Source organism: Winogradskya consettensis (assembly GCF_018332715.1).
GTDB classification, from domain to species: Bacteria; Actinomycetota; Actinomycetes; order Mycobacteriales; family Micromonosporaceae; genus Actinoplanes; species Actinoplanes consettensis.
Map to the genome: position 1 here is coordinate 112,031 of NZ_BOQP01000021.1, position 110,711 is coordinate 222,741.

At 70.4% G+C, this 110,711-nt stretch carries 109 protein-coding genes, 1 pseudogene and 1 riboswitch (2 of these 111 running past the window's edge); of the genes and pseudogenes, 54 read left to right on the forward strand and 56 right to left on the reverse strand.

Annotated features, from left to right (window positions below):
- Window positions 1-555, forward strand: partial view of an NADP-dependent phosphogluconate dehydrogenase gene (gene gnd, locus Aco04nite_RS20700; RefSeq protein WP_212998888.1) — the 3' end only. Its footprint begins 879 nt before the window's first position; only the last 555 of its 1,434 coding nucleotides appear in the window; its start codon lies off the left edge, out of view; its stop codon occupies window positions 553-555.
- Window positions 556-617: 62 nt separating this feature from the next.
- Window positions 618-1,079, forward strand: a complete 462-nt coding sequence (locus tag Aco04nite_RS20705) for a hypothetical protein (protein WP_212998889.1) — start codon at window positions 618-620, stop codon at window positions 1,077-1,079.
- Window positions 1,080-1,098: 19 nt separating this feature from the next.
- On the opposite strand, the gene Aco04nite_RS20710 is transcribed toward Aco04nite_RS20705, so the two are convergent.
- Both Aco04nite_RS20710 and Aco04nite_RS20715 read right to left on the reverse strand, forming a co-directional pair.
- Window positions 1,099-1,536: a hypothetical protein gene (locus Aco04nite_RS20710; RefSeq protein ID WP_212998890.1), complete on the reverse strand. Its 438-nt coding sequence runs from the start codon at window positions 1,534-1,536 to the stop codon at window positions 1,099-1,101.
- A 212-nt stretch (window positions 1,537-1,748) separates the two neighbouring features.
- Complete coding sequence (locus Aco04nite_RS20715) at window positions 1,749-2,276, reverse strand: TetR/AcrR family transcriptional regulator (RefSeq protein WP_212998891.1); 528 nt, start codon at window positions 2,274-2,276, stop codon at window positions 1,749-1,751.
- A 60-nt stretch (window positions 2,277-2,336) separates the two neighbouring features.
- Between Aco04nite_RS20715 and Aco04nite_RS20720 the strand changes: the two genes are divergently transcribed.
- Window positions 2,337-3,110: an SDR family NAD(P)-dependent oxidoreductase gene (locus Aco04nite_RS20720; RefSeq protein WP_212998892.1), complete on the forward strand. Its 774-nt coding sequence runs from the start codon at window positions 2,337-2,339 to the stop codon at window positions 3,108-3,110.
- Between the two features lie 59 nt (window positions 3,111-3,169).
- On the opposite strand, the gene Aco04nite_RS20725 is transcribed toward Aco04nite_RS20720, so the two are convergent.
- Window positions 3,170-3,673, reverse strand: coding sequence for a hypothetical protein (locus tag Aco04nite_RS20725; protein ID WP_212998893.1), 504 nt, complete (start codon window positions 3,671-3,673; stop codon window positions 3,170-3,172).
- 100 nt (window positions 3,674-3,773) lie between these two features.
- On the opposite strand from Aco04nite_RS20725, the gene Aco04nite_RS20730 reads away from it, so the two are divergent.
- The 3 genes from Aco04nite_RS20730 to Aco04nite_RS20740 are packed head-to-tail and all read left to right on the forward strand — an operon-like array spanning window position 3,774 to window position 6,080.
- The gene (locus Aco04nite_RS20730; protein ID WP_212998894.1) at window positions 3,774-4,565 is read left to right on the forward strand and encodes a hypothetical protein; all 792 of its coding nucleotides are present in this window, start codon (window positions 3,774-3,776) and stop codon (window positions 4,563-4,565) included.
- A 10-nt stretch (window positions 4,566-4,575) separates the two neighbouring features.
- A complete protein-coding gene (locus Aco04nite_RS20735; RefSeq protein ID WP_212998895.1) occupies window positions 4,576-5,310 on the forward strand; it encodes a hypothetical protein in 735 nt (244 codons plus the stop codon).
- On the forward strand, window positions 5,307-6,080 hold the full coding sequence (locus Aco04nite_RS20740; protein WP_212998896.1) for an isocitrate lyase/PEP mutase family protein: 774 nt from the start codon (window positions 5,307-5,309) through the stop codon (window positions 6,078-6,080). The genes Aco04nite_RS20735 and Aco04nite_RS20740 overlap by 4 nt, the downstream gene beginning before the upstream one ends.
- On the opposite strand, the gene Aco04nite_RS20745 is transcribed toward Aco04nite_RS20740, so the two are convergent.
- Entirely contained in the window at window positions 6,047-8,380 is a 2,334-nt protein-coding gene (locus Aco04nite_RS20745) for a putative bifunctional diguanylate cyclase/phosphodiesterase (protein ID WP_212998897.1), read from the reverse strand. The two genes, Aco04nite_RS20740 and Aco04nite_RS20745, sit on opposite strands and share 34 nt — an antisense overlap.
- Before the next feature lie 74 nt (window positions 8,381-8,454).
- Entirely contained in the window at window positions 8,455-10,098 is a 1,644-nt protein-coding gene (gene pgm, locus Aco04nite_RS20750; RefSeq protein ID WP_212998898.1) for a phosphoglucomutase (alpha-D-glucose-1,6-bisphosphate-dependent), read from the reverse strand.
- A gap of 126 nt (window positions 10,099-10,224) precedes the next feature.
- On the opposite strand from pgm, the gene Aco04nite_RS20755 reads away from it, so the two are divergent.
- Genes Aco04nite_RS20755 through Aco04nite_RS20765 form a run of 3 tightly spaced genes read left to right on the forward strand, consistent with a single transcriptional unit; the run spans window position 10,225 to window position 13,060 of the window.
- On the forward strand, window positions 10,225-11,892 hold the full coding sequence (locus tag Aco04nite_RS20755; protein ID WP_212998899.1) for a copper resistance CopC/CopD family protein: 1,668 nt from the start codon (window positions 10,225-10,227) through the stop codon (window positions 11,890-11,892).
- Window positions 11,893-11,932: 40 nt separating this feature from the next.
- Entirely contained in the window at window positions 11,933-12,265 is a 333-nt protein-coding gene (locus Aco04nite_RS20760) for an STAS domain-containing protein (RefSeq protein WP_212998900.1), read from the forward strand.
- Between the two features lie 9 nt (window positions 12,266-12,274).
- Window positions 12,275-13,060, forward strand: a complete 786-nt coding sequence (locus Aco04nite_RS20765; RefSeq protein ID WP_212998901.1) for a YaaA family protein — start codon at window positions 12,275-12,277, stop codon at window positions 13,058-13,060.
- A gap of 3 nt (window positions 13,061-13,063) precedes the next feature.
- On the opposite strand, the gene Aco04nite_RS20770 is transcribed toward Aco04nite_RS20765, so the two are convergent.
- Window positions 13,064-13,684: an FKBP-type peptidyl-prolyl cis-trans isomerase gene (locus tag Aco04nite_RS20770; protein ID WP_212998902.1), complete on the reverse strand. Its 621-nt coding sequence runs from the start codon at window positions 13,682-13,684 to the stop codon at window positions 13,064-13,066.
- Window positions 13,685-13,881: 197 nt separating this feature from the next.
- On the opposite strand from Aco04nite_RS20770, the gene Aco04nite_RS20775 reads away from it, so the two are divergent.
- From Aco04nite_RS20775 to Aco04nite_RS20790, 4 genes are all read left to right on the forward strand, one after another.
- Entirely contained in the window at window positions 13,882-14,835 is a 954-nt protein-coding gene (locus tag Aco04nite_RS20775) for a hypothetical protein (RefSeq protein WP_212998903.1), read from the forward strand.
- A 34-nt stretch (window positions 14,836-14,869) separates the two neighbouring features.
- Entirely contained in the window at window positions 14,870-17,635 is a 2,766-nt protein-coding gene (locus Aco04nite_RS20780) for an MMPL family transporter (RefSeq protein WP_212998904.1), read from the forward strand.
- A gap of 218 nt (window positions 17,636-17,853) precedes the next feature.
- A complete protein-coding gene (locus Aco04nite_RS20785) occupies window positions 17,854-19,344 on the forward strand; it encodes an SDR family NAD(P)-dependent oxidoreductase (RefSeq protein WP_244876155.1) in 1,491 nt (496 codons plus the stop codon).
- Window positions 19,338-20,282: an aminoglycoside phosphotransferase family protein gene (locus tag Aco04nite_RS20790; RefSeq protein ID WP_244876156.1), complete on the forward strand. Its 945-nt coding sequence runs from the start codon at window positions 19,338-19,340 to the stop codon at window positions 20,280-20,282. Before Aco04nite_RS20785 ends, Aco04nite_RS20790 begins: the two co-directional genes overlap by 7 nt.
- Here Aco04nite_RS20790 and Aco04nite_RS20795 read toward each other — a convergent pair.
- Window positions 20,276-20,491: a hypothetical protein gene (locus Aco04nite_RS20795; RefSeq protein ID WP_212998906.1), complete on the reverse strand. Its 216-nt coding sequence runs from the start codon at window positions 20,489-20,491 to the stop codon at window positions 20,276-20,278. The two genes, Aco04nite_RS20790 and Aco04nite_RS20795, sit on opposite strands and share 7 nt — an antisense overlap.
- Here Aco04nite_RS20795 and Aco04nite_RS20800 point away from each other — a divergent pair.
- From Aco04nite_RS20800 to Aco04nite_RS20815, 4 genes are read left to right on the forward strand one after another with little or no spacing between them, the layout of a single operon-like run.
- The gene (locus Aco04nite_RS20800; RefSeq protein ID WP_244876157.1) at window positions 20,490-21,335 is read left to right on the forward strand and encodes a family 43 glycosylhydrolase; all 846 of its coding nucleotides are present in this window, start codon (window positions 20,490-20,492) and stop codon (window positions 21,333-21,335) included. The two genes, Aco04nite_RS20795 and Aco04nite_RS20800, sit on opposite strands and share 2 nt — an antisense overlap.
- Window positions 21,332-22,702 carry a glycoside hydrolase family 43 protein gene (locus tag Aco04nite_RS20805; RefSeq protein WP_212998907.1) on the forward strand — a complete coding sequence of 457 codons (1,371 nt, stop codon included), beginning with the start codon at window positions 21,332-21,334 and terminating at the stop codon, window positions 22,700-22,702. Before Aco04nite_RS20800 ends, Aco04nite_RS20805 begins: the two co-directional genes overlap by 4 nt.
- A 56-nt stretch (window positions 22,703-22,758) precedes the next feature.
- Window positions 22,759-23,325, forward strand: coding sequence for an ArsR/SmtB family transcription factor (locus Aco04nite_RS20810; protein ID WP_212998908.1), 567 nt, complete (start codon window positions 22,759-22,761; stop codon window positions 23,323-23,325).
- Complete coding sequence (locus Aco04nite_RS20815; RefSeq protein WP_212998909.1) at window positions 23,322-24,749, forward strand: MFS transporter; 1,428 nt, start codon at window positions 23,322-23,324, stop codon at window positions 24,747-24,749. Before Aco04nite_RS20810 ends, Aco04nite_RS20815 begins: the two co-directional genes overlap by 4 nt.
- A 139-nt stretch (window positions 24,750-24,888) precedes the next feature.
- On the opposite strand, the gene Aco04nite_RS20820 is transcribed toward Aco04nite_RS20815, so the two are convergent.
- From Aco04nite_RS20820 to Aco04nite_RS20835, 4 genes are all read right to left on the reverse strand, one after another.
- Window positions 24,889-29,373 carry a multicopper oxidase domain-containing protein gene (locus Aco04nite_RS20820; RefSeq protein WP_212998910.1) on the reverse strand — a complete coding sequence of 1,495 codons (4,485 nt, stop codon included), beginning with the start codon at window positions 29,371-29,373 and terminating at the stop codon, window positions 24,889-24,891.
- 316 nt (window positions 29,374-29,689) lie between these two features.
- Complete coding sequence (locus Aco04nite_RS20825) at window positions 29,690-30,388, reverse strand: DUF2182 domain-containing protein (RefSeq protein ID WP_212998911.1); 699 nt, start codon at window positions 30,386-30,388, stop codon at window positions 29,690-29,692.
- Window positions 30,385-31,050 carry a DUF1326 domain-containing protein gene (locus Aco04nite_RS20830; RefSeq protein WP_212998912.1) on the reverse strand — a complete coding sequence of 222 codons (666 nt, stop codon included), beginning with the start codon at window positions 31,048-31,050 and terminating at the stop codon, window positions 30,385-30,387. The genes Aco04nite_RS20825 and Aco04nite_RS20830 overlap by 4 nt, the downstream gene beginning before the upstream one ends.
- 15 nt (window positions 31,051-31,065) lie before the next feature.
- Entirely contained in the window at window positions 31,066-32,799 is a 1,734-nt protein-coding gene (locus Aco04nite_RS20835) for a PKD domain-containing protein (RefSeq protein ID WP_212998913.1), read from the reverse strand.
- A gap of 220 nt (window positions 32,800-33,019) precedes the next feature.
- Here Aco04nite_RS20835 and Aco04nite_RS20840 point away from each other — a divergent pair, with 220 nt between their 5' ends.
- The 4 genes from Aco04nite_RS20840 to Aco04nite_RS20855 are packed head-to-tail and all read left to right on the forward strand — an operon-like array spanning window position 33,020 to window position 36,115.
- Window positions 33,020-33,529, forward strand: a complete 510-nt coding sequence (locus Aco04nite_RS20840; RefSeq protein ID WP_212998914.1) for a toxin-antitoxin system HicB family antitoxin — start codon at window positions 33,020-33,022, stop codon at window positions 33,527-33,529.
- Window positions 33,530-33,549: 20 nt separating this feature from the next.
- The gene (locus Aco04nite_RS20845; protein WP_212998915.1) at window positions 33,550-34,431 is read left to right on the forward strand and encodes a DUF4097 family beta strand repeat-containing protein; all 882 of its coding nucleotides are present in this window, start codon (window positions 33,550-33,552) and stop codon (window positions 34,429-34,431) included.
- Complete coding sequence (locus Aco04nite_RS20850) at window positions 34,428-35,345, forward strand: ATP-binding cassette domain-containing protein (protein ID WP_212998916.1); 918 nt, start codon at window positions 34,428-34,430, stop codon at window positions 35,343-35,345. Before Aco04nite_RS20845 ends, Aco04nite_RS20850 begins: the two co-directional genes overlap by 4 nt.
- Window positions 35,342-36,115 (forward strand): ABC transporter permease, encoded by a 774-nt coding sequence (locus Aco04nite_RS20855; protein WP_212998917.1) that lies wholly within the window; start codon window positions 35,342-35,344, stop codon window positions 36,113-36,115. The genes Aco04nite_RS20850 and Aco04nite_RS20855 overlap by 4 nt, the downstream gene beginning before the upstream one ends.
- A gap of 117 nt (window positions 36,116-36,232) precedes the next feature.
- Here Aco04nite_RS20855 and Aco04nite_RS20860 read toward each other — a convergent pair whose 3' ends face one another.
- The 4 genes from Aco04nite_RS20860 to Aco04nite_RS20875 form a co-directional block, all read right to left on the reverse strand.
- Window positions 36,233-37,147, reverse strand: a complete 915-nt coding sequence (locus Aco04nite_RS20860) for a nucleotidyl transferase AbiEii/AbiGii toxin family protein (protein ID WP_212998918.1) — start codon at window positions 37,145-37,147, stop codon at window positions 36,233-36,235.
- Window positions 37,148-37,320: 173 nt separating this feature from the next.
- On the reverse strand, window positions 37,321-38,160 hold the full coding sequence (locus tag Aco04nite_RS20865; protein WP_244876158.1) for an LLM class flavin-dependent oxidoreductase: 840 nt from the start codon (window positions 38,158-38,160) through the stop codon (window positions 37,321-37,323).
- Window positions 38,161-38,179: 19 nt separating this feature from the next.
- Window positions 38,180-39,055: an alpha/beta hydrolase family protein gene (locus tag Aco04nite_RS20870; protein ID WP_212998920.1), complete on the reverse strand. Its 876-nt coding sequence runs from the start codon at window positions 39,053-39,055 to the stop codon at window positions 38,180-38,182.
- A 964-nt stretch (window positions 39,056-40,019) separates the two neighbouring features.
- Window positions 40,020-40,376: a PRC-barrel domain-containing protein gene (locus Aco04nite_RS20875; RefSeq protein WP_212998921.1), complete on the reverse strand. Its 357-nt coding sequence runs from the start codon at window positions 40,374-40,376 to the stop codon at window positions 40,020-40,022.
- A gap of 71 nt (window positions 40,377-40,447) precedes the next feature.
- Here Aco04nite_RS20875 and Aco04nite_RS20880 point away from each other — a divergent pair, with 71 nt between their 5' ends.
- On the forward strand, window positions 40,448-40,774 hold the full coding sequence (locus tag Aco04nite_RS20880; protein WP_212998922.1) for a YciI family protein: 327 nt from the start codon (window positions 40,448-40,450) through the stop codon (window positions 40,772-40,774).
- Between the two features lie 232 nt (window positions 40,775-41,006).
- On the opposite strand, the gene Aco04nite_RS20885 is transcribed toward Aco04nite_RS20880, so the two are convergent.
- Together Aco04nite_RS20885 and Aco04nite_RS20890 are read right to left on the reverse strand one after the other, a co-directional pair.
- Complete coding sequence (locus tag Aco04nite_RS20885; protein WP_212998923.1) at window positions 41,007-43,187, reverse strand: RICIN domain-containing protein; 2,181 nt, start codon at window positions 43,185-43,187, stop codon at window positions 41,007-41,009.
- A 62-nt stretch (window positions 43,188-43,249) separates the two neighbouring features.
- Window positions 43,250-44,452, reverse strand: coding sequence for an alginate lyase family protein (locus Aco04nite_RS20890; protein WP_244876159.1), 1,203 nt, complete (start codon window positions 44,450-44,452; stop codon window positions 43,250-43,252).
- 176 nt (window positions 44,453-44,628) lie between these two features.
- Between Aco04nite_RS20890 and Aco04nite_RS20895 the strand changes: the two genes are divergently transcribed.
- The 3 genes from Aco04nite_RS20895 (at window position 44,629) to Aco04nite_RS20905 (ending at window position 48,298) form a co-directional block, all read left to right on the forward strand.
- Window positions 44,629-46,998, forward strand: coding sequence for a phosphoketolase family protein (locus Aco04nite_RS20895; protein ID WP_212998924.1), 2,370 nt, complete (start codon window positions 44,629-44,631; stop codon window positions 46,996-46,998).
- Between the two features lie 87 nt (window positions 46,999-47,085).
- Window positions 47,086-47,790: an alpha/beta fold hydrolase gene (locus tag Aco04nite_RS20900; RefSeq protein WP_244876160.1), complete on the forward strand. Its 705-nt coding sequence runs from the start codon at window positions 47,086-47,088 to the stop codon at window positions 47,788-47,790.
- Between the two features lie 190 nt (window positions 47,791-47,980).
- Window positions 47,981-48,298, forward strand: a complete 318-nt coding sequence (locus Aco04nite_RS20905; RefSeq protein WP_212998926.1) for a hypothetical protein — start codon at window positions 47,981-47,983, stop codon at window positions 48,296-48,298.
- A gap of 316 nt (window positions 48,299-48,614) precedes the next feature.
- Here Aco04nite_RS20905 and Aco04nite_RS20910 read toward each other — a convergent pair whose 3' ends face one another.
- Entirely contained in the window at window positions 48,615-48,977 is a 363-nt protein-coding gene (locus Aco04nite_RS20910; protein WP_212998927.1) for a hypothetical protein, read from the reverse strand.
- Between the two features lie 334 nt (window positions 48,978-49,311).
- Here Aco04nite_RS20910 and Aco04nite_RS20915 point away from each other — a divergent pair, with 334 nt between their 5' ends.
- Complete coding sequence (locus Aco04nite_RS20915; protein WP_280519364.1) at window positions 49,312-50,283, forward strand: IS30 family transposase; 972 nt, start codon at window positions 49,312-49,314, stop codon at window positions 50,281-50,283.
- A 170-nt stretch (window positions 50,284-50,453) separates the two neighbouring features.
- Here Aco04nite_RS20915 and Aco04nite_RS20920 read toward each other — a convergent pair whose 3' ends face one another.
- The gene (locus tag Aco04nite_RS20920; RefSeq protein WP_212998929.1) at window positions 50,454-50,948 is read right to left on the reverse strand and encodes a VanZ family protein; all 495 of its coding nucleotides are present in this window, start codon (window positions 50,946-50,948) and stop codon (window positions 50,454-50,456) included.
- Between the two features lie 249 nt (window positions 50,949-51,197).
- Complete coding sequence (locus tag Aco04nite_RS20925; protein WP_212998930.1) at window positions 51,198-51,815, reverse strand: LysE family translocator; 618 nt, start codon at window positions 51,813-51,815, stop codon at window positions 51,198-51,200.
- Window positions 51,816-51,945: 130 nt separating this feature from the next.
- Here Aco04nite_RS20925 and Aco04nite_RS20930 point away from each other — a divergent pair, with 130 nt between their 5' ends.
- The gene (locus Aco04nite_RS20930; protein ID WP_212998931.1) at window positions 51,946-52,398 is read left to right on the forward strand and encodes an Lrp/AsnC family transcriptional regulator; all 453 of its coding nucleotides are present in this window, start codon (window positions 51,946-51,948) and stop codon (window positions 52,396-52,398) included.
- A 20-nt stretch (window positions 52,399-52,418) separates the two neighbouring features.
- On the opposite strand, the gene Aco04nite_RS20935 is transcribed toward Aco04nite_RS20930, so the two are convergent.
- Window positions 52,419-54,281 carry a hypothetical protein gene (locus tag Aco04nite_RS20935; protein WP_212998932.1) on the reverse strand — a complete coding sequence of 621 codons (1,863 nt, stop codon included), beginning with the start codon at window positions 54,279-54,281 and terminating at the stop codon, window positions 52,419-52,421.
- Window positions 54,259-55,440: a metal-dependent hydrolase family protein gene (locus tag Aco04nite_RS20940; RefSeq protein ID WP_212998933.1), complete on the reverse strand. Its 1,182-nt coding sequence runs from the start codon at window positions 55,438-55,440 to the stop codon at window positions 54,259-54,261. The genes Aco04nite_RS20935 and Aco04nite_RS20940 overlap by 23 nt, the downstream gene beginning before the upstream one ends.
- A 90-nt stretch (window positions 55,441-55,530) precedes the next feature.
- On the opposite strand from Aco04nite_RS20940, the gene Aco04nite_RS20945 reads away from it, so the two are divergent.
- From Aco04nite_RS20945 to Aco04nite_RS20960, 4 genes are all read left to right on the forward strand, one after another.
- A complete protein-coding gene (locus Aco04nite_RS20945; protein ID WP_212998934.1) occupies window positions 55,531-56,325 on the forward strand; it encodes an SAM-dependent methyltransferase in 795 nt (264 codons plus the stop codon).
- Window positions 56,326-56,337: 12 nt separating this feature from the next.
- A complete protein-coding gene (locus tag Aco04nite_RS20950) occupies window positions 56,338-56,775 on the forward strand; it encodes a T6SS immunity protein Tdi1 domain-containing protein (protein WP_212998935.1) in 438 nt (145 codons plus the stop codon).
- A 69-nt stretch (window positions 56,776-56,844) separates the two neighbouring features.
- Window positions 56,845-57,375 carry a hypothetical protein gene (locus Aco04nite_RS20955; protein ID WP_212998936.1) on the forward strand — a complete coding sequence of 177 codons (531 nt, stop codon included), beginning with the start codon at window positions 56,845-56,847 and terminating at the stop codon, window positions 57,373-57,375.
- Between the two features lie 313 nt (window positions 57,376-57,688).
- The gene (locus tag Aco04nite_RS20960; RefSeq protein WP_212998937.1) at window positions 57,689-58,375 is read left to right on the forward strand and encodes a hypothetical protein; all 687 of its coding nucleotides are present in this window, start codon (window positions 57,689-57,691) and stop codon (window positions 58,373-58,375) included.
- Window positions 58,376-58,382: 7 nt separating this feature from the next.
- On the opposite strand, the gene Aco04nite_RS20965 is transcribed toward Aco04nite_RS20960, so the two are convergent.
- The 4 genes and pseudogenes from Aco04nite_RS20965 to Aco04nite_RS50245 form a co-directional block, all read right to left on the reverse strand.
- On the reverse strand, window positions 58,383-58,718 hold the full coding sequence (locus tag Aco04nite_RS20965; RefSeq protein WP_212998938.1) for a hypothetical protein: 336 nt from the start codon (window positions 58,716-58,718) through the stop codon (window positions 58,383-58,385).
- On the reverse strand, window positions 58,711-60,474 hold the full coding sequence (locus tag Aco04nite_RS20970; RefSeq protein ID WP_212998939.1) for an AbeC-like domain-containing protein: 1,764 nt from the start codon (window positions 60,472-60,474) through the stop codon (window positions 58,711-58,713). The genes Aco04nite_RS20965 and Aco04nite_RS20970 overlap by 8 nt, the downstream gene beginning before the upstream one ends.
- A gap of 65 nt (window positions 60,475-60,539) precedes the next feature.
- Complete coding sequence (locus Aco04nite_RS20975) at window positions 60,540-61,301, reverse strand: DUF2071 domain-containing protein (protein ID WP_212998940.1); 762 nt, start codon at window positions 61,299-61,301, stop codon at window positions 60,540-60,542.
- Between the two features lie 186 nt (window positions 61,302-61,487).
- A pseudogene (locus Aco04nite_RS50245) lies at window positions 61,488-61,550 on the reverse strand (hypothetical protein); the annotation flags it as partial.
- A gap of 93 nt (window positions 61,551-61,643) precedes the next feature.
- On the opposite strand from Aco04nite_RS50245, the gene Aco04nite_RS20985 reads away from it, so the two are divergent.
- A complete protein-coding gene (locus Aco04nite_RS20985; RefSeq protein ID WP_244876161.1) occupies window positions 61,644-62,249 on the forward strand; it encodes an excalibur calcium-binding domain-containing protein in 606 nt (201 codons plus the stop codon).
- On the opposite strand, the gene Aco04nite_RS20990 is transcribed toward Aco04nite_RS20985, so the two are convergent.
- From Aco04nite_RS20990 to Aco04nite_RS21005, 4 genes are all read right to left on the reverse strand, one after another.
- On the reverse strand, window positions 62,213-63,403 hold the full coding sequence (locus Aco04nite_RS20990; RefSeq protein ID WP_212998942.1) for an MFS transporter: 1,191 nt from the start codon (window positions 63,401-63,403) through the stop codon (window positions 62,213-62,215). The genes Aco04nite_RS20985 and Aco04nite_RS20990 overlap by 37 nt on opposite strands.
- Window positions 63,404-63,476: 73 nt before the next feature.
- Window positions 63,477-65,588, reverse strand: a complete 2,112-nt coding sequence (locus Aco04nite_RS20995) for an iron ABC transporter permease (protein ID WP_212998943.1) — start codon at window positions 65,586-65,588, stop codon at window positions 63,477-63,479.
- A gap of 5 nt (window positions 65,589-65,593) precedes the next feature.
- A complete protein-coding gene (locus tag Aco04nite_RS21000; protein ID WP_212998944.1) occupies window positions 65,594-66,601 on the reverse strand; it encodes an ABC transporter substrate-binding protein in 1,008 nt (335 codons plus the stop codon).
- A gap of 10 nt (window positions 66,602-66,611) precedes the next feature.
- Window positions 66,612-67,442, reverse strand: a complete 831-nt coding sequence (locus Aco04nite_RS21005; RefSeq protein WP_212998945.1) for an ABC transporter ATP-binding protein — start codon at window positions 67,440-67,442, stop codon at window positions 66,612-66,614.
- A gap of 83 nt (window positions 67,443-67,525) precedes the next feature.
- Here Aco04nite_RS21005 and Aco04nite_RS21010 point away from each other — a divergent pair, with 83 nt between their 5' ends.
- Window positions 67,526-68,338, forward strand: a complete 813-nt coding sequence (locus tag Aco04nite_RS21010) for a hypothetical protein (RefSeq protein ID WP_212998946.1) — start codon at window positions 67,526-67,528, stop codon at window positions 68,336-68,338.
- On the opposite strand, the gene Aco04nite_RS21015 is transcribed toward Aco04nite_RS21010, so the two are convergent.
- Together Aco04nite_RS21015 and Aco04nite_RS21020 are read right to left on the reverse strand one after the other, a co-directional pair.
- Entirely contained in the window at window positions 68,335-69,063 is a 729-nt protein-coding gene (locus Aco04nite_RS21015) for a VOC family protein (RefSeq protein ID WP_212998947.1), read from the reverse strand. The genes Aco04nite_RS21010 and Aco04nite_RS21015 overlap by 4 nt on opposite strands.
- 28 nt (window positions 69,064-69,091) lie before the next feature.
- Window positions 69,092-69,670 (reverse strand): TetR family transcriptional regulator, encoded by a 579-nt coding sequence (locus tag Aco04nite_RS21020; RefSeq protein ID WP_212998948.1) that lies wholly within the window; start codon window positions 69,668-69,670, stop codon window positions 69,092-69,094.
- A 65-nt stretch (window positions 69,671-69,735) separates the two neighbouring features.
- On the opposite strand from Aco04nite_RS21020, the gene Aco04nite_RS21025 reads away from it, so the two are divergent.
- From Aco04nite_RS21025 to Aco04nite_RS21035, 3 genes are read left to right on the forward strand one after another with little or no spacing between them, the layout of a single operon-like run.
- On the forward strand, window positions 69,736-70,515 hold the full coding sequence (locus Aco04nite_RS21025; RefSeq protein ID WP_212998949.1) for an SDR family NAD(P)-dependent oxidoreductase: 780 nt from the start codon (window positions 69,736-69,738) through the stop codon (window positions 70,513-70,515).
- 33 nt (window positions 70,516-70,548) lie between these two features.
- Window positions 70,549-71,106 (forward strand): TetR/AcrR family transcriptional regulator, encoded by a 558-nt coding sequence (locus Aco04nite_RS21030; RefSeq protein WP_212998950.1) that lies wholly within the window; start codon window positions 70,549-70,551, stop codon window positions 71,104-71,106.
- Entirely contained in the window at window positions 71,100-71,765 is a 666-nt protein-coding gene (locus Aco04nite_RS21035; protein ID WP_308161648.1) for a lysophospholipid acyltransferase family protein, read from the forward strand. Before Aco04nite_RS21030 ends, Aco04nite_RS21035 begins: the two co-directional genes overlap by 7 nt.
- On the opposite strand, the gene Aco04nite_RS21040 is transcribed toward Aco04nite_RS21035, so the two are convergent.
- Both Aco04nite_RS21040 and Aco04nite_RS21045 read right to left on the reverse strand, forming a co-directional pair.
- The gene (locus tag Aco04nite_RS21040; RefSeq protein ID WP_212998951.1) at window positions 71,738-72,046 is read right to left on the reverse strand and encodes a DUF1905 domain-containing protein; all 309 of its coding nucleotides are present in this window, start codon (window positions 72,044-72,046) and stop codon (window positions 71,738-71,740) included. The two genes, Aco04nite_RS21035 and Aco04nite_RS21040, sit on opposite strands and share 28 nt — an antisense overlap.
- Window positions 72,047-72,069: 23 nt before the next feature.
- Window positions 72,070-72,693 carry a TetR/AcrR family transcriptional regulator gene (locus Aco04nite_RS21045; RefSeq protein WP_212998952.1) on the reverse strand — a complete coding sequence of 208 codons (624 nt, stop codon included), beginning with the start codon at window positions 72,691-72,693 and terminating at the stop codon, window positions 72,070-72,072.
- Between the two features lie 61 nt (window positions 72,694-72,754).
- Here Aco04nite_RS21045 and Aco04nite_RS21050 point away from each other — a divergent pair, with 61 nt between their 5' ends.
- Together Aco04nite_RS21050 and Aco04nite_RS21055 are read left to right on the forward strand one after the other, a co-directional pair.
- The gene (locus Aco04nite_RS21050; RefSeq protein WP_212998953.1) at window positions 72,755-73,726 is read left to right on the forward strand and encodes an alpha/beta hydrolase fold domain-containing protein; all 972 of its coding nucleotides are present in this window, start codon (window positions 72,755-72,757) and stop codon (window positions 73,724-73,726) included.
- Between the two features lie 24 nt (window positions 73,727-73,750).
- Complete coding sequence (locus Aco04nite_RS21055) at window positions 73,751-74,278, forward strand: hypothetical protein (RefSeq protein WP_212998954.1); 528 nt, start codon at window positions 73,751-73,753, stop codon at window positions 74,276-74,278.
- Here the strand turns inward: Aco04nite_RS21055 and Aco04nite_RS21060 are convergent.
- On the reverse strand, window positions 74,266-75,399 hold the full coding sequence (locus Aco04nite_RS21060; RefSeq protein ID WP_212998955.1) for a hypothetical protein: 1,134 nt from the start codon (window positions 75,397-75,399) through the stop codon (window positions 74,266-74,268). The genes Aco04nite_RS21055 and Aco04nite_RS21060 overlap by 13 nt on opposite strands.
- A gap of 35 nt (window positions 75,400-75,434) precedes the next feature.
- Between Aco04nite_RS21060 and Aco04nite_RS21065 the strand changes: the two genes are divergently transcribed.
- The gene (locus Aco04nite_RS21065; RefSeq protein ID WP_212998956.1) at window positions 75,435-75,785 is read left to right on the forward strand and encodes a hypothetical protein; all 351 of its coding nucleotides are present in this window, start codon (window positions 75,435-75,437) and stop codon (window positions 75,783-75,785) included.
- A 221-nt stretch (window positions 75,786-76,006) separates the two neighbouring features.
- Here Aco04nite_RS21065 and Aco04nite_RS21070 read toward each other — a convergent pair whose 3' ends face one another.
- Complete coding sequence (locus tag Aco04nite_RS21070) at window positions 76,007-76,423, reverse strand: hypothetical protein (protein WP_212998957.1); 417 nt, start codon at window positions 76,421-76,423, stop codon at window positions 76,007-76,009.
- Between the two features lie 99 nt (window positions 76,424-76,522).
- Entirely contained in the window at window positions 76,523-77,479 is a 957-nt protein-coding gene (locus Aco04nite_RS21075) for a TIGR03885 family FMN-dependent LLM class oxidoreductase (protein WP_212998958.1), read from the reverse strand.
- Between the two features lie 57 nt (window positions 77,480-77,536).
- Here Aco04nite_RS21075 and Aco04nite_RS21080 point away from each other — a divergent pair, with 57 nt between their 5' ends.
- On the forward strand, window positions 77,537-78,190 hold the full coding sequence (locus Aco04nite_RS21080; protein WP_212998959.1) for a VOC family protein: 654 nt from the start codon (window positions 77,537-77,539) through the stop codon (window positions 78,188-78,190).
- On the forward strand, window positions 78,183-79,106 hold the full coding sequence (locus Aco04nite_RS21085; protein WP_212998960.1) for a nucleoside hydrolase: 924 nt from the start codon (window positions 78,183-78,185) through the stop codon (window positions 79,104-79,106). The genes Aco04nite_RS21080 and Aco04nite_RS21085 overlap by 8 nt, the downstream gene beginning before the upstream one ends.
- Window positions 79,107-79,164: 58 nt before the next feature.
- On the opposite strand, the gene Aco04nite_RS21090 is transcribed toward Aco04nite_RS21085, so the two are convergent.
- The 5 genes from Aco04nite_RS21090 to Aco04nite_RS21110 are packed head-to-tail and all read right to left on the reverse strand — an operon-like array spanning window position 79,165 to window position 83,513.
- Window positions 79,165-79,908: an SDR family NAD(P)-dependent oxidoreductase gene (locus Aco04nite_RS21090; RefSeq protein ID WP_212998961.1), complete on the reverse strand. Its 744-nt coding sequence runs from the start codon at window positions 79,906-79,908 to the stop codon at window positions 79,165-79,167.
- A complete protein-coding gene (locus Aco04nite_RS21095; protein ID WP_212998962.1) occupies window positions 79,905-80,924 on the reverse strand; it encodes a zinc-dependent alcohol dehydrogenase in 1,020 nt (339 codons plus the stop codon). Before Aco04nite_RS21095 ends, Aco04nite_RS21090 begins: the two co-directional genes overlap by 4 nt.
- Entirely contained in the window at window positions 80,921-81,760 is an 840-nt protein-coding gene (locus Aco04nite_RS21100; protein WP_308161651.1) for a fumarylacetoacetate hydrolase family protein, read from the reverse strand. The genes Aco04nite_RS21095 and Aco04nite_RS21100 overlap by 4 nt, the downstream gene beginning before the upstream one ends.
- A complete protein-coding gene (locus Aco04nite_RS21105; RefSeq protein WP_212998964.1) occupies window positions 81,760-82,716 on the reverse strand; it encodes an SMP-30/gluconolactonase/LRE family protein in 957 nt (318 codons plus the stop codon). Before Aco04nite_RS21105 ends, Aco04nite_RS21100 begins: the two co-directional genes overlap by 1 nt.
- On the reverse strand, window positions 82,713-83,513 hold the full coding sequence (locus tag Aco04nite_RS21110) for an IclR family transcriptional regulator (RefSeq protein WP_212998965.1): 801 nt from the start codon (window positions 83,511-83,513) through the stop codon (window positions 82,713-82,715). Before Aco04nite_RS21110 ends, Aco04nite_RS21105 begins: the two co-directional genes overlap by 4 nt.
- Before the next feature lie 46 nt (window positions 83,514-83,559).
- On the opposite strand from Aco04nite_RS21110, the gene Aco04nite_RS21115 reads away from it, so the two are divergent.
- Window positions 83,560-85,305, forward strand: a complete 1,746-nt coding sequence (locus tag Aco04nite_RS21115; RefSeq protein ID WP_212998966.1) for an IlvD/Edd family dehydratase — start codon at window positions 83,560-83,562, stop codon at window positions 85,303-85,305.
- A gap of 13 nt (window positions 85,306-85,318) precedes the next feature.
- Here Aco04nite_RS21115 and Aco04nite_RS21120 read toward each other — a convergent pair whose 3' ends face one another.
- Window positions 85,319-85,963 carry a response regulator gene (locus Aco04nite_RS21120; RefSeq protein ID WP_212998967.1) on the reverse strand — a complete coding sequence of 215 codons (645 nt, stop codon included), beginning with the start codon at window positions 85,961-85,963 and terminating at the stop codon, window positions 85,319-85,321.
- 56 nt (window positions 85,964-86,019) lie between these two features.
- Window positions 86,020-87,015 (reverse strand): aldo/keto reductase, encoded by a 996-nt coding sequence (locus tag Aco04nite_RS21125; RefSeq protein WP_212998968.1) that lies wholly within the window; start codon window positions 87,013-87,015, stop codon window positions 86,020-86,022.
- Between the two features lie 184 nt (window positions 87,016-87,199).
- Between Aco04nite_RS21125 and Aco04nite_RS21130 the strand changes: the two genes are divergently transcribed.
- Window positions 87,200-88,045, forward strand: a complete 846-nt coding sequence (locus tag Aco04nite_RS21130) for a helix-turn-helix transcriptional regulator (protein WP_212998969.1) — start codon at window positions 87,200-87,202, stop codon at window positions 88,043-88,045.
- On the opposite strand, the gene Aco04nite_RS21135 is transcribed toward Aco04nite_RS21130, so the two are convergent.
- Genes Aco04nite_RS21135 through Aco04nite_RS21150 form a run of 4 tightly spaced genes read right to left on the reverse strand, consistent with a single transcriptional unit; the run spans window position 88,040 to window position 91,719 of the window.
- Window positions 88,040-88,762: a GntR family transcriptional regulator gene (locus Aco04nite_RS21135; protein ID WP_212998970.1), complete on the reverse strand. Its 723-nt coding sequence runs from the start codon at window positions 88,760-88,762 to the stop codon at window positions 88,040-88,042. The genes Aco04nite_RS21130 and Aco04nite_RS21135 overlap by 6 nt on opposite strands.
- On the reverse strand, window positions 88,749-89,603 hold the full coding sequence (gene trpA / locus Aco04nite_RS21140; RefSeq protein WP_212998971.1) for a tryptophan synthase subunit alpha: 855 nt from the start codon (window positions 89,601-89,603) through the stop codon (window positions 88,749-88,751). The genes Aco04nite_RS21135 and trpA overlap by 14 nt, the downstream gene beginning before the upstream one ends.
- Window positions 89,600-90,913 carry a tryptophan synthase subunit beta gene (gene trpB, locus Aco04nite_RS21145; RefSeq protein ID WP_212998972.1) on the reverse strand — a complete coding sequence of 438 codons (1,314 nt, stop codon included), beginning with the start codon at window positions 90,911-90,913 and terminating at the stop codon, window positions 89,600-89,602. Before trpB ends, trpA begins: the two co-directional genes overlap by 4 nt.
- A gap of 59 nt (window positions 90,914-90,972) precedes the next feature.
- Complete coding sequence (locus Aco04nite_RS21150; RefSeq protein WP_212998973.1) at window positions 90,973-91,719, reverse strand: GDSL-type esterase/lipase family protein; 747 nt, start codon at window positions 91,717-91,719, stop codon at window positions 90,973-90,975.
- Between the two features lie 141 nt (window positions 91,720-91,860).
- Between Aco04nite_RS21150 and Aco04nite_RS21155 the strand changes: the two genes are divergently transcribed.
- Window positions 91,861-92,922, forward strand: a complete 1,062-nt coding sequence (locus Aco04nite_RS21155; RefSeq protein ID WP_212998974.1) for a hypothetical protein — start codon at window positions 91,861-91,863, stop codon at window positions 92,920-92,922.
- Window positions 92,923-93,028: 106 nt separating this feature from the next.
- Complete coding sequence (locus tag Aco04nite_RS21160; RefSeq protein ID WP_212998975.1) at window positions 93,029-93,421, forward strand: SCO5389 family protein; 393 nt, start codon at window positions 93,029-93,031, stop codon at window positions 93,419-93,421.
- A gap of 43 nt (window positions 93,422-93,464) precedes the next feature.
- Here the strand turns inward: Aco04nite_RS21160 and Aco04nite_RS21165 are convergent, their stop codons facing one another.
- From Aco04nite_RS21165 to Aco04nite_RS21175, 3 genes are all read right to left on the reverse strand, one after another.
- On the reverse strand, window positions 93,465-94,604 hold the full coding sequence (locus Aco04nite_RS21165) for a tetratricopeptide repeat protein (RefSeq protein ID WP_212998976.1): 1,140 nt from the start codon (window positions 94,602-94,604) through the stop codon (window positions 93,465-93,467).
- A gap of 2 nt (window positions 94,605-94,606) precedes the next feature.
- Window positions 94,607-96,082, reverse strand: coding sequence for an ATP-binding protein (locus tag Aco04nite_RS21170; RefSeq protein WP_212998977.1), 1,476 nt, complete (start codon window positions 96,080-96,082; stop codon window positions 94,607-94,609).
- A gap of 69 nt (window positions 96,083-96,151) precedes the next feature.
- Window positions 96,152-96,928 carry an SDR family NAD(P)-dependent oxidoreductase gene (locus Aco04nite_RS21175; RefSeq protein ID WP_212998978.1) on the reverse strand — a complete coding sequence of 259 codons (777 nt, stop codon included), beginning with the start codon at window positions 96,926-96,928 and terminating at the stop codon, window positions 96,152-96,154.
- Window positions 96,929-96,977: 49 nt separating this feature from the next.
- Here Aco04nite_RS21175 and Aco04nite_RS21180 point away from each other — a divergent pair, with 49 nt between their 5' ends.
- Window positions 96,978-98,444, forward strand: a complete 1,467-nt coding sequence (locus Aco04nite_RS21180; RefSeq protein ID WP_212998979.1) for a sensor domain-containing diguanylate cyclase — start codon at window positions 96,978-96,980, stop codon at window positions 98,442-98,444.
- A 46-nt stretch (window positions 98,445-98,490) separates the two neighbouring features.
- Here Aco04nite_RS21180 and Aco04nite_RS21185 read toward each other — a convergent pair whose 3' ends face one another.
- Entirely contained in the window at window positions 98,491-100,092 is a 1,602-nt protein-coding gene (locus Aco04nite_RS21185; protein ID WP_212998980.1) for a discoidin domain-containing protein, read from the reverse strand.
- A 41-nt stretch (window positions 100,093-100,133) separates the two neighbouring features.
- Complete coding sequence (locus Aco04nite_RS21190; protein WP_212998981.1) at window positions 100,134-101,252, reverse strand: epoxide hydrolase family protein; 1,119 nt, start codon at window positions 101,250-101,252, stop codon at window positions 100,134-100,136.
- Between the two features lie 54 nt (window positions 101,253-101,306).
- On the opposite strand from Aco04nite_RS21190, the gene Aco04nite_RS21195 reads away from it, so the two are divergent.
- From Aco04nite_RS21195 to Aco04nite_RS21220, 6 genes are all read left to right on the forward strand, one after another.
- Window positions 101,307-101,738: a MarR family winged helix-turn-helix transcriptional regulator gene (locus tag Aco04nite_RS21195; RefSeq protein WP_212998982.1), complete on the forward strand. Its 432-nt coding sequence runs from the start codon at window positions 101,307-101,309 to the stop codon at window positions 101,736-101,738.
- Window positions 101,739-101,745: 7 nt separating this feature from the next.
- Window positions 101,746-102,342: a DUF6368 family protein gene (locus tag Aco04nite_RS21200; protein WP_212998983.1), complete on the forward strand. Its 597-nt coding sequence runs from the start codon at window positions 101,746-101,748 to the stop codon at window positions 102,340-102,342.
- An 83-nt stretch (window positions 102,343-102,425) separates the two neighbouring features.
- Window positions 102,426-102,929 carry a hypothetical protein gene (locus Aco04nite_RS21205; RefSeq protein ID WP_212998984.1) on the forward strand — a complete coding sequence of 168 codons (504 nt, stop codon included), beginning with the start codon at window positions 102,426-102,428 and terminating at the stop codon, window positions 102,927-102,929.
- 88 nt (window positions 102,930-103,017) lie between these two features.
- Window positions 103,018-103,803, forward strand: coding sequence for a TIGR02452 family protein (locus tag Aco04nite_RS21210; protein WP_212998985.1), 786 nt, complete (start codon window positions 103,018-103,020; stop codon window positions 103,801-103,803).
- Window positions 103,804-104,003: 200 nt separating this feature from the next.
- Window positions 104,004-104,894 carry an NmrA/HSCARG family protein gene (locus Aco04nite_RS21215; protein ID WP_244876162.1) on the forward strand — a complete coding sequence of 297 codons (891 nt, stop codon included), beginning with the start codon at window positions 104,004-104,006 and terminating at the stop codon, window positions 104,892-104,894.
- 861 nt (window positions 104,895-105,755) lie between these two features.
- Window positions 105,756-106,055, forward strand: a complete 300-nt coding sequence (locus Aco04nite_RS21220) for a hypothetical protein (RefSeq protein WP_212998986.1) — start codon at window positions 105,756-105,758, stop codon at window positions 106,053-106,055.
- Window positions 106,056-106,391: 336 nt separating this feature from the next.
- On the opposite strand, the gene Aco04nite_RS21225 is transcribed toward Aco04nite_RS21220, so the two are convergent.
- The 3 genes from Aco04nite_RS21225 to Aco04nite_RS21235 form a co-directional block, all read right to left on the reverse strand.
- Window positions 106,392-107,381 (reverse strand): C40 family peptidase, encoded by a 990-nt coding sequence (locus Aco04nite_RS21225; protein ID WP_212998987.1) that lies wholly within the window; start codon window positions 107,379-107,381, stop codon window positions 106,392-106,394.
- 14 nt (window positions 107,382-107,395) lie between these two features.
- Window positions 107,396-107,531, reverse strand: a riboswitch (cyclic di-AMP (ydaO/yuaA leader).
- Between the two features lie 135 nt (window positions 107,532-107,666).
- Window positions 107,667-108,587: a M56 family metallopeptidase gene (locus Aco04nite_RS21230; RefSeq protein ID WP_212998988.1), complete on the reverse strand. Its 921-nt coding sequence runs from the start codon at window positions 108,585-108,587 to the stop codon at window positions 107,667-107,669.
- Window positions 108,584-108,943 carry a BlaI/MecI/CopY family transcriptional regulator gene (locus Aco04nite_RS21235; RefSeq protein WP_275411715.1) on the reverse strand — a complete coding sequence of 120 codons (360 nt, stop codon included), beginning with the start codon at window positions 108,941-108,943 and terminating at the stop codon, window positions 108,584-108,586. Before Aco04nite_RS21235 ends, Aco04nite_RS21230 begins: the two co-directional genes overlap by 4 nt.
- 75 nt (window positions 108,944-109,018) lie before the next feature.
- Here Aco04nite_RS21235 and Aco04nite_RS21240 point away from each other — a divergent pair, with 75 nt between their 5' ends.
- Both Aco04nite_RS21240 and cydB read left to right on the forward strand, forming a co-directional pair.
- A complete protein-coding gene (locus Aco04nite_RS21240) occupies window positions 109,019-110,410 on the forward strand; it encodes a cytochrome ubiquinol oxidase subunit I (protein WP_212998989.1) in 1,392 nt (463 codons plus the stop codon).
- Between the two features lie 11 nt (window positions 110,411-110,421).
- Window positions 110,422-110,711, forward strand: the start of a protein-coding gene (gene cydB / locus Aco04nite_RS21245) for a cytochrome d ubiquinol oxidase subunit II (protein ID WP_212998990.1). The gene runs 691 nt beyond the window's last position; 290 of the gene's 981 nt are visible here — the first part of the coding sequence; it begins with the start codon at window positions 110,422-110,424; its stop codon lies beyond the right edge, outside the window.

Consider the following 110,711-nt stretch of genomic DNA (forward strand, 5'->3'; position numbering starts at 1 on the left):
GGCGCGGACGTCCGGTCGGCAGCCGCCAAGGCCGGTCTCCCCGGGCCGACCGCCTCCCCCGTGGGCGGCGACCTGCAGGCCGACGTCGAGCAGGCGCTGTTCGCCTCCAAGATCGTGGCCTACGCCCAGGGCTTCCAGCAGATCCAGGCCGCCAGCGCGGAGTACGACTGGGAGATCGACCCGGGCGCGATGGCCAAGATCTGGCGCGCGGGCTGCATCATCCGCGCCAAGTTCCTCGACTTCATCAAGCAGGCGTACGACAAGGACCAGAACCTCGCCACCCTGCTGGTCGACGACTACTTCCTCGACGCCGTCGCCGGCGCCCAGGACGCCTGGCGCCGCGTGGTCGTCACCGCCGCCGAGCAGGGCATCCCCGCGCCCGGCTTCGCGTCGGCCCTCGCCTACTACGACGGCCTGCGCGCCAAGCGCCTCCCCGCCGCCCTGATCCAGGGCCAGCGGGACTTCTTCGGCGCCCACACGTACCACCGCACCGACAAGGAAGGCGCGTTCCACACCCTGTGGGCCGCCGACGGCCGCAAGGAAATCTCCGCCTAGTCCGCCGAGCGGGCCGGCCCTCCGGGGCCGGCCCACCACCCCGCTACGCCGAAGTGAGTCCCATGACCGCCGACCGCTCCCGCCTGCGCCCCGCCACCTGGGTGGCGCTCGCCCTCGCCGCGGCCTACACCGTCCTCGCCGTCGTCATCGGCGTCGCCCAGCTGACCCAGCTCGAGGACGGCGACCAGATGGGCACCCCACAGGTCCCCGACTGGCTCCTGGCCCTCAGCGGCATCTGGCTCCTCACCCTGATCGGCACCCTCGTCGCCGTAGCCGTCCTCAACCGCCAGATCCGCACGCTGACCGGCGCCCCCATCCGCCACTGGTCCACCCGCGTCTTCGTCGCCACGATCTTCGTCACCCTGCTGCTCCAGGGCACCCTCGGCCTCAACCAGCACGACACCACGATCCTGGTGACAACCATCCGCACCATCGGCGGCCTGGCGGTCCTGACCGGAATCGCCCGCGCCCGCGTCAAAGGCCCGATCGCCGACCGCACCCCCGAGCCAGCCGTCAACGCCTGATCACACGCTTCGCTCGCGGCTACTCGGCGAAGTAGTCGTAGGGCGCGACCGAGACTCCCTCGCTGACGGCGCGGGGGTCGTCCTCCGCCGCGTCGGGGTCGAGGTCGCCGGCCCACATCGAGCCCGTGGAGAAGATCGCGAAGCCCGGTTCGAAGCGGTGACCGATGCCGGTCGGCTCGCCGGCGTGGCCGCGGGCTGTCAGGTCGGCGACCACGTCGGCCAGGAAGCGGTCGGTGAGCTGGACGCCGTCGAAGTAGACCTGGTCGCCGCCGTGGGAGAGCTCCACGAGCTCCACTGTGTCGTCGGCGTGGTAGGTCAGGACCAGGAGCGGGTCGGTCTCGTAGACCGCGCGCAGCGAACGGCCCGGGTGGATCGGGGGCCCGATCCGGGACTCCACGACGGTGCGGGTGTCGCCGATCTTCGCCAGGGCGACGCCGACGCCGGGCAGGATCTCCATCGCGCGATCCTAGTGTCCTGAGTCAGTGGTTGATGTCTGACAGAAGAACATGTGTTTTCCGGCCAGACGCGATTGGCCCACGCTTGACACCCGACGCCGCAGAAAGTTGCGGGATGGCCGGTTTCGTCGCAATTTCGTGCCCCATGGCCAAAGCCCGCCACCCTTGCCACCCACTGCAAACGGATCAAAAACTCAGAACGCCGGCGCAGAACCTATGACAGGAACAGGTTCATCAGGTCGTCGACGTCCTGGCTGACCGGGGTCGTCCAGGCGTAGTGGGCCTTGTGGATGCGCAGGGAGACGATGCCGTGCAGGGAGACCCAGACCCGTTCGTGGAGGCGGGCGGCCTCGGCCGGGGTGATGCCGAGTTGGGCCTCCACCGCGGCGACGCCGGTTCTGGTGAGGGTTTCGACTGCCGGTTCGACGCCGAGGCGGTCGGCGCTTTCGAAGAGCAGTTGGTACAGGCCCGGATTGGCCAGGCCCCATTGCACGTACGCGTGGGCAGCGCGCCGGACGTCCTCGGCCGTGTTCATGGTCTGTTCCAGGGCCGTGAAGCCGTTGTCGAGGACGGCGGCGATGAGGGCGTCGACCGAGTCGAAGTGGGAGTAGATGGCAGGGGCGGTCACGCCGCAGGCACGGGCGACCGCGCGCAGGGACGGGACGGCCAGGGCGTGGTGCTCGGTCAGCATGGCGGTGGCCGCTTCGATGAGCCGGGTACGCAGATCTCCGTCGCTCTTCACAGGATCAATTTAACAGCTGTATAGTCGACTCGGGATTAAACACCTGTTTAGGAGATCACGATGAATGTCGAAGGTACAACGGTGCTGGTCACAGGCGCGAGCGGTGGGATCGGGGCGGAGTTTGCCCGGCGGTTCGCGCGGCGTGGTGCCGCGCGGGTCGTGCTGGTCGCCCGCAGCGAGGACAAGCTCGACGCCCTGGCCGCCGAGTTGAAGGGGACGACCGAGGCGATCCCGATCGTCGCGGACCTCGGGGTGCCCGGCGGGGCACAGCGGCTCGTGGCGGACGTGCGGACGCGGGGGCTGCGGATCGACACGCTCGTCAACAACGCCGGGTCCGGGAGTTACGGCGACTTCGCAGGGCTGGCGCCCGAGCGGATCGGCGCGGAGATGCAGCTCAACGTCGTGTCGCTGGTCGAGCTGACCCGGTTGTTCCTGCCCGAGCTGGTCGAGTCGGGACGGGGTGCGGTGGTGAACATCGCGAGCATCACGGCGTACCTTCCGATGTCGGGTATGGCTGTCTACGGGGCGACGAAGGCGTTCGTGCTCAGCTTCACCGAGGCCATCTGGCACGAGCTGCGCAAGACCGGGGTGACCGTGCTCGCCGTCTCCCCCGGGCCGACCACCAGCGACTTCCACCGCGTCGCCGACGCTCCGGAGAACGGCAACTTCGAGACCCCGCAGCAGGTGGTGGACACCGCGTTCCGCGCACTCGAGGGTTCCCGCCGGCCGCCGAGCGTGGTCTCCGGCCGCACCACCCGCTTCCAGAGCCGGGTCATCGGCCTGGTCCCCCGCCGCACCCGCATCACCCTCGGCGCCCGCGCGATGGCCTCCTGACAAACCATGGCCTCCTGACAAACCATGGCCGCCCGAAAAGCCGTGGCCGCCTGGAGAGGTCAGCGCTGGTAGCGACGGACGGCCGAGCGTTGCACGACCTTGAGGCCGCGAATGCCGTCCCGGGTGCTCATCCGGCCGCTGAGCAGCAACGCCTTGAGCTCCCACGTGCCGCTCTCCCTCGCCGTCCGGCCGAACATCGCGCCGGGGCAGGTGCTGGTCCGGCCGGCCGGGTCGGGGTAGCAGGGAGTCACGTACCACTCCGCGCCGGGCGCTCGGATCAGCACGACCAGCGTCTGATCGTCGGAGGCCTGCCTCGACAGCCGGACCGCGGGCTGGAGCCCGACGCGGACCCCCGCCGGAGCGAGCACCCGCAGCGGGCCGTCCGGTACGGATGCGGACGGCGACGGCGTCGCGGCGGGCAGGGAGGTCACCGTCACGGGTGGCTCGGCGGCCCGCGACTGCCAGTAGTGCCCGGCCAGCAGGAGGGCGAAGACCGAGGCGCCCGCCACCGTAGCCGCCACGCTGCGGCGGCGGCGGGCCGGAACCGTTCTGCGATGTCTCAAGAAGGGAGAACTCCTGTCACCGTGCCGCGCGGCACGCCTCCCTGGGCAACGGATCGATCATGGACACGGTGACGCGTCCGGGGCGGGGCAGAATGGGCGGGTGACAACGCTGGATGCCCTCGACGAGGTGCTGCGCGCGGCCGTCGAGGTCCGGGTGACGGACAACTTCGACGGCCAGGAGGTGGTGCGGACCCGCGACCGCGAGGTTCTGCGTACGTTGCGCGGGGCTCTTGCTGTGCGGTCTCTCACCGGCTTCGTGTGCATGTGCCACGGCGAGTTCGGGCTGGGGTTCTCGGACGCCGCCGGACGCTCGATCGCCCAGGTCGCCCTGCACGACGGGACCTCGCTGGACTGGCAGGGGTGGGGCGGCCAGGCGACGCTCGCCGACAAGTCGCTGATCGAGCAGTGGCTGACCGCCCAGGGTGCCGACGGGCCGGCGCGGCGGCAACGGGCGGCCGACGAGGCCCGGCGTGCACTCGACGATTGGCGGGCCGCGGCACCTTCCGCTGCGCACGGCACCGGCGGCTCGCTGGCCGAGCGACTGACCGCGGCGTACCCGGACCCGGTCGAGCGCGCCGCGGTGGTCCTCGCCTGGCACGGCTCGGGCACCGGGAGATGCACCGATTTCCCCGCCCACGAGGCCACACCCGAGCCGATTCTCGCCGCCATGCCGGTCGCCCATCTGATCCGGGCGCTGCAGGCGCATCCCGGCGACGCGCGGATGCATTCGGGGGCGGTGCGGCACCTGTGCGGCTTCAAGACCCGGCCGAACCAGTCCCGCGACCTCGGCAGGCTGCCCAGGGACGTACGGCAACGACTGCTCGCCTCGGCACGGGACTCGGGTGACGAGGACAAGCGCGATCGCGCCGAAAGGATGCTCGGCGCGAGATAGGGTGCGGGCGGTGCGAGCCGTGCGGGTGGTTCTGGTGGTGTGGACGGCGCTGACCGTCGGGGCGTTGCTGGCGCCGGTCGGGGCGCGGATCGGGTGGCAGTGGCACGGTGGGTTGCCGAGTGAGGTGCAGAGCCAGGCGATCATCGGGACCGTGGAGTTCACCCGGCACGAGCCACTGTCCGGCCCGGAGTATCCCGAGGACGAGGACGCCCGTACGTACTGGTTCACCGGCACCGACGAATACTCGGCCGGGTACCTGGAGGGCGATCTCGACGTGACCGATCTTGCCGCGGTGGCTGGGCGGCTCCGGGCGGAGGGCTGGCGGACGGGCGACCCGGACGGCGACGATCTCACCGCGGCCCTCGGCGACTGGCGGCTGACGGTGTGGCGGGCCGATCCCCGCTACGGCTCCCCCGGCCAGATCCGGATCGAGCGGGCCGAGCCGGTGGCGTCCGCGGTGCTGTCGGTGGTGTTCTGGCTGGGCGGGCTCGCGCTGGGCTGGGTCGTCGCGCGCCGGTCGACCCGCGCGAGGCTGGGCCTGGGTATCGCCGCCCTGGGCCTGCTCACGCTCCACACCTTGGTGGTCACCCCGACGCTGGTCTCCAACGTGGCACTGCAGTTCGGCACGGGGACGCCGGTCCAGTTGTGGGAACCGCTCATGTCGTTCTTCATCCGCCCGCTGACCCTGCTGGGTGCGGCGGCGGGCATCACCTGGCTGGTGAGCGGAAGCAGAATGAGGGCATGACTGACATTGGTGAGACGTTCCGGGAGTTGCACGTGGCCGGGACGTTCGTGCTGCCCAACGCGTGGGATACCGGGTCCGCGCGGTTGCTGGAGAGCCTCGGGTTCGCGGCGGTCGCGACCACGTCGTCGGGGCTGGCGGCGAGTCTCGGCAAGCGGGATCAGCAGGTGACGCGGGACGAGCTGGTCGCGCACGTGGCCGCGCTCACCGCCGCGGTCACGGTGCCGGTCAGCGTCGACGCGGAGCGGTGCTTCGAGGACGTGGCCGAGACGGTGCGACTGCTCGCCGACGCGGGTGCCGCCGGGCTCTCCATCGAGGACTACGACCCCGTCTCCGCCACGATCGACCCGATCGAGGTCGCGGCGGAGCGGGTGGCGGCAGCGACCGGAAGCGGTCTCGTGCTGACTGCCCGCGCGGAGAACCACCTCTACGGTCACGACGATCTCGACGACACCATCGCCCGGCTGCGGGCTTACCGGGAGGCCGGCGCCGATGTGGTGTACGCCCCCGGCCTGCGCGCTCCCGCCGACATCGCCCGCGTGGTGGCAGCGACGGACGCACCGGTCAACGTTCTCGCGGTGCCGGGTGCGCCGCCCGTTCCCGAGCTCGCGGAACTCGGCGTGCGGCGGGTCTCCACCGGCGGGGCGCTGGCGTGGGCGGCGTACGGTGCGCTTCGTGATGCCGCCCTTGAACTGCTCGAAAGCGGCACCACGACGTTCCGGAACCGCGCACTGACCGCTCAGGAAGTGGAGAGGGCCTTCGGGGCGCGCTGAGCGTTCTCGACCATGAGGGCGGCCATGTCGCCCGGGGGCAGCGGTTTGGCCATGTAGTAGCCCTGGCCGAGCCGGTAGCCCATCGCGCGGAGCCGTTCCATCTGCGCCTGCGTCTCGATGCCCTCGGCGACCGCGTAGAGGTTGAGGTATTCCGCGAGCTGCGCCACGGCGGCCGCGACCGCGAGCCGGCCGCGGTCCTCACCGTCGCAGATGCCGTCGACGAAGGACTTGTCGAGCTTCAGGACGTCGACCGGGAAGGCGCGCAGCAGGCTGAGACTCGAGGCGCCGGTGCCGAAGTCGTCGAGGGCGAGGCGTACGCCCATGTCGTGCAACGCCTGCAGGGTGTCGCGGTGCCGCCCGTCGACGACCGAGGACTCCGTCACCTCGATGACCAGGTTGACGGGGAGCAGCCCGTTCTCGGCGAGGACGGCGGCGACCTCGTCGACGAAACTGGTCTCGCGCAGCTGCCGCGCGGCGACGTTGACGTTGATCGAGCGGATCGCGAGGTCGCCGTACTGCGCGTGCCAGGCGGCGAGTTGCATGCAGGCCTCGCGCAGCACCCAGGAGCCGAGCGGGACGATCAGCCCGGAGCGTTCGGCGACCGGGATGAAGTCGCCGGGTGAGACGAAGCCGCGGGTCGGGTGGTGCCAGCGGACCAGGGCCTCCGCGCCCGACATCCGGCCCGTGGTGATGTCGAAGACCGGCTGGTAGGCGAGGTACAGCTCGTGGCGGATGAGGGCGTTGTGCAGTTCGCTGCCGAGCCGGGCGTGGTTGACGACGTCCTGGCGCATCCGGGGCTCGAAGCGGGTCCAGGACGCCTTGCCGGAGGCCTTCGCGGCGTACATCGCGATGTCGGCGTTGCGCAGCACCTCGTCGGCGCTGTCGCCGGGGCCGGCCAGGGCGACGCCGATGCTGGCGTTGGCGAGCAGCTGGTGCTCGCCGACCATGAACGGCACGGCGAGCGCGGCGAGGATCGTGGCGGCGGCCGCTTCGGCGGGGGCCGGGTCGTCGCCGTCGAGCAGCACCGCGAACTCGTCGCCGCCGAGGCGGGCGGGCAGGTGGGTGACCGCGCTGTGGTGCCGCAGCCGCTGGGCGACCTCGTAGAGGAGCTGGTCGCCGACCGCGTGTCCCATGGTGTCGTTGACCATCTTGAAGTCGTCGATGTCGACGAGCAGGACGGCGGCCGGATGGTGGGCGTCGAGGCGTTCGGCCAGCGCGGTACCGAACCGGGAGCGGTTCGCCAGGCCGGTGAGCGGGTCGTGCAGCGCGGTGTGGGTGAGCTCGGCCTGCTGGCGGCGGATCCCGGCGAGGAGCTGGTCGTTGGCGCGCAGCCCGAGCAGCTGGCGGGCCACGACGAACGCGGCGATCAGCACCGCGCCGATGATGACGACCCGCTGGTCCCAGCCGAGCTGGCGGGCGGAGACGAAGATGACCAGGGCCGCGGTGGCGACGACCGCCAGCTGCGGGAGCGCGTTGTAGAGCCGGCTCCCGCGGGTTGCCGCGGCGGCGGGCCGGGGACGGACGATGACCAGGTGCTGACGGTACGCGCCCAGGCACATCGACAGGCCCACGATCGGCCCCGCCAGCACCGACATCCAGAGCCGGCCCGTCTCACCGCCCGCGATCAGCAGGACGGCCACGCCGATGGCGGCGAGCGGGGTGATCGACAGGATGCGCAGCGCCACCGGGTCGACCGCGCTGGCGGGGCTCATCGCGGCCCGCCCGATGACCACGAGGGCGATCAGGCCGCCGACCCCGACGAGCGCGGCGCCGTGCTGGGTGACGTCGTCGGTGGCCGGTCCGGCGAGGTCGAGGATGACGTACCAGAAGATCAGGCCGCCGGCGACCGCCACGGTCAGGTGGTCGAGGGTGACCTGCGCCCAGGCCAGCGCCGACCGGTGCTCGCGGGGCAACAGCATGAACGACAGGACGAAGAAGACCACGCCGAGGACCTGCGGCGCGGCCACCAACGGTGACAGGCCCGGGTCGTTGTTGGCGATCGCGAAGCTGACGGTGGCACCGATGCCGACACAGAGCGCCGAACGGGACACCATGCGCCAGAAGCCCCGGATCGGCCGCGCCACGACGATCATCGAGCCGATCTTCCAGCACGCGAAGAAACCCGCGGCCAGCGAGACCGGGCCGCCCGCGTACCCGATGCGCATCGGGCCCGGGGCGCCCAGCAGCAGCCACACGAGCACCCCCGCCACGGCGAGCACCGCCGTGAGCACCGGAAACACCCCGGGAAGGGGTTGTTTCGGCGCCCGGCGGCGGTGTGCCCGCGTGGCAGGTGCGGTCATGGGGCGTACAGCTCCGTCCGTCTCGGTCCTGGCTAGTACCAGTCGGCCGAAACGTCACAAAGCTGAGCGAACCGTCACCCCTTGAGCGCTGCGCTGACCACCGCCTTCGCTTCCTCCTGGATCCGGGCGAGCGCTTCCGGGCCCTTGAACGACTCAGCGTAGATCTTGTAGACGTCCTCGGTGCCGGACGGGCGGGCGGCGAACCAGCCCGATTCCGTGGTCACCTTCAGGCCGCCGATCGACGCGCCGTTGCCGGGGGCGGTGGTGAGCACGGCGGTGATCGGCTCGCCGTCGAGCTCCTTGGCGCTGACCGCGGACGAGGACAGCTTGCCGAGCACGGCCTTCTCGTCGGGGGTCGCGGGGGCGTCGATCCGGGCGTACGCCGGGGAGCCGAACTTGCTCGTCAGGTCCCCGTAGTGCTGGCTGGGGGTCCGTCCCGTGGTCGCGAGGATCTCGGAGGCGAGCAGGTCGAGCAGGATGCCGTCCTTGTCGGTGCTCCACGGGCTGCCGTCGCGGCGCAGGAACGAGCCGCCGGCGCTCTCCTCGCCGCCGAAGCCGACCGAGCCGTCGAGCAGGCCCGGCACGAACCACTTGAAGCCCACCGGCACCTCGTCGAGGCGGCGGCCCAGGTCGGCGGCCACGCGGTCGATCATCGAGGAGGACACCAGGGTCTTGCCGATGGCCGCGCTCGAGGGCCAGTCGGTACGCACCCGGAAGAGGTAGTCGATGGCGACGGCCAGGTAGTGGTTGGGGTTCATCAGCCCGGCGTCGGGGGTGACGATGCCGTGCCGGTCGGCGTCCGCGTCGTTGCCGGTGGCGAGCTGGAAGCGGTCCTTCTGCGCGATCAGGCTGGCCATCGCGTACGGCGACGAGCAGTCCATCCGGATCTTGCCGTCCCAGTCCAGCGTCATGAACCCGAACGTGGGGTCGACGTTCGGATTGACCACGGTCAGATCGAGGCCGTAGCGGGAACCGATCTCACCCCAGTACGCCACCGAGGCCCCGCCGAGCGGGTCGGCGCCGATCCGGACACCCGCCGCGCGGATGGCCTCCATGTCGATCACCGAGCCGAGATCGTCGACGTACCCGGCGAGGAAGTCGTACCCCGTGACCAGGTCCGACCTGCGCGCGCGGTCCGCGCTCACCCGGCGTACCTCCTTGAGGCCGCCCGCGATGATCTGGTTGGCGCGATCCTGGACCCACTTGGTGGCATCGGTGTCCGCCGGGCCGCCGTTCGGCGGGTTGTACTTGAAGCCGCCGTCGTCGGGCGGGTTGTGCGAGGGCGTGACGACCACGCCGTCGGCGAGCCCCGAGGTGCGACCCTTGTTGTAGGTCAGGATCGCGTGCGACACGGCGGGGGTCGGGGTGTAGCCGTCCCGGCTGTCGATCAGCACCTTCACGTCGTTGGCGGCGAAGACCTCCAGCGCGGAGATCGTCGCCGGCTCGCTGAGCGCGTGCGTGTCACGGCCGATGAACAGCGGGCCGTCGGTGCCCTGGGCCTTGCGGTACTCCACGATCGCCTGGCTGGTCGCGAGGATGTGATCCTCGTTGAACGCGGTGCGCAGGCTGGAGCCGCGGTGCCCGGAGGTGCCGAAGGCGACCCGCTGCGCGGTGACCGAGGGGTCGGGATGCCCGGTGTAGTAGCTGAGGACGACCCGGGGAACGTCGATAAGGTCGCGGGGCTCGGCGGGAGTGCCGGCGCGTGGGTTCACGGACATCGAGGTCCTCCTGGAGGGTGCGTGGAACTGCCCGGGATCGTATCCTCGCCCCTACCCGGGCACCGCGATCGGTAAGCCGCCACGCGGGGATTGAACCTTTACCGGGGAAGATCCGAACTACTTGCTGTGACACGCGTTCGTGCGGCCTGGAGCCGTTTGTCGGTGCTGGTGGTGCTGGCGCTCGCCGCGCTGGTGCTGCCCGCTGCCCCCGCCAGCGCGCATGCCGCCCTGCTGAACGCCGTTCCGGAGCCGGGGAGCGTCGTCGGCACGGCACCCGCCGAGATCGTCGTGCGGTTCAGCGAGTCGATCTCCGTGGTCGAGGGGCGCACCCAGGTGCTCGCCCCGGACGGCAAGCGGATCACCGGTGAGGTCAGCGCGGAGGGCCCGCTGCTGCGGATCAAGGTCCGGCACGCCGGTCAGCCGCTCGGGACGTACCTGGTCAGCTATCGGATCATCTCCGCCGACAGCCACCCCGTCGGCGGGGCCATGACGTTCTCGGTGGGCGCGCCGTCGGCCCGGCCGGCCGAGGCCGACCCCACCAAGATCCATCCATCGGTCGCGGTCGCGGTCCCCACCGGCAAATTCCTCGGGTACGCGGGCCTGACGCTGATCATCGGCCCCGCGCTGCTCCTCGCGCTGCTGTGGCCCCGGCGGCTGTCCCGGCGCGGCCCGATCCGGCTCGCGCGTGCCGGGCTCGTCCTGACCGGCGTCGCGACCCTGGCCGGGCTCTGGACCCAGGCGCCGGCCGCCAGCGGGGCGCCGCTGTGGGACGTGTCCGTGCCCGAGCTCGCCGACGTGCTGGGCAGCGGTTACGGCCTCACCCTGCTCGCCCGGCTGGCCGTGCTCGCCGTGGTCGCGGTCCTCATCCCGCCGGTGCTGCGTGGGGACTCGGCCCGGTGGCGTTCGGCCGCCCTGGTGGTGCTGGGGCTGGGCGGGCTCGCCACGTGGCCGTTGACCGGGCATGCCGGGGAGTCGCCGCTGCGTGGGGTGATCGTCGCCGCGGACGTCGTACACATGGCGGCCATGGGGGTCTGGATCGGCGGGCTGGTGACGCTGTCGGTGTTCCTGCTGCGTCAGGCGCACCCGCGGGTGCTGGGGCGGATCCTGCCGGCGTGGTCGCGGTGGGCCGCACTGTCCGTGGTCTGGCTGGTGGGCGCGGGCGTGGTGCAGGCCGTCGTGCAGGTCGGGTCGGTGGGCGCGCTGTGGTCCACGGCGTACGGAAAACTTCTGCTCGGCAAGGTTCTGATCCTGGTCATGGTTCTCGGGGTGGCCGCCCTGGCCCGGCGCTTCGTGCAGCGCTCCGAGGTCGTCACGGCCGGGCCGGGCAGGCTGCGGCGCTCGGTCGGCATCGAGGTCGCCGCGACCGTCGTGGTGCTCGGGCTCAGCTCGGTGCTGGTGCAGACCACGCCGGGGCGCAGCGTCACCGCCGACAGCGCGCGGACCACCGAGAAGGGCGTGTCGGCGACCCTCACCTCCGGCCTGTTCACCCTGCAGTACTACGTCTACCCGGTCGAGCTCGGCGAGAACAACACCGTGCACGGCTTCACCTACACCCCCGAGGGCAAGCCGCTGGTCGCCGAGGAGTGGACCGTCACCACCCGGCTGCGTGACCAGGACCTCGAACCCGTCTCCGAGCCGATGCTGCCGCTGCCCCCTCGCAACGACGCGGTCGGCGCCCTGACGTTCCCGTTGCCCGGAACGTACGACATCACGTTCACCGTGCGGACCACCGACATCGATCAGGCGACCGTCCGTACGACGATCACGGTCCCGCAGGTTCGATCGCGCCCCTGACTGGGCAGGAAGAGGGCTTCCTCGATACCGGGAGGCCCCAGTGCACGTCTCTGTCATCGGCAACCCGGACGACTCGGTGGTCGTCGCCCTGCGCGGCAACCTCGACCTCGGCAACGGCACCGTCCTCGACACCACCCTCGCCCAGATCCTCGACCGGCCGGTCCCCCGCGTCGTGGTGGATCTGTCCGGCGTCGACTTCTGCGACTCCACCGGGCTCAGCTCGCTCATCGTCGCCCACAAACGGGCCGAGGCCGCCGGCGGCTGGTTCCGGCTCGCCGCCCCCAGCAGCTGGCTGCGGGGCCTGCTCGACACGGTGGGCCTCGGTATCGCGTTCACGATCTACCCCACGGTGGCCGACGCACTCGCCGGGTAGGGTCTCGGCGTGCTCATCCTGCTACCACCCTCCGAGGGCAAGACCGCTCCCGCCGCCGGGGAACCCGCCGACCACAACGACCTCTGGCTGCCGAAACTCGCGACCGCCCGCAAACGGGTGCTCACCCGGCTCGTCGCGCTCAGCAAGCGGACCAGTGCCCGGGCCGTCGCCGAGTCGCTCGGCACGCTCGGGCTCAGCGACGGGCAGCGCGGCGAGCTGGAGCGCAACGCGGCGCTTCTCACGGCACCCGCCGCTCCGGCCGCTCAGGTCTATTCCGGGGTGCTCTACGAGGCCCTCGATCACGCCACGCTGCCCGATGACGCGCGGGGCTGGGTCGACGAGCGGGCCGTCGTGTTCTCGGGGCTGTGGGGTGTTGTGCGGCTCACCGACCGGATTCCCGCGTACCGGTGCTCCGCCGGCGTCGCGCTGCCGGTGATCGGGGGGCTCACGCCGTACTGGAAGAACAGCCTGACCCGCGCCCTGCCGCAGGATGATCTTGTTCTTGACCTGCGCAGCGGAGCATATGCCGCGATGTGGACACCGGGCTCGTCGTCACTGGCGCTGCGGGTGCTGCACGAGCGGGTCGTCGACGGCGTGCCGAAGCGCTCGGTGGTCAGCCACTTCAACAAGGCCACCAAGGGCCGGATGGTACGCGCCCTGGCGCAGGCCGGCGTCACTCCGCGTACGGTCGACGAGCTGATCGTTGCCCTGCGTGACCTCAAGTGGACGGTCGAGGAGCGGCCGGTCGCGGCCGGCCGCCCCCGTCAGGCTGACGTCATCGTGCGCGAGCTCTAGTTCTTACTGCGCTGCGAGGATGTCCACGACGAAGCGCAGGTCACCGGCCGGCTGACCACCGGTCGGGTTCTCGCCGTAGCCGAGCTCGGCGGGGATGTCGAGCTGCACGCGGCTGCCCACCGGCACCCCGACCAGGCCCTGGTCCCAGCCCTTGATCAGCTGACCGGCACCGACCGGGAAGACCGCCGCCTCGCCGCGGTCCCAGGACGAGTCGAACTGCTTGCCGTTGGCGTAGGTCACCCCGATGTAGTTGGCCTGGATGGTCTGCCCGGCTGCCACGGCCGGGCCCTTGCCCACGATGATCGGCGTGACGACGAGCTTGGTGAGCCGGCCACCGGTGCCCGCCTTGACCACGGGCTTCTGCTGGAGCGCGGGGTCCACTGCGGCCTGCGGCGGGGCACTGGCCTGCGGCGCGGGCTCAGTAGCCTGCGGTGCCGCTTCGCTGGGCGCCTCGGCCACGGGAGCCGAGGCAGCAGGCGCGGCGGCGCTTGTCGTCTTGTCGTCGTCGGACACCTGGATGCCGATGAAGACGGCGACCAGCACCACGATCACGGCCACTCCGGCGAGTGCGCCCGTGAGCGCCTGGCCACGACGCTTGCTGGCGGTCTTGTCCTGGACACTCATTGTGTTCTGGATTCTCCTGTCGGATCGGAACACCCCGGAAACTTCGGACACGGTACTCGCCTTACGGACAAGACCCCCGCCGGAACCGCCGCGGTTACTCATTTCGCTCTATTGCATCACTCACGGAAGGTGAGACGGTGTACCGGCCCAGCCAACAGCAACGCTCGGCGTAGCGCTTTTTCACCGGGAGGGTTCGGTTGCCGGACGACGGCCGTACGACAGGTCGCCAGCCACAGCCCGGGGGTGGATACAACTTTCGGGCCGGTGGGCGCCGTAATGCCGTACCCCCGGAACTGCTCGAGGCTCGGTCCAGGCGTCACTCCGAGTGGCTCCTGCCCGCCGCGGTGATCCTCGCCGGGGTGCTGGTCGTGGTCGCGATCGGCTTCATCGTGAGCCGCTCGATCCGTAACGACGAGCCCGCGGCCGTGGCACCCGTGCAGCCTCCCGCGCTCGGCGAATTCCCGGCGACCCCGGGCAACCAGTTCCCGATCCCGCTGGCCAGCGACTCCGCCTCCCCGTCCCCGTCGCCGCCGCCCTCCTCGCCCAGCCCGTCGGCGAGCCGCACCACGCAGCCGTCGCGCAAGGAGCGGCCCAGCGAGTCCCCCGGGTCGGTCAGCATCGCCCGCACCGGGATCTCGCGCAACGTCGACCTGACCGCCGAGGGCAGCCGCGACTGGGTGCACTGGGGTGAGCAGAGCACGTTCTCGCTGGAACGCAAGTCCGACGGCGCCTTCCAGATCCTCGAGGGTGCCCCCACCGCGCCCCGGTTCCGGCACGGGCTCAGCCCGCAGCGGTTCAGCTGGACCGGCGGCGCCCCGGTGGACCACTCCGACGGCACCCCGACCGGCATCCGCACCTGCGACAAGGGCAACGGCTTCACGATCTCCGCCCCGGCGACCACGTCGACGCGCACCCTGAAGATCTACGCCGGTGCCCGCGGCGCCCGCGGCAAGCTCACCGCGAAGCTCTCGGTCGGCGGCGCCTCCGCGACGTCCACGTTCACCGAGCAAAGCAACAATCTGGCGACCACCGCGTTCGTGATCACCTACAAGGCACCGAAGAACGGCAAGATCAACCTCAGCTGGATCACAGACGCGTCGTTCGACGACGACTGCGGCGGCGTGGCCCTGGAAGCGGCAACGCTGCGGTAAAGGGGGCACGGTGTTCGCCGGGTGGGGTTCATGGGTGGCGCGACTGCGCTGGTCGGTGCTGGCCACCGCGATCGTCGCGGTCACGGCCGCCGGGGTGTGGGGCCTCGGCGTGTTCGGCCAGCTCTCCGAGGGCGGCTACAACGACCCCGGCGCCGAGTCGAGCCGCGCGGCCGACGCCGTCCGGCAGGAGCTCGGCGCCCGCGGCGGCGACCTGATCGCCGTCTACCGGCCGCTCACCGGCACCATCGACGACGCCACGCTCGGCAAGCGCATCGAGGCGAGACTCGGCTCCCTGCCGCGTTCCGCGGTGTCACAGACGGACGGTTACTGGCCGGGCCACAACAAGCAGTACGCGTCCGCCGACGGCCGCAGCGCCGTCGCCGTGATCACCCTCGCCGGTGAGGACGACGGCGCAAAACTGTCGTCCTACCGCGACATCTCGGACACCCTGGGAGTGCCCGGCACCAGCCTGCAACTGGCCGGAGGTGCCCCCCTTCAGGACGCCTCCGCCTCCCGCTCGACCGACGATCTCGCCTTCGCCGAGGCCATCTCCCTGCCGATCGTGCTGGTCCTGCTGCTGTTCCTCTTCGGCTCCCTGGTCGCCGCGTCCCTGCCGGTCCTGGTCGGCGGCTGCGCGGTCCTCGGCTCGCTCGGCGTGCTGCACGCGATCGCCGCCCACCACGACGTCAACTCGTTCGCCGTGAACGTCGCCAGCCTGCTCGGCCTCGGCATGGCGATCGACTACGGCCTGTTCATGGTCGGCCGGTTCCGCGAGGAGCTCGAAGCCGGTCACACCCCCGCCGAGGCGGTCTCCCGGACGGTCGCCACCGCCGGGCGTACCGTCCTCTTCTCGGCCTCGCTGCTGATGATCGCCCTCGCCGGCCTGTTGCTCTTCCCCCAGGGCTTTCTCAAGTCCCTCGCCTACGGTGGCCTCGCCGCCGTCGCCCTCGCAGCTCTGCTGTCCCTCACCCTGCTGCCCGCCCTCCTGGCCGTCCTCGGCCCCAGAATCAACAAGCTGCCGGTACGCCTGCCGCGCCGTAACCGCTCCTCCATGTGGGCGAAACTCGCCGGCGTGGTCCTGCGCCGCCCGGTCCTGATCGCCCTGCCGATCCTCGCGGGCTTGCTCGTCCTCGCCGCCCCCGTCCGCGGTGTCCACTTCGGCGAGAACGACGAACGCGTCCTGCCCGCCGGCGACCCGGCCCGCCAGGCGGTCGAGACCCTGAAGACGGATTTCCCGGCCCTGAGCAGCTCCGGCGTCCTCGTCGTCCTGCACGGCGAGAACGGCGCGGCCCCCAGCTCCTCAGGAGCGGCGGCCTTCGAGGCCCGCATCGCCAAGGTCCCGGGCGTCACCGCGGTCACCCCCGCCGGCACCGGCGGCGCGGTGGTCACCTGGACCGCCACCCTCACCGCCACGGACCCGTTCAGCGACACCGCCCGCGACGCCGTCCACGCCATCCGCGACCTGCGCCCACCCCTGGACGCCGAACTCCTGGTCGGTGGCACCACCGCCCGCAACATCGACAGCCTCACCGCCATCGGCGACCGGCTCCCCCTGATGGTCGCCCTGCTCGCCGGCGCCACCCTGATCCTGATGTTCCTGGCCTTCGGCTCGGTCCTGCTCCCGATCAAGGCCGTTCTCATGAGCGCCCTCAGCCTCAGCGCCACCTTCGGCGTCCTCGTCTGGATCTTCCAGGACGGCCACGGTGCCGGCCTCCTGAAGGTCACCCCGGCCCCGCTGGAAGCCGGAATCGTCGTCCTGATGGCCGCCGTCGTCTTCGGCCTCTCCACCGACTACGAGGTCTTCCTGCTCTCCCGCATGGTCGAAGCCCGCACCCACGGCGCCACCACCGCCGAAGCCATCACCACCGGCCTCTCCCGCACCGGCCGGGTGATCAGCGCGGCAGCCCTCCTCCTCATCGTGGTCACCGGAGCCTTCGCCCTGAGCTCGGTCACCACCATGCGCTTCGTCGGCATCGGCATGATCACCGCCCTCTTCCTCGACGCCACCGTCGTCCGCATGCTCCTGGTCCCCGCCGTCCTCACCCTGATGGGCGACGCCGCCTGGTGGGCACCCGGCCCCCTCAAACGCCTCCAGCAACGCGCCGGCCTGGCGGAGACGGACGACCTCCCGACTCCCGCCGGCCCCGCCCTTTCCGCCCTTTCCGCCCTTTCCGCTGGGCCTGCCCTTTCCTCTGGGCCTGCCGTCCCCGCCTTTTCCGCTGGGCTCGCCGACGCCGGGCCGGTTCTTCCCGGCGGGCGGCACGCCGCCCCCTCCGGCCTGACCCCGTCGTTCCAGCACGCCACTGCCCTGCCCGCCCGGCCCAGCTGGGACTACCCGCCCCAGCCGTCCGGTGGCCTGCCCATCGCCGGCTCCGCCCCCGGCTTCTCATCCACCGCAGCCACCCTGCCCGCCGCCACCTCCGGCCTACCCCATGCCGCTTCTGACCTGCCGCGCGCGGGCTCCGGGCTGCCGCGCGCGGGGTCTGAGCTGCCGCGCGCGGGGTCCGCTCCCATGCCCGACATGCCGTTCGCGGGGTCCGCGCCACGCCCCCGCACCCCCCGCGTCGTACTCGATCAGCAGCCCTCCAACACCCCCCGGCAGCCCTCCGAGGCTCCCCGGCAGCTCGACGCACCACCGTCACGCTGGGAGCTCACCGCCGCCCCCGGCACGGGCGCCCCAGCCGGCACCGACACGACCCGCGAACTCGGCCGGGTCAGAGGTGACGAAACCGACAGCACCGTCGTTTTCCGCCTCCCCGGCATGCCCGACCCGCGCCCCCGCCCCGATCCGGCATCCTGAGACCCGGCGGACCCACCGCGCCGCGCGTCGCCGGAAGCGCGCCCCATTGGCACCCCGGCGCCCGAAACGGTTATCGTGGCCCGCCGGGCGGCGTGCGCCGCTTCTACCGAAACGGGACTGGGATGACCGCGACAGCTGACGAGACCGCCGCAGCACCACAGGTGTCAGCGCCACCGCAACCAGACCCCCATCACGCAGACCCACAGCCGGCCCCGGGCATGCGGCCCGCCTCGGACGAACAGCCGGCCCCGGGCATCGATCCGGAGCGGCTCGCGCTGTGCATCGCGGTGATCGCCGAGGCCGAGGCGCTGGAGCCGGAGCACCCCGACGCCGTCGCCGTCCGCCGGGCCACGGCCGCGCTGTTCAAGACGACGAAACTGCAACGCCGCCGGGAGCGCCGTGACGCGATCCTCGCGCATGACAACGCCGTCACCGCGGCGACCGCGACCGGGGCGCCGTCGCGGATCGACGACGAGACCGCCGGGTTGCCGCTGGCCACCGCCACCGAGGCGCAGACCGCGGGCGTGCTGCGCCAGCCCCGGGGTTGCTACATCTGCAAGCAGCGCTACGTCGAGGTCGACCGGTTCTACCACCAGCTCTGCCCGGCCTGCGCGGCGAAGAACAGGGCCCGCCGGGACGCCCGCACCGACCTGACCGGCCGCAGCGCGCTGCTCACGGGTGGCCGGGCCAAGATCGGCATGTACATCGCGCTGCGGCTGCTGCGCGACGGTGCGCACACCACCATCACCACGCGGTTCCCGCATGACGCGGTGCGCCGGTTCTCGGCCATGCCCGACAGCGCGGACTGGCTGCACCGGCTGCGGGTGATCGGCCTCGACCTGCGTGACCCCGCCCAGGTGGTCGCGCTCGCCGACTCGGTCGCCGCCCGGGGACCGCTCGACATCCTGATCAACAACGCTGCCCAGACCGTACGCCGCTCCTCCGGCTCCTACGCCGCGATCGCGGCAGCAGAGTCGGCGCCGTTGCCGGAGGGCCCGCTGCCCGACCTCGAATACCTCGGCGGCGGCCACTCGGCGGACGCGCACCCCCTGTCGCTGACCGGCACCGACGCGGAGCATCCCGGCATGCTCGGCGGGCCCGCTTCCACCGCCACGTTCGCGCCGCACGCGTTGACGGCGCTCGCTCTCACCGGTGGTTCCGCCACCGCCGAGCGGGTGGCGGCGCTGACCGCGATCGACGCCGGCGGCCTGGTGCCCGATCTCGCCCCGACCAACAGCTGGAGCGACAAGGTCCACGAGGTCGGCGCATTGGAGCTGCTCGAGGTGCAGCTCTGCAACGTGACCGCGCCGTTCATCCTCGTCAGCCGGCTGCGCGAGGCGATGACGAAGTCGAGTTTCCCGCGCCGCTACGTGGTCAACGTGTCCGCGATGGAGGGCATCTTCAACCGCGGCTACAAGGGTGCCGGGCATCCGCACACCAACATGGCCAAGGCGTCGCTGAACATGCTGACCCGCACCAGCGCCGACGACATGTTCACCGACGGCATCCTGATGACCAGCGTGGACACCGGCTGGATCACCGACGAGCGCCCGCACCCGACGAAGATGCGCCTGGCCGACGAGGGCTTCCACGCCCCGCTCGACCTGGTCGACGGCGCGGCCCGGGTGTACGACCCGATCGTGCGTGGCGAGGCGGGCGAGGATCTGTACGGCTGTTTCCTCAAGGACTACGCCCCCGTCGCATGGTGAGCGCCGTCCCCGGCGATCTTCCCGTCGTGCGGGAGTTGTCGCGTACCCGGGACGGCAGACGCTGGCTCGCCGCCCTGCCTCAGCTGATCGACGAGGTCTCGGACGCCTTCGGCCTGGTCCTGGGCCCACCCCTGCGCGGCGGCTCGTGCAGCTGGGTCGCGCCCGCCACCCTCGCCGACGGCACCGCGGTCATCCTGAAGATCGGCTGGCCCCACCGCGAGATGTACGCGGAGCCCGCCGCGCTGCGCCTCTGGGACGGCCACGGCGCCGTCCGGCTCTTCCGTCACGACCCGGCACGCCACGCCCTGGTCCTCGAGCAGTGCCTGCCAGGCGAGCAACTCGGCGCCCGGATCATGGCGCCGGCCGACGCCTTGCGCATCGGCGCGGGTGTCCTGCGCAAACTGTGGACGGCGGGCGTCCCCGAGAACCGCGCGGCGCTCCCCGCCGACCCGGCGACGATCGAGTCGCTCGTGGACGTGGCCGGCGACTGGGGCGACCTGGTCACCGAGCGGATGACCCGGCTCCGGCCGGCGTACGATCCGGGCCTGGTCGCGGAGGGCGCCCGTCTCCTGCACGACCTGCCCGCCTCAGCCCCTCGCGAGGTGGTCCTGCACGGCGACTTCAACCCCGGCAACATCCTGTCGTCGGGCGACGGCTGGGTGGCGATAGATCCCAAACCGTTGATCGGCGACCCCGCCTACGACGTGGCACCCCTGCTCAACCAGATCGCCGACCCGTACGCCACTGCGGACCCGGCACGAACCCTGCGCGACCGGATCGCCTTGCTCGCCGCCGAACTGGATCTGGACCGCTCCCGCATCGCGGCCTGGGCCGCCGCCCGCAAGGTCGAATCGGCCCTCTGGCGCACCCACCACGACCGCGAGGCGGACGGCGCCGCCGATCTCGCCACCGCGGCGCTGCTCGCCGGCCTCTACTGACCATCTGCTTCACCATCAGCCGGCACCGCTGACTCCCCGCGGATCAGCCATTGACAGGTGGCAATGTTAGCGCAATCATTCAGAAACTTCGCCGCAACACCGATCGGCGCTTCCCCATCGGTGGTGATGTTAACGATCACATAGTCACCAATCAATGCCGTGGAATGTGGAGGCACCATGCCCGGATCACGAAGGTTACGCTGGATCATGGCCCTGACCGGCCTGTTCGCCGTGCTCGTGGGCGGCCTCGCCGGGCCCCTGCCGGCGGCGGCCGCGACCACGCTCGTCTACGCGACGTTCAAGGGTGACGCGGCCGCCGACGAGGAACTGTGGATCTACCAGTCGACGAACGGCGGCACGAGTTACAGCACCCTCGTGGACACCAATTTCCGCGGCCCGACCGGCGTACTGCGCGACCCGAGCATCCTGAAGTACAACGGCAAGTACTACGCGGCCTACACCGTGCAGTCCTGGACGACGAACTCGACGTACTTCGCCATCGCCTCCAGCACGAATCTCAGCACCTGGACCAATATCGCGACCATCAACTCCGGCATCGCGAACACGCAGTACACCTGGGCCCCCGAGTTCTACGTCGGCGACGGCGGCGTGAAGATCATCGCCAGCGTCGGCGCGACGACCTGCACGGCCTGCTTCCGGCCCTACGTCTACACCGCACAGAACACCGCGCTGACCTCGTGGAGCGGCCCCGCGCAGATGTGGGGCCTCGGCACCAACCACATCGACACGTTCGTCGTGAAGTCCGGCAGCACGTGGCACGCGTTCACCAAGAACGAGACCACGAAATACATCGAGCACTGGACCACGACCGCCAACCTCACCGAGGGCTGGGTCAACAAGGGCACCCTCTGGGCCTCCGGATACGAGGGTCCCTCCCTGGTACGCCTGGACAACGGCAGCTGGCGCATCTACGTCGACAAGTACACCAACGGCGGCGTCTGGACGGCGACCAGCACCGACCTGAACACGTGGACCGGCCTGAGCGCGGTCACCTGCTCCGGCTGCCGCCACGGAACGGCGATCGCGAAATGAGGCGCCGCGGATTCCTGACCCTGGCCGGCGGGGCGGCCGCCGGAGCCCTCGCAGGCCCGGGAGCAGCGCAGGCCGCGACCTTCACGGCGTACGTGATGGCTTATTTCACCGAGTCACCCACCATGAGTGGCGCGAACTACGGCCTGCACCTGGCAGTGAGCTCCGACGGCCTGAAATGGACCCCGCTGAACCAGAACAAGCCGGTCGCCACCCCGACCCAGGGCAGCCTCGGCCTGCGTGATCCTTTCATCCTGCGCAAGCAGGACGGCACCTTCGTGGTGCTGGCCACCGACCTCAACGGCACGGACTGGTCCTACCAGAGCCAGTACCTGCACGTCTGGGACTCCACCGACCTGCGGTCCTTCCGCAACTACCGGCTGCTCAAGGTGCACTCGCTGGCCACGCACGCCTGGGCGCCCGAGGCCTACTGGGACGCGTCCCGTGGCCAGTACGCGGTCGTGTACTCCGCCGTCGTCGGCGGCCACAACGTCCTGCTGAGCAACTACACCAGCGATTTCGTCACCGCCGCGGCACCACAGACCTTCTACGATCCAGGTTACGACGCGATCGACGGCACCTTCGTCACCGTCGGCGGCGTCAACTACATGTACTACAAGAACAACACCAACAGCACTCTCCTGGGTACGCGCTCCAGCAGCCTGAACCCGGGCTCCTTCAGCGTCTACACCTCGGCGATCACCCCGGGCCGCGGCGTCGAGGCACCCCAGATCGTGAAGTCGAACACCGCGAACACCTGGTACATGTGGGGCGACACGTGGAGCCCCAACGGCCGGTTCTTCTGCTGGCAGACGAGCGACATCGCCTCCGGTTCGTGGACGCTGCTCAACGACCGGGCGTACACTCAGCCACTGAACTCCAAGCACCTGGGCATCACGCCGATCACTGCCGCCGAGCTCTCCGGCCTGACCGGCACCTGGGGCACCCCGGCCTGGAACAGGATCAAGTCCTACAACTTCCCGGACCGCTACCTGCGGCACGCGAGCAACGTCGGGCGCATCGACCCGTACCCGTTCGACCCGTACCAGGATCAGCAATGGACGATCGTCCCGGGCCTGGCGGACCCGGCGGGCATCTCCTTTCGCTCGGTCAACTTCCCGACGATGTACCTGCGCCACTCCGCGTACGCGATGGTCCTCAACGCCAACGACGGCAGCAGCACCTTCAACGCCGACGCCACGTTCTACCGGAGCGCCGGCTTCGCGGACTCGACCTGGACCTCTTTCCGCTCCTACAACTACCCGGACCGCTACCTGCGGCATTCCAACTACGTCCTGCGCATCGACCCGATCACGAGCAGCTCGGCCACCACCGACAAGCAGGACGCGACGTTCCAGATCGGCTACTGACGCCCCGCTCGCCTCCCACTCTAGCCAAGACTTCTTGGCCAAGATACCTTGGCTAGATGCGGAGAGAGATCACCGACCCTCAGGCGCTGCGCGCGCTCGCCCACCCGATCCGCCTCAAGCTGCTGGAACTGCTCACGGTCGACGGGCCCGCCTCCGGGCGGGCCCTGGCCGGCCGCACCGGCGAATCCACCGCCTCGGTCAGTTACCACGTCGCCCAACTGGCAAAATGGGGCCTCGTCGAACCCGCCCCCGACCTCGCCCACGGCCGCGAACGCCCCTGGCGTGCCACCAGCCGCGGCATCACCTGGTCGGCAACCGGCGACGGCTCTCCCGAATTCGCCGCCGCCTCCCGCGCCCTGCGAGAACAGTTCGTCGCCCACCGCCTCGCCGTCCTCGAGGCCTACCAGCGCCATGAGTCCACCTTCGCCCCCGACTGGCAGGAAGCCGCCTGGGTCGGCGAGGACATCGGCTACCTCACCCCCGCCGAACTGGTCGAGGCCACCGAGCGCATCAAGGCGGTCATCCAGTCCTACACAGACCCCGGCCGCCCACGCCAGGAGACCGCCCGCCAGGTCGCCTTCTTCGGGTACGCCGTCCCGGTCCCCGAGGACCAACCCGCATGATGCGTACGCCCGGACTCCTAGCACTCTTCACCGCCAAACTCATCTCCACCTTCGGCTCCTGGCTCACCCTGCTGGCCCTGCCCTGGTTCGTCCTCGTCACCACCGGCTCCCCGGTACGCATGAGCCTCGTCCTCACCGTCGAATTCCTCGGCGTCGCCCTGCTGGGCCTCCCCAGCGGCAAAGTCGTCGCCCGCCTCGGCGTACGGCGCACCATGCTGATCTGCGACGCGGCCCGCGCCCCACTGATGGCCCTGGTCCCACTCCTGCACCTGCTCGGCTGGCTGACCCTCCCGGCCCTGCTCGCGGTCTCCTTCGGCCTGGGCGCCTTCACCACCGCCTACGTCTCCTCGCAGCGCCTGATCCTGCCCGAACTACTCGCCACCCCCGACCCCCTACTCGCCACCCCCGACCCACTGCACGGCACCAGCGAACCCCTGCACGCCACCCCCGACCCGCTGCTCGCCACCCCCAACCCGCTGCACGGCACCAGCGAACCCCTGCTCAACGCCGCAGGCATCGATGAGGCCCTGCTCGCCCGCGCCAACAGCCTCGTTGACGCCGCGACCCGGATCGCCGCCCTCGCCGGCCCCGCTCTCGGCGGCCTGCTGATCGCCCTGCTCGGCGCGGCCCAGGTCCTCTGGATCGACGCTGCCACCTACCTCGTCTCCTTCGTCATCCTGCTGCTGTTCGTCCGCCCGCCGGCAAGCACCACCCCGCCCGCGCACGAGCCGAAGACGTCAGTGCTGGCGGGGCTGCGACACGTGACGGCACACCCGTCCCTGCGGCTCTTCGTCCTCTCCCTCACCCTCGTGTCGCTCTCGATCCCGGCCATCTTCATCTGCCTGCCGGTCCTCGTCCTGCACGACCTCGGCGGGGATCCCCGCACCCTCGGCCTACTCACCGCCGCCAACGGCGCAGGCCTCGCCACCGGCAGCCTGATAGCGGTCACCGCACTCAGCCGGATGCGCACCAAGGCCCTCACCGGCGCCGCGGTACTGCTGTGCGCCCCGCTGTGGCTCCTGCTCACCGGCAACACCCTCCTGCTGGCAACCGCCCTGTTCCTCACCGGCCTGGCCATCCCCGTCCTCGGCGCGACGTTCAACACCCGGGTCACCCTGCGCACCCCGGCCCCACTCCGACCGCACGCCATGACCGCAGTGGCCAACACGGAGAACCTCGCCGCCTTCGTCGGCTACACAGCGGCAGGCCCCGCCCTGCAACTCACCGGAACCCGCCCCGTCTTCGCCGCCATCGCCACCCTGGCAACCCTCGGCAGCGCCACCATCACCAACGCCCTCCGCACCGACGCCCGCAACGAAGCCACCCCCACCGCGACCACATCCGCCGCCACCACGTCCACCGCCACCACCCCCGTACATCCCGGTCCGGCATGCTCGATGCCCACCACACACAGCCGGTCCTAGCGGAGCCGGCGCCCACCACACAGCCAGTCCCGACGACGCCGGCGCCCACCACCCAGCCGGATTCAACGAAGCCGGCCTAGAGAACACAGCCGCCCCAGCAAGCCCGGCGCCCACCCGGACCGGCCTCGGGCGGCGCAGGTCACCGCACCCGGATGATGCCCCACACCCCGTTCTCCACGGCCCAGCGGAACGCCCCCGAGCGGTAGGCATGATCCCCGCGATGCCGCGCTCTCATCACCAGCGTCCGGGCAACCCCCGCGGTGAGCCCGGAGAACGACCCCTCGGCCAGGCCCGGCGCCACCTCCCAGGCCATGCCGTGCACCGTGAACGTGTGGTTGCGGGGCTTGTCGCAAGCGCCCACCACCCGCAACCACAACGTCTGCCCCACTTCGGCATGCCAGATCGGGGTGGGCGGCTCCTGGCGGGACAGCACGTCACGCGGGTGGGCGAGCGCCGAGCCGTAACTGACGCCCTTCTGGCCCGAGTCCTCCGGGTCGTCGTCGGGCACGATGTCGCGCACCGGGAGGTCGGGGTTGCCGCCCACGAAGTGCCGCAGCCCGTCCTGCACCAGCAGCACCTGCTCGTTGGCGACCACCCGGCCGTGCCGGTCACGGAGCAGGACGTTGCCCCCGGTCCAGCGTTCCAGCCCGGTGTGAGGGTCGGTCGGCGTCACATCGCCAGGCTCGACGACGAGGGCACCGATCAGCCCGTGATGGCGGTGGTTGCGCACATCGGCCATGTCCTGCAGGTAGCAGACCTGTCCTGGGCCTTGCGTGTGCGACGCCGGCGCGAGCTCGTCATCCGCCCACCACCAGTAGGTCCGCCAGTTCTCCGCGCGATGGTCGTGGCGCGCTGTCCGGTCACGCAGGACGACCCGTCCCGGCGCCTCGGGGTCGGCGGGTTGCGCCCCGTGCTGCCCGTCGCCCGGCGGACGCGACGCCACCGTGCCGTCATGGTTGTCCCCCACGAAGGCACCGTCGTCGCTGACCACGTCGTACCGCAGCAACGCCGGATGCAACGAGACCCGTGGCGACACCGTCCGCTGCTGCTCGTCGAGCGGCAGCCGCGGCGGTTCGGGCTCCACACCGAAGTCGGGCAGAAGCGGCCCGTCCTCGCCGATCACCTCGTTGATCAGCGTCACCTTCACCCATTCACCCCGCCGGGCCCGCAAGATCAAAGGCTCCTTCGTCACTCGTACGCCCACCGCGCGCCGGAACCCGTCCTCGTCGCTCTCCCACCCGTCGGCCTCCTCGTAGACGAGCCCCCAAGGGTCGGTCAGGTGGCGACCGTCGTACTCGTGCTCGACCCGCCGGGCCCGCACGACGTACTCGCGCACCCCGGTCCCCCCGGTCGGCCTGGCCGGCAGCGTGCCGTCCCGGGCAGCGCCGGGCAGCCTCGGCAGTTCGAGCAGGGTGGACGGGTGCGGGGTCAGCGCGCGGACCAGCCCCCAGCAGCCGAGCCACAGGTCGTCCATGGCCGCGAAGTGCCACAGGTGATCGCCGGTGCCGTAGTCGTCCAGCTCCAGCGTGAACGCCTCGGAGATGCCGATCGTCTGCTGGTTGACCAGCACCGAGCGCTCGTCGTGCCACTCGCGGCGCCAGCGCAGCCCGTGGGTGACGAAGCTGTGCTGCTCCTCGTGGGAGCCCTGGATCAGCCGGATCCGGAGCCGCTCCCCCGCGTACGTACGGATGAGCTCTGTCTCCGGGTCCCCGGTCACCACCACCTCCGCCGCTGCTTCTGCCGTCTCCGCGCCCTCTTCTTCCGGATCTTCTTCCTCCTCCTCGGCCGGGAGGCCGGGAGTGCCACTGCTGCTGAACCACTGCGAGGGGTCGTCGCCACGGAACGTCAGCGGGCTGGACCGGAAGTTCACCGCCATCGTCCCGGGATCGTCGTCACCGCTGAGCTCGCCGGGCGGGTTGAGCGGCTCGCCGTGCTCGTCGACCAGCGGCACGAAATCAGCCACGGCCAGGCACGCCTCGCGGTAGGGCGCGATGCCGCTGTCCACCGGCGGCAGCACCACGGCCTGGGGCCCGGACCACGCGATCGTCTCCTGGTCGGGCAGCAGCCACCGTGACCCGTGCGGTTCGGCGATCAGGGCCGCGAACAGCCCGTGTTTCTGCCGGTAGTTGGCCAGCAGGTGGTCATGGAAGAAGCACGGCCCGAACTCCTCGTCGACCACCCAGCGGTGCAGACCGGCGTTGACCGGCAGGCTGCCCGCGTCGTCCGGCACGGCGGCGACAGCCGCACGGCAGCTCGCACCGGACAGATAGTTGAAACCGGTCGACGAGCCGTCCGCGGCGAGCACGTCGAACTTCACCAGGTGCACGTGCAGGCCGCATTCCACGGGCGGTGTCGGCAGGTCGAACGCGTCGGCGGGAATCGGCGTCAGGTCGTTGATCATCCGCAGCTCGACGACGTCACCGTGGTTGGCACGCGGGTAGAACGCCTCGATCCGCTCCGCCGGCGGCTCCTGCTCCTCGCCGTCCACCGCCACCCGCACGATCTGGTAATGGTGACCGTTCGCGTCCTTCCACCCCCGGTTGTTGTAGGTCACCTCGTCGGCGCTGACCCGCACGTCGTAGCTGATCACGCGGGGCGCGGGCAGCCCGGCGCGGGCGTTCCAGACGGCGGCGTCACCGTCGAGATCCACGAACAACGCACCCGGCCGCGGGTTCGCCACCGCCCCGGGCGCGAACGCGGCCAGCTCCTTCGCCGAGTGCAACGGCATGCCCAGCAGACGCCGGCGTCCACCGAGGAATTCCGGGACGATCGCGGGCGGCGGCGGGGACTTGCGCGGGAACGTCGCGTCCATGAACCACGGGAAACCCGGGTGGAGATCATCGCGGGGGTCGGGCTCCCGGCCCGGCAGCGGCCTGAGCGGGTGCACAGGAGTCCCATCCGGGTACGCGGTGACGGCGATCCCGTCCACGAGCCGGTCGAAGCTGCGCCACAGTCCCCACATCCCGTGGTGGAAGTGCGGGTACAGGTGACAGTGCCAGATCACGTCGCCCGGGGCGCGCTGGCGGCTGCCCGAGCCGTAGAGCGGGTCGATCGTCACCCCGGTCTGCGGGCCGATCGTGATCGAATCCAGCAGTTGCGACCCCCGTGCCTCGCCGGGCTGCGCGCCGTCACGCGGATCGCCTCGCCACTGGTGCACGTGCAGGTGGAACACATGGGTCTCCTTGACCCCGGCGTGCACCAGCCGCACCCTGGCCGGATCACCCTTGTACGCCCGGAAGATCGGCGTCACCGGATCGTTGAACAGCCACGAGCTGTGGTGCTGCTCCTCCCCCGCGACGATCTCCAGAAATTCCCCGTCGTGCGTACGCCCGATGTGGAAGACCTCGGTCAGCTCCTCGTCGATCTCGATGCGCACCGCGGAGAAGTCGACCTCGCCCACGGGCGGGAGCGGCCGGTGGAGGGTCTGCTCGGCGTAGCGCCGCATCTTGTGCGGCAGCCGGTTGGGCATGGGCTCGGCCCGGTACGACAAAGGCATGACGGTGTGCTCGCCGACCAGATGCTGACCGCTGTGCACCTCGGGCTCGTCGTGGAGGAACACGGTGAACTCGCGATGGCTGTGCGGGTCACCGTCGACGTGCAGGTCGATGTAGTCGTCGGTCACGACGTCGCCGGGCATGACGACGTCGACGTAGGGCCCGTCGGCGTAGTGCGTGCCGGTGAGCAGTTCGCCGGTCTCCGGGTCGGTCCACGTCGCCCCGGCCGGCTCGACGACGAACGCGCCGAACAGGCCGTGCATGTTCGTGCCCTGCTCGGTGCCGCGGACGTCACCGAGATCGTTGACCGGCCACACACCCTCGCGGCTCGCGTGCCAGCGGTAGGTCCGGCGCTCGTCCGGGCGTACCGTCGAAGGGTTGTTGCGGCCCACGGCCGCGCCGTCGTTCTCCTGGACCGACCCGCTGAGATCACCCTGCAGATGCATGCCCACGGCCCGGTCCCGCACCTGGTTCTCGAAGCGCACGTCGACGTGCTGGCCCAGCGACGCGCGGAGCACCAGCGGGCGCACCACCGGGATCGGCCGCAGCGGGTTGAACCTGTCGTAAGCCGGAGTCCTCTCCGCGAGCCCGGCAACATCCTCCCGGTGATCGTTGAGCAGCAGCCGCCGCACCCGCTTCACACTGAGGCCGCTCTCGTGTGCCAGCCGCTGGAACTCCACGTGGTCCCCGGCCTCCAGCTTCGCGAGCCGCTCCCCGATCATGGCCCGAGTGCTGGCGAGCGCGTCGCGATACAGCTCGGCCCAGCTCGCCCGGACGGCCGGGTCGGGATCGATCCGGGTGATCAGCCCGCCGGTGAGCCGGTCGAGGGCCGCCCCGACCTCGTCCGCCGTGGCCCGGAAATTCTGCGTCGCCGCCGGGGTCGCCGGAGCCGGGCGCTCCAGCATCCGCTCATGGCGCCAGAGCCCGTCGACGACAAGCTGCATCCACTGTGCACGCTCGTGCATCCGCGGCAGAAACCCGTCGTCGTCCTCCCAGCGGTCCCGGGCAAACCGGAGCAGCGGCTCGTACGCGCGCAGCGTGAACAGCAGTCCGTCCCGGTCGTGATCGCCGTCGTTGGTGTAGACGATCGGGAATTGCATCGCTATGACGTCATAGTTCAGGTCAGACATGTCGATCTCCTGGTGTCCGGGACCGCAGTTTCAAATCGCTGCTTCCGTCGCGGCGTCTTGTTCCAGATCGCGCCGTTTCAGCTCACGCCGTTTCAGCTCACGCCATTTCGCGCGCGCCGTTTCAGCTCACGCCATTTCAGCTCGCGCCATTTCAGCCCGCACCGTTTCAGCCCGCACCGTTTCAGCCCGCACCGTTTCAGCCCGCACCGTTTCAGCCCGCACCGTTTCAGCCCGCACCGTTTCAGCCCACGCCTCTTCGGATCGCGCCGTTTCAGCTCGCGCCTCTTCGGATCGCGCCTCTTCGGATCGCGCCGTTTCAGCTCGCGCCGAGCAGCAGGGAGGCACCGATGATCACGGCGGCCGCGCCCGCCGGCCGGACCAGCAGCCGGCCGTGGCGGGTCAGCCGCTCGGCCGCCATCACCGCGGCGAGCACGGCCATCGCCGCCAGCGAACCGGCTCCGGTCAGCAGACCGGTACCCATCAGCAGCCAGCAGCACCCGACGCACGAGGCCGCATAGACGCCGGAGACGACGGCGGCCTCCTGCCATGCCGGGCGGACGCCGCGCCAATGCAGCATGGCGATCCCGCGGGGGCTCCGGCAGGCGGTCAGGCATCGGTCCTTCCAGGAACTGAACTGGTAGGCCCCGGCGATCATCAGCGCGGCCCCCAGCGGGGCGTGCGGATGCTCCCAGGTCCAGGTCCAGCTCTCCAGCCGGCCGCTGAGGGCGAGGTTGAGCGACACCAGGACGGCCCCCGCGGCCGTCCAGACGCCGACATAGACGCTCATCGCGAGCCAGATCCCCTGGTTGAACCGGCGCAGCAGCTCGAACAGCGGGAGTGCGGTCGGCAGCATCATCGCCACGACCATCACCACCCAGCCGGTGAGGGTCGCCGCGGGGTGGTGGTGACCGCCCTGATGCTGGGCGGCCATCACCACCCAGCCCGCCGCGCCGAGAGCCACTACTCCCCCGGTGAGCGTGCGGCCGGTCTGACTCCGCGTCGCTGTGATCGTCATTCCGGGACCCTCATGCGGACCTGGGAATACTGAAAGCGGCCGCGCATCGCCGAACGACCCCGGACATCGAGGTACGCGCCGGGCAGAGCCGGAACCCGCACGGCAAGGGCGTCGGTGCGGTGCGCCACCACTGCGCCACTGCCCAGTTCCTTGCCGAGCGCGGTGTTGGTGAGGGTGAGTGGCTCGTCCTCGTCGAGGAAGAACGCAGCCGAGCCGGTGACCTCGACCAGCCCCGTCCCCGTCATGGCCGGCTTCTGGGGCAGTCCGACGTAGATGTGCCAGCCGGCGGCGTCGGCGGTGACCTCGATCCTGGCGCGGGCCGTGGTCAGGACAGCGCCGCTGACGTCGGCGAGGTCTGCCAGGGGCCCGTCGAGCCGCCCGCTGAACGCCTCGGTCAGCAGCGCGAACTGCTCGCCGGTAGCGGCCGCGGAGACGAAGATCGCCGTACTCGTGGTGCCGGCCCGGCGCCCGCCACTGTGGGTGGAGACGCTGACGACGCTCAGGCTGCCCACGCCGACACCGTCGATCCGCGCGCCGTCGTCGATCTGCCAGGCGAACAGGCCGGTGCAGTGGTCCTCGTCGGGGGCGTCGTCGAGCCAGCAGGGGCAGACCAGCGTGCAGTCGCAGGCCTCCGTGAAGACACCTGTCAGCGAATAGCTCATGGCCCTGTCCCCTTCTCAGTTCCGGATCGTGACGGGAGCGGTCACCTGACCGCCGCGGCTGGAGGTGATCTCGACGCTCGCGCCGGCCGCCGGGGTCACCCCAGGCTCACCGGGCACGACGGTGCGACGGATGTCCCACTCGTGCAGCGCGTCGACCGGACCGCTGCCGACCTCCACACCGTCGAGAGCGACCGTGATGCGGTCGGGCAGTGGCGCGGTGGCCGTGCCCTCGATACGCCATCGTCCGGAGTTGGTCCGGAACTCGACGAGGGTGGGCTGCAGGGTGTCGGTGACCGGGCCGGCGGGCTCGACCTGGATCGAGACGGCATCGGTGTCGACCGCCCCCGCGTTCTGGACGGTGACCTCGAACTCGAAAGCCCCACCGGCGGGCGCCTCGAAGGTGGCGCGTGCCGTCGTGTCACCGGTCAGCACGACCGGGGCACCGTCGATCTGGGTCCAGGTGAAGGTGATCCCGGCGCCGGTGCTGGCGCTCGCGTCGAGCGTGATGATGTCGCCCGCTGCGACGACCCGGTCCTGGCCGGCCGCGGCCCGGACCGGGTCGGGGGCCGAGGCGGGGCCGGAGACCAGCACGTGCCGGCTGTGCGAGCCACCGTGCGAGGAGGTGACCTCCACGCTTGCCGGCGGCGCATCGAGCTCGAAGACCTGCTTGCCCGCGGTCAACAGGCCGATGCCGGTCACCGTGAGCGTGGGCGGGTCGTCCAGGTCGCTCGACTGCGCCTCGACGGTGAGCTGGTTCTGCGCGGTGTCGTAGTCGGCGACGAGCACGGTGACCGCGTCGGCGACCGTCGCGGTAGCGGTCGTCGGCGGCAGGTCTGTGGCGTTGACCACCTCCACTACGGCCGGAACCGTCGTGACCTCCGCCCGCGTGTGGTAATCCGTGCCGGTGGTGGTCAGCGTCGTGCCCGCGGCGAGCAGGGTCTGGCCGGGCTCGCTCTGCGCGAAGACATCGATCACCACGCTGCCGGACGACCGGGTGTAAACGGCCCGGGCCGCCTCGACTCCCGTCAGGGTGGAGATGCGGCCCTGCACGGTGAAGACGTCGGTGAAGATCTTGTCGAGGTTGGCCGGATCGGTGGGGTCGGGGGCCGCCCCGGCACCGCCGACCTGCGGGCCCTCGACGGTGAAGAAGTTGAAGCCGAGCGGGCTGCCGGCGATCGTGTGCCCGGTGACGCCGTCGCCGAGGTATCCCGGTGGCGCGTCGGCGCTCCACCGCAGGAAGGGCGCGACCTCGCCGTCGGTGACCAGCAGATCGAACAGGCCGGCCCCGGCGCCGGTGTCCTCGGTGACGAAGACCCGGCCGTTCTCGTCGGCCGGCAGCGGGTCGGTCCGGCCATAAGGATGAGTGAACGTGTACGCAGCGCCGGGAATGCCGCCGTCGAGGCGCACCCGGACGCGGGCGAAGACCTGCTGCTGCCCGTCCGCGACGGCGCCGGTCCCGGCGAACGCGGCCTCGAGGGCGAGCACCAGCCGCGCACGGCCCGGGCGCGGCTGGCCACCGACCGGCATCTCCGCCTCGGCGAGGAAGTAGAAAGCCTCGTCGGGGAAGTTGCCGGGGAAGCTCACCGGTGCCAAGGGATCGGGCAGGTCACCCATGGCCTGGGTGTTCGGGTCGCGCGGGTCGGTGGCGAGCTCGAGGCGCCGCCCGCCGCCGTCCTTGTACCAGCGGGGGAAGCCGTTCGCGGTGTCGATGGGTCCGCGTGCGGCGAGGCGTTCAGGGTTGCGTTGCATACCGGTCCTCCCGTGTTTCGTCACCGGTGGGTGCGATGAGGTAGAGCAAGGGATCTTCGCCGCTGATACAGGTCGTCACCTGGATGACAGATCGCTTGAACCGATGACCCAGCCCTCCAACCCATGACCCAGCCCTCCAACCCATGACCCAGCTCTTCAACCGATGACCGGGCCCTTCAACTGCTTGCTTGTGGCGCCACCATGATGCCATAATGGCGCCATGGACCTCAACCCCTACGTCGCCCGGCTCCGGGAAGAGCTCGCCAACGCCGCCGATCTGGGCGGACCCGACGCCCGGGCTCTCGCCGACCGACTCACCTCACCACTGGAATCGGCTTTCCGGCTGGTCATCCTTGATGCCCTCGGGACCGCCGCCGACGAGATCACCCGTGACATCGCCCCCGGCTCGGTCGATGTGCGATGGCGCTCGGGTGATCCCGACTTCGTCGTCAACCTGCCGCTCCACGACACGCATGGCCCCGCAATGGTGCCGGATGATGCCACCATGGCGCCACCGGCGCCGGAGCCCGACGACGGGTCGGTCTCCCGGATCAACTTCCGCCTGTCCGAGCAGCTCAAGGGCCGCATCGAGGAGGCCGCCGCGCGTGAGGGCCTCTCGGTCAACGCATGGCTCGTGCGCGCCGCCACCGCCGCTGTTCAGCAACCCTCCCGACCACAGACCTCTCGCGCCCCCCTCTCCGGGCAGCGCATCACCGGCTGGGCCCGATGACCACACCGAAAGGACGACTGATGCCTTCCTTCGACACCCCGCAGCCGATCCGAGCGACGCTCGAGATGTCCGTCGGCGACGTGCGGCTCGCCGCGAGCGACCGCCCCGACACCGTCGTCGACGTGCGCCCGAGCAACCCCGCCTCCGAGCGTGACGTGCAGGCCGCCGAGCAGACCCGCGTCGAGTTCAGCGACGGCCACCTGCTGATCCGCACCCCCAAGGCCCGCGGCATCGGCATGCTGGGCGTGCTCGGCAAGCCGGGCTCGGTCGACATCGACATCGCCCTGCCCACCGGCTCCGGAATGCACCTCACGTCCGCCCTCGGCGCGGTCCACAGCACCGGCGAGCTCGGCACCACCTACATCAAGACCGCAGCCGGCGACGTGCGCCTGGAGCGCACCGGCACCCTCGATCTGACCACGGCGGCCGGTGAGGTCGTCGTGGACCGCGCGAACGGCGACGTCCGGATCACCACCGCCTCCGGCACCGTCGACGTGATCGAGATCCGCGGCAACGCGGTGGTCAAGAATTCCAACGGTGCCACCCGCATCAGCCGGGTCGCCGGAAACCTCCGGGTCGCCAACGCCAACGGCGACATCGTCGTCGGGTCGGCCGCCGCGGACGTGAACGCGTCGACCGCCAGCGGCAGCATCCGCGTCGACGAGGTCAGCCACGGCAGCGTCTCCGTCAAGACCGCCGCCGGCTCGTTGCGGGTCGGGGTCGCCCGGGGCACGGCCGTCTACCTCGACCTCAACACCACTTTCGGCAAGGTGTCCAGCGAGCTGGCAGAGTCCGGCGCCCCCGAGCCCGGTGAGGGCCGTGTCGAGCTCAAGGCCCGCACGTCGTTCGGCAGCATCGAGGTCTTCCGCGCCGCGGCGGCAACCGGGGCGGGGGCAGAATGATCAGCGCGACCGGCGTGCACAAGGCCTACGGCGGGACCGCTGTCCTCGAGGGTGTCGACCTGGACGTGCCCACCGGTGCGATCTTCGCTCTGCTCGGCCCCAACGGCGCCGGCAAGACCACCACGGTCAACATCCTGACCACCCTGATCCGCCCGGACGCGGGCTCGATCCGCATCGACGGCGCCGACCCGCTCACCGAACCCGACGCCGTGCGGGCGGCGATCGGGGTGACGGGTCAGTTCGCCGCCGTCGACGCGCTGCTCACCGGCGAGGAGAATCTCATCCTCATCGCCGACCTGCTGCACCTCGGCCGCCGCCCGGGCCGCAAACGCGCTGCCGAGCTGCTCGAGCTGTTCGACCTGACCGCCGCGGCCCGCCGCGCGGCCGCGACCTACTCCGGTGGCATGCGGCGACGCCTCGACATCGCGATGGGCCTGGTCGCCACCCCGCGGGTCGTCTTCCTCGACGAGCCGACCACCGGCCTCGATCCCCGCGGCCGCCGCGCGATGTGGGAGACGATCCGCGGCCTGGCCGCCGGCGGGGTGACCATCTTCCTCACCACGCAGTATCTCGAGGAGGCCGACCACCTGGCGGACAAGATAGACGTGCTGCACCATGGCCGCATCGTCGCCTCGGGGACCCCGGCCGAGCTCAAACGTCTCGTCCCGGGCGGCCACGTCACCCTCACCTTCGCCGAGCCGGCCGGCACCCACACCGCAGCCCGCGCACTCGGCCTGACCCCACCCGGCGACCAGACGACCCTCAACGTCCCCGGCGACGGCAGCGTCCCGTCGCTGCGGGCACTGCTGGCCACCCTCGACGCCGCCGGCGTGGAGCTCGAAGGCCTAGCCGTGCACACCCCCGACCTCGACGACGTCTTCCTGGCCCTCACCGCAACGGGAGCACCGCGATGACAACCCTCGCCTACGCCGTGCGCGACTCGAACACGATGCTGCGCCGCAACCTCAGGCACACCCTGCGCTACCCACAGATGTCGGTCTTCCTCGCCGGCGCCCCGATCATCTTCCTGCTGCTGTTCGTCTACGTCTTCGGCGCCACACTCGGCGCCGGGCTCGGTGGCACGAGAGCCGACTACCTGGCGTTCGTGGTCCCCGGCATCCTCATGCTCACCATCGGCGGCGCCACCACGGGAACCTCGGTCTCGGTGGCGTCGGACATCACCGAAGGCATCGCAGCACGCTTCCGTACCATGCCGATCGCCCGGGTCTCGATCCTCACCGGTCACGTCCTCGGCAGCATCATCCAGACCTTCGCCAGCCTCGTGATCGTCCTGGCCGTCGCCCTCGCCATCGGTTACCGCCCCACCGCGAACCCCGCCGCGTGGCTCGGCGTCATCGCCGTCCTGGCCATGGTCTGCTTCGCCTTCACCTGGCTCGCCGTCGCCCTCGGCCTCTCCGCCAAAACAGTCGAGGAAGCCAGCAACACCCCCATGCCCCTGACCCTGCTCCCCTTCCTCGGCAGCGGCTTCGTCCCCACCGACACCATGCCCACCGGTCTGCGCCAGTTCGCCGAATACCAGCCCTTCACCCCCATCATGGAAACCGTCCGCTCCCTCCTGACCGGTTACTCCCCCGGCACCCACCTCCTGGCAGCCACAGCCTGGTGCGCAGCCCTGGCCCTCATCGGCTACCTCTGGTCCCGCTACCGCTACAACCGCCTCTGACACCGACCGCCCGCCCCTGACCCCGCAGGCCGCCGCAAACCGTTGACAACTACAAAGAGGACAGGCTCGGGCTGCGAGCATGGGAAGCCCGCTCCACCACCAGAAGAGGCGGCGGTCTCATCGGGCGGACATCGATCGCACCGCCTCAGCCAGCCGGACCAGCAAGGGTCCGGCATCGCCACCACCACCCGCGATGGTCCAGGTGAGGATGTCGTCCGGGGTAACGGTCAGCGTGCGGCGAAGGCTGCATGGCAGCCGGATGCCCTGGATTTCGGCGAGCTGTACCGCGTCATAGAGGTCTTTCGCTGCGGAGGAACCGGTTGCGGCCTGATCCGCGTGGAGCCAGTGAAGTTTCCAGGCCAGTGACAGCTCACGGCTCGCGGTCCACAGGCCGAGAGGCCGCTGGCCGGCCGCGCGGGGCACGGCTGTCAGCACAGGGGGTTCCGGCAGGCGTTCGTCGTAGGCGAAGTCGACCTGGACGCTGCCCGATTCGCCGGATCGTGACTGCCAGGGGATGTGGATCCGCACGCCTGAGCCTTCGGCGTACTCGGTATAGCCCCAGCTTCCGTCGCGTTCGGCCTTGTCGGGGTGGAGCCGCACCCCGTCGCCGGTCTCGGGCCGTGACGTCAGCTGCTCGAGCAGGGCGTTGTGCGGCCGGCTGAGTTCGTATCCGTCGGCATCGGTGTCGGAGATCCAGCGCAGACCTTCCGGTGGCACCCTCGGGCGATGCCCGCCGGTGTCGAGGTCCTCGCTCTCCCAGATCTCGCAGCGGACACCGTGCGCCACCTCGGGCCAGTGGCGCACCGGATCCACCTTGGACACGTAGGGGTACGGGTCGAGATCGTCACGCGACACGAACTCCATCGGCCGGACCATCCAGTCGATATCGCCCGGCGGCCGCGCCCGGTCCCCCACCCACGCCGGCATGGTCACGCTGCCCCGGAGCACCAGCACCCCGGCCAGCCACGACCCGTCCACCACCGCCAGCACATGATCGAGCGCGGCCCGCTGCCCCGGAGTTGTCCCATCCACGGGCGAGAGGCTACTGCCGGGGTGTGACAGAAAGCCTCGATCCCCCCGAAACCCCGGGCGACGCAGGCAAACCTGATTCACAAGAGAAGCCGAGCGCAAGAAGCCGGCCGCACGAGAACCGCGTGTGGGAGGGACGACCGGCCGAGGGCAGGGGCCGGTTCAAGGAGGGCGGTCTACGAAGAAATGACGAGCTCGTTGGCCACCCACTGGGCGACGCCCTCCGGATAGGGCGCCGGGAGGCCGAGGACGATGTGGTGGAAGCCGGCGTCCGTTGCCGCGCGGATCGCGGCGCGGGTGGGTGCGGGGTCGGTGTAGGAGACTCCCAGGTGGATCGAGCGGGTGATGTCCGCGGGGTCGCGGCCGATCTCGGCGCAGTAGCGGTCGAGCAGGGCGCTGCGGGCGATGACGTCCGGCATGTTGCCTCCGGGGATGTTCCAGATGTCCGCGTGGCGGGCGACCACACGGAGCAGGGCGGAGGAGCGACCGCCGATGACGATCGGCGGGTAGGGATGCTGGAGCGGTTTGGGGTTGCAGTAGGCGCCGGTCAGCTGGACGAACTCGCCGTCGAAGTCGAACGGCTCGGGTGACGTCCACAGCTGGCGGATGACGGTGCAGGCCTCGGCGAGGCTGCCCATGGAGTGCGCGAAGTCGTGGAAGGGCAGGCCGTGGGCTTCGTACTCGCGGCGGGCGAGGGGGTGGTCGGGGCGGGAGCCGGCGCCGATGCCGAAGTCGAGGCGGCCGCCGGAGACGACGTCGACCGTAGCGGCGATCTTGGCGAGCATGGCCGGCGGGCGGAAGCGGTTGCTGGTGACGAGGAGGCCGAGGCGCAGGCGGCGGGTCTGGGCGGCGAGGGCGGAGAGCAGGGTCCAGCCTTCGTACGCCGGGCCGAGCGGGTCGCCGCCGATCGGCATCAGATGGTCGAACAGCCAGGCGTGCTCGATCAGGGGTACGGCGTCCGCCTCCTGCCACACCCGCAGGATGTCCTCATAGCCGACCTGCATCGGGGCGGTCATGATCCCGAAGCGTGGCATGTCAGCGCTTCGACTCGACGGTGCCCAGCGGGGAGTTGTCGACGGCCAACGGCGCATCCGCCGGGTAGAGGACGCTGCGCAGGTAGTTCACGCTGAGCTCGCGGACAAGGGCGACCCGCGCGGGATCCTCGTCGGTCGTCTCGGTGACGAGGTATCCGGAGAGCCCGCCGAGGCTGTGTTCCGCGCCGAAGAGGGTGAGCAGGGTCTTCGGGGCCGGGCTCAGGTGGTACGCATCGGTGAACCACTCGGGTCCCCGCACCGAGAGCGGCGAGTCGTCCTTGTCGCCGGCGACGATCAGGGCCGGGGCGGTCAGGCCCTCGAAGGTGGGGCTCATGAACGGAAAGTTCTCCGCAGCGAACGGGCTCAGGTCGGCACCGCCGGTGCCGGGGATGGCGAACAGGACGCCTGCCTTGATCCGCGGGTCGGTCATGTCGGCCTCGCCGACGACGCCCGCGCCCAGCAGCGTGCTTGCCGTCTGGGCTCCCCAGGAGTGGCCGGCGACGGCGATGCGGGTGTGATCGAGGCGGCCGGCGAGCCCGGGGACCGCGGCTTCGAGGACCTCGAGGTTGTCCAGGATGCGGGTCAGGTCCTCGACGCGGGTACGCCAGATGTTCGGGTAACGGGGGTCGGCCGGGGTGACGTTCAGGGTCCGGGAGTCGAGGTGGGTGGGCTGGAACACCGCGAATCCGCTGGCCGTCCAGAAGTCGACCAAGGGCGCATAGGAATTCATCGACTGACTGAAGCCGTGCGAGAAAACGATGATCGGGAGCTGGTCGCCGGTGGCCGGCGCCGAGATGCGTACCTGCAGGTCGTCCCCGCGCTCGGGCGCAGGCAGCGTCACCGGGGCGAGCGAAAGGATCGGGGTCGGGACGGTCATGGGTTTCTCCTCCGGAGCGTGGCATCATGAACAAGCGGATCCTTGTTCCGTTAACGAACATACGGAACCCAGTTCCGTTTGCCAAGGAGTTCGCTGTGATGTGATGCGCGCAACCGTTGACGAGAGGGCTGGCAAGAGCGGAAAGCTCCACGGGTGAGGATCGTGCCGCGACGAAGAAGCGCGCACCCCGCTCACGCTCGGCACAGGAGGAAGTTGTTCCCTGAGGGGCGCGACGGTGTACGGGGAGATGCCGCCGCGCGGAAGAAGAAACGGATGACATAAACCCGTGAGCTCGCCAAGATCGCGGAGTTGCCGGGGCCTGATCGCCCGCTGACCTGGCGATTCTCACCGCTGATCGAGGCCAACGCGTCGGGTCTCGCGCCGAAGCTCCAGCACGGGATGCCGCGTAGCCCCGGACGGAAGGTGCCCAGCCCAGGACGGGAAGGTCGCCTGCTTCTACCGGGCCGCGGACAAGTTCGAGGCCCGGTACGCGGCGCTGGGCTTCAACGGGGTAGCGAGCCTGGACGACGCCACCATGCTGCCGGCCGGCCGTCTTCGCCTTGACGAAACTGACCAGCGAGGACGCGATCAGGGATCGGCGCCCTGGTCGAAGGCGGCCAGTTGAAGAAGGCGGCTGGACAACGGCCGGTCCGACAGTGACACCCCGGGCGATGGCGGCCCCGCAAAGGGGAGCCGGCTAGAAAGGCAGCCCGAAACGTTGCCCGGCTAGGACGGCAGCCCGGCTAGGACGGCAGCCCGGCTAGGACGGCAGCCCGGCTAGGACGGCAGCCCGGCCAGGGAAAGACAGCCCGGCGGGAGACAGCCTAGGAGACAACGCAGCCCGGTGAAGGACTAGGAAAACGCGGCCCGCAGGAGGCAGCCTGGGTAGGAGCGCGGCCCGGCAGAAAGGCGGCCTGGGTAGGGCATGCCAAGCAGCTAAGCGGCCGGGTCCAAGGGCGACCGGTCAGCGGCGGGCGAGGCGGCGTTCGCCGGAGGCGCCGGTGGCGTACGGCAGGTTGTAGTGGGCGTAGACGGCGGGTTCTTCGGCTGCGGTGAGTTCGCCGTCGGTGTCGATGGTGGGTGCGTCGGTGGCGAGCTTCTTGTCGTAGCGCACTCGGACTGCTTGGGGGGAGACCGTCGCGCCGTCGACGGGGACGAAGGCTAGGCGGTGGCGGCCTACGAAGCCGACTTTGACGGTGACGAAGGCGGGTTCGTCGGTGGCGGTGTCGACGTAGACCGCTTCGAGTTCACCGATCTTGGCGCCGTCGGGATCGATGACCTTTTCGCCGCGCCAGTCGCGCAGGTTTTCCGCTGGGAACATGGCTTACGAGTGCCCAGCGTGGCGCGCGACAAACAAAGCGACAAACAAAAGGGCACGTTAACGTACGTGTCATGGCGACTTTTGTGACGATCGGTTACGGCGATCAGAAGGGTTACGACCGTACGGAGGCCTCGGTGCGGGACGCTGCCCACGAGCACGACGCCCGCCTCAGGGAGACGGGCGTCGTGATGGGGATCGCGGGGCCTCCGGTTCAGGTTCGCAATCCGGATGCGGCCGGCGTGAGGGTGGAGCAGGGTGCGTACCTGTCGTCGGGTCTTCCGATCGCGGGGTTCGCGCTGATCGAGGCGGATTCCCTTGATGAGGCGATCGGTCTCGCCTCGAAGTCGCCGTGCGCGGTGGCGCACGGCGTCATCGAAGTCTGGCCGTTACAAACCTGAGAAGACCTGGCCGTTGCAACCTGAGAAAGCTGGCCGTTGCAACCTGAGCAAAGTCCGGCCTGTGCAGATCTGAGCAAAGTCCGGCCTGTGCAGATCTGAGCAAAGTCCGGCCTGTGCAGATCTGAGCAAAGTCCGGCCTGTGCAGATCTGAGCAAAGTCCGGCCGGCACAGACCCGAGCAAAGCCTGGCCGGCACAGACCTGAGTAAAGCCTGGCCGGCACAGACCTGGGGGCTACGGCCCGGCGACCAGGTATTCGACCTGGTGACCGCTGTTGACGGCGGCGCCCTTGCTGTTGATGACGTGGGAGATAGTGCCTGTGCCGCCCAGGGAGACCGTGACCATGTCGGTGAACTTGATGCCGGTCTTGGCGGGGACCTCGAAGGCGTGGGCGTTGACCACGGCGGGGTTGACGTTGAAGTAGGCGTAGCTGCCCAGACCCCATGCCTGGTGGTTGTTGACCGTGTCGGCGACCTTGTAGGCCGCCCAGCCCTGGGTGCTGCCGTTCATGTAGGCGGCCTGGTTCGGCGGGTCGTAGGGCATTTCGTTCTGGTAGAAGTAGGTGCGGCCGTTCTCGCCGTTCCAGATGGTCTGGTACTGCTGGTAGTGCTCGACGAAGAGGCCGTAGAACGTGACGTCATCGCCGTTGACGATCAGGCCGTTGGCGGCGGTGTTGACGGTCCAGCCGACCGTGCCGCCGTTGCCGTGGTCGGCGCGCCAGATCCAGGCGTGGTCGCCGATGACGTCGTCGCTGTTGATCCGCAGGGACACCGTGGCCTTGCCGGCGATGGCGCCGCCGATGCGGAAGAACACGTCGGAGAGCACCGTCGGGTTGGCACTGTGGTCGGTCGCGGAGCCGTTCGGGCCGACCTCCATCAGGACCGGCGAGTTGGTGGTGCCTGCATCGATCAAGAGCCCTGCTACGCGTACGCCGTCCACGTCGGCGACGTTGACAGCCGTGACGCCGCCGTCGGGGACGAACGTCGCCAGGCCGAGGCCGAGCACGACGGTATTCGCGCGGGTGATGTTGAGGGGTGCGTTGAGGTGGTACGTCGCCGGGGTGACCAGGAGGTTCTTGCCGGACGCGAGCGCCGCGTTGATCGTCGCCGAGGTGTCGCCCGGTTTGACGATGTAGAACGTGCTGATCGGGAGCGAGGAGCCGGCGGGGGTGCCGGACGCCCAGGAGGTGCCGGTGGTGTTGCTGCGCACCGACGGGACGAACACCTGGTAGGCGCCGGCGGCGTCGACGTACAGGTAAGGCTTCTCGGCGATCTTCGGGGTCTGCCCGACGGTGGTGTAGGGCGGGCTCGGGAAGCTGTTCGCGGGGGCGCCCTGGTCGCCGACGAAGACCTGGTTCCAGTTGGAGCCGTTCCAGCTGCCCATCTGGGAGTTGCGGGTCAGCCACTGCTGCTGCGAGCCGGACTGGATCTGCCCGTCGATCTTGGTGTCGGACATGAAACCGCCGGAGGACCAGCCGCCGTCGGAGAGCGCGAGGTTGCCGCGGACGTGCATGCGGCGGTACGGCGCGGCCTGGGACACGGCCCAGCGGTCGAGGCCGTCACCGGGGGTGACGGAGAGACCCTCGGCGGAGCGCCAGAAGTTCTGGGTGGCGTTCTGCGAGCCGTCCGGCCACCAGTCGGCCTCGGCGTGGACGTGGCCGTTGATGGTGACGGCGTCCGGGGTGAGGCCGAGGCCGGCGACCTGGGTGAAGAAGCCGACGTTCGCGTCGACGTTGTAGGTGCCAGGCTTGAAGAGCAGCGCGTACCGCTGGGTGCCGAACTGGTTGCTGACCTGCTGGTTGAACACCGTCGTGAGCCGGGACTGGATCGTCGAGGCGGACATCGACGGGTCGAAGACCGACACGTTGGGGCCGAGGTCGGGGTTGTTGGGGTTGGGCGGCACGGTGGTGGGCGGGGAGGTGGGTGGCGTGGTGGCCCCGTTCACCGTCCACTTCTGGTTCGCGGAGCCCGTACACGTCCAGAGTTGAAGTTTTGCCCCGTCTGCCTGGTTGTTGTCCTTGATGTCGAGGCACTTGTTGGCCTTGACGTTGACCAGGTCGTGCGTCGAGGCGTTGTAGGTCCACTGCTGGCTGGTGAGCCCCGCGTAGCAGTCCCACATGTGGACGGCGGCGCCGTCGGTGGTGGCCCCGCCTGCGACGTCGAGGCACTTGCCGAGCGCCTTGAGCGACAGGTCGTCGCCGTACGTCCAGGTCTGGTTGGGGCCGGTGGAGCAGGCCCAGGTCTGCGGCAGGTTGCCGTTCGCAGTACTACCGTCGGTGACGTCGAGGCACTTGCCGTTGGCGGAGCTGACAACGCTGCCCGTGGTGGCGGCGAGCGCGCTGGTGACGCCGGCGATACCCAGGCCACCGACCACGACGGCCGGGACCAAAATCGCCAGTAAGCGGCGTTTCTTCACAAGAAGTCCTTACGCGAAGACGAAACAAGAAGGCGAAACAAGAAGACGGAACGAGAAGATGATCAGGCGGGGTTGTCGGCGTGGGTGAGCGTCTCCCAGGCCACGAACAGGTTGTTGGTGCCCTGGGGACGCTTGGCCTCGGTGTAGATCTGCGTGTTGCTCATCGCGATGCCGAGCCGGTTGTGCAGGGCGTTGTACGCGACCTCGCTGATCGGGCCGAGCCCCTTGGTGACGGTGCCGCCGCAGATGTTCGACGGGACGGCCGTGCCGTTCTCGAACTTGGTGTGGAAGCCCAGCGCGTGCCGAAGCCGGTCCTGCAGTTCGGGGTAGAGGTCGCCGCCCTGGATGCGGGTGGTCTCGGCGACGTGCGAGATGGCCGAGATGCCGTAACCGGTGTGGACGAAGTCGCGGCAGGTCTCCTGCGCGAGCCCGTCGACGAACGTGCTCTGGCCCTGCCAGTAGCTGATCAGCTCGGACGGTGTGTCGACGCTGCCGACCGGCGGGTACTTCGGCTGCGAGCCGTCCGCGGCGATGTAGATGTACGCGGCGGCGCGCGCCCGGAAGCGGGTGATGGCGCGGTCGTAGCTGGTCCGGTCGTCGAGGAAGACGGAGATGCCGACGGCGGCCTCCATCATCGACAGCTCCCAGTTGCCGTTGCTCGAACTGCCGGCGATCACGGTGGGCAGGTAGACGTTGCGCAGCATGGTCGCGAACCGGGCCTGGTTGGGCCAGCTGGAGTACGTGTACTTGATGATCTCGGCGGCGCGCGGCCAGACCGAGCCGGCCCAGCCCGTCTGCAGCGGCGCGTTGCTGTTGGTGTGCGAGGTGATGCTCGCCGACCACGCGTCCATCAGGGCGATCGACTTCTGGGCGTACGCCGCATTGCCCGTGATGTACCACGCGAGCGCATCGGTGTACGCGGCGATCGCGTCCTCGCGCTCGTCGGTGCAGCCGTTGTTCGGGTTGGAGTAGGAGCCGCACTCGACGACGGCGCGTGGGGCGGGGGTGCGCGACAGGGACGCGTACTTGCTGGCCAGCATCTGGTTGTAGGCACCGAGCCAGGGCTGCGCGCCCGCGTTGACCTTGCCCTTGACGAAGTCGAGCTGGGCCCGGCTCAGCATGACGCCGGGGTGAGCGAAGACGGCAGCGGCCTTGACCGTGGGAGCCGTGTCCGCGTGCGCGACAAATCGCACGCCGACCGAGGCGACGAGGGCGAGAGCGACCGTGCCGACCGCCAGGAGGGCACGACGTGGGGATCTCTTCATGAAGTTAGCTCCGGAATGTGGGGGGCGAACCGGAAAGGGGGTTAACAGTTAAGAACTTGAACTAAGGCGTAGTCAATACACATCGATGAACTTAAGGATGACGAAAGGTTCGCCACGACACGTTCCGTCGCGCGCATGACACGTGGAATACAGGGGACTGCGCAAGCATGGAACCCATGACCGAGTCAACCGTGCAGGGCCCGCTCACCGACGGTGAGCTGGACCGGCTGAACGCGTACTGGCGTGCCGCGAACTACCTGACCGTCGGGCAGATCTATCTGATGGACAATCCCCTGCTGCGCGAGAAGCTGACACCGGAGAACGTGAAACCCCGGCTCCTCGGGCACTGGGGCACCAGCCCGGGCCTCAACCTGATCTACGCGCACGCCAACCGGCAGATCGTCAGCCGCGATCTCGACGCGATCTACGTGATCGGGCCGGGGCACGGCGGCCCGGCGATCGTCGCCAACACCTGGCTGGAGGGTACGTACAGCGAGCTCTACCCGTCGATCAGCCGCGATGCGCCGGGCATGCAGCGGCTGTTCAAGCAGTTCTCGTTCCCCGGCGGCATCCCCAGCCACGTCGCCCCCGAGGTGCCCGGTTCCATCCACGAGGGTGGCGAGCTCGGTTACTCGCTGATGCACGCGTACGGTGCCGCGTTCGACAATCCCGACCTGGTGGTCTTCTGCGTGGTGGGCGACGGGGAGGCCGAGACGGGCCCGCTCGCGGCGAGCTGGCTGTCCAACGCGTTCCTCAACCCGGCCCGCGACGGTGCCGTCCTGCCGATCCTGCACCTCAACGGCTGGAAGATCGCCAACCCGACGGTCCTCGACCGGATCCCCGGCGGTGACCTGCAGTCCTACCTGCGCGGCGTGGGCTACGAGCCGATCCTCATGGAGGGCGACGACCCCACCCTGGTGCACCAGGCGATGGCCGCCGCGATGGATCGGTGCCTCGACACGATCAAGGACATCCAGGACCACGCCCGTGGCACCGGTGACGGCACGCGACCCCGCTGGCCCATGATCATTATGCGTACGCCGAAGGGGTGGACCGGCCCGAAGGAGGTCGACGGGAAGCCTGTCGAGGGCACGTTCCGCGCGCACCAGGTGCCGCTGTCCAACCCGCACGGCAACGCGGAGCACCTGGAGCAGCTCGAGAGCTGGCTCCGGTCGTACCGTCCGGAGGAGTTGTTCGACGAGGACGGCGTACCCATCGGTGAGTTGTTGTCTTTGCCACCCACGGGAACCCGGCGGATGAGCGCCAACCCGCACGCCAACGGGGGTGAACTGCTGCGTGACCTGGTGCTTCCGGACTTCCGGGACTACGCGGTCGACGTCGAGAAGCCCGGCGCCCCGCAGGTCGAGGCCACCCACGTCCTGGGCGACTGGCTGCGCGACGTGATCCGCGCCAACCCGGACCGGTTCCGTCTGTTCGGCCCGGACGAGGTCGCCTCCAACCGCCTGCAGTCGGCGTTCGAGGTGACCGACCGTGCCTGGGCCGCCCGCACCACCCCGCTCGACGACCACGAGTCCCCCGAGGGACGGGTCATGGAGGTCCTCAGCGAGCACCTGTGCGAGGGCTGGCTCGAGGGTTACCTGCTCACCGGGCGGCACGGCCTGTTCACGAGCTACGAGGCGTTCATCCACGTGGTCGACTCGATGGTCAACCAGCACGCCAAGTGGCTCAAGACCAGCCGTCGCATCCCGTGGCGGCGCCCGATCGCGTCCCTGAACTACCTGCTCTCCAGCCACGTGTGGCGCCAGGACCACAACGGCTTCAGCCACCAGGACCCCGGCTTCATCGACCACATGGTCAACAAGAAGGCCGAAGTGGTCCGCATCTACCTGCCGCCGGACGCGAACACCCTGCTCTCGACGATGGACCACTGCCTGCGCAGCCGGCACTACATCAACGTCGTCGTCGCCGGCAAGCAGCCCGCCCCGAGCTGGCTGACGATGGCCGAGGCGGACCTGCACTGCCGCCGCGGCCTGGGCATCTGGGACTGGGCCAGCACCGACGCGGACACCGAGCCGGATGTCGTGATGGCGTGCGCGGGTGACGTACCCACCATGGAAGCTCTCGCCGCCACCGACCTGTTGCGCAAGCACCTGCCGGACCTCAAGGTCCGGTTCGTCAATGTCGTCGACCTGATGCGCCTGCAGCCGGTCTCGGAGCACCCGCACGGCCTGACCGACAACGAGTTCGACACCGTGTTCACCACGGACAAGCCGGTCGTATTCGCCTATCACGGCTACCCGACCCTGATCCACCGGCTGACCTACAAGCGCACCAACCACGCCAACTTCCACGTCCGCGGCTACAAGGAGGAAGGCACCACGACCACGCCGTTCGACATGGTGATGCTCAACGACCTCGACCGCTACAAACTGGTCATCGACGTGATCGACCGCGTCGACGGCCTCGGCTCCCGCGCCGCCCACCTGCGCCAGCAGATGATCGACGCCCGCGAGGAGTGCCGCGAATACACCCGCGAGCACGGCGAGGACGACCCCCGCGTCGCCGACTGGACCTGGCCCGCCTAACGCTGGGTGAACGGCAGGCCCCGGCCGTCCATGCGGCGGCCGGGGATGGTGAACAATTTGTTCCGTGGGTGGTTACGCCAGATGGGTATGTCCGACCTACTGCTGATTCACGGATTGACGTACGACCACCGCGCCTGGACTCCGCTCCGGAAGCACCTCGACCCCGGCCGCCGCGTGCTGGCCGTCGACCTGCCCGGTCACGGCAGCTCACCGCGCCGTGACGCCTACCCTCTCACCGACCTCATCGCCGCCGTCCACGAGCAGGTCACCGCCGCCGGACTCATCGAACCCGTGGTCGTGGGACATTCGGCCGGGGCGATCATCGCCGGCGCCTACGCGGCCCGCTATCCCGCGGCGGCCGTGGTCAACATCGACCAGATGCTGCTCCCGGGGCCGTTCTTCGCGGTCGTCCGCACCGCCGAGCCGCAGTTGCGGGGCCCGCGCTGGCGTGAATTCTGGGAGCGGATGCTGGCCGGCATGGGCATCGAGTCGCTGCCCGATGATGCCCGCAAGCTCGTGGAGACCGCGACGGACCCCCGGCAGGACCTCCTGCTCGGCTACTGGGACGAGATCCTCCGCGAGACCGACGAGCAGATCCGTGAGAACCGGCTGCGGGAACTGCGCGCCATCGCGAGCAAGGGAATCCCGTACCACTGGGTGAATGCGAGTGAGCCACCTACGGCGTACCTGCGATGGCTGCGGTCCGTCCTGCCGCAGGCAGAGGTCACCGTCGTGCCGGGCGGCCACTTCCCGCACATCGCGGACCCCGCCGCCGTCGCCGCAATGCTATGAGGACACCCGCGCTATGTCTTGAACGACAGGTTGATGGGCCCTGGCTCACTTTTGGTGGACTCATCACGCGTGGTGACGACCGGCCTGGGGCAGATCGCGCGTTGTCTGCGGCAGAAGAGGGCATGTGATCATGCCTCGCGAGTGCCACCTGAACGACGATATGCTTCGTTGCTGCGAGATGATGAGGCCAATGGATCGCGTCGAAAGCCGGTGCCACCTGGACTGGTGGGCGAACTCTGTAACCTTGCTCGCCAGCGTTGAGATCGCGGTGGTCATTGCCGCCGCCGATACCGGCTGGGCCGCCGAGGGCTGCTTGATCAGCGACGACCAAGAAGAACGCGATGGATTCGCCTTCCTGTGCGACATGGATCCCGTCTTCATCCTGAGGTTCGACGATGAAAGCACGATCACCGTGACCGTGCATCCGCCTGCCGACAACAGACGGTTCGCTCTGACGGAGTACACCGGGCCAGCGCATCGACCGATCAACCACAGAGTCACGATTTAGTCCGCCGCGCCGCCGCGCCCTATCCGCGGCATGAAAGCGTGCCGCCGGAATAGTGGTCGAAGATCGGTTTGTTGCTCGATCGCGGCTGGGTTGCTGCCGTTGCCGAGGCGAAGTGCGGCATGGGCGGGCCTCGCGAAGAAGACGCGCAGGATTGCCTGCCTGCGTCCGGCTCGTACGCTTAGAGCCACTACTTCGCCCATGTCGTGTCCGTTCCCGCTGGACTCGCCGCCGGTCGTGGAATTTGGTTGAGTGCTTTCACGTGCGCGTGTTGGTTGTCGTGTCGAGCCCCGGGGAACATCAGTTCGGTGTTCGTGGGTCAGTAGGCGGCGGCGTACTTCACCAGCCAGCGGTTGGTGAACCGGCCCCAGTCGAACAGGTCACCGGCGGCACGCCTGCGGTCACGCTCATGGTCAGCGGCGGCCTGCGCCCGGTGGGAGTTCGCCTCACGGAACAACGCTCGTGCGGCCTCGATCCAGATCAGCTTGCCGTCCGGTGTCCGGGCTTCGGGAGAGTCGCGCCGCAAGCGGGTGGTGTGGCCGAGAGCTTTTCCGAAAGCCCGCCGAACCTTGTGCTCGCGCCGGAACTCTTCGGTTGCCGCGGAGTAGTTCCGGCGCCGTATCGGGTCACGCATCCACGCCAGTTCAACGGTCGTGAAGATCTCCAGCTGAGCGTATTTCATTCCTTTATTATTCTCAGGGAGCTACATGATCGTAAGGGCGGGTGTGCCATTGTCGGGTTGAGGGGTATCACACAAATTTGAATGGCAGATAGCGAGTATTCGGATAGCCATAGAGTGGTGGCGGATGGATCCTGGGAGGCGATCCTCGTGCTCATCGCGCCACGAGTTCGTCGGCCATCTCGTCATCGGCAGATCCGCGCACACGATCACCGTTTCGCTATCACGGAAGATCGCTGCTACGGATAGCAGCTGACTCATAGTCTGCGGCGAATTCAGGCGGTCGTAGCATTTGATCTTGTTGGTTCGGTGGGACAGGATGCCCGCCGTGCGTGTGATGCTGACGTTGACCGAACGCGAAGAGATCTCCCGCGGACTCGCGGAAGGCATGCTGTATAAGGAAATCGGCGTTTTGATCGGCCGGGATCCATCGATTATCTCCCGCGACGTCGCGCGTCACGGTGGCCGGGCCGGCTACCGAGCGGTGGCCGCGGACGCCCTCGCAACTACGTCACGGGCGAGACCGAAACTACTCGCGGTTGAGCGGTCGGCCCGGCTGCGCCAGGTGGTGACCGACCGGCTGCGCTCAGGCTGGTCGCCGGCCTCGATCGCAGGTCGCTTGCCGCACCTGGTCCCGGACGATCAGGCTTGCCGAGTGTCACACGAAGCGATCTACCAGTGGGTCTACGCCCAACCAGTCTCCACCCTCGCGAGGGAGCTGATCCGGCTGCGGACCGGACGCCCCGCACGCCGCTCGGGCCCACGTCCGGAGCCGGCGCCGCGCATCCGTGAGCCCCGCTACCTGGACGAACGTCCCGCCGACGTCGCCGGCCGGGCAGTGCCGGGGCACTGGGAAGGCGACCTCGTCATCGGCAAGGGCGGCAAGACGGCCGTGGCCACGCTGGTCGAACGCACCTCACGGTTTCTGATCCTGGTCCCGCTGACCGGCCGCGACTCGCTGACCGTCACCGACGCGGTCATCGCCGCCACCGACGGCCTTCCGGCGTCCATCCGCCGGTCGTTGACCTGGGACTGCGGCGCGGAGATGGCCCGGCACGCCACGGTTACTGCGACCGGCCTGCCGGTGTTCTTCGCTCACCCGCATAGCCCGTGGGAACGCGGTAGCAACGAGAACCTGAACCGCATCGTGCGCGAATTCTTCCCGAAAGGCGTCCCGATCACCGCCGACCCGGCCTACCTGGCTATGGTCGCTGCGGAGATCAATGACCGACCGCGTAAGATCTTCGACTGGAAGAAGCCCTCCGAGATATTCGCCGAACTCGTCGAGTCAGATGCTTCCACCGCCTGAATTCGCCTGTGGTGGTGCCAGCGTGTGCCACGGAGTGCCGGCAAGGTCGCCTCGTGTTGGTCTGTCCACCGTGCTTTTATCGATCAGCGACCCCATCACCCGGCGGCCCGGAAGGTGGTGAAGTCCGCCGCCGGCAGTCGTGGCCGTTGCCGGCCATCGTCACCGACCACTCACATCAAGGACGCCCGTCGCGTCCGACGAGCGGCTGCGGTCAACGACAGCCAGGCCAGCGCTCCACCGATGACGGCGCCGATCGTATTGTTGATCCAGTCGCCGGAGTCACAGGAGCGGCCAATCGCCGGCACCGCTGCCTGCACCGCCTCTACCACCACCGACAGCCCGCTCCCGGCCAGTACGGCCAGGAGCGGGCGGTGAGTGGCCACGCCTGCCAACAGCACCGGTACGGCGAAGAGCAGGACGTTCGCCAGCGACTCCGGGCCGGTCAGCGTCGGTAGTTCCCACCGCACCTCGCAACGAGCGAAGAGTTCGCGGTCCTGGGGCACCAGGGTGAGCAGCGCCAGCGGCAGCATCGAGGCTGCAAGCAGCACCCAGGCGATCCTTGGCCGGGCGGCCAGCCAACTACCTGCCAGCGGCCCAACGAGGACCAGCAGCAAAAGGGCTGTCGGTGCGATCCAACGGTGTTCGACCAGGAACGTCGAGATCATCGGGGGCGGCCCAGCCGCGGTTCTGCCCTGGTGCGGCGCCCGGAAAGTTGAAGCACTGGATACTCTAGATGAAGCGCGCGCGACCTCGATGCCGATGTCGCCGGAAAGGAAACCCGAGGTGACCCGCTCGCCGTAACGAGGGGTGTGGCAGGAACCGCGGCACCGGGGGCCGAAAGATGATCTAGGCGTACGGGCTCGGGGTCGAAGAAGCCGGTACAGCGGTTAGCGGTAGCTGGTCCTGGCCTTCCATTACGTGATCACCTGCTCCGCTGACAGCAACACGCCTATGACGACCATGGCAGCGCCGGAGAAACGGGTCACCGCCCGCGCCGCCGCGGGTCGCGCCCCCAGCACCCGCCGCGCACCGGCGCCCACCGCCGTGTAGACCACGGCGCAGCTCGCCACGTGCACCAAGCCCAACACGATGATCTGCACGGCCACCGGCCAGGCACCGGCCGGGCGGGTGAACTGCGGCAGCAACGCGAGGAACAGCAGGAACACCTTTGGGTTAAGACCGCTGATCCCGGCGCCCTTCGCAGCCTGCCGCACCCACGAGGCCGGCGCCTGCCCGCCACTCGCTGACGGCGTCACCGGCCTTGCGAGCATGCCGGCGCCCAGCCACACCAGGTATCCCGCCCCTGCGACGGTCAAAGCTGTCAGCACCAGCGGCGACCCGGCGACCAACGCCGCCACGCCAGCGGCGACCACAGCGGTCGCGACGAGGTGCCCGGCCAGCAACCCACCCACAGCGGGAACCACAGTGCGGTAGCGCAATCCGGCCGTGATCGCGTACGCCCAGTCAGCGCCTGGCGTGATCACGAACAGCAGAGATACCGCCCAGAACGCGGCAATGGTGCCCACAGCCATGAATGCCCCTTCCCCCCAGGCCGGCACCTCACCGGCCACGTTTCCCCTGGTAGAAAGGTTATGCACGAAACCACAGAAGGTGTTCCCAACAATTGGCGAGACAGGCTGGTAGCGAGGGAAGATTTACCCCATGGACGCGCTGGACAAGAGAATTCTTGCGGAGCTACAGCAGGACGGGCGGCTGACCGTCACAGAACTCGCCGAACGCATCGGACTCAGCGTCTCGCCCTGCCACCGCCGGCTCCGCGCACTCGAACAAGCCGGCGCGATCAACGGCTACCGCGCCCACCTCGACGCGAAAACCCTCGGCCTGACCTTCGAAGCACTGGTATTCGTCACCATGAACGGCGCCGACCGCAGCACCCTCGACGCGTTCGAGCAGGCCGTCACCGCCGTCCCGCACATCCAGCAAGCCCAACGACTGTTCGGCGACCCCGATTACCTGCTCCGCGTACTCACCCGCGACCTACCCGCTTTCCAAGAGGTCTACGACGGCCGACTCGCTGCCCTGCCCGGTGTCCAGCGGCTCCGTTCCACTCTCGTCATGAAGACCATCGCCGAGAACAGGCCGCTTCACCTCTGACATCAACCTGTCGCTCAACACTATGAGGACACGCGCCAGCGACGAGGTCCCCCGGCTGCGGGCTGGTAGCGGAAGTGGCTGCCCGTCCGCAGCGACGCCCGCAGATGCCCGGCGGCGAGCGGCGTCACTTTCTCCAGGCGGCTGAGCACGGTGCTGAGCGCCCGGGTCGCGTTGACCCGGGCGCGTTCGGCTTCCGCACTCTGCAGGCGAGGACGTCCACCGAGGCCGGTCGCCGCCCGGAGCTCGGCGACCAGGGCGGCCCGCTCGACGGCCACCTCCGATGCCCGGACGGCGTCCCCGGCGCGGTCCGCCTCGTCGAGGTGCTCCTCCAAAGTCACGAGCCTTGCGCTGTACGCATTCCGGGCCCCGGCATCCAGGACCGGCTCACCCGGTGGCGCTGTCAGGCCCGCCCCGCCGGAGACCAGATCAAGAGCGGCGATCTCACTGCCGGGCGACGACACGAGCGTACGCAGATAGTGCAGCCCCCGGACATCCCGGAGCCGCACCGTCTCGGCGCCGGCCTCCAGGAACCAGTCATCGCCGTCGCGCAGCAGCCGCCACTCGTCACCGGGAGCCACCGCCAGCCCGAGCCGCGCCGCCAGGGACCGCGCCCGTTCCCGGTCCCCCGGTCTCCCCCGTGCGGCGAGCGTCGCGCACAGCCACGGCAGCGCACCCAGCCGTTCCTCCTGGGCCACCGCCCGGTCGAGGTGCGCCCGGGCCTCCCCCGCCCGGCCGAGCCGTCCGGCGAGACGCCCGAGGAGATCATCAACGGGCCCGGTGACCATGTTGGCGCCACCCCAGACCACCAGCCGCCCCTGGTACGGCACCAGCACGTCGTACAACTTCTGAACCGCCCCCGGATCACCGCCGCGGGAGGCCACGAACGCGAGATCGGCGACAGCGCCCAGCCACCGCGGCCCACTGCCCGCCAGCACCGCGGGCAGCACTCGGTCGAGCTCCAGGAGCGCCTCGGCGTCGCGGCCCGCGTCCGCCATCACCCGCGCCGCGGTGGCCTCGTAGAAATGACCGGGCAGCCGCCGCGCCATCTCCAACAACGGCGCGACCTGCGCGTCGGCGGCGCCCCGCAGGACCGCCAGACGCCCGGCCAGCGACGCGGTCAGCCGTGCGGTGTCGGCCAGCCCCGCCCGCCGGCCGGCCACCGCGACCTGGTCCGTGAGGGTGGCGGCAAGGTCCAGACGGCCCCGGACGATGGCGAGCACCGCCTGCCGGGACAGCGTCACGATGCCGGCGTGGGCGTCACCGGCCAGCTCACCGGTCCGGGCGTACACGACCAGCGCCGCCTCGGCCGCGTCCAGCTCACCGAGCTCGACCAGGGCGGTGAACCGCCAGAACAGCCCCCGCAGCTCGAGCGTGGCATCGCCCGCGAGCCGCGCCAGCTCGATGATCTCGGCCGCGGTGCCGAGCCGCTGCGGCGCGGCCAGCGGATCCCACAACGCGTGCAACTGTCCGTCCAGCACCTCACCGAGCGTCCCGGCGTCACCGCTCTCCCGGGCCAGCCGGACGGCCTCGGCGGCGAGGTCACGGCGCCGGTCCGCAGCCGACGGATCGCTCAGCAGCTCCCGGGCCCACCTGATCAGGACCCGCGCCCGGACCCCGGACGGCAGCCGGCGCGCGGCAGCCGATTCCAGCAGCCGCAACAGCGCGACGTCCGGCACCAGAAACTCCGCCCGCGACGACACCCGCAACGCCAGCCGCGCCACAGCGTCACCGCCACCGCCACCGCCCTCACCGTCGGCGATGTCCGCGGCGACCTCGAGCGCCACCTCGGGTCTGCCACCGCTCGCCAGCCAGATCGCGTGGATCACGTCGCCGGGCCGTCCGGGCAGGAGCAACCCCAGCTCAGCCTCGGTCAGCGGGTCCACCGCCCCAGCCTAGATACACCCCCAGCGGCCGCCGCAGCGCGGTGATGTCGGCGACCGGATCACCCGCCACGACCAGCAGATCCGCGTCGAACCCGGCCCGGATCCGGCCCTTACGATTCTGGACGCCGCACGCCTCAGCGGCCCGCACCGTGGCCGAGGCCAGCGCGTCCGCGGGATCCATGCCACTGTCCACGTATTCCTCGAGAGTCCGCGGCAGGATCCCGTGCGGCTTGGCCGGCCCGAGCCCCGCGTCGGACCCGGCGACCACCCGTACCCCGGCCCGGATCAGCCGGGCCACGCCCTCCTGCAGGATCGACTGGGACAGCCCGGCCCGGGCGGCCATGGCGATCACCTCGGGCGGCACGACCACGGCGGGATCGGACCCCAGCGTCAGACAGACAGCAACCCCGGAGGCAGCCAGCGCGCCGGTCAGCTCATCATCGACGTACGCCCCTGACGCCGTCACCGACGTGCAGTGCTCGATGCCGTCGACCCCCGCCCGGAGCGCCTGCCAGATCGCCGCGTGGGCATGGGCGTGCGCGGTGACCGGCAGCCCGTGCGCGTGAGCCTCGTCAACGGCGGCGGTCAGCTCCTCGTCCGTGAACTGTGTCGCGGCCGTGTCGGTCCCCGGGGTGAACACCCCGCCGCTGGCCATGACCTTCACGACGTCCGCACCCTGCGCGGCCCGCTCCCGCACCATCCGCCGAACGTCGTCCGGCCCGCGAACCTCCCCACCGAGAAACCAGCAATGCCCGCCCGGCGTGGTGAGCGGCGCCCCCGAGGCGACGACGTTCCAGGCCTCCGGCCGCCGGCTCAGCACCGCCCCACGCAGATCACCCAGGTCACGCACGGTGGTCACCCCGGCCCGCAGATGGGTACGCAGTGAGCGCTCGACCGTCACGCTCAGCTCCTCGGCCGTCGCGTCCGGGACGCGGTCGAGTGCACCCGGCCCGGCATCGGCACACAGATGCACGTGGCAGTCGATGAGCCCCGGCAGCAACGTCCCGTCGATGAGCTCCAGGCTGTCCGGGTGCTCGCCGAGGCGTACCTCAGTGATCCTGCCTCCGGCCGCAACCACCACACCCCCACCGGGATGCAACCGCTCGCCGTCGAAGATCCGGGCGACGCGCAACACGTTCACTCCACTGTGGCCCGACATTGCCCGATGGTACCGACGTCCGTGATTCGTCATCGATCTCTGTCGTAAGGTGACAGTGCGCGTTCACTGATCGGCGAGGAAGGCACATCGATGACGAGCAGATCCGACTCTGACCTGCCAGCGCGGCTCAACGCCGCCCAGCCGAACAGCGCCCGGATCTGGAACTACCTCCTCGGCGGCAAGGACAACTTCGCCGCGGACCGCAACGCCGCAGAAGCCCTGATCACCGAGCTCCCGGAGATCCGCGAGTTCGCCCGCGCCGGCCGCGGCTTCCTCACCCGCGCGGTCACCTACCTGACCGGCGAGGCGGGCGTCCGCCAGTTCATCGACATCGGCACCGGCCTCCCCACCGCCGACAACACCCACGAGGTCGCCCAGCGCATCGCCCCGGAATCCAGGATCGTCTACGTCGACAACGACCCCGTGGTCCTCACGCACGCCCGCGCCCTGCTGACCAGCGACCCGGCGGGAGCGACCAGCTACATCGACGCCGACGCCCAGGACCCGAAAGCAATCCTCCAGGCCGCCGCCGTCACCCTCGACTTCACCCAGCCGATCGCCGTCATGCTCATCGGCATCCTCGGCCACATCCCCGACACCGACAACCCCACCCAGGTCGTCCGCACCTTCGTCGACGCCCTCCCGCCGGGCAGCTACCTCGCGATCAACGACAGCATCCTCACCCCGGGCAACGTCGTCGCCGCCGACACCGCCCGAGAGGTCGGCTCGGACTACCACCTGCGCACCCCCGCCCAGATCACCGCCTTCTTCGACGGCCTCGACCTCCTGGATCCAGGCGTGGTGCCGACCCCCCTCTGGCGCCCCACCCCCGGCACCACCCCGGCAGAGGTCCCGGTCTATTGCGGCGTCGCCCGCAAGCCGTGATCAAATAGCCGCGTGGAGCTGACCAAACAATTCACCGACGACCAGTACGCCAACGCACTGGAATCCTGGTCATGGCTCGATCTGGCCGGCAAGGCGCCCCGCTTCACGTCCCTGTTCGGCGACGTGTTCCTGGAGGACAGGACCGGCGCCTGGTGGTTCCTCAGCACCATCACCGGCGAACTCACCCCGGAATGGCCGAACGGTGCCGCGCTGGCCGCCGATCTGGACACGGAAGAAGGCCACGACCAGTACCTCCTGGGCGCCCTGGCCATGGCCGCATTCCACCGCCGCGGCCTGACCCTCAACCCCGACGAGGTGTACGCCTACGTCCCGCCCCCGGTCCTGACCGGCAGCTTCGACGTCGACCAGATCCAGGTCTACACCTTCACCGTCGCCCTCACCGTAACCGGCCAACTCCACCGCCAGCTCCAAGCCCCACCCGCCGGCTGAGCCCACCACCGATCCCGGCCCGCGCCGCCACACGCCACCCGCATCTCACCGGCGCGGTACGGTTCGTCGGTGGGTGATCGCGTCAAGAGCAGGCAGGGCCCGCCGAAGGCGAACGGGCACCGGTTCCACGGCGACCCGGAACGTTTTCACCTGCTGGCCGAGTTCATCGGTGAACGCTTCGGCAACTCGGTCGAGTACGTCGCCGATGTCGCCGGCGGCCAGGGAATGCTGGCACGTGAGCTGCGGAAACGCCTGAACTACCGGGTAGAGGTCGTCGATCCGCGCGGGTGGACGCTGAAGGGCGTCGAGTCCCGCGCCGTCCCCTACCTGGCCAAGGACGCCGCCTACTACGATCTCGTCGTCGGCCTCCACCCCGACCAGGCATTACGCGAGGTCGTCCACTCAGCCCTGGGCACGGCAACCGTCATCGTCCCCTGCTGCAACTTCTGGCGGGACGACCAGCGACTCGGCCGCGACGCCCTGGCCGAGTCGATCGCCCAATGGTTCGATCAGAACAAGGTCCGTTACGAACGAGTCGAGTTCGCCTTCAGGGGCCCGCAGAACCTCGGCTTCGTGACGGCCCCTCCGGAAACCGATTGACGTCCCCTCGCGTCGGCCCGGGTATGAGGACGTATGGCAGGACCGCGCACTTCTTGAGCCCTGACCGCTCGCGCCGAGGGCGATCCTTTGGACAGAACAATTAGCCACCTCACCCATACCTTCCGTGAGCGGACGTCAATACCGTTGGGCAATGGTTTGTCCCACCTGCGGTTTGGACAACGATCCTTCGGCCTCGGTCTGTGCCCGGTGCAACACCGATCTGGGCGCCGCGCGGGCGCCGGTGCCGGGTGCTGCGAGGAGCGAGACCGCAGCGCCACCACCGATGCCGGGCGGCGTTCAATATGCCCCGCCTGTGCGCAGCCGGCTTCCGCTGATCATCGGCCTGGCCGTGGTGGTCCTGCTGGCGCTGGCCGTTGTGGTCTACAGCGTCACCCGGCATGACCCGCCGGTCGCCGCGCCTGACCCCGCTGCCCCGGCGGCGACCACGGTCGATCCGGCGACCGGGACCGACGCGGAAAGAACTGCAGAGCCGGGGGGTACGACAGATCCCACGGGTACGCCGACCGACCGCAGCAACGAGTCCGCAGCGGAGCCGCTGCTGCAGGCCCGGGCCATCGACAGGTTGCTGGGCCGGAGCCGGGTGAGCCGCGACAAGCTCAACAGCGCCATCGACCGGGTCGGACGCTGTACCGGACTGGGTGGCGCGATCGACGACCTGCAGGCTGTCGGACGGGAGCGGCGGGCCCAGATCGCCGAGGTCACGGGCGCTGATCTGTCCGCGCTGCCGGACGGGGAAGTGTTGCGGTCGCGGCTGGTCACCGCGTTGCAGTTCTCGCTGGACGCGGACGCGGCCTATGTGGAGTGGGCCGAGCCGACGCTGGCCGGCAGGTGCGCGAACACCGCCGCGCGCAAGGCGGCCTATGCCCGGGGGCGGTCCGCCTCGGACCAGGCGGGGGCGGCCAAGGAGGATTTCCTCACCGCGTGGAACCCGGTCGCCACGTCACTCGGGGTGCCGCCGAGGACCCGCCAGGGAATCTGACGGTTTCCTACAGGGGCCAGTTCGCGGCGACGATCACGCCGATCGCGGCCGCCGCCTCCACCACCGTACGGGTGCTGCCGGCGCTGTCGGCGAGGGACTGCAGCCGCGCCTGCAGACGTCCGCGGGCCTGCGGCGTACCGTCGGCGATCTCGGCTTGTATCGCGGCCACCTCGCGCTGGGCGTGGGCGGGCTGAGGATGGCGGCCGAGGATGGCGGTGAGGAGGTCGCGGACCTCGTCGGCGGGGGCGGCGCTGTTGTTCTGCACGTTGGTGTTGTGGTTGCCGATGTTCTGCTGACCGCCGTGGAAATTCATGTCCCCGAAGTTCATCTGCGACTCAGCCACGTGATCCTCCGGTGGTGCGCGGCTGTCCGGCCGGCGCACTGTTGGTCTGGACGTTGACGTTGCGGCTGCCGAAATTCTGCTGGCCACCGTGGAAGGTCGCGTTGCCGATCGACACATTGGTCACGGCGCTCTGGAACTCGGTGGTGTCGACGCCCTGCTCGTCCAGGTATTCCAGGACGGTGTCGGTGACCACCCGGTCCAGCAGCTTGATGTACTTCTCCGCGTCCAGGATCTGCATGAAGTTCACGGTCGGGCGCTGGGCGGCGAGCTCGCGGACGCTGAAGTCCGCGCCGTAGTCGTAGAAGCGGAACTCATCGGCGCGCCGTGCGGAGCGGGCCATCCGGCCGGTCAGCCGCAGCGTGTCCCAGCCGAGGCGGGCCAGATAGACCGGTCCGAGTATGTTGTCGCGCAGGAAACTCAGCACCGTGTGCACGGCCGCGTGGTAGGGCACGCGTTCCGGGCGCAGGTTGTCGACGAGATGGTAGAGCGGGTTCACCTGCGGCATGACGGTGGACACGAACTCCGTGTAGAGCATCCCGCCCTCGACCGCCAGGTGGACGAACGCCGTGACGCCGATGCCCGAGTCCTGCGCGGGCAGCACGAGCCGGCCGTCCGGGGTGAAGATCTCCTTGCCGTTGGCCGGCACCACCGCGCGCAGGTAGTGCCGCAGCCCGCCCTGCGGACTGCCGACGATCGCCGCGATGGTCTCGGTGGAGGCGAGGGTGCGGGGTGTGCGCGTCTGCGGGTCGATCAGCGGGTCGTCACTGCGCCGGTTACCGTCGGCCGCCACGTACGGCACCACGTAGACGTTCGGGATGCGCTCACCGTCGCGCAGCCGCGGATCACGCAGCCCGACGACGGCGTCGTGCACCCGCTGGTTGAGTGCGAGGCTGTCGATCGCGACCCTGCCGTCACCGTTCTTGGGCTTGAGCGTCGTCGCGAACGACCAGCTGTGCTCGCGCCATCCGGCGCCGGCGAACGGGTCGATGTCCTGGACGCAGATGTTGCCGCGCTGCATGGCCGCGACGACGCCCAGCCGCCACTCGACGCGTGCGCTGCTGACGCGCGGCGCGACGGCTTTCACGCCGGGGGCCAGTTCGGTGGTGAGGATGCCGTACGCGTGACGACGCGACAGGAACAGCACGAGGAACATGGCGGCGGCGAGCCCGATCGGAGCCAGCAGCACCAGGCCGCGCAGTCCGTCGGCGAACGCGTCGTCGACGGCGGGTGCCGAGTCGCCGTAGTCGCCGAACCCGCCGTCCTGACCGCTGGGCAGCCCGAGCGAGTCGACGACGCTGCCCAGCACGACCGACAGGAAGAAGGAGCCCAGCAGGCACAGCGCCAGGACGACGACCACGGTGATCCCGGCCAGCCGGAAGGAACGGGGCAGTTCCCGCACCGCCGACGAGCGCAACCCCACCACGACGGCGCACAGGCTCAGCCACGCGACGGTTGCCAGCGAGCTGAGGCAGAGCCCGACCATCAGGACACCGGTGACCATGGCGTACCGGATCAGCAGCAGACGGCGGGCCCGCAGGCAGTGCCGCGCCACCGGGTCGAGGTCGAAACCGTAGGACGGCGGCACCGCCTTGCGTTCGGACTCGACCACCTCGCGGATCGTCGCGTTGGCGAAATCCGGGTCGAGGTAGGGCGCTCCGCACAGCCGCCGGGTGGTGTCGTTCAAGGTGTCGGCCGGGTGGTAAGCGGGCATGCTCAACAGAGGCGCGCCCTGGTTGCCCTGCTGCGGGTAGCCCATCCAGGGAACGTACCGGTGACCGCGATCGCACCGGCACCCCTGGACGGAGGACTCGTTCCGGCTTCCTACCGGACCGCCCGCGAGCCACGACGGTCCGGCTCGCGGCGCACGGGCATGGACGGCAGGGAGTGCCAGCTCACCGGGACGTCGCGCATCAGCAGGGCCCCGTCGAGTGCCGCCGTGCCCGCGGGGAACAGCCCCGGGTCCTCGAAGAACGTCGAGTGCACCCCCGCCACCTCGGTCGCCTCGACGGCCCACGAACCCGTGCGGAGCTCGATGCCGTCCAGGACGCGGCCGCCGGTGGTCTCGGAGTAACCGGCGCAGCCCTGCCGGAAGAACTCGGACGCCTCGGCCAGATCGCCGAACAGCGCACTGCCCGGCCACGTTGGACTGACCCGCACGTGGACTCCCACCGCGCCGGTGTTGTCGACGCTGCGGAACGCCACCCGCAGGTCCTGCTCGTCCTCCGCGACGGTGAACCGGGCGCGGTGGTGCTCACCGGGGAAGACCCGGCCGCCGGCCAGCGCCGAGGCCCGGGAGCCGGTGTCCCGCCGTGGGATGTAGACGCCGGTGGCGACGCCGTCCGGGGTGTCCCACTCGACCGCGATGCGGTGCGCGGCGTTCTCGGTGCGCATGCCGATCCCGCCGGGCAGGGGCTTCGGACGCAGCCGGCCGAGCCGGATCAGGCAGATCCCCGCGACGCCGTGCCCGTTGACCAGCTGCGGGCGCAACGGCGCGGGCAGCAGGCGAGCGGTGACTTCCGGATCCGTACGGTAATTGACGAGCAGGCGCCGCTCGATGACGCCGGCCATGACGGGAACTCTCATGATGATCCTCTCGGGCGGCGCTGCCGCACGACGATCTGGTCCGGGCAGACGGAGGAGAGAAAGCGGCCCACGCAGAGCGCGAGCCGCTCCGGGACGAGGGCGTAGTAGATCTTTGTTGGCCTCGCGGCGTTCCTGGATCAGGCCTGCCGAGCGCAGCACTGCGAGGTGGCGGGACACGGACGGGCCGCTGATCGGGAAGTGCGCGGCGATCTCCCCCGCGGTCGGCTCGCCGTCGCGCAGATCCTCCAGGAGTCCAGGAGGCTCGTCAACTCACGGTTGACGCACAGGAGTCCTCAACTCGGCGCCGCCCGTTGCCGACAGTGGGGCATGGGTTTCAGGCGCATGGCAGCCGGCGCGGTCACCGCGGTCACCGCGGTCCTCGCCGTCACCGCATTGTCAGCGCCCCCCTCGATGGCTGTTGCCGGCGCAACGGCCACGCCGCTCGCGATGGCCGCGTCGTGCACCACCACGTCGGCGGTCGTCATGATTCCGCTGACCAGCGCCAAGCACGGCCGCATTCTCGAGCACGCGCAGGACGCGATCGACAAGGGCTATCCGCTCACGATGGTCCTGAATCGCACCGGGGCCGCGGCGCGGCGCAAGGCAGCGCTGAAGGGCGTCGCCACGCGCCCCGGCTACGACCGCGACGAGTACCCGATGGCGGCGGGGCGAAGGGTGAACAAGGCTGACGTGCGCCTCGTCGCGTCCAGCGAGAACGAGTCAGCGGGTTCGATCGCCGGCAACACCTTGCGCAAATACTGCGACGGCACGAAATATCGCTACAAAGGAGTGCACGGAAAAGGCGCGACGACGCCCCCGCGCAACGATCCGCGCTTCGCCACGTGCGCGGAGGCGAAGAACCACGGCTACGGACCGTACTATCGCAGCTCCGACCCCGAGTACTACTGGTATCAGGACCGCGACGCCGATGGTGTCGTCTGCGAGTGAGCCTGGTCGTTGAGGGAGCGCCACGCGCGCAGCACCGGCAGCGTGGCCAGCAGTCCGATCACCGGCACGAGGAACGCGAGCCGCAACCCGACCGGTGACGACAGCGCACCCAGCAGCACGGCCCCCAGCAGCGCGCCGCCATAGTTGAACAGGTTCACCCGGGCGATGACCTCGTCGCTGCGCCCCGGCGCGCTGCGGCCCGCGACGCTGAACGCGAGCGGGACCAGGATGCCCACCCCGAGCCCGGTCAGGGCGAACCCCGCCACCGCCGCCCCGATCGACGGCACGGCCACCACCAGCCCGCAGCCCAGTGCGCAGACCAGCAGACACCCGGCGGCGGCGACGGTCGTGCCGATCCGGGGCACCAGATGGTCCCCGACGAGCCGGGCGGCGAGCACCGCGGCCTGGTAGGCGGCGTATCCCAGGGGCACGACGGTGGCCGACGCGGCGAGGGAGTCGTCGAGGTAGACCGAGCTCCATGTGCTGACCGCCGAGTCGGCCAGGAACGCGGTGAAGATGAACGCGCCGCAGACGAGCACGATGCGGCGGGTGCCGCCCGCCGTGTGGCCGGAGAGGGCGTGCAGGACGGTGCGGTCCGGCTCGAACGACGAGAAGCCGGCGAGGGCCATGACGGCGGCGAAGACGGCGGCGAGTCCGACTGCGACGGCGGCGCCGGCTCCCGTTGCCGCGGAGCCCGACATGGCCAGGGCCGCCACGATGGCGGCTGCGGTGTAGGCGGCGAACAGGCGGCTCATCACGCTGCGGCCCAGGCGGGCCTGGACCAGGACCCCCTGCATGCTCAGGCTGGCATCGACGGCGCCGAGCCCCAGGCCGTACGCGATGAAGACCGCCACGAACACAGCCTGCGGGGTGTGGAATGTGGTCAGCGACAGCCCGGCTGCGACGACGAGCAGCCCGCCCGCCAGGGCGTACCGGCTCCCCCACCGCGCGGCCACCTTGTCGGCGAGCATGGAGCCCCCGGCCGCGGCGGCGATGACGAGCAGCAGGAGCACCGAGACGAACGCGTCGTCGACGCCCTGCCGGGATTTGAACATGGGCAGGGCGGTGACCACGGCCGCGTAGCCGAGGCCCTGTGCGGCGTACCCACCGGCGATCCACGCGGCCCGCCGGCCGCCACCCACCTGTTGCGGCATGAGGGAATCATTGTCGGCGACGACCGAGCGGAACAGGGCCGATCCACCAATTGCGCACCGGAAGAAGCCGTGTTTAGCGGCCGGCTCGCACCCGGCTGAGAAGCCAGATGAAGTACGGCGCTCCGATCAGGGCGGTCACGAGTCCGGCGGCAATCTGTGAGGGAGCGATGACCGTACGCCCCACAGTGTCCGCAACGGTGACCAGTAACGCCCCCAGCGCGACCGACACGGGCACCGACCGGGCGTGCCGGGCACCGACCAGCGCGCGGGCCGCGTGCGGTGCGACGAGGCCGACGAAGGCCAGTGCCCCCACCGCGCAGGCCGCGGCCGCGGTGAGGACCGCCGCCAGGGTCAGGAAGCCGAGCCGGGCCCGGTTGAGCGGTACGCCCAGCACCCGCGGCACGTCCTCGTCCAGCGAGACCAGGTCGAGGGTCCGCGCGCCGGCGAGCGCGAGCGGCAGCCCGACGGCGAGCATGATCGCGGCGGGGACGACCTGGCTCAGGGTCCGGCCGTAGGTCGAGCCGGCGAGCCAGGTCAGGGCGACGCCGACGTTCCACGGTGAGACGACCACGACCAGCAGCGTCGTGATCGCGGACGCGGCCGTGCTGACGCCGATGCCGATCAGGACGAGCCGGTCGGAGGACAGCCCCCGGTGGGACGCGAGCCGGTAGACGAGCGCGAAGGTGGCCAGGGCGGCGAGGGTCGCCGCGCCCATCACCGGCCAGACGCCGACGCCGGGGACGAGCAGCACCATCGCGACCGCGCCGACGCTCGCGCCGGGGGTGATGCCGAGCAGGCCCGGTTCGGCGAGGGGGTTGCGGCAGACGGCCTGGACGACGGAGCCGGCCAGGGCGAGGGCGGCGCCGCCGAGCAGGGCGACGAGCACGCGGGGCCAGCGCTGGTCGAGGACGAAGGAGACCTCACGGCCCGCGGTGCCCCGCCACCAGTTGGCGACGTCGCCGAGCAGGACGAGACGGTCGCCGAGCAGCAGCGCGGCGAGGAACGCGGTCACCAGGGCGACACCGAGCACGACGCCGACGACGGTGACGAAGCCGCGGGAACGGGCGGTGCCGTGGGTGCCGGTCGACGAGGTCGCGGGTCCGCTGTCGCGCAGGCGCCGGGCGAGCCAGACCAGCAGGACCGCGCCGGCGAGCGAGGTGACCACGCCGGTGGGGACGGAGATCGCGGTGGCCGCGGGCAGGACGAGACGCAGCAGCACGTCGGCGGTGACGATGACGAGGGCGCCGACCACGCCCGCGAACGGCAGGAGCAGGAGGTGCCGGCTCAGGCCGGGGACGCGGCGGGCGACGAGCCGGGCGATGACCGGGCCGCAGAGCCCGACGAAGCCGATCGGTCCGGTGACGGTCACGGCGGTGGCGGCCAGCAGGACCGCGAGCAGGATCGAGAGGACCCGGGTACGCCGGACGTCGACACCGAGCACCCGTGCGGAGTCGTCGCCGAGGCCGAGCACGTCGAGGCGGTGCGCGAGCAGCAGGGCGCCGAGCACGCCAAACGCGACCAGGGGCGCGGCGAACGTGACCTGGCTGGTGCCGGACTGCACCGTGGTGCCGCTGCCCCACGCGTACAGGCCGGTGGTGTTCTGCTGGAAGAGCATGAGCAGCACGACGGCGAGCGAGTTGAGCGCGAGGGCCACCGCGGAACCCGCGAGCACGACCCGGGCCGGTCCGGCCGCGCCGCCCCGGGCGACGAGCAGGACCAGACCCGATGCCGCGAGCCCGCCGAGGAAGGCGACCAGACCGTTGACCAGGAAGGGCAGGGCGATTCCGTACGCGGCCACGGCGACCACCGACACGTAGGCACCCGCGTTCACGGCGAGGGTGTCCGGCGACGCCAGCGGGTTGCGTGCCACGGATTGCAGGGTGGCGCCCGCGACGCCGATGGCCAGCCCGACGAGCAGGGCGGCGAGCAGCCGGGGCACGCGGCTGGCGACCAGCACCGCGACGGTCTGTTCCCGGCCGTCCCCGGAGGAGCCGGGCACGAGCGCGCGGAGCAGCTCGGCGACGCTCAGGTCGGCGGTGCCCTGGGTGAGGTGCACCGCGGCGAGCACGAGCAGCAGGGCCAGGGCGATCGCAAATGCGGCGATCACCCGCGGGGCGCCCCGGCGGGGAGTGGTCCCCGCCGGGGTGACGGCCACGTCAGCGGCCGTGTCGGTGGTGCCGGACATCGGTGTCAGGCGCCGGGGAAGGCCGCGACGAGCGCGTCGATGTAGGCGTTGGCGGACGGCACGCTGCCGAACATCCAGATGCCGTCGGGGAGCTTGCTGAGGTGGCCGCCCTTGACGAAGCCGAGCTGCTTCCACACCGCGTTGCCGGTCAGCGCCTTGGTGAACTCGCCGCCGCCGTCGGTCTCGTTGGCGACGTACACGAACGTACTGTCCGCATTGGTGATCTTGGTCAGGCCCTCGATGTCGGTCTGCGCCAGGCCGTAGTCCTTGTCGCCGCCCTCGGTCCACTGGTTGGTGAGGCCGAGCTCCTTGCCGAGACCGCCGAAGAACGAGCCCGGGGTGTACATGCGGATCGCGACGGTGCCCGAGTCGATCCAGCCGTCGGACATGGTGAACGGCGCCCCGGTCCTGCCGGCCTTGGCGAGCGCGTCCTTACCGGCGGCGACCTTCGCGTCGAAGCCCGCGAGGACCTCGGTCGCCTTGGCGGACGTGCCGGTCGCCTGGGCGAGCGTGGTCAGCGTCTTGCGCATGTAGCCGATCGGGTCGGTGCCGTCGGAGCCCTTCAGCGTGATCACCGGCGCGGTCTTGGTGATCTGCTCGATCACGGTCGCGGGCAGGTCCGTCGTGGCGACCACGAGGTCCGGCTTGAGCGCGACGATGGCGTCGAGGCTGGGCTCGCCGCGGGTGCCGACATCGGGCGTCGCGGCGTCGACCGGCGCCACGGTGTCGTAGATGTTGTAGTTCTTGACGTCGGCGACACCGACCGGCTTCACGCCGAGCGCGACCAGGCTCTCGGTCAGGCCCCACTCGAGGGAGACGACGGCCTCGGCGGGCGCGTCGAGGTGCACGGGGCCGCGCTCGTCGGTCAGGTCGACCGGTCCGGTGGCGGCGGACGCGCTGGGGGTGCCCGCGTCGTCGGCGTCCTCGGTGGTGCCGCAGGCCGTGAGGGCCAGGGCTGCCACCACGGCGGTGGCCGCTGCGGCCAGAGTCCGGCGGAAGGGGGGCGTACGCATAGAGAATTCCTTAAAGGGTGGCGGACATGCGGGTGGAATGGCGGCCGACCGGTTCGGTACGGACGCGCCCCCGGTCGTCGACCCGCACATCGATGCGCAGGCCGTAGACCTCGGTGAGAAGTTCGGAGGTGAGCACGTCGGCGGGGCGGCCGGTGGCCCGCACGACGCCGTTCTGCAGCAGCACGACATGATCGGCGACGGCGGCGGCCTGGTCGAGGTCGTGCAGCACGACACCGACCGCGGCACCGTGCTCGTCGGCCAGGTCCCGCACGATGTCGAGGGTCTCGACCTGGTAGCGCAGGTCGAGATAGGTGGTCGGCTCGTCCAGCAGCACGACGCCGGTGTCCTGCGCGAGACAGGTGGCGAGCCAGACACGCTGCAGCTCGCCGCCGGACAGCTCGTCGACCGGGCGCTCGGCCATCGCCGCCACCCCGGTCAGGTGCATGGCCTTGTCCACCGCGGCGGGGCCGCCGGGATCGCCGGCGCCGAACCGCCCCCGGTAGGGGTGCCGGCCGTAGGCGACGACCTCTCTCACGCGTACGCCACCCGGGGTGGGCCGCGACTGGGTGAGCAGGGTGACCCGCCGGGCGAATTCCTTGGGGTGCAGGGCGTGCGCGTCGCCGGACTGCTCCCCGCCGAGCGTGACCGAACCGCTCTTCGGGGTGTGCAGCCGCGCGAGCGCACGCAGCAATGTCGACTTGCCGGAGCCGTTCGGCCCGACCAGGGCCACGACTTCGCCGGCACGCAGCTCGATGGCGGCGTCCCGGACGACCGTGCGGCCGTCGTACGCGAGCGTGAGACCGCCGCCCGAGAGCGCAACGGTCTCCGGAGAGGCTGTCATGCAGGTTAGGCTAACCTAATACCGAGACAGCCGTTCAGGGGGTCAGGGTTCCCTTCACAGGTTTGACCGGAAACAATGCCGCCATGGCGGACATCGACCGGTCACCCGAGCCCACAGTCATCGGCTCGGGCCCCAGCCCCATGACGGTGCTGCTCCACACGCCGCCGGCCGTGGTGCCGATCAGCTTCGCGCTCAGCCTGGCCGCGCAGAACAGCGCGTGGGGTGGCTTCTTCCAGGCGACCGCCGTCGTGGCGCTCTTCCTCAGCACACCCGCGGCCGTCCACCGGATCTTCACGGCACTCAGCCCCCGCCGGGCTGACGATGCCGCAGGCGGGACGCTGACCGGGACGTTCGAGCGCCGCCGCTACGCCGAGGCCCTCACCGCCGCCGGGCGGCTCGACGCCGCGGTCCCGCTGCTGACCGAGATGCACGACGAGGGCTGGCCGGCGGTCGACCTGACCGAGGTACGCCGGACCAGTGCCCAGGCCCTGACGGTGCTCGCCGAGCGGCTGCGCATCCACGAGGCGATGGGCCGGCGCCTCGCCGAGGTCACCGACGAGCAGCGCAGCCCCGACGTCACGGCCGCCAACAGGGACCGGCTGGCCCGGGCCGCCGATGAGCTGCGTAACGCGCGGGCGGCGTACCAGGCGGTGCTCGACGAGCCGATCACCTATCTGCGGGAGCTGGCCGGCCAGGCCGAGCTCGCGATCGCGCACTGGGACCAGATCCGCCGCGGGGCCGACAGCGAGAGCCGCGTACGCCGCATCCTGCGCGACGCCCGCGCGGCCATCGACAACGCCGGCACTCCCACCACGGACCCGGACGCCGAGGTGCTGCCGACCCTGCGGGCGGTCAACGAGCTCGTCGAGAAGCACGGCCCCGAGCTCTACCGTTAGTCCGTCCACACCAGACAGAACGGCTTCCCGGCGGGATCGGCGAAGACCCGCCAGTCATCGCCCTCGCCGTCCAGCCGGGTGGCGCCGGCTGCCAGCGCGGCCCGTTCCGCCGCGTCCACGTCCTGCACGTGCACGTCGAGGTGGATCTGCTGCGGGTACGCCGGGTCGGGCCAGCGCGGCGCGGAGTAGTTCTCGACCTGCTGGAACATCACGGGCTGCGAGCCGTACTCGCCGATCATGGCCATCCCGTCCGCCTCGTAGGTCACCGGCTTGCCGAGCAGCTCCGCGTAGAACTGGCTGAGCAGCTTCGCGTCGGGGCAGTCGAGCATGACGTCCCCCAGCGTCGTCGCCGGATCGCCGGGGTTGAGGCACAGGTCGAACGGGTGCCCGGCCGGGTCGGCGAGCGTGTGCCACTTCTCGTTACGGCGCAGCACGGTGGCGCCGAGCTCCTGGGCCCGCGCGGCCGCGGCGTCGATGTCCGGCACCCGGAAGTCGAGGTGCGCCTGCTGGGGATGCTCCTGCCCCGGCCACGTCGGTGCCACATGGTCGGGGGCCAGCTGCAGCCCGATCCGCCAGCCGTCCTCGCTGAGCAGCGTGATCCAGTCGTCCCCGTCGTCGTAGGGGAGCGGCTTCCACCCCGCGAGCTGCTCGTAGAAGGTGGCCAGGCGAAAGATGTCCGGGGCGTCCAGCGCGACGGCCCGCAGGGTACCGATCTCAGAGGTCATACCGCCGATCCTGCCCGCCCGGGGTCGTTCACGCCCGGATCGCCGCGACCGCCTCGTCGTAGAGTTCGAAGACCGACCGTTTGCCGCCCCCCGTGGTCCAGGCGTCGACAGCCGCATTCAGACAGGCCAGGGCGCTGGTCACGATCGCCGCCGCACGGGGATCCCCGGCGCTGCCCGGGGGAACACCGAGCCGGCGCTCGACCTCCGGAACCAGCTGCCCGGTCCAGCGCAGCTGCTTCTCGACCTGCCGCGCCCGCAGCGACGGCGTCTCGTGGAACATCGCTGTGATCCTGGCGGCCCACTCGGGGGTGAACTCCATCTCCGTCGCGAGCACGTCCAGCGCGGCCCGCAGCGCCTCCCACGGCCCCTCGGAATCCGGTCGCCCCGCCAGGACCTCCTGCACGCGGACCCCACGCTCGGCGATGTCCCCTAGCGCGATGTCCTCCTTGGACTCGAAGTAGCGGAACAGCGAGCGCCGGGAGACCTCGGCCTCGGCGGCGATCTGCTCCATCGTCGTCGCGTCGAAGCCCTGCTCCAAGAAGAGCCGCATGGCCGTGGCCGCGATGTCCACCTTGACGGCCTGCCGCGTGCGCTCCCTCAGCCCCATGATGCCGATCATAGCGGGTGGTGCCGGTATGGCACTCAGTGCCATTTTGGCATACAGTCACTTCCATGACACCCGTGGACTATCGCAACCAGACCACCCTGATCACCGGCGCGAGCGCCGGCATCGGCCGCGAGTTCGCCCGCGCCCTCGCCCGCCGCGGCTCCGGCCTCGCCCTCGTCGCCCGCCGCCGGGGCCGGCTCGACACGCTCGCCGCCGAACTGGAAGTCCCGACGACCGTCATCCCGTTCGACCTCAGCGAGCCCGCCGCCGGGGAGCGCCTGGCCGCCGAGATCGCCGGCCGCGGGCTGAGTGTCACCAGCGTCATCAACAACGCGGGCTTCGGCTCGTACGGCAACTTCCATGAGCTCGATCCGGGCCGCCTGCGCGACGAGATCGCCGTCAACGTCGCCGCGGTCGCCGACATCACCCGGGCGTTCCTGCCGACGCTGCGTGCCGCGGGCACGGGGGTGCTGGTCAACATCGCGAGCCTGGGGTCGTACCAGGCAGGTCCGCACATGGCCCAGTACGCGGCGACCAAGGCGTTCGTGCTGAGCCTGACCGAGGCGGTGTGGCAGGAGAGCATCGGCACCGGGTTGCGGGTGCTCAGCCTCGCACCCGGCCTGACCCGCACGGAGTTCTTCGACGTGGTCGGCAACGACTCCATGACCCGCTTCGGGCGATTCCAGACCCCCGAGCAGGTCGTGGCGTACGGGCTGAGCGTCCTCGACCGCCGCAACCCCCCGCCGAGCGTGATCTCCGGGCTGCCCAACCGCATCACGGCGAACGCGGGACGCCTGCTCACCCGTCGCCGGATCGTGCTGATCGGTGGCGTCGCGGGCGGGTAGACAGTGTCTACGATGACCTGGTAGACACTGTCCATGCCCGCCGACCTCCGCACCCGGCTCGTTGACGCCGGCGTTGCCCTGGTCGCCGAGGAGGGCACCGACGCGCTGTCGCTCCGCGAGATCGCCCGCCGCGCCGGTGTGTCGCACGGAGCCCCGCGACGCTACTTCCCCACCCACCGCGAGCTGCTGGCCGCCGTCGCCCGCGAGGGCTACGCCGACCTCACCGACCGGGTCTCCCGCCTGCCCGTCGTGGGCGACCCGGGCACGGATCTGCTCGCGCTGGCGCGGATGTATGTGGAGTTCGCACGGACCAATCGCGGGATGTTCGAGCTGATGTTCCGGCACGAGCTGCTCAGCGGGAACAAGGAGGGGCTCCGCGGGGTCAGCACGCCACTTTTCGGCGTACTGATGCAAAGGCTCGGAGCGCAACAATCCGACGCTGCCGTAAGGGCCGGGGCCTTCTGGGCCAACCTGCACGGCATCGCCCAGCTCTGGCTGTGGGACAGCCTCCAGATGGCCACCGGCAACGACGACCTGGAAGCGCTGCTGCGCCGGGCCGTGCAAGCGCACACAGGAGCGACACCGTGCTGATCCCCCACCTCGTCCGGGCGGCCCTCGTCCCGGTGTCCCGGCTGGCGTTCCGGCCGACGATCGAAGGCCTCGCCCATCTGCCGGTGGACGGCCCGGTCATCGTCGCGGCCAACCACATCTCCGCGCTGGACAGCTTCCTGATCCCGCTGGTCAGCCCGCGCCCGGTGTTCTTCCTGGCCAAGGAGGAATACTTCACCGGCAGCGGCCCGCTCGGCACCCTCACCCGCACCGCCATCAGCGGTCTCGGCGCGATCCCGGTCCCCCGCGGCGGTCACCGCGCCGCCCAGGCCGCCCTGGAGGCCTCCCTCGCGGTGCTCAAGGACGGCCGGGCGTTCGGCATCCACCCCGAGGGCACCCGTTCCCGCGACGGCAGGCTCTACCGCGGGCGCACCGGCGTGGCCTGGCTGGCCATGGCCTCCGGCGCGCCGGTCGTCCCCGCGGCCCTGATCGGCACCGACCGCGTCCACCCGGTCGGCACCCTCATCCCCCGCCCGGGCAAGGTCACCGTCCGCTTCGGCGAGCCCCTGCACTTCCCGCAGCCCGCGGGCAGCGCCGCGAAGGCCCGCCGCGAGGCCACCGACCAGATCATGGACGCCATCGCGGCCCTCTCCGGCCAGGACCGCGCGGACACCTACAACGAGGTCTCCTCCAGCGACTGACCGACACCGAGGCGCACGGTGACCACCTCACCGACGTCGATCCCCTCAGCCTTGCGCACCCACGTCTTCAGGGGCACCACATATCGGCCGTCCTTGGGCCACAGCGACGTGGTCCACCGCGTATCCCCGATCTCGGCGTCGACCGGGATCATGCCCCACCCGTAGCTGACCTCCGCCGCGACCTCGGCGATCGCGGCACAGCCCTCCTCGGGCACGGTCACGAAATGCCACGGCGCCGGCCCCCGCCAGAACCACACCTCACCGGCGAACTCGAGCTCCATGCCGCCCCACGCTACCGGGCAGGTCAGGCAGGTGCCGGGGTCAGCCAGCGGTCCAGCTCGGTGAGGATGTTCCCGAGCTCGGGCCCCAGGGCGTCGGCGATCTCGGTCAGGGTCTGTCCCTCGTGGGCACGGCGGCCGGACTCGCTCAGGAAGATCCGGAAAACGCCGGCCAGTGCGATGCCCTGCAGCCGGGCGATCTCCGGCGGGACCGGGCTCGTCTCGCCGATCGCCGCGGCGAGCGCGGCGGCCTGACGATCGGCCACCTCGAGGGCCAGCCGGTTGATCGCCGGACTGATGATCGCCAGATAGCCCAGCGTGCCGCGGGCACTCTCCTGCGGCATGTCCCGCATCGCCGACACCGCCTGCAGGACGTAGTCGCGGATCGCAACCGCGGGGGTGGTCCCCGCGGGCCGGGAGCGGATCAGCTCGCTCAGCTGCTGCTGGATCTGCTGTTCGCGATCGGTGACCAGCTGCTCCTTGGTCGGGAAGTAGTTGTAGAGCGTCTGATCCGCGACCTCGGCCGCACGCGCGATCTCGCTGACCGTCACCCGCTCATAACCACGCTCGGCGAAGAGCCGCGCCGCGGTGTCGGCGATGAGCCGGCGGGTGCGCGCCTTCTTGAGGTCACGAAGTCCTGGTTCCGCCACCGCAGAAGTGTATCAAGCCACAAACTTGTAGCTGACTCCATAATTCGAGTACGCTCCAGGCATGCCTATCCCCCGTACGCCGTACGACCCCGAGCTCGTCGCCATGGAGCCGGAGCAGGAGTTCCCGCCGTTCACCCGCGAGCTGCTCGAGATGATGAGGTCCCGCCCGTCCGGCGGAGTCGAACAGCTCGCCGCGGAGCTCGCCCGCACCGGCGTGCGGCACGAGGAGCGCACGGTCGCCGGGCCCTCGGGCGAGATCACCCTGTCGATCTTCACGCCCCGGGTCCCACGGCCCGGCATGCCCGCCCTGTATTCGATCCACGGCGGCGGCATGATCGCGGGCGACCGGTTCGGTGGCCTGGCGGAGTTCGGATTCCTCGACTGGGTGAACGAGTTCGGAATGGTCCTGATCTCACCCGAATACCACCTGGCACCCGCCGTGCAGGGCACCGCGCTCGTCGAGGACTGCTACACCGGGCTCACGTGGGTCGCCGACAACGCCGGGAGCCTCGGCATCGACCCCGCGCGCATCATCCTGGGCGGGTTCTCCGGAGGCGGCGGCCTGGCGGCGGGCACCGCACTGCTCGCACGCGATCTGGGCGGCCCTGCCGTGCTCGGCCAGCTGCTGATCTGCCCGCAACTGGACGACCGGGGCGACACCGTGTCGGCACGCCAGTTCAGCAAGGAGAACGGCGCCAGCCGCGGCCTGACGACGGACCACATCCGGTTCGCCTGGGACATGGTCCTCGGCGAGGGGCACGTCGAAGGCTCGCCGAGCCCCGTCGCCGTCCCGGCCCGGGCCCCGGACCTGTCCGGACTCCCGCAGGCCTACCTCGACGCGGGCTCCGCCGAGCCCTTCCGCGACGAGACCGTCGACTACGCCTCCCGGATCTGGGCCGGCGGCGGACAGGCGGAACTGCACATCTGGGCCGGGGGCTGGCACGGCTTCGAAACGGCTGCCAAGGCCAAGGTGACCGCAGCGGCCCGCGCGGCTCGGGAAAGCTGGATGCGCAGGATCCTCGCAGCCGGGTGAGACAGACCCTTCTACACTGCGGCGGTGCGGACCGTGACAGTGCAGGGAACCAATGGCGCGACTTGGCGGGTACGGGTGGTGTGGGAGCCACGCTGGCGGGCACTCGCCCGGCGGTTCGGTGGGTGGCGGCGCAACCGCAAGAACGGGCCGGACCTCGGCGGGCTCGACCTCCCCTCCGGCAACCACTCCGGCGGCGGTGGCGGTGGCTGGGGTGACCTCGGCGACGACATCGCGATCGGCATCGCGATCATTGTCGGGATGATCGTGTTCGGGGTGCTGTTCTGGTGGTTCCTGCTTCCGCTGCTGCTGCTCGTGCTCGACGTCGTGGTCGTGGTGGTGCTGCTGATCGCGGGCATCGTGGGCCGGGTGCTGTTCCGGCGGCCCTGGATCGTGGAAGCGACCGGCGATGGCGGCGCGCCGGTGGCAGCCGAGGTAGTCGGCTGGCGCGCGGCGCTGCGCAGCCGGGACGAGATCGCGGACAGGCTGCGGCTCGGCTATTCGCCGCAGGACGCCGTGACGGCGGTCCAGCTGCCCGGCGCTCAGAGGCTGTAGGCGTACCTCACCCGGCGTTGGCCGTCGTAGATCGCGCGCAGCCACGGCTCGCGCACCGCGGGCAGCCGGGCCAGCGTCGCGTGGAAGGCTCGCGCGTCCGGGCGGAAGGGCGTGTGCGGGTGCAACGGCAGCGGATCGTCGCGCAGAGCGTCGTCGGGCATCGCACCGGCTCCGGGGACCGGCCTGCGGTCCCGGGTGAACGCGAGCCACACCCACACGTCCCACTCCAGCGGCGCCACGGGCGTGGCGCCCGGCGACGGCCACGACTCACCGGTTTGCGGATGCCGCGGAACCAGCAGGATGTCGGCCTCCGGATCGACCGGCACCCCCGGCCCGGCCATCACCACCCTCTTCTCCGGCAACCCCCGGCCGGAACCTACGGGCCGCTCCTGAACGCGATCCCCGGGCCACTCCGGGCCGGGCCACTCCGGGCCGGGCTCGAAGGGCCGCTCCTGGACGGGGAGCAGTGAGTCGAGGGAACGTTGGAACACTTCGGTGGTGAGGCCGGCGGGCATGACGATGCGGGCGCCGTCCGCTGCCGCGACCAAGTGGGCGAGTGCCACCCCGACCGCGGCAGTCCAGCGTAGATCCCAGTGTCCCTGCTGCTCGACCGGCGGCGTCCCCGGCCGCAGCCCCCGCAGATCGGCCCAGTCGTCGACCGGGTCGGCACCGTCCTCCCGAGCAACCACGGCGCCGGGGTCCAGCCACACCGCCTGCCAGTACGAGCAGTCGTCGATCCGCGTCGCCACCGGCCGGCCGCACTGTTCACACCCCAGGTTCGGGCCGTCCACCCCGCCGGTGAGCCCGAGGCAGTAGCCGTCGTCACGCCCGCCGATGAGCGCCGTGCCGCGCACGTCCCCGGGTGCGATCACCACCGAGCCCGCCGGCCCGAGCGACAACGCGAAGACCGGTGCGTACAGGCCCTGCGCCTGCCCCTCGGCCTCGTCCCAATCGCGCCACGGCGATCCGGACCGGTGCGGCTCAACGGCAAAAGTGCCGGCCTCCATGAGTACGCCGAGAAAGTCATGCCACGCGTCCTGGTGAGCATGCGCGGGCAGAGCCACCCGCCGCACCGGAACGGTCAGCGCCGCGCCGCATCCCACGCACGCGAAAACTGTCACGCGCCGAGGATAGACAGGTGGCATCATCGGCGGCGATGGGATTTCTCGATACGATCGCCGCCAGGGTGGCCGCCGGGTCCACAGTCGACTTCCGGCCGACCGGCTCCTCGATGGTGCCCCTGGTCCGCAGCCGCCAGCTCGTCACCGTCGCCCCGGTCGACCCCGCCAGGCTCGAGGTCGGTGACATCGTCCTGGCCAAGGTCGCCGGGACGATCTACCTGCACCTGGTGTCGGCCCTCGACCCCGGCAAGGGCCGCGTGCAGATCAGCAACAACCGCGGCCGGGTCAACGGCTGGACCACCCACCCCAGGATCTACGGCATCTGCACCGCCGTCGACGGCACCCCCCGCCCCCGCCTCACCGGCAAACAGGCTCAACCACGCTGAGCCGGCAACAGAATCGACCACGCTGAGCCGGCAAAAGAATCAACCACGCTGGGCCGGCAAGGGGCTCAACCACGCTGGGCCGGCAACAGGCTCAACCACGCTGGGCCGGTCGTGCCGAGGTGTCATCCTCGAAACTCGTGCACGGCCGACCGGCCGGCCTTGGCAGCCGTCTCGGCCCGGTCAGAACCACCGCACCGGGAGCGGTCAGCCCATGGGCTGGCTCACTGGTCGCGATCGTCAAGGACACGTTCCCATTCGCCGATCAGGCCGACCGCGAGCGATTCGTCCATCCGGCCACCGTCGATCCTGCCGATCGGCTCGCCCGCGAAATCGACGGCGAACGGCACGTCGTGGTCGCCGGAGACGCGGCAGATCTCGACGAGGAGGTCCTTGGCCTCATCCAGGTGGGCACGGTCGATCGTGCGATCCAGCCACTCGCCCCATGGCGGTCGCGCGGTGGAGATCGACAGCACGAACCCCAGCGAGCGGCCGTCGTCGAGCAACTCAGGTGGTCCGAGTATCCATTTCCGCCGGTCGGCCATGTGCTGGGACGACGCTCGCAACGCATCGGCGACCGACGCAGTTGCCGCCCGTTCCGTCGAGGCAACCAGTTGATCGATCGGATGATGCTCGTGCATTTAACCCCCCATCGGACAGGAGCACCGCCAGCTCACCGGTGTCGCTGAGGTACCGGTGAGCTGGCGCCGATGGAGTATCAACCACTACCCGCCGCACGCTCAGCGCAGGGCGGGGAGGACCTTCGCGCCGAAGGTTTCGATGAAGTCGGTGAGGTCCTGGCCGACGTGGTGCAGGTAGATGCGGTCGAAGCCGAGCTCCTCGTAGCCGCGTAGCCAGGTGATGTGCTGGTCCAGGTCGGCGGAGATGTTGACGACCTTGCGGACCTCGTCGAGGGTGACGTGTTCGGAGATGACGTCGAAGTGTTCGGCGGTTTCGAGGTCCCAGCAGATGGGGGGCGGGAAGATGTTGCTGCGCCACTGGTCGTGGGCGATGCGTTCGGCTTCGGCCTGGGTGGGGGCCCAGCTGAGGTGGACCTGGAGCGAGATCGGGCCGCGGCCGCCGTTGTCGCGGTAGGCGGCGATCATGGCGCGCAGGTGTTCCTCCGGCGCGTTGACGGTGACCAGGCCGTCGGCCCAGGTGGCGCACCAGGCGGCTGTTTCGACGCTGACCGCGGCGCCGATCAGGGGTGGGGTGATCTCCGGGCGGGTCCACAGTTTCGCGCGGTCGACCTTGATGACACCCTCGCGGGTGACCTCCTTGCCTTCGAGCAGGCCGCGGATCACGTCGACGCTCGCGAGCAGGCGGGCGTTGCGGACGTCCTTGCGGGGCCACGGCTCGCCGGTGATGTGCTCGTTGCTGTATTCGCCGCTGCCCATCGCGGCCCAGAAACGGCCCGGGTACATCGTGCCGAGCGTGCCGATGGCCTGCGCGATGATCGCCGGGTGGTAGCGCTGGCCGGGGGCGTTGACCACGCCGAAGCTGAGGTTGGTGGCCTGCAGCGCGGCACCGAGCCACGACCAGGCGAAGGCGGACTGTCCCTGGCGCTCGCTCCACGGGGAGAAGTGGTCGGAGCACATGGCCGCGTCGAAACCGGCGCGTTCGGCGGCCACCACGGCGTTCAGCAGGTCGGTGGGCGGGATCTGCTCGTGGGAGCAGTGAATTCCGTAGTCCGTCATACGGGCTGTTCATACCCGGCTCGCACGCCCGGCAACCCGGGGTCATAACTTAAGGGCATGATTCGCTGGGTGTACGCGGTGATCGAACGGCCGGCCGGACAGCTCGACGCCGCAACAGCGTTCTGGTCCGCGGTCACCGGCACCCACCGGTTGCACCGCGATGACGCCGACGACTGGCTCGAGGTGCGGGAGGGGGACGGGGGCGCCCGGCTGCGCTTCGCCTGCGACGACGTGCCCGCGCTGGTGGCGGCCGCGATCCGGCTGGGCGCGACGACCACCGTCGAGCCGCACGTGCTGCGCTCCCCCGCCGGGCTGGCGTTCGAGGTCACGCACTGGGAGGGCGAGACGCGGTTGCTGCCTGCCGGCGCGAGCAGCCATCTCGATCAGGTGTGCCTGGACGTCGCGCTCACGGCGTACCCGTCGGAGCTTGATTTTTGGGGTGAGCTCACCGGATGGCAGCTGCAGTCGTTTCCGCCGCAGTTTCATCGGCTGGTGCGCCCGCAGGGCATTCCCGTGCAGATCCTGCTGCAGTGCACGGACGACGGCTCCACCAAGGCGCACCTCGACATCGCCAGCGCCGACGCGGAGGGCGACCGCCGCCGTCATGAGGCGCTCGGTGCGACCCTCGTGCAGGACTTTCCCGAGTGGATCACCATGCGCGATCCGGCCGCCGGCATCTACTGCCTGACCAGGAGGAATCCCCGTGACTGACGCTTTCTACCTCGACTGTGACACCGGTGTGGACGACGCGCTGGCGATCGCGCTGCTGCTGCACAGCCCGGGGGTCGAGCTGCTCGGCGTCGGCACGGTCAGCGGCAACACCAGCGCCGGGCAGGCCGCCCGGAACACCCTCGACGTGCTGGCGCTGGGCGGACGTCCGGGCGTACCCGTCGCGGTCGGGGCGCACCACCCACTCGAGGGAGTCTTCGCAGGCGGCGCGACCGTCGTCCATGGTGGCAACGGTATCGGCGGGGTCGAGTTGCCGCGCTCCCCGGACGAACCGGTCCCGGCGCATGCGGTGGATCTGCTGCTCACCCTGGCCCGGGCCCGCCCCGGCGAGCTGCGCATCCTCGCGACCGGCCCGCTCACCAACCTCGCGCTGGCGCTGCGCCGCGAGCCCCGCCTGCCGCACCTCGTCCGCGACGTGACGATCATGGGCGGTGCCGTGCGGGTGCCCGGCAACATCACCCCGCACGCCGAGGCCAACATCGCCAACGACCCGGAAGCCGCCGCCGAGGTCCTGGAAGCACCCTGGCCGGTGACCCTGGTCCCGCTCGACGTGACCCTGGAGCACCGCTTCCAGATCAAGGACCAGGAAGCACTGCGTGCGCACGGTACGCCCCTCAGCGCCGCGATCGCCGACATGCTCACGGCCTACTACGACTTCTACGAGCCCCTGCTCACGATCCGCGAGGTCCCCCAGCACGACGCCCTCGCCGCCGCGGTGGCAACGGGCGCCGTCACGCCCGCCGACGCGCCGATGCTCGGCCTGCGGGTGGAACTCGACGGCGACGAGCGGGGCCGGCTCGTCGAGGACCCTTCGGTGGCCGCCCGGACCCGGGTCATCCTCAGCCTCACGTCGGAAGCCGCGCCCGTCATACTCTCGCTCGCCGCGGGCCCGCGGTAGCCACTGCCCGCGCCCGGTCGCCGCGGCTCTCACTGCACGCGTCCGGTCGCCGCGATCTTTACTGCACGCGCAGGGAGGTCATGCCGCCGTCGACGCGGAGGATCGCGCCGGTTGTCGAGGCGGCGAGGGGTGAGGCGAGGGAGGCGACGGCGTGGGCGATCTCGTCGGCCGTGACCAGGCGGCCGAGCGGCTGACGGGCCCGGAGCGCGGCCGCGGCGGCGGCCGGGTCCTCGGCGGCACCGAGCAGCCGGCCGACCCACGGTGTGTCGGTGGTGCCGGGGGCGACGGCGTTGACCCGGATCCCCTCGGCGACGTGGTCCGCGGCCATCGCGAGGGTGAGGGCCAGGACCGCGCCCTTGCTCGCGCTGTAGAGGGCCCGCTGCCGCACGCCAACGAACGCCACCGCCGAGCACATGTTCACGATCACCGGGCTCGACGACCCGCGCAGGTGCGGGAGTGCGGCCCGCGACACCCGGGCGATCCCGGTGACGTTCACGTCGAGGACCCGGGCCCACTCGGCGTCGTCGTTGGCGCCGACGTCGCCGGTGGCACCGATCCCGGCGTTGTTGACCACGATGTCGATGCCGCCGAGCTGCTCGGCGACGCCGGCCACGGCCCGGTCGACCGCCGCGGTGTCGGTGATGTCGCAGTCCAGGGCGAGCAGGCCGGCCGGGGCCTTGCCCGCTTCGCGATCGAGCACCGCGACCCGTGCACCCCGATGGTGCAGCAGCGTCGCGGTCGCCGCGCCGATGCCGCCGGCACCACCGGTGACGACGGCCACGAGACCCTGGAACTCGTTCATGATGTCCCCCGTAGTCGCGGATCGATGTGGACCTTCGGGCCCGCACCCGAAGTGTGCTGCCCGGCCAGAAAAGATCCGGCTTCGTCGAGACCGACGGTGGCGGCGACGAGCGGGCGCGGATCGACGACGCCGGCGGCGTACGCGGCGATGGTGTCCTCCAGGCCCGGGGAGGCGGAGAGGATGCCGACGGCGGTGACGTCCTTGAGCGCCAGGCGGCGGGTGTCGATGAGGCTCGGGCTGGCCGCGAGCCCGATGTAGACGAGCCGGCCGGCCGGTTCGACCAGGTCGAGCGCGCGGGCCGGCAGCGGGGCGGCGTTCGAGGCGTCGACCACGGCGTCGTACGGCAGGTCGGGGAGCTGGTCCTCGGTCCAGGCGTGCTCGAAGCCGATCGACCGGGCGAAGTCCAGCGATTGCGGGGTGCGGCCCAGCAGGTGCACCTCGGCGCCGGCCGCCCGGGCGAACATCGCGGTGAGCAGCCCGATCGTGCCCGGCCCGAGGATCAGGGCGCGGTCACCGGCGCCCACCGCGGCGGCCTGCGCGGCCCGCCACGCGTTGCCGCCGGGTTCGACGAGAGCGCCGAGGACCCAGTCGACGGCGTCGGGCAGGTGGTGCAGCGAGGTGGCCGGGACCGCGAGCTGCTCGGCGAGCGCGCCGGGGCGGCCGCCGCGGATGCCTACCTCCTCGCGCTGCTCGCAGACGTGCTGGTGGCCGCGCAGGCAGCGCCGGCAGGTCCCGTCGCCGAGCATGGTGTCGCCCATGACCCGTCGGCCGAGCCAGCCGGGGTCGACGCCGACGCCGAGGGCGGTGACCGTCCCGGACCATTCGTGGCCGAGCCGCATCGGGAACCGGGCGTGCCCGTCGTGCAGGTACGACATCTCGCCGGTGAAGAACTCCAGGTCGGTGCCGCAGATACCGACCCGCTCCACGTCGACGACGGCCTCGCCCGGCGCCGGCTGCGGCGGCGGGACGTCCTGAACAGCGCCGACGCCCGGCGCGGTGAGTACAAAAGCTCTCATCGGGGCGCGATCACGTTCTGCCGCTGCGAACCCAGGCCCTGGATGCCGAGCTCCATCACGTCGCCGGGCCGCAGCCACACCTGCGGGGTGAAGCCCATGCCGACGCCCGGCGGGGTTCCCGTGTTGATGAGGTCGCCGGGCTCGAGGACCATGAACTGGCTCAGGTAGTGGACCATGAAGTATGGGTCGAACACCATCGTCCTCGTGTTGCCGGACTGGCGGCGGGTGCCGTTGAGGTCGAGCCACATGTCGAGGGCGAGCACGTCACCGATCTCGTCCGGGGTCACCAGCCACGGGCCCGCCGGGTTGAACGTCTCCGCGGACTTGCCCTTGCTCCACTGCCCGGAACGCTCCATCTGGAACGCGCGCTCGCTGACGTCGTTGACCACGGTGTAGCCGGCGATCGCGTCGCGGGCCTCGGCGACGTCGTCGAGGTAGCTCGTGCGGCGGCCGATGACGATGCCGAGCTCGACCTCCCAGTCCGGCTTGGTCGAGCCGCGCGGGATGCGTACGTCATCGTTGGGGCCGATGAGGGTGTTGGGGGACTTGGTGAACAGGATCGGCTCGGACGGCACCGCCTGGCCCGTCTCCTCCGCGTGGTCGCGGTAGTTGAGGCCGATGCACAGGATCTGATGCGGCCGCGCGATCGGCGCGCCGATGCGTTCCCCGGCGAACGGGGTCGGTGTCCCGGCGGCGACCAGCGGGGCGATCCGCTCGATCCCGCCGCCGGCGAAGAACTCCTCGTCGAAGTCGTCCACCAGGTCGGACAGGTCGACGTAACTGGTGTCGTCGACGCGGGCCACGGGCTTCTCGGCGCCGGGGGCACCGATGCGCATCAGGTACACGGGCGGAACTCCTGAGGTTGGTGCCAGGCCGGCACGGGATGACCGGGCACGTCCACGCGTACGGTGAAGATCCGGCCGGAATCGGGGAATTGCCGCCGTTGCTCGTCGCTGAGGTCGTCGGTGGCAGTGGTGATCACCAGGCGGCGCAGGTCGTCATCGGCGAACGCCACGCTGGACGTGTGCGGGGCGGGCACGGCGATCCGCTCGACGCAGGTGCCCGCGGGGTCGTAGCGGCGCACCTCGCCCGCTCCCCAGACCGCCATCCAGAGGTGATCGGCGGCGTCCATCGCGATCCCGTCCGGATAGCCCTCGCCGAGCGTGATGAAGGTGCCGCGCGGCCCGAGCGTCGCGTAGTCGCGGACGGAAACGGTGCGGCGCAACGTGTCCACGCTGAACAGGCGGCGGCCGTCGGTCGACCACGCCAGGCCGTTGGACAGCGTCAGGTCGTCGTCGATCGTCGTGATCGCGCCGTCGTTCTCCACCCTGACCAGCACCTCCCGCTGCGAATCGCCCGCAAAGGCCAGCGTGCCGACCAGAAAACGGCCCTCAGGGTCGGTTTTGCCGTCGTTGAGCCGCCTTTCCGGGACGACCCGCGACGGCTCGGTTGCCGGAGACCGCGACGGCTCGGTTGCCGGAGACCGTGACGGCTCGGTTGCCGGGATGATCGTCGGGCCGGTCCGGCGGGTGCCGTCGGGGCGCAGCAGGACCAGGCCGGTCTCGGCAGCCACCAGCAGACTCCCGTCCGCAGCCACAGTGACCGCACCGACCATGGTTTCCCAGTCGATCCGGTCCTCAACGATCAGCCGGTCACCGTCGAAAACCCCGGTGAGCACGGCCCGCCCCACGATATCCACCCACAGCAGCCGTCCGCGGCGAGAATCCCAGACCGGACCCTCCCCCAATATGTACGCGTCCCGCGTCGCCACCACCGCCACGCGCCCGCTCACCGTGGCCGCCCCAGCGCGCCCAGCTCCTCGACGATGCCCCCGACCGCGGCGACCAGCACGCCGACTGGTGTCCGGTAGGTGAGGCCGCTGACGCTGACCGCCCCCGACGCGACCGTCGGCGAGGTCAGATACACCGGCACGGCAACACAGTTCACGCCCACCTCGTTCTCCTGGTCGTCCACGGCGAACCCGCGCTCGCGGATCACCTCGAAGTCCTCGTGCAGCCGCGCGGCGGTGCAGCGCGTGTTCGGCGTACGCCGCTCCAGCTCCGCGCCGCCCACCCACTGCCCGACCGCGTCGAGCGTGGTCAGACGCGAGGCCAGCAGCAGTTTGCCCACGGCGGTGGTGTGCGCGGGGTTCCGCCCGCCGACCGTCGACGTGAGCCGGACGGCGCCGCGCGGGGGGTCGGTCTTCGCCCGGTAAACCACCTCACGGTCGTCGAGCACGGCGTAATGTGCGGTTTCGCCGTATCTCGTCGCGAGGGCCTCGAGGGCGGGCCGGATCCGTACGTGCTCGGGGCGTTCCTCGTGGTGCGCGAAGGCCATCCTCAGGAACTCGTCGCCGAGGACGTACCGCCCGCGGGTGTCCTGGTCGGCCAGCCCGGCCCGGCGCAGGGCGACCAGCCCGCGGTGCACGGTCGGTTTCGGGCTGCCGAAGACCTTGGTGAGCTCCTCGAGGCCGATCCCGCCCGGGTGTCGTGCCAGCTCCTTCAGCACCGCCAGAACCCGGTCGGAGCCGACGAGCTTGGCTTCCTCGACTGGAGCTTCCTCAGCGGCACCTGTTCGCGTACCCTCCATGATGTTCCGAATATTAGATCATCATTCCAATTACCGGAAGTGACGAATGTCGGACCTTCACAGCTCGGACCTTCACAGCTCGGATCTTCGCAGCTCACAGTGGTACGCCGGCGACGACCGCAACGCCTACATCCACCGCGCGTGGATGCGCCGCGGCGTGCCGGACTCCGCGTTCACCGGCCGCCCGCAGATCGCCATCGCCAACACCGCCTCCGACCTCACCCCGTGCAACGCCCACCTCAACGAGGTGGCCCAGTCGGTGAAGAACGGCATCTACGAGGCCGGCGGCGTGCCCCTCGACCTGCCCGTCGTGTCGCTCGGCGAGACCCAGGTCCGCCCGACCGCGATGCTGTGGCGCAACATGGCCGCGATGGCGACCGAGGAGATGCTGCGCGCGAACCCCATCGACGGCGTGGTCCTGCTCGGCGGCTGCGACAAGACCATCCCGTCGCTGCTCATGGCCGCCGCTTCGGTCGACCTGCCCGCCGTCGTCGTCCCCGGCGGCCCGATGCTCACCGGCACGTTCCGCGGCGTCCCGCTCGGCTGTGGGACAGACGTGTGGCGCCTCTCCGAGGAGGTGCGCGCCGGCACCCTCTCCCAGGAGCAGTTCCTGCGCTCCGAGTCCGCGATGATCCGCAGCCGCGGCCACTGCAACACCATGGGCACGGCGTCGACGATGGGCCTGCTCGCCGAAGCCCTCGGCACCGTCCTCCCCGGCCTCGCCGGCACCCCCGCCCCCGACAGCCGCCTGCTCGAAGGCGCCCACGCCACCGGCCGCCTCGCCGTCGACCTCGTCACCGCCGGCCGCGTCCCCAGCACCCTGCTCACCCGCGGCTCGTTCCACAACGCGATCGTGACCCTCGCGGCCATCGGCGGCTCCACCAACGCCGTCGTCCACCTGCTCGCCATCGCCGGCCGCCTCGGCATCGACCTCACCCTCGACGACTTCGACCGCATCGGCTCCCGCGTCCCGCTGCTCGTCGACCTCCAGCCCGCCGGCCGCTTCCTCATGGAGGACTTCCACCGCGCCGGCGGCCTGCACGCCGTCCTGCGCGAGATCCGCGACCTGCTCGACCCTGCCGCGCTGACGGTCACCGGGCGTCCCCTGGTCGACCACCTCGACGAAGCTCCGACCTGGGACCCCGAGGTCATCCGCCCCCGCAAGGACCCCCTGATCGCCGAGGCCGGCATCGCGGTCCTGCGCGGCTCCCTCGCCCCGTCCGGCGCCCTGATCAAACCGGCCGCCGCCTCGCCGCACCTGCTCCAGCACCGCGGTCGCGCCCTGGTCTTCGACTCGATCGAGGACTTCCACGCCCGCGTCGACGACCCCGCCCTCGACGTGGACGCCGACACGATCATGGTCCTGCGCGGCTGTGGCCCCAAGGGCTACCCCGGCATGCCCGAGGTCGCCAACATGCCCCTGCCCCAGAAACTCCTCGAGCAGGGGGTACGCGACATGGTCCGGATCTGCGACGGCCGGATGAGCGGCACCGCGTACGGAACGGTGGTTCTGCACGTGGCCCCGGAGGCCGCAGCCGGCGGCCCGCTCGCCCTGGTCCGCACCGGCGACATCATCTCCCTGGATGTCGCCGGCCGCCGCCTCGACCTCGACATCCCCGCCGCCGAACTCGCCCAGCGCCGCGTCGGCGACTCCACCGCCGCTGCCTTCGCCGACCCGAAACGCGGCTGGGAACGCCTCTACGTCGACCACGTCCAGCAGGCCGACACCGGCGCCGACCTCGACTTCCTCCTCGGCTCCAGCGGCTCCGCCGTCAGCCGGGAATCCCACTGATCCTCATCGCCGGTCAGGAGCGCGGGCGGTCGCCCAGCAGCCGGGTGGCGAGGACGGCTGCCTGGGTGCGCCGCTCGAGGCCGAGTTTCGCCAGCAGGCTCGACACGTAGTTCTTGACGGTCTTCTCCGCGAGGAACATCTTCCCGGCGATCTCCCGGTTGGTGAGCCCCTCGGCGACGTACTCGAGGATGCGCCGCTCCTGGTCGGTCAGCGCGGCGAGCTCCTGCGGCTGCTCCACGCCGTTGCGGATCCGCTCGAGCACCCGCTGCGTCACCGCCGGATCGAGCAGCGACTGTCCCCCGGCGACCCGGCGCACGGCATCCACCAGGTCGGTCCCCCGGATCTGCTTCAGCACATACCCGGAGGCCCCCGCCATGATCGCCGCGAACAGGGCCTCGTCATCCTCGTACGAGGTGAGGATCAGCCCCTTGATCGTCGAGTCCACCGCCCGCACGTCCCGGCACACATCGATCCCGTTCCCGTCCGGCAGCCGGGCATCCAGGACAGCGACATCGGGCCGCAACGCCGGGATCCGCCGGGCGGCCTCCTGCGCCGACCCGGACTCCCCCACCACCTCGATGTCGCCGCCCGCGTGCAGAAGGTCGGCCAGCCCCCGGCGCACCACCTCGTGGTCGTCGAGCAGAAAAACACGGATCATAGGACCTTCCTACCGCCCCGCAAGGCCCCCACCAAGGGCCGAAGGTCCCGAACGGCTCAGTTGCCCGCGCCGAGGCTGGACATGAACGCGGCCGGATAACGGTCGCCGCGCGCCGTGCCCGCAGGCACCGCCTTCTCGATCTCGGCCAGGTCGTCGCCGGTGAGGACGAGCTCCGTCGCCGGCAGGGCCTCGCTCAGCCGCTCCCTGGTGCGGGCGCCGGCCAGCGGGACGATGTCCGGGCCCTGGACGGCCACCCAGGCGATCGCCAGCTGGGCCACGGAGCAGCCCTTCGCCACCGCGATCCGGCGCAACGCCTCCACCAGGGCGAGGTTGTGCTCCACGTTGCCGTCCGCGAAGCGCGGGCTCCTACCGCGAAGGTCCCCCGGCCCGGCGACGTGACCGGCACTCCAGTGCCCCGAGATGAGGCCCCTGCCGAGTACGCCGTACGCGGTGAGCCCGATGCCCAGCTCCCGCAGCACCGGCAGGATCTCCGCCTCCACCGCCCGGGAGATCAGCGAATACTCGAACTGCAGGTCGGCGATCGGATGCACGGCGTGCGCCCGGCGGATCGTCGCGGCGTCGACCTCCGACAGACCGACGTGCCGCACGAACCCGGCGTCGATCATTTCCTTGATCGCCCCCACCGTCTCCTCGATCGGCACGGCGGGATCGAGCCGCGCGGGACGGTAGATGTCGATGTAGTCCGTGCCGAGCCGGGTCAGCGAGTAGGACAGGAAGTTCTTCATCGCCTCGGGACGCGAGTCGTACCCGCCGAAGCTGTGCCCCGCGCCCATCAGCATGCCGAACTTCACGCTGAGCTGGTAACTCTCCCGCTCCCGGCCCCGCAGCGCCTCACCGAGCAGCATCTCGTTGTGGCCCGAGGCGTAGAAGTCGCCGGTGTCGATCAGCGTCACCCCCGCATCCAGCGCCGCGTGCACCGTGGCGATGCTCTCCGACCGGTCCGCCTGGCCGTAGGCACCCGACATGCCCATCGCACCCAGTCCCAGCGCGGAGACGACCGGGCCGGACTTCCCCAGGGTTCGTGTCTGCATCTCGTTCTCCCTCATCGTCGATGTCCCACCGAGCCGCATCCGTTCTCACCGGTGCGGGAGCGGAGCGGCCATCCTCGGTGCGGCTTCCACGCTGCGCCCGTTTCCCCGGGTGCGGAAGCGGAGCGTTCATCGTGGGATCGGCGCTCCCTGGATAGGGCCGCCGCCCGCGGGGGACCATGGGGTCATGCAGCGTGACCAGCTCGCCGATTTCCTGCGCCGCCGCCGCGAGGCCATCCGCCCGGCCGAGGTCGGCATCACGGACGGCCCCCGCCGCCGCACCGCGGGTCTGCGCCGCGAGGAGGTCGCGATGCTCGCCGGCATGTCGGTCGACTACGTGGTCCGTCTCGAGCAGGGCCGCAGCAGCCAGCCCTCGACGCAGCTGCTCGGCGCGCTGGCCCGGGCGTTGCGCCTCTCCGACGACGAGCGGGGCCACCTGTTCCATCTCGCCGGCCATCAGCCACCACCGTCGGACGGGGTCGCCGGGCTGGCTCGCGCTGGCCTCATCCGCATGCTGGACCTGCTCGGCGACAGCCCCGCCCTGGTGATGTCCGACCTGGGTGAGGTCCTCGCGCAGAACCGGGCCTCCATCCTGCTGACGGGCGTTCAGACGGGTCAGACCGGCGACCGGCGCTACATCGTGTTCCGCTGGTTCACCGATCCCACGTTCCGCATCACACACCCGTCCGAGGACTTCGACCTGCGCGCCCGCCAGCTCGTCGCCGACCTGCGGGCGACCGCCGGGCGGCGCTCCGGTGACCCCGAGATCGCCGGGCTCGTCTCGCGGCTGCTGGCGGCGAGCGAGCAGTTCCGCCGGCTCTGGGCGGACCACGAGGTGGCGGTCCGGCGGGCCGACCGCAAAACCATGGTGCATCCCCGGGTGGGCCCGCTCGTGCTGGATTGCGAGACCCTGATGACCCCCGACCAGGGCCAGCATCTGGTGGTGCTCACCCCGGCCGACGCGGAGACCCGTGAGCGGCTGGCCCTGCTGCGGGTCCTCGGCGTCGAGGAGTTCGCGACCGGCAGCTCATGAGCTCTGGCGGCTCCACTGCATGGACATGCCCGTCGCGCCGCGTTCGGTCCGGATCTCCATCATGGTGCCGAGGATGGTGGCCCGGTCGAGGAGGATCGGGCGGTTGTCCAGGCCGAAGGTGACCCGGTCCGAGACGAAGACAGGGGTGCCGGGCGGCTGATGCATCAACGCCGCGGTCTTCTCGTCGAGGATCCCGGGGCGGAGCACCTCGGCGGCCCGGTGGACGACGATGCCGTGCTCCGCGAGGACGGCGTAGAGAGATGCCCCGCTGTAGTCCAGGTCGGCCAGGGGCACGCCGGGGGGCTGCGGCGCCCACGACAACTGGTGGACCGCCGGGCGTCCCGACAACAGCCGCAGCCGTTCGAGGCTCAGGACTCGCCGGGTGGCGGGGACGTCGAGCTGGGTCGCGGCCCAGGCCGGGGGGCGGTGCAGCGCCTGGGCGACGATCAGCGTGGTGACGCTCTGGCCCTGGGCCTTGAGGTCCTCGGCCAGGCCGCGCAGGGAGTCCAGGCGGTACATCAGCCGGGGCGACGTCACGAACGTGCCCCGCCCCGGCTCCTGCGACACCAGACCCTCGTCCTCGAGCCGCTGCAGGGCCTGCCGCAGCGTCACGAGGGTCACGCCGTACCGCGAGCTGAGCTCCTTCTGCGGCGGCAGCATCGCGCCCGGAGCCAGCTCGCCGGCACGGATCTTCGCGGTCAGGTCATCCGCGATCACCTGATATTTCGGCGTACGGCGTTGCAGTGGACACCCCCTGGTCGAGCGCGGCGCGCAGGGCCCCGACCTCCCGCCGCAGATCAGCGGGCGAAGCCCCGTCCAGAACCCTACGCATCAGCGCGGCACCGACGACGACCCCGTCCCCGGCGCGTCCCGCGACGGCCGCCTGCTCCGGCGTCGACACCCCGAACCCGATGAGCACCGGCAGCCGCTGCACCGGATTCTCGTCGTCGCGCGACCCCGCGTGGGAACCATCCACGCCAGGCTCGGTGAGCAGCAGCTTCGCGCGGCGGGCGAGGGCTTCGGCCTCGGGGGCGAGGGTGGTTCGCTCTCCGGTGACGCCCATGACGCTCACGGCGTACACAAAGCCTTGGCTGCGGAGGCAGATCTGCCGGAGGCGGTCGTCGGGGGTTACGGGTGCGACGAGCAGGATCATGTCGATGCCGGCGGCAGCGGCGGCGGATTCGAGCTCCGCCGACTCCTCGAGCGGCAGGTCCGAGACGATCAGACCGCTCACGCCCGCCTGGGCAAGCCGTTCAATACCAACCTTGAGGACCAGATTTGCGTACGCCATGACGATGATCGGCACGCGCAACCGCCCCCGGATCGCGGCCAGCTCGTGCAGGATCGCCTCCACCGTCGCACCACGGGTGAGCGCCTGGTCCGAGGCCTGCTGGATCGTGGTGCCGTCGAGCATCGGATCGGAGAACGGCAGGCCGACCTCGATCGCGTCCGCCCCCGCCTCCTGGTAGGCGAGCAGATAGTCGGTCCAGTCGGCGGTGACACCCCCGGTCAGGAACGGAACCAGCAGCGGACGGTCGGTACCCAGCCGCAAAGTCACGACGCCACCCGGCCCGCACCCGCGCCGGCCTGACGCCCAGGTTGAAGCCCGGCCTGACCCCCAGGTTGAAGCCCAGCCTGACGCCCAGCCGGAAGGTCAGCTTGAAGCCCTGCCGGGGGCTCGGTCATGATCGGCTGGTCCTGGAGCTGGGCCATGTCCTTGTCGCCCCGGCCGGAGAGCGTGAGCAGGACCGTCGAGCCGTGGGGCAGTTCGTCCGTCCCGGCGGCCCGCATCACCCAGGCGACGGCGTGGGCGGACTCGAGCGCGCAGATGATCCCCTCGGTCCGGGCAAGCCGTTTGAGGGCGATGAGCACCTCGTCGTCGGAGACGGTGACGTACTGCGCGCGGCCGGATTCGCCGAGGTGGGCGTGCTCGGGGCCGACGCCCGGGTAGTCGAGGCCGGCGGCGATCGAGTGGGCCTCCGCGATCTGGCCCTCGGCGTTCTGCAGGACCAGGGAGCGCGATCCGTGCACGACGCCGACCGTTCCGTCGGTCATCGCCGCACCACCGGCCGCTTCGACGCCGATGAGCCGCGCGCCGGTGTCCGCGAAGCCGGCGAAGGTGCCGGCGGCGTTCGAGCCACCGCCGACGCAGGCGACGACGACGTCCGGGACGCCGGTGGGGAGTTCCGCGGCGACCTGGCGGCGGGCCTCCTCGCCGATCACCCGCTGAAATTCCCGGACCATCCACGGGTACGGGTGGGGCCCCGCGACCGAGCCGAGGCAGAAGTGGGTATCGTCGACGTTCGCCACCCACTGCCGCATGGCCTCGTTGGTGGCGTCCTTGAGCGTCCGGCTGCCGGTGGTCACGGGCACCACCTCAGCGCCGAGCAGGTTCATCCGGAAGACGTTGAGCGCCTGCCGCTCGATGTCGCGCTCGCCCATGTAGACCGTCGCCCGTAGCCCGAACAGCGCGGCAGCGGTGGCTGCCGCGACGCCGTGCTGGCCGGCGCCGGTCTCGGCGATGAGCCGGGTCTTGCCCATCCGGCGGGCGAGCAGGGCCTGCCCCAGCACGTTATTGATCTTGTGGGACCCGGTGTGGGCGAGGTCCTCCCGCTTGAGCAGCAGCGTGATCCCGAGCTCGGCGGACAGGTTCCAGGCGGGCGTCAGCGCGGTCGGGCGGCCCGCGTGCACCGCCCGGAAGAGATCGAGCTGTTGACGGAACCCCGGATCGGTCCAGGCGTCGCGGAAAGCCTCCTCGAGCGCGGCGCACGCCGGGATGAGGGATTCGGGCACGAACCGGCCGCCGAACGATCCGAACCGTCCACCGGTCGCCGGGTCACGCATGCCGCGCTGGGTCGCGAGGGTCATCACGGGCCTCCAAAGTTATAGAACTCTTGAAGCATCATGGCATAACTCTCGCCAGAGTTCTATAACTGCTTGAGCGCCGCGAACCAGCCCAGCGCCATCTTGCGGTAGCCGGCGTCGTTCGGATGGAGCTTGTCGGCGAGATCCCGCCCGCGCACCGCGCTCAGATCGACCAGGTGGAACTGCACCCCCGCCGCGGCCACGACGGTCACCACCTGAGCGTTGTACGCATCGGCGCGCTCCTGCCGCACCGCACCGTCGCCGACGTCCCGGTTGCCCACGATCCGCGCCACGAGCACCTGCGCGCCGGGCCGGTCCCGGGCGATCTGCGCGAGGAGACGAGTGAGCACCTGCGGGGCGAAGCGGGCAGCTTCCGGCGTACGCAGATCATTGGTCCCGGCATGAAGAACGACCACATCCGGCCGGTACGCGATCAGCCAGCCGTGCAGACGCTTCGCCAACTGCGTCATGGTCCACCCGGAGTGACCCTCGTGATCGTCGTCGGGCCCGTCCCCCGAGTGCTGGGAGCCCACGAAATCGACGTCCCACCCGGCACCGGCCAGCATGCGGTAGAGATCGGCGCGGTACCCGTCCTCATGCGCGGACCCGGCCCCGGCGGTGATCGAGTCACCGAGCGGCATGACCCTGATCCGGCGCTTGGCCGCGAACGCCGGCTCAGGCACGGCCACCTCCGGATGCGAGGGCGGTGCGGGCGTAGGCGCCGACCGGGTCGGGACCGGTTCCGAACACGCCGTGAGCAGCAGAGCGGTCGTCACCGCCGTCAGCACCCGCACCCTCACCCGCATCATCAGCCCCCGTAGACCCCTTCGGCCCCCTCCCGGAAGAACTGATCAGGATTCACGTTTTTCTGGGCGGACCGGGGACGCCTTCGACACCATTCGATGAAAAATGCGTTCTGCCGGCACGGCGGCCGGGTCGATAATGCTGGGGTGCAGGCACTCGAGATCGCGTGCGACGAGTCCGGGTACGAGGGTGAGAAGCTGATCGACACCACGACCGACGTGTTCGCGCACGCCGGGGTGCGGCTCGGCACCGACGTCGCGGCCGCATGCCTCGCCGAGCTGCGGCGGCGCATCCGCTCCCCCGCGACGGAGTACAAAGCGACACACCTGCTGCGCGAGAAGCACCGCGCCGTGCTCGTCTGGTTTCTCGGGCCGTCGAGCCCGCTGTTCCGCAACGCGCACGTCTACCTGATCGACAAGGTCTACTTCGCGCTCGGCAAGCTCACCGACGTCATGACGAGCGAGCCGGTCGCGGCCGGCCTCGCCGCGGACGGCAGGTCCCGGGCGGCGTCCGATGCCCTCTACCGCGACGGCACCAGCCACGACTTCCTGACCGCGGCGAACACCATGATGCGCGCGCGTGACCGTGCGGACGTGACGGGCCCGGTCGACAGCTTCTTCCGGGTGGCGGGAGCGCTCGGCGGCCTGGACGGTGACGCCACCGGGAGCCGGGCCCAGCAGCGCAATGGCCGCGCCCCGGGGCTCACCGGCGGCGGCGATGGGCCGGGGAACATCCCGGCCATGTGGCAGCCGTTCGGACGTGGAGGCCGCACCGCCGGACGGGCCGGCGCGTTCTCGGGGCGGGAGAAGGCCGTCGCGTTCCGGCAGCGGATGCGGGACGACCCCACCCTCTCCCTGCTCGACCCGCTGACACCCGCGGTGATGCGCGCCGTTGCGCGCTGGGGTGCCGGTGGACGGCCGGTGACGATCGTTCATGACCGGCAGACGATGCTGCCGCAGGAGCGGGTCGCCCGGCTGCAGCGGGAGTTGCGCGCTGCCGGGCTGACGCTGGAACGGGTCGAGCTGGCCGCCGCCGAGTTCGAGGCCCGGGTGCAGCTCGCCGACATCCTCGCCGGCACGGTGCGCAAGATCGCCCAGGACGAGCTGCACGGCTGTGGGGACGGGGAGCTGACGATGCTCGTCCGGCCGTACGTCGATGAGCAGTCGATCTGGGGTGATGACCGCAGCTGGGCGTCGCTGCGCTCGTGAGCGACACGCCCGCCCCGCTTACTTGCTAATGAAAACCGTTGCCAACAAGATGGACAGCGTCGCCGATGGCGGCGGCTGGTTTCTGTTGTGTACCGGAAGGATCCCCATGTCTCTGAACGTTTCCCCCGATCTGTTGTCCGTCGCCGAGCGCGGCGAGGTCTCCGACGGCGAGTTCGTGGAGTGTGTGCGCACGTCCCTGCCGTACGCGTGGCAGGTCGTCAGTTCTGTCATGACCGACCTGGGACGTGACGGCGGTGACTTCGCCGATCACGAGATCCCGCCGCCGACCGAGGCCGAGCGCGGGCAGCTGCTGCGCGCGCTCGCCAGTGATGCCATCCGCGGTGGGCTGGAGCGGCACTTCGGCGCCAAGCTCGCGTTCCAGAACTGCCACCGGGTCGCGGCGTTCAGTTTCTCCGCGGTGGGCGGGGAGCGTCATCAGGCGTTCGTGTCGCCGCGCGGGCAGCTGCTGAACCAGTCCCCCGAGTTGCGTAACTGCTGATCACCCCGGCCTTCCCCCGTCTGCCGGCGGGGGAAGGCCCCGGTCAGGCGTCGCCTTTCCAGGCTTCGCGCAGGTCCTTGCGGGTGTCGCGCCACCATTGCCCGAGCTCGGCGCCCCAGGAACGGAAATCGCCGGCGAGGTCCTTCATCGCGTGCATGTAGCCCGGGTCGTCCATCCGCGCACCGAACGCCTCCGCCGCCGCACAACCCCAGAGCACGGGAATCCCCAGCACGGCGAGCAGGCTCAGCCACCAGAGACCGGTCATGGCGTACGCGAGGAGCAGCGCGACCATCACCACCACCGTGACCGACCCGGCGCGGGTGGCCCGGCGCAGGAGCCACGGCGCCAGGCGCAGGCACCGCCAGGGCACCCGGCCCGCCGGAACGAGCACACGCAGCGCGAACCCCGTCACCACCGCCGCGAACAGACCGGCGAGAATCCGGCCCGGCAGCAGGGCCGCCTCCCAGCGCAGGGCGCACAGGGCCGCGACCAGGACGAGGACGGTGGCCACGGCGAACCAGCGGCGCAGCGCGCTGAGCAGGCTGCGGATCGGCCAGGTCATCGAGATGACGTCCGGGCGGGCGGGGTTCTCGCGGGCGACGTCGCGCAGGGTTCGCAGGGAGCGGCGCACCCGCAGGTGTTCCGCGTCGAGCATCGCGAGCAGCCACCGCCCGTACGCGTCGGTGGGGTCCAGGTCGAGGGCGGCGCGGGCCGCGCGTTCGGCCTCGTCGCGGTTGCCGGCGTCGCGTTCCAGGTCGGCGAGGGTGAGCAGGCCTTCGACCGAGCGCGGGGCCAGGGACAGCCCGTGCTGGGCGGCGGCCCGCGCCTCGTCGTAGCGGCGGGGTGCGGCGAGCGCGCGGGCCAGGACGAAGTGCCCGCCCGGGTCGTGGGGTGCCAGCCGGACCGCTTCCCGCGCCGCGGCGATCGCATCCTTGTCGCGCAGCAGCGACATCAGGGACTCGGCCCGTTCCGCGTGGGCCTCGGCGAGGTGCGGGGCGGCGGCGATCGCGGCGTCGACGGCCCGCAGCGCCGCGGGATAGTCACGCTGCCGGCGCAGCACGAACGCGAGCAGCGTCAGCAGATCGGCGTCGCCCGGCTCCGTCGCCAGGGCGGCCCGCAGCGCACCCTCGGCCTGCTCGTCACGGCCGATCTCGATCAGCTGCCGGGCCTGCCTGTACGCCACACTCACAACATCTTGCGTTTCTTCAGGTACGCGGCCAGGTCGTCGTACTCCCCGCTCTCGTTCCCGAACAGCGCCACCGACCGCGCCGTCGCGAACCACGCGTCCGTCGAGGGCCGCACCTCCTTCACCGCGGCGAGCATGTCCTGCTGCGAGATCATCCGCACCTCACCGGTGGTGATGGCGTCCCGCATCGCGAACTCGGCAGCGGTCTCGCTGACGTGCGCGAGGTCCGCACCGGAGTAGTGGTCCGTCGCCGCGGCCAGTTTGCGCAGGTCGATGCCGGCGATCGGGCGCTCCCGCAGGTGATACTCCAGGATCGCGGCGCGGGCGGCCTGGTCCGGCGGCAGCACCAGCAGCGTGCGGTCGAGACGCCCGGGCCGGCGCAGCGCGGGATCGATGTCCCACGGAGCGTTGGTCGCGGCGAGCACGAATACGCCGTCGTTGTTCCCGTCGACCCCGTCGAGCTCGGTCAGGAGCTGATTGACCAGCGTCCGCATCCCCGACGACCCGAGCTGGCTACGCTTGTGCCCCAGCGCGTCGATCTCGTCGAGGAACAGCACGCAGGGCGAATGGCTGCGAGCCGCGGCGAACAGGTCGTGCAGATTACGCTCGGAACTGCCCATCCACATCGTCAGCACATCGGTGATCGACAGCGAGATGAACGCCGCCCCCATCTCACCGGCGACGGCCCGCGCCAGGAACGTCTTGCCACACCCGGGCGGGCCGTAGAGCAGCAGCCCGCCGCGCAAGCTCTTCCCGAACAACGTCCGCAGCTCAGGGTTGCGCAAGGGCCCGAGGAACGCCAGATCGAGCCGCTTCTTCACCTCCTCCATCCCCCCGACGTCCGCCAGGGTGATCGTCGCCCGCTCGACATCGAACGCCCGGTCATGATCCCCGCGAACCGGCTCATGAACGTCGTCGGATCTGATGGGCGTGCCGGGGTCGGCCGGAGCCTCGGGCGGGGTGAAACGAGGCGGCACGATGCCGTGGAACTCGCCCTCCAACGCATCCCAATCCACGTCGCCAGGCCCACGTCCGCCCGGCGCAGCATCACCCCGCGCAGCATCACCCCGCGCACCGTCACCCCGCGCACCGTCACCCCGCGCAGCATCACCCTGCGCGGGACCGCTCGCGGCAGGTCGCGGCAGGTCGGCGGGATCTGGCGAACCCGTAGCGCCATGCGAGGCGGACGGCACGGGCGGCGTTGCAGGGCCCGGTGCGTCCGCAGGAGATGGTGGGACGGCGGGGGCTGATGGGCCCGGCGGGGTGGTTGAGGTCGGCACCGACAGAGCTTGGGACATGAGGTGCTGGGTGGCGGGGTCGGTGGGGTTCTGGGCGAGCAGGTGGGCGGCGTGCGGGATGGCTTCCGCGGGGCGCTGGGCGGCGACGAGGAGTTCGGCCAGGTGACGGCGCAGGGGGTGGTCGTCCGGCCGGGCTTCGACCGCCGCGGTGAGGCTGTCGATCAGGGCGTCGCTCATGGAACGAAATTATGCCCGCACCGGCTGACACTTTCCGGCGGCTCTCCCCCGGTGGGCCGAGCACCCGGCCTACGGGAGGATCGCGTCGATGTAGCCGCCGTCCACCCGGACCGCGCCGCCGGTGGTCGCGGAGGCGAGGGGGCTGCTGAGATACACGACCATGTTGGCGATCTCGTCCGGTTCGATGAGGCGCTGGAGCAGGGACTGAGGCCGGTGCAGCCGCATGAATTCGCGCTGCGCCTCGTCCCACGGGAGGTTCTTGTCGACCAGCTCGTAGACGAAGTCCTCGACGCCGCCGGTGTGGGTGGGGCCGGCGAGGACGCTGTTGACGGTGACGCCGCTGCCCGCTGCCTCCTTGGCGAAGCCGCGGGAGACGGCCAGCAGGGCCGTTTTGGTCATGCCGTAGTGGATCATTTCGGCGGGGGTGACGACCGCGGAGTCGCTCGCTATGTACTGGATGCGGCCCCAGCCCCGGTCTAGCATGCCGGGCAGATAGGTCCGGGTCAGGCGGATGGCGGAGAGGACGTTGACCTCGAAGTAGCGGCGCCACTGGTCGTCGGTGATCTCCAGGGCGGGCTGGGCGCCGAAGATGCCGAGGTTGTTGATGAGGATGTCGGGGGCGGGGACCGCGGCGACGACGGCCCGGGTGCCCTCGTCGGTCGCGAGGTCGCCGGGGGCGGCGAAAGCGTTGCCGATCTCCAGCGCCACCTTCTCCACCGTGGCGGCGTCGCGGCCGTTGACGGCCACCCGGGCGCCGGCCGCGCTGAGACCGGTGGCGATGGCGCGGCCGATGCCCTGGGTCGATCCGGACACGAGGGCGGTTTTTCCTGTCAGATCCAGTCGCATGTCCCCTACTTTTCCCGGTCCGGTCCTTTGATGCGCGCCGGGGCGGCCGATGAGGATATCTGACACCGAGCAGAGCGAGGAGACGACGAGACCGATGCAGACGTTCGTGGCCAGGGCGACGCAGTTCGCGCGCAACGGGATGGAGCCCATCCTGGCGCTGGTCGCCATCGTGATCCTGCACGGTTTCGGGCTCGTCGGCGGGGCCCCGCTGTGGGCGTTCGTGCTTCTCCAGCTGGGCTGGGCGGCACTGCAGCAGCCGTGGGTGCGCCAGCGGTCCGGGGAGGACCGGTCGATCGGGCTGCAGCTGGTCGTGGCGACCTGCACGATGTATCTGCTCGGCTGGGGTGCGCTGCTCGCCGTCGCACACGTCTACCTGCTGACGGTTCATCTGCGCAGGACCGGTGCGCAGGCCTGGAAGCCGGCCGCCACCGCCAGTGTGCTCTCGCTGGTGGCCGGGCAGGTCGCGGTCTCCGCCGGACTGGTGCACAGCAACCTGGACGTCACGCAGTCGAACGCGCTGGCGCTGCTCGTCGCGATCGCCGCGGTGGCCACCGCGCGCACCCTCGGGCAGTTCGTCGCTCAGCGGGAGCGGGCCGAGGCCGGGGCGCAGCTCAGCGAGGACCGGTTCCGGGCACTGGTACGCGACGGCTCCGAGGTCATCACGATGAGCGACGCCGAGGGCAACGTGTCGTGGGTGAGCCCCGCCGCCGCCGTGGTGATGGGCTACAAGCCCGAGGAGCTGCGCGGCCGGGTCATGAACGGGTTGTTCCACCCCGAGGACGAGGTCGCCTCGATGGAGCTGTTCACCCGGCTGCTCGCCTCGGACAGCACGGTGGAGCACTCGGCCGAGCTGCGGGTGCGGCACGCGAACGGGTCATGGCACTGGCACGAGATCATCTCGCGGAACATGCTCGCGCATCCCGCCGTACACGCCATCGTCAGTCACCAGCGCGACATCACCGAACGCCGGGCCGTGCAGGACCGCATCGCGTACGCCGCCTCGCACGACAGCCTCACCGGGCTGGCTAACGGGCCGACGCTCAAGCGCGACCTCGAACGCGCCCTCGCGCAGGGCACCCGCTACCAGCACCCGGTGGCCATGCTCTTCTGCGACCTGGACGGGTTCAAGTCGGTCAACGACACGTACGGCCACGACGTCGGCGACCGCCTGCTGCAGACGATCAGCACGGTCATCAAGAACATGACCCGCGACACCGACTCGGCCGGCCGGCTGGGCGGCGACGAGTTCGGCGTCGTGCTGACCCGGGTACGCAACTCCGAGGAGGCGCTGAGCGTCGCCCAGCGGGTCATCGACGCGATCACCGGCAACGCCTCGGTCGCCGGACTCAAGCTCGAGATCGGGTGCAGCGTCGGCGTCGCCCTGGCCTACCCGGGCGGCTCGGACGCCAAGACGCTGATGCGCCACGCCGACGCCGCGATGTACCGCTCCAAGCGCCGCGGCCGCAACAACAGCACGGTCTACGTCGAGGAAGAGGTCAGCGCTCCCTGGTCGTGAACCGGGCCGGAGCGGCGGCCCGCATACACGGGCCGCCGTCCGGTGCTCAGAACGTCACGCCGGGGAAGTCCTTTCTCGCCTGCTCGAACTGGGCCCGGGAGAACCCGGAGTTGAACGCCTGCGCTGCCCGGCCGCTCAGGTCCTTGCCCGCGGCGGCGCTGGTGAACAGCACGTACTCGCCGGCGTTCATGCGACGCGTGTAGATGAGGTTGCGGCCGCTGTTCTCCGTACGCGTGGGGAAGTGCTGTGAGAGCAGGCCGAAGTAGCGCTGCATGACCGCCGCGTTGTTGCCGCTGTCGTGCCACAGCGGCAGGAACCAGTCCTTGAACCAGTGCGCGTCCTTCGCCCCGGCCGGCAGGTTGTCCGCGTGCCCGCTGAACAGGGCCTCGGTGCGCTGCGCGTCAGCCGTGCGACCGGTGTTGGCGTAGAAGTCGTAGACGCAGAACTCCGCCCACTTCGAGTCACCCCACACGTCGAAGGCAGGTGATTCGTGTACGCCCTGACTCGAGCCCTCCACCTCGTGGCAAGCCTCGTGCACGATCTCGTCGTGCAGCACCCCGTTGCTCTCGTCCCACCCGGTGTCGCCGACGTCGATCGTGGTCCGGAACCCGGAGTTCGCGTCGAACCGGTTGTTGACCGTGCCGCCGCCGTGCCTGCCCTGGTGGAAGAAGGCCAGCGCGGGCTTGGGCGCACCGAAGTTGGTGCACCCCGGACCGATCGGTGCGGGCAGCTGCCGGTCGACGTCGCACTTGCCGTAGGTCGCCTTGATGTACTTCCACACGTCGGTGACGAACGGCGACACCCACGCGACGTGCGCGGCGGGCAGCGCCTTCAGGTCGTTGTCGAAGTACACCGCCACGTCGGCGTTGCAGGCCGTCCGGGTCAGGGCGTCCCGGTGGTCGGAGATGTAGTCCGTCAGCGTCGCGGGCGCGTCCTGGTGGCAGGAGGCCGCGGGCACGGTGGTCCTGGTCGGGGCCGCAGTGGTCGGGGCCCCTGATGTCGGGGCTGCAGTGGTCGGGGCCGCAGTCGTCGGCGCCACGGTCGTCGGGGCCACGGTCGTCGGGGCCACGGTCGCGGTGGGACTCGGGCCGGCCGGAAGTGGCTGCGAGGCCGCGTACACCTCGAGCTCGTAGATGCGCGCCGCGGTGTCGGCCGTCGACGTGGCCCGGGTGACCGTCAGGCGCACGAACCGGGCCGCGACCGTGGCGATCGGATGCACGGTCACGTCGGCGGTGTTGTTGCTGACCTCGGAGGCCTGCGTGAAGGTTCTGCCATCGGCGCTCACCGCGAGCTCGAAGTCGCGGGTGTTGCGGGCGCGGGGTTCGCCACCGGCGCCGGCGTGCCGGACGATGAGTTTGCCGATCGCGGCCGGGGCACCGAGATCGACGGTCAGTGCCGCGTTGCGCACTCCTGAGCACCACTTGTCGGCCAGCCCGTTGCCGGTCGTGCCGTTGACGGCCGACGCGGGCGCCTCGGCCGGGCGGCACGGCGCGGACCCGGTCGCGGTCTTCCCGCGGGCAAGGTTCGTGCCGTCGCCGTCTTCGGCGTAGGCGCTCTGGATGCCGAGGGCCGCGGCGCCGGCGAGGAGCGCGCCGACCGCCGTGATCAGCAGGGGTTTGCGTGAACGCGAGGGGGATCGATGACGCATGGTCAGCGACGCTAATCCCGCACCGCCCGTACCTCCATTAACTAATCCTTAACACTCCTAACTGATACGTTCTCTGCCCTTTTCTCCGGGATCGACGTGCCCGAGAAGAACGCGATGATGTCCTCAGCCAGCTCGGCCGGTGTCTCCAGAGCGGCAAAGTGACCACCCCGCGCGAACTCCGTCCACCGCTGGACGTTGTGGTTCCGTTCGGCCAGCACCCGGACCGAGCGGACGATGTCGTGCGGCATGACCACCACGCCCATCGGGACGCGGGTGGAGACCGCAGCCGGCCCGGCACTCTCCTTGGTGAGCCGGGCCGAGGACCCGGCAGTCCTCGTGAACCAGTAGATCGACACGGCAGTGAGAATCTCGTCGTCATCCGGGATCGTCGCCGGGTCGGTCCACTCGGTGAACTTCTCGGCGATCCAGGCAAGCTGACCCACCGGGGAATCAGTCAGCGCGTACGCAAGCGTCTGCGGCCGCGTCGCCTGCAGCACCTGATAACCGGGCCGGTTGGCGGCATACCGGGCGGCATGCTCGACCCGCGCCCGATCCTCAGCACCGAGCCCGTCGACAGGCCCGACCGTCGGCAGATACGTGACGTGCACGCCGCTGACCCTCTCGGGCTCCTGCGCCGCCAACGTGCGCACGACCCCCGACCCCCAGTCACCGCCGTGCGCCCCGAACCGCTCATACCCGAGCACACCCATCAGCGACCCGAACGCCCGCGCCACCCGCGTCAGCCCCCACCCGCGCTCCACCGGCCGCCCCGAGAACCCGAACCCGGGAATCGACGGCACCACGAGATGAAACCGCTCCCTGAGCAGCGGAATCACATGCCGGAACTCCGCAAACGTCCCCGGCCACCCATGCACCAGCAACAACGGCTGAGCATCCACACGCTCAGACCGGACGTGCAGGAAGTGCACCTCGAGCCCATCAATCAAAACCACACTCTGCGGGTACGCGTTCAGCGCCCGCTCCTGCACCCGCCAATCAAAATCCGTCGCCCACCGCCGCGCCAATTGCTGAACCCGCCCGAGCGGTATGCCGTAATCCCATCCCCCGCCGTCCACCTCATCGGGCCACCGCGTGCCGGTGAGCCGTCGCCGCAGCTCATCGATCTCGGCCTCGGGCACGTCGATCCGAAATTCGTTCATGCACATAACGTTAGTCGCACTAACGTTAGTAGGTCAAATGATATAGTCCCCGTCGTGGACGATCTCCCCAGCTGGCTCCTGACCCAGACAGCCGCCCAGGCAGGCCGCCTCGTCGCCGCCGAATTCGCCGCGGAAGGCGCCCGCGGCTACCACTACCGACTGCTGCGCTCCCTGATCGACGAGGGCCCCGCCAGCCAGGCAGACCTGGGCCGCCGCACCGGCATCCACTTCAGCGACGTCGTCGCCTCCCTCAACGAACTGACCGAAGGCGGCTGGATCGCCCGCACCCCCGACCCCACCGACCGCCGCCGCAACGTCGTCACCATCACCCCGACCGGCCTCCACCGCGCCGAAGTCCTCGCCGCCCGCGCCGCCGCCGTCCAGGACCACCTCCTGGCACCCCTGTCACCCGAGGAACGAGCCGCCTTCGTCGCCACGCTGACAAAGTTGCTCCACCACCTCAGACCGCATGAGAGCGAGGAGTAGGCGTCACATGGCCGGTCCTACTGCTGGAGTTCTGACACCTGACCCGTTCACGGCGGGCCATCTCAATGAGTTCCACGGCTGGCTCGCGGAGTCACTCACTCCCGATACCGCCGGCAACTCGTGGCTGCTCCGGGAGCCGCGTCGCCTGGGCATGGAGAGCCCGGTGCAGACCGGGCCGATGCTCATCGAGCCGATCGCCTACGAGGGTGAGGACGCCGAGGAGGCGGCATGCATGGAGCGCGCCCTCGGGTTCCCGCCCGGCAGCGAGGTGGTCCTGGCCGCAGCCGTCAACGGCAGGGACGACCACCGCTTTCTCGCCCACCTCGCGGTGGCGATCGCCCGGCGGTACGGGGGCCTCATCGACCTCGGCGGGTGGCTCCCGGTGCCCCCACCACGAGGCGTCTCCGGTCTGGCAGCGCTGGAGTCGGGCGTCGGCCTCCAGGAATGGCAAGACCTCTCGAGGGCAACGATCGCGACCCTGGCCGGCCGCCGGCACGAGATCCCGTACCGCACCGCGGGCGGCGAAGTTTCGATGTCCCATGTCGTCGATGCCGATCTGCTCACCTCGTGGTTACGGCATCCACTGTTCCGCATGGTGAAGTGAAACGACTCGGGCCCGTGCGCCGGGATCGCCACCGATCAGGAAATCCGGTCGAGGCACAGTGGAATTCCGGGCATCATCATGCGATGACTGACGGCAAGCCGGCGATGCAGCCCTTCGGTCACCGGGACACGTTCGCGGTCGAGGTCTGCGGGCTTCCCGCCTATCTCGTGGAGGCCGGGCAGACTCAGGCCTCCCACTTCCGTGTCGTTGACCTCTGGGCGGGCGGCAAACAGCTCACGAGCCACGACAACACCGCTTACACGCCGACGCTCGTCCACCACATGCGGTCGGCCGCCGAGCTGGTCCGGCGGCGGCAGGTCCCCCGGTGCCCGTTTCCCTGGCGGTCGCCCGCGGAAATCTTCCGGCTGCTGAACGCGAACGGGAGCGAGTTCCGGGAGCGATTCTGGCTGTTGAGCCACTGGGACGAAATCCTCGACGACGTGGAGACGTACACCTGGCTCGACGAAGTGCTTGTCATTGCCTGCCGGATCCGTCGGCCGTCCCGTAGCGAGATCTTCGTGGCCCGGGTGCCTCCGGACGAGTTCGTGGCCACCATCGGCGAGGCTGCCCGCCTCCTGGACACCTGAACCGTCGCGTCGGCGTTCGCGGCCACGGACGCACATCGGCGCGGTTTTTCGGTGGCGGCCTCCGGTGTCGTACGGTCATGATGCCGGGGTGAGTAGCAGGTTGCGGGCCATCGCCCGCGAGAGTGTGGCGATCGCGGAACGCGGTGGCTATGCCGGGGTGAGTCTCGGTGATCAAGTGACCAGGTCGGTGGCCGGCACCCGGCTCTACGTCCCGGATGAGGTGATCGCCGAGCCACCGCCGGTCACTGGCGCACCGATCATCCAGGTGACCAACGAGTCGACACTGACAGCCACCCGACGCCTCGGCGGCGACCTCGCCTGCTTGGTCTTCGCCTCGGCGCGTAACCCGGGTGGCGGTTTCCTCAATGGCGCCAAGGCCCAGGAGGAGAGCGTGGCCCGAAGTTCGGCGCTCTACCCGACCCTGCTCGCAGCAGGCGACTTCTACGCCCATCACCGCGCCCGTCCCGAACTGACCTACAGCGACCGGGTGATCTACTCACCGGCCGTACCGGTCTTCCGAAACGATCGCGGCGAGTTGCTCCCGGCCGCATATCCGGTTTCCTTCCTGACCGCAGCGGCCCCCAACCGGGCAGCGATCGCACGCAGCCAGCCCGAGCGGCTGGCCGAGGTGCCCGAGATCCTGGCCCGCAGGGCCCGACGCGTGCTGCGGGTGGCCGCGGCGAACGGCCACCGCCGGCTGGTGCTGGGCGCCTGGGGCTGCGGCGTGTTCGGCAACGACCCGGTCGAGGTGGCGTCCGCTTTCGCCGGGGCACTGAAGGCGAGTCCATGGTTCGAGCAGGTGACCTTCGCGGTCCTCGACCCCGGGCGGGACACCCCGACGTATGCGGCCTTCGCCCGCCTGACCACGACCTGACCACGCCCCGGCTCTCCGTGATCGCCGGGCGCGCACCTGAACGAACCGAAGGTTCGCGACTTCGAGCGCGTCGCTGCCGCCATCGTGGACACGTCGAACCTGCCCGTCGCACCGCAGGGTCCCGGTACGCCCGCGCCTTGACGATGTTCATGCCATGAACTAGTTTAGTTCATGGCATGAACCAGTGAAGGGTGACATGAATGAACACGCAGGTGAACGGCACGATCGCAGTCTTCGGTGCGACGGGACAACAGGGTGGAGCGGTCGTCGACGCGCTGCTGGACCGCGGGGCGCGGGTGCGGGCTCTGGTCCGTGACCCCGAGTCCGGGCGGGCTCAGGCACTGGCCGCCCGCGGTGTCGAGCTGGCGGCCATCCGGATCGACGACCCGGCGTCGCTGGCCGACGCGCTGGCGACGGTCGAGGCGTTCCACTTCATGACCCCGGAGGCGAACAGCCTCGACGAGGTCGAGGCGGAGATCCGCGTCGGCACCGCGCTCGTCGACGCGGCGGTCGCGGCACACGTCCCGCACGTCGTGTTCAACTCGGTCTTCGGGGCGGACCAGGAGACGGGTGTGCCACACCACGACTCGAAACACTGGATCGAGGAGCACCTGGGGAAGTCCGGCCTGAGGGCCACGATGGTCCGCCCGGCCGCTTTCATGGAAGGCTTCGCGAGCGTGATGGCACCGAGCCTGGAGCACGGGAAGATCGTGCTGAGGCTGCCGCTGGCGGAGGACGTCGCCGTGAAAATGATCTCGGTCAGGGACATCGGCCGGATCGCCGCCGCGGTCCTGCTCGACACCGCCGATGCGCCCGGCGGAGCCATCGACCTCGTCGCCGACGAGCTGACAGGCCCCCAGATCGCCGCAGCGTTCGGCGCACGCGCCGGACTCCCGGCACGTTACGAGGCCCTGCCACTGACCGTTCTCCCCAGCGAACTCGACAGGGCAATGTTCCGCCAGTTCGCGCAAGCGGCGGAACACCCAGCGGACCTCGCGGTGGTACGGGCGATCGAGCCGGCCACCCTGGACCTGGCCGAGTGGATCCGGGCCATCGGCTGGACCGTACCCACGAACGCGGTTGCCCCCTGAGCCCCCGTCCGCAAGGAACGCCCAGGCCGGCCTGTCCGCGCCGGGTGTTCGTCGTTAGATGCGGCTCTGCGAATGACGACGGGCACTATCCGCATGCCCCTGTCATGTGAGGTTGAACGACCAGGATGAGCCGCCTCGTCTGGCCGACCCGCCGGGGTGGGTGCCGTTTCGGTCCACCGGCGGGGTCGAGGTGATGAGGTACACCGGCGGCGGTGGCCCGGACGCGCGCCGACGGGCATGTCGCGAAAGATTCGGACGCAGGATGCGGCATCGCCTGACGTCGGCTCACTGGGAACCGCCACCGCCGGCCTGGTGCCCTGAGCCTTTGATCCGTTCGCAGTAGGTGGCGAGGGCGGCAGGATCTGGCCACGGGGCACGAAGTTGCGCCGAAGCCGACTATGCCGCAATCTTCTGCGGCGTCAGTTGTCAAGCGTGGGCCAATCACGTCTGGCCAGGAAACATATGTCCTTCGCCTCGGACGTGATTGGCCGGTTTTGAGGAGAGACACCGCAGAAATTTCTCGGATACCGGTGTCCGGCGCAACATTCAGCCACGCGGCACGGACTGCGGCAACCCGGTCGCGGCCAGTGGGTGGAGCTGGCGGGCTCCGCGACCACTCGGGCGCCGTCATTGGTAAACAAGCCGGACGCACACGGCAAGACGATCCACGCTCAGAACGCCACCAGCGTCAGCTAGGGAAAGGGTGATCCACCCCGCCCGTGATCCGGATGCCTACCGACACCTTCTCCACATGGGGACGCCAGAGGGCAGCTAACCTGCCGATCATGGTGGAGCGGCTGGGATCGCGGCGGGCACACTCGACCCGGACGACGCGTTTGCGTCTCGCCTGTTTCCCGGGGGATGCTCGCCGAGACGGACAAGGCTCTCACCCGATTCGAGGTGGACGTCGCCGACCTGGTCAATCATCGCTGGGAATCGGCGACCGACACGGACATCTTTGCGGTCGTCGAGCGGACGGTGAAGGCGCTCAACGTGGTCAACGCCCGGTTCGACGGAGCAGCGTACGAGACCGAGGAACGTGACCAGCTGTGCGGGTATATCGGGGGGCGGCTGCAGGACGCCGGTATTGATGTGGACGCGCTGGCCGGCCGGCATCGCATGACTCGCCATGTGATCACCGATGAGTGGCGCGAGTGGTAGGTCTACAAGGTGGCCCGTTCTCACAACCGGGGGCGGAGGGCGAGCGCGACCTGCAGCGCCCGGCCGGGGCCGTGGCGCCGCCCTCGCCGTTCCGGATCTCGGAGCGGACGGCCTGGGCGGATCCCCAGGCCACGACCCGGTCGACCGCGACACCCAGCCCGTCCGCAGCCATGGCGCTCGGGTGCCGGCCAGGACGTTCTCGTGGTGCAGGTCGCCGTGCGGCAACACCGAGCGGTCGCCGTTGTGCTCAAAAACGGTCACGCCAGCCACCGTACCCGGCGGTAGGAAGCAAAAGAGCCGCCACGGGGGTGGCGGCTCTTTCTGCTACGGCGACGATCAGGCAGGCCTGCGGTAGGCCGATGGTGTGCCCGGATAATCGATGCCCGCCATGCGGACATGATCACCGGTGTGCGGGGCATGGACGATCTTGCCCCCACCGATGTAGATCGCCACGTGGTGCACCGGGCTGCCGTAGAAGACCAGGTCTCCTACCTGCAGGTTGGCCCGGCTGACGGCTCTGCCGGACTGGACCTGGTCACCCGTGTAGTGGTCGAGGTGAACCCCGACCGCTGCCCAGGCAACCTTGGTCAGGCCCGAGCAGTCATAGCCCGCGCTACCCTCAGCACCGAAGATGTAAGGCTTGCCGATCAGGTCGCAGGCCTTCTGGGCCGCGATGTTGCCCTTCTCCTGCGTGTAGGTCACAGGACAGGGGCCCGTCTTCAGCGGCCCGTCGTCGGCGCCGGTGGCACCGTAGGCCTCGACCCGCAACTTCTGCAGGTCGTCGACCTTTTTCTGGATCTGGTTCTTACGGGTGCCGAGGTCCTTGTCGCGGGCCGCGACGTCATCCGTGAGAGTTTGCAGATCCTGCTGGTCCTTCGCGTACTTGTCGCGCAGCTCGCGCACGCCCGCCACCTGCTCGTCCTGGTGCCGTGCGATCTGGTCGAGATAGAGCAGCTTCTCGGTCAGACCGGTCGGCGATCCCGTGACGACCATCGACTGCAGCGCGCCCGGTGAGCCCCGCATGTACGCGTCGGAAGCCATGCCACCGACCTGTGACATGGCCAGGTCAACTTCGAGCTGGAGGGGCTCCAGCTTGGCGTTGATCTTCTTGAGCTGTGCACGGTTCTTGATGAGCTCGTTGTGCACCTTGTTGTACTGCTCGATGAGCGGCTCGAGCTTGTTCCACTGCTCGTCGATCTGCTTCTCGATGCTCGAGGGCGTCGGCGTCGCGTTTGCCACCCCGGGAACGAGCACGACCCCGATGGCGGCGACGACACAGAGCAGACTGCGCAGAACTGCGGCGCGGGGCGCCCCAATCCGTTTCACGTAGGTGCTGTGTCCTTTCTTCCCTCAGCCGCCGACCGGGTTAGCTGTCGGGTTCGGACGGGAAGCGCGCCCGGCCGCGATGGTGCTGCGGCTTAACCCCGTGAATCATGGGTCCCCGGCTCGTGGTGCACGATTAGGCGGTGACCCGTCAGTTCGCCCGGGTTCGGACGAGGGGGGACCGACGGATCGCGCACCACCGTACTCCCGATCTTCGACAAACAGAACCCGTCGTTAGCATCACTAACTACACGTAACGCCCAGTGACGGACAGTAATTAATGAAGGTTTAAAGGGGCCACGCTGTGAGGGCCCTGTCAAGCCAGGGCACCACGAGGATCACTGTGGGTAGTACCAGCAGCCCGGCGGCCATGGCCGAGGCGAGCACCGTCAGCGCAACGGACCGGGTGTCCGCGCCGGCCAGCCGATCGAGCCGGCGATGACGCTCCACAGTGGCTCCCGACGCGATCTCGTCCGGCACCTCGGGACTGACGGCGTCACTCAGCACCGACAATGCGCTTCGTAGTGGTTCCGCTCCGTTTCGCTGCCTGGCGGCATCGTCAGCGGCCATTTCGAGCAGCAGATGTACGGCGTCGAGCGGCGCACGACTACGCAAAGGCCGCGGCACGGCACGATAGAACGCCGTGAACGATTCCATGACGAGGTCGTGGCGATACCGCAGGTGCGCCTGCTCGTGGGCGATCACGGCGCCGACCTGCGAGCTGTCGAGCACCTGCAGCGCTCCCCCGCTGAGCACCACGCGCGGGCGCCGCCCCGGCAGGCAGTAGGCGAACGGTAGCGGCCCGTCGAGCACACGCAGCCCGTCGGGGACCTCGGCCGGCAACGCTCCGTGGCGCTCGGCGCTGTCGAGCAGGTCGACGAGCATCCGGTGGCGGGCCCGGCGCGTGCGTGAGCGATAGCTCACACCGGCCAGCGAGACGAGCAGCCGAATGATGATCAAGGTGGCGACCGCGAGCGCGGCGATCAGTGCCGCAACGCCGACCGGCTTGCCCGAGCCGAATTCGTCGATGAGCTCCTGCGGGCCGGCCAGCACCACGCCCAGCGCGCAGAGGATGCCGGCGAGGGTGATGCTCTGCCACAACACGATCGCGGCGACCGGCGCACGTCCGGGCCACCGCGCGTGCGCGAGGATCCCGGGCACGGCGAGCGACAGGGTCAGCCCCAGCGCGCCGAGCAGCAGTGCGGTCACGGTCTCCTTTTCGCAGCCTCGATCGCGGCCTCGAGCGCGGACGGGTCGATCCGCCCGACAAAGTGTGCCAGAGCCGCGTCGCGGGCGGCGGCGTCCGGGGCCGTGCCGAGCGCGTCGAGCATGAGCGCCGCGGTCATCTCCTCGCGCGACTGCGCGGGTGCGTAGCGGTAGGCGCGGTCGGCCTTCTGCTGCGTGACCACACCCTTCTTGGCGAGCCGATCAAGAACGGTCATGACCGTGGTGTACGCGAGCCCGCGCTCCCCGCTGAGCCGTTCGTGGACCTGCCGGACGGTCAGCGGCTCCCCCGCGTCCCACAACTGCCGCATGACGTCGCGTTCGAGGTCCCCCAGTGCCATGTGAGCCAGTCTACTGCACAGCGTCGTACTACAAGACGTAGTATCTACTACGAGACGTCGTAGAGGGGGCAACACGTGGACGTGCTCGACCTGACCCGGCTCCAGTTCGCGGTCGTGACGATCTACCACTACTTCTTCGTGCCGCTGTCGATCAGCCTCGCCGCCACCGCGGCCGGGCTGCAACTGACCTGGCTGCGCACGAGGAACGACAAGTACCGCGACCTGACCAAGTTCGTCGGCAAGCTGCTCATCGTCACGTTCGCCGTCGGCGTGGTGACCGGGCTCGTGCAGGAATTCCAGTTCGGCATGGGGTGGAGCAACTTCGCCAAGTTCTACGGCGACGTCTTCGGCCCCACGCTGGCGATCGAGGGGATGCTCGCGTTCTTCCTCGAGGCCACGTTCCTCGCGCTGTGGTACTTCGGCTGGGACCGGCTGCCCCGCAAGGTGCACGCCGCGACCATCGTGATCGTCGCCGTGGGCACCGTACTGTCCGCCTTCATCATCCTTGCCGCCAACTCGTTCATGCAGCACCCGGTGGCGTACTCGATCGACCCGGTCACCGGGCGCGCCCACCTGGACGACTTCGGCGAGCTGCTGCTCAACAAGGTGAACCTGGCGGCGTTCCCGCACACCCTGGCCGGCGCGATCATGGTCGGCGGCTCACTGCTGCTGTCCATCGGCGTGTGGCGCTTCAAGGCCACGGCAGAGGCCGGATTCCGTACGCTCGCCCGGCTCGGTGCCTGGCTGACCGTGCTCGGCGGGGCGTTCACCGCGATCACCGGCGACCACCTCGGCAAGGTCATGACCGAGGTCCAGCCGATGAAGATGGCCGCCGCCGAGGCACTCTACGAGACGACGACCGGCGCGCCGTTCTCCGCGTTCGCGCTGGGCAAACTCGACGGCAGCGAGCCGTACTTCACCGTCGACATCCCTTACCTGCTGTCGATCCTCGCCACCGGCGACCCGCACTCCACCGTGCAGGGCATCAACAACCTGCAGGAGCAGTACACCGCGCAGTACGGCCCGGGCAGCTACATCCCGATGATCCCGGTCGCGTTCTGGGCGTTCCGCCTGATGATCGGCATCGGCATGGCGGCCATGGTGATCGCCGCGTACTACCTCTGGTCGACACGCAGGGGCCGCGAGCCGAAACGCTGGCACGACCGGCAGCTGATCCGGTTCCTGCCGCTGATCCCGCTGCTGCCCGCCGCGGCCAACACGGTCGGCTGGATCTTCACCGAGACCGCCCGCCAGCCCTGGATCGCGTTCGGCATCTCCAAGGTCGCCGACGGCATCTCCCCCGGCCTGACCCGCGCGGAGGTGATCGCGTCGCTGATCGGGTTCGCGCTCATCTACGGCATCGTCGCCGTCGTCTGGTACCGCCTCGTCCGCCACCTCTCCCGGCAGCCCCTCGCCCCATCGAAAGATGAACCCGCGCCGGTTGCCGACGAAGCTCCCGTCTACTAAGGACACCCACGATGATCACACTCTGGTTCTCGCTGCTCGTCCTCTGCTGGGTGCTGTTCTTCGTCCTCGAGGGCTTCGACTTCGGCGTCGGCATCCTGGGCCCCGCCCTCGGCCGTAACGACCACGAACGCGGCGCCGTCGTGCGGACGGTCGGCCCGTTCTGGGACGGCAACGAGGTCTGGCTGGTCGCCGCGATCGGCGTCACCTTCGCCGCGTTCCCCGACTGGTACGCCGCCCTGCTCTCGGCCCTCTACCTGCCCATGGTCGCCATCCTGCTGCTGCTCGCGATCCGCGGCGTCGC

What these genes read in the sequence shown, in the direction of transcription:
- Aco04nite_RS20705 (WP_212998889.1), top strand. Translation starts at nt 618, where the DNA reads ATGACCGCCGACCGCTCCCGCCTGCGCCCCGCCACCTGGGTGGCGCTC.
- Aco04nite_RS20710 (WP_212998890.1), bottom strand. Translation starts at nt 1,536, where the DNA reads ATGGAGATCCTGCCCGGCGTCGGCGTCGCCCTGGCGAAGATCGGCGAC.
- Aco04nite_RS20720 (WP_212998892.1), top strand. Translation starts at nt 2,337, where the DNA reads ATGAATGTCGAAGGTACAACGGTGCTGGTCACAGGCGCGAGCGGTGGG.
- Aco04nite_RS20740 (WP_212998896.1), top strand. Translation starts at nt 5,307, where the DNA reads ATGACTGACATTGGTGAGACGTTCCGGGAGTTGCACGTGGCCGGGACG.
- Aco04nite_RS20745 (WP_212998897.1), bottom strand. Translation starts at nt 8,380, where the DNA reads ATGACCGCACCTGCCACGCGGGCACACCGCCGCCGGGCGCCGAAACAA.
- pgm (WP_212998898.1), bottom strand. Translation starts at nt 10,098, where the DNA reads ATGTCCGTGAACCCACGCGCCGGCACTCCCGCCGAGCCCCGCGACCTT.
- Aco04nite_RS20770 (WP_212998902.1), bottom strand. Translation starts at nt 13,684, where the DNA reads ATGAGTGTCCAGGACAAGACCGCCAGCAAGCGTCGTGGCCAGGCGCTC.
- Aco04nite_RS20785 (WP_244876155.1), top strand. Translation starts at nt 17,854, where the DNA reads ATGCGGCCCGCCTCGGACGAACAGCCGGCCCCGGGCATCGATCCGGAG.
- Aco04nite_RS20790 (WP_244876156.1), top strand. Translation starts at nt 19,338, where the DNA reads ATGGTGAGCGCCGTCCCCGGCGATCTTCCCGTCGTGCGGGAGTTGTCG.
- Aco04nite_RS20800 (WP_244876157.1), top strand. Translation starts at nt 20,490, where the DNA reads ATGGCCCTGACCGGCCTGTTCGCCGTGCTCGTGGGCGGCCTCGCCGGG.
- Aco04nite_RS20795 (WP_212998906.1), bottom strand. Translation starts at nt 20,491, where the DNA reads ATGATCCAGCGTAACCTTCGTGATCCGGGCATGGTGCCTCCACATTCC.
- Aco04nite_RS20805 (WP_212998907.1), top strand. Translation starts at nt 21,332, where the DNA reads ATGAGGCGCCGCGGATTCCTGACCCTGGCCGGCGGGGCGGCCGCCGGA.
- Aco04nite_RS20810 (WP_212998908.1), top strand. Translation starts at nt 22,759, where the DNA reads ATGCGGAGAGAGATCACCGACCCTCAGGCGCTGCGCGCGCTCGCCCAC.
- Aco04nite_RS20815 (WP_212998909.1), top strand. Translation starts at nt 23,322, where the DNA reads ATGATGCGTACGCCCGGACTCCTAGCACTCTTCACCGCCAAACTCATC.
- Aco04nite_RS20820 (WP_212998910.1), bottom strand. Translation starts at nt 29,373, where the DNA reads ATGTCTGACCTGAACTATGACGTCATAGCGATGCAATTCCCGATCGTC.
- Aco04nite_RS20825 (WP_212998911.1), bottom strand. Translation starts at nt 30,388, where the DNA reads ATGACGATCACAGCGACGCGGAGTCAGACCGGCCGCACGCTCACCGGG.
- Aco04nite_RS20830 (WP_212998912.1), bottom strand. Translation starts at nt 31,050, where the DNA reads ATGAGCTATTCGCTGACAGGTGTCTTCACGGAGGCCTGCGACTGCACG.
- Aco04nite_RS20835 (WP_212998913.1), bottom strand. Translation starts at nt 32,799, where the DNA reads ATGCAACGCAACCCTGAACGCCTCGCCGCACGCGGACCCATCGACACC.
- Aco04nite_RS20840 (WP_212998914.1), top strand. Translation starts at nt 33,020, where the DNA reads ATGGACCTCAACCCCTACGTCGCCCGGCTCCGGGAAGAGCTCGCCAAC.
- Aco04nite_RS20845 (WP_212998915.1), top strand. Translation starts at nt 33,550, where the DNA reads ATGCCTTCCTTCGACACCCCGCAGCCGATCCGAGCGACGCTCGAGATG.
- Aco04nite_RS20850 (WP_212998916.1), top strand. Translation starts at nt 34,428, where the DNA reads ATGATCAGCGCGACCGGCGTGCACAAGGCCTACGGCGGGACCGCTGTC.
- Aco04nite_RS20855 (WP_212998917.1), top strand. Translation starts at nt 35,342, where the DNA reads ATGACAACCCTCGCCTACGCCGTGCGCGACTCGAACACGATGCTGCGC.
- Aco04nite_RS20865 (WP_244876158.1), bottom strand. Translation starts at nt 38,160, where the DNA reads ATGACCGCCCCGATGCAGGTCGGCTATGAGGACATCCTGCGGGTGTGG.
- Aco04nite_RS20870 (WP_212998920.1), bottom strand. Translation starts at nt 39,055, where the DNA reads ATGACCGTCCCGACCCCGATCCTTTCGCTCGCCCCGGTGACGCTGCCT.
- Aco04nite_RS20875 (WP_212998921.1), bottom strand. Translation starts at nt 40,376, where the DNA reads ATGTTCCCAGCGGAAAACCTGCGCGACTGGCGCGGCGAAAAGGTCATC.
- Aco04nite_RS20880 (WP_212998922.1), top strand. Translation starts at nt 40,448, where the DNA reads ATGGCGACTTTTGTGACGATCGGTTACGGCGATCAGAAGGGTTACGAC.
- Aco04nite_RS20890 (WP_244876159.1), bottom strand. Translation starts at nt 44,452, where the DNA reads ATGAAGAGATCCCCACGTCGTGCCCTCCTGGCGGTCGGCACGGTCGCT.
- Aco04nite_RS20895 (WP_212998924.1), top strand. Translation starts at nt 44,629, where the DNA reads ATGACCGAGTCAACCGTGCAGGGCCCGCTCACCGACGGTGAGCTGGAC.
- Aco04nite_RS20900 (WP_244876160.1), top strand. Translation starts at nt 47,086, where the DNA reads ATGTCCGACCTACTGCTGATTCACGGATTGACGTACGACCACCGCGCC.
- Aco04nite_RS20905 (WP_212998926.1), top strand. Translation starts at nt 47,981, where the DNA reads ATGGATCGCGTCGAAAGCCGGTGCCACCTGGACTGGTGGGCGAACTCT.
- Aco04nite_RS20910 (WP_212998927.1), bottom strand. Translation starts at nt 48,977, where the DNA reads ATGAAATACGCTCAGCTGGAGATCTTCACGACCGTTGAACTGGCGTGG.
- Aco04nite_RS20915 (WP_280519364.1), top strand. Translation starts at nt 49,312, where the DNA reads ATGCTGACGTTGACCGAACGCGAAGAGATCTCCCGCGGACTCGCGGAA.
- Aco04nite_RS20920 (WP_212998929.1), bottom strand. Translation starts at nt 50,948, where the DNA reads ATGATCTCGACGTTCCTGGTCGAACACCGTTGGATCGCACCGACAGCC.
- Aco04nite_RS20925 (WP_212998930.1), bottom strand. Translation starts at nt 51,815, where the DNA reads ATGGCTGTGGGCACCATTGCCGCGTTCTGGGCGGTATCTCTGCTGTTC.
- Aco04nite_RS20930 (WP_212998931.1), top strand. Translation starts at nt 51,946, where the DNA reads ATGGACGCGCTGGACAAGAGAATTCTTGCGGAGCTACAGCAGGACGGG.
- Aco04nite_RS20940 (WP_212998933.1), bottom strand. Translation starts at nt 55,440, where the DNA reads ATGTCGGGCCACAGTGGAGTGAACGTGTTGCGCGTCGCCCGGATCTTC.
- Aco04nite_RS20945 (WP_212998934.1), top strand. Translation starts at nt 55,531, where the DNA reads ATGACGAGCAGATCCGACTCTGACCTGCCAGCGCGGCTCAACGCCGCC.
- Aco04nite_RS20970 (WP_212998939.1), bottom strand. Translation starts at nt 60,474, where the DNA reads ATGGGCTACCCGCAGCAGGGCAACCAGGGCGCGCCTCTGTTGAGCATG.
- Aco04nite_RS20975 (WP_212998940.1), bottom strand. Translation starts at nt 61,301, where the DNA reads ATGAGAGTTCCCGTCATGGCCGGCGTCATCGAGCGGCGCCTGCTCGTC.
- Aco04nite_RS20985 (WP_244876161.1), top strand. Translation starts at nt 61,644, where the DNA reads ATGGCAGCCGGCGCGGTCACCGCGGTCACCGCGGTCCTCGCCGTCACC.
- Aco04nite_RS20990 (WP_212998942.1), bottom strand. Translation starts at nt 63,403, where the DNA reads ATGCCGCAACAGGTGGGTGGCGGCCGGCGGGCCGCGTGGATCGCCGGT.
- Aco04nite_RS20995 (WP_212998943.1), bottom strand. Translation starts at nt 65,588, where the DNA reads ATGTCCGGCACCACCGACACGGCCGCTGACGTGGCCGTCACCCCGGCG.
- Aco04nite_RS21000 (WP_212998944.1), bottom strand. Translation starts at nt 66,601, where the DNA reads ATGCGTACGCCCCCCTTCCGCCGGACTCTGGCCGCAGCGGCCACCGCC.
- Aco04nite_RS21005 (WP_212998945.1), bottom strand. Translation starts at nt 67,442, where the DNA reads ATGACAGCCTCTCCGGAGACCGTTGCGCTCTCGGGCGGCGGTCTCACG.
- Aco04nite_RS21010 (WP_212998946.1), top strand. Translation starts at nt 67,526, where the DNA reads ATGGCGGACATCGACCGGTCACCCGAGCCCACAGTCATCGGCTCGGGC.
- Aco04nite_RS21015 (WP_212998947.1), bottom strand. Translation starts at nt 69,063, where the DNA reads ATGACCTCTGAGATCGGTACCCTGCGGGCCGTCGCGCTGGACGCCCCG.
- Aco04nite_RS21020 (WP_212998948.1), bottom strand. Translation starts at nt 69,670, where the DNA reads ATGGGGCTGAGGGAGCGCACGCGGCAGGCCGTCAAGGTGGACATCGCG.
- Aco04nite_RS21025 (WP_212998949.1), top strand. Translation starts at nt 69,736, where the DNA reads ATGACACCCGTGGACTATCGCAACCAGACCACCCTGATCACCGGCGCG.
- Aco04nite_RS21030 (WP_212998950.1), top strand. Translation starts at nt 70,549, where the DNA reads ATGCCCGCCGACCTCCGCACCCGGCTCGTTGACGCCGGCGTTGCCCTG.
- Aco04nite_RS21040 (WP_212998951.1), bottom strand. Translation starts at nt 72,046, where the DNA reads ATGGAGCTCGAGTTCGCCGGTGAGGTGTGGTTCTGGCGGGGGCCGGCG.
- Aco04nite_RS21050 (WP_212998953.1), top strand. Translation starts at nt 72,755, where the DNA reads ATGCCTATCCCCCGTACGCCGTACGACCCCGAGCTCGTCGCCATGGAG.
- Aco04nite_RS21065 (WP_212998956.1), top strand. Translation starts at nt 75,435, where the DNA reads ATGGGATTTCTCGATACGATCGCCGCCAGGGTGGCCGCCGGGTCCACA.
- Aco04nite_RS21070 (WP_212998957.1), bottom strand. Translation starts at nt 76,423, where the DNA reads ATGCACGAGCATCATCCGATCGATCAACTGGTTGCCTCGACGGAACGG.
- Aco04nite_RS21075 (WP_212998958.1), bottom strand. Translation starts at nt 77,479, where the DNA reads ATGACGGACTACGGAATTCACTGCTCCCACGAGCAGATCCCGCCCACC.
- Aco04nite_RS21080 (WP_212998959.1), top strand. Translation starts at nt 77,537, where the DNA reads ATGATTCGCTGGGTGTACGCGGTGATCGAACGGCCGGCCGGACAGCTC.
- Aco04nite_RS21090 (WP_212998961.1), bottom strand. Translation starts at nt 79,908, where the DNA reads ATGAACGAGTTCCAGGGTCTCGTGGCCGTCGTCACCGGTGGTGCCGGC.
- Aco04nite_RS21095 (WP_212998962.1), bottom strand. Translation starts at nt 80,924, where the DNA reads ATGAGAGCTTTTGTACTCACCGCGCCGGGCGTCGGCGCTGTTCAGGAC.
- Aco04nite_RS21100 (WP_308161651.1), bottom strand. Translation starts at nt 81,760, where the DNA reads ATGCGCATCGGTGCCCCCGGCGCCGAGAAGCCCGTGGCCCGCGTCGAC.
- Aco04nite_RS21110 (WP_212998965.1), bottom strand. Translation starts at nt 83,513, where the DNA reads ATGGAGGGTACGCGAACAGGTGCCGCTGAGGAAGCTCCAGTCGAGGAA.
- Aco04nite_RS21115 (WP_212998966.1), top strand. Translation starts at nt 83,560, where the DNA reads ATGTCGGACCTTCACAGCTCGGACCTTCACAGCTCGGATCTTCGCAGC.
- Aco04nite_RS21120 (WP_212998967.1), bottom strand. Translation starts at nt 85,963, where the DNA reads ATGATCCGTGTTTTTCTGCTCGACGACCACGAGGTGGTGCGCCGGGGG.
- Aco04nite_RS21125 (WP_212998968.1), bottom strand. Translation starts at nt 87,015, where the DNA reads ATGCAGACACGAACCCTGGGGAAGTCCGGCCCGGTCGTCTCCGCGCTG.
- Aco04nite_RS21130 (WP_212998969.1), top strand. Translation starts at nt 87,200, where the DNA reads ATGCAGCGTGACCAGCTCGCCGATTTCCTGCGCCGCCGCCGCGAGGCC.
- trpB (WP_212998972.1), bottom strand. Translation starts at nt 90,913, where the DNA reads ATGACCCTCGCGACCCAGCGCGGCATGCGTGACCCGGCGACCGGTGGA.
- Aco04nite_RS21150 (WP_212998973.1), bottom strand. Translation starts at nt 91,719, where the DNA reads ATGATGCGGGTGAGGGTGCGGGTGCTGACGGCGGTGACGACCGCTCTG.
- Aco04nite_RS21160 (WP_212998975.1), top strand. Translation starts at nt 93,029, where the DNA reads ATGTCTCTGAACGTTTCCCCCGATCTGTTGTCCGTCGCCGAGCGCGGC.
- Aco04nite_RS21170 (WP_212998977.1), bottom strand. Translation starts at nt 96,082, where the DNA reads ATGAGCGACGCCCTGATCGACAGCCTCACCGCGGCGGTCGAAGCCCGG.
- Aco04nite_RS21175 (WP_212998978.1), bottom strand. Translation starts at nt 96,928, where the DNA reads ATGCGACTGGATCTGACAGGAAAAACCGCCCTCGTGTCCGGATCGACC.
- Aco04nite_RS21180 (WP_212998979.1), top strand. Translation starts at nt 96,978, where the DNA reads ATGAGGATATCTGACACCGAGCAGAGCGAGGAGACGACGAGACCGATG.
- Aco04nite_RS21185 (WP_212998980.1), bottom strand. Translation starts at nt 100,092, where the DNA reads ATGCGTCATCGATCCCCCTCGCGTTCACGCAAACCCCTGCTGATCACG.
- Aco04nite_RS21190 (WP_212998981.1), bottom strand. Translation starts at nt 101,252, where the DNA reads ATGAACGAATTTCGGATCGACGTGCCCGAGGCCGAGATCGATGAGCTG.
- Aco04nite_RS21200 (WP_212998983.1), top strand. Translation starts at nt 101,746, where the DNA reads ATGGCCGGTCCTACTGCTGGAGTTCTGACACCTGACCCGTTCACGGCG.
- Aco04nite_RS21205 (WP_212998984.1), top strand. Translation starts at nt 102,426, where the DNA reads ATGACTGACGGCAAGCCGGCGATGCAGCCCTTCGGTCACCGGGACACG.
- Aco04nite_RS21215 (WP_244876162.1), top strand. Translation starts at nt 104,004, where the DNA reads ATGAACACGCAGGTGAACGGCACGATCGCAGTCTTCGGTGCGACGGGA.
- Aco04nite_RS21220 (WP_212998986.1), top strand. Translation starts at nt 105,756, where the DNA reads ATGCTCGCCGAGACGGACAAGGCTCTCACCCGATTCGAGGTGGACGTC.
- Aco04nite_RS21235 (WP_275411715.1), bottom strand. Translation starts at nt 108,943, where the DNA reads ATGGCACTGGGGGACCTCGAACGCGACGTCATGCGGCAGTTGTGGGAC.